General features: G+C 64.0%; 114 protein-coding genes, 4 tRNA genes, 1 pseudogene and 1 riboswitch (2 of these 120 running past the window's edge). Of the genes and pseudogenes, 63 read left to right on the plus strand and 56 right to left on the minus strand.

Features of this window, described 5'->3' with window-relative positions:
- A protein-coding gene (locus GC1_RS14010) for a serine/threonine protein kinase (RefSeq protein WP_019294705.1) crosses the window boundary here: on the minus strand, nt 1-1,104 show its 5' portion. 18 nt of this gene lie to the left of the window's left edge; 1,104 of the gene's 1,122 nt are visible here — the first part of the coding sequence; the start codon lies at nt 1,102-1,104; its stop codon lies off the left edge, out of view.
- A 255-nt stretch (nt 1,105-1,359) separates the two neighbouring features.
- Between GC1_RS14010 and GC1_RS14015 the strand changes: the two genes are divergently transcribed.
- The gene (locus GC1_RS14015) at nt 1,360-2,643 is read left to right on the plus strand and encodes a methyltransferase family protein (protein WP_162183413.1); all 1,284 of its coding nucleotides are present in this window, start codon (nt 1,360-1,362) and stop codon (nt 2,641-2,643) included.
- A 28-nt stretch (nt 2,644-2,671) separates the two neighbouring features.
- On the opposite strand, the gene GC1_RS14020 is transcribed toward GC1_RS14015, so the two are convergent.
- From GC1_RS14020 to GC1_RS14030, 3 genes are all read right to left on the minus strand, one after another.
- Nucleotides 2,672-2,941: a DksA/TraR family C4-type zinc finger protein gene (locus GC1_RS14020; RefSeq protein ID WP_019294707.1), complete on the minus strand. Its 270-nt coding sequence runs from the start codon at nt 2,939-2,941 to the stop codon at nt 2,672-2,674.
- 517 nt (nt 2,942-3,458) lie between these two features.
- The gene (gene rpoH, locus GC1_RS14025) at nt 3,459-4,355 is read right to left on the minus strand and encodes an RNA polymerase sigma factor RpoH (protein ID WP_019294708.1); all 897 of its coding nucleotides are present in this window, start codon (nt 4,353-4,355) and stop codon (nt 3,459-3,461) included.
- 161 nt (nt 4,356-4,516) lie between these two features.
- The gene (locus tag GC1_RS14030; RefSeq protein WP_019294709.1) at nt 4,517-5,542 is read right to left on the minus strand and encodes an RluA family pseudouridine synthase; all 1,026 of its coding nucleotides are present in this window, start codon (nt 5,540-5,542) and stop codon (nt 4,517-4,519) included.
- Here GC1_RS14030 and GC1_RS14035 point away from each other — a divergent pair.
- Nucleotides 5,541-5,846, plus strand: coding sequence for a DUF6476 family protein (locus GC1_RS14035; protein WP_019294710.1), 306 nt, complete (start codon nt 5,541-5,543; stop codon nt 5,844-5,846). The two genes, GC1_RS14030 and GC1_RS14035, sit on opposite strands and share 2 nt — an antisense overlap.
- A gap of 11 nt (nt 5,847-5,857) precedes the next feature.
- Here the strand turns inward: GC1_RS14035 and GC1_RS14040 are convergent, their stop codons facing one another.
- Nucleotides 5,858-6,433, minus strand: coding sequence for a hypothetical protein (locus tag GC1_RS14040; protein WP_019294711.1), 576 nt, complete (start codon nt 6,431-6,433; stop codon nt 5,858-5,860).
- Nucleotides 6,434-6,585: 152 nt separating this feature from the next.
- Here GC1_RS14040 and GC1_RS14045 point away from each other — a divergent pair, with 152 nt between their 5' ends.
- Nucleotides 6,586-6,936 (plus strand): hypothetical protein, encoded by a 351-nt coding sequence (locus GC1_RS14045; protein ID WP_019294712.1) that lies wholly within the window; start codon nt 6,586-6,588, stop codon nt 6,934-6,936.
- 226 nt (nt 6,937-7,162) lie between these two features.
- On the opposite strand, the gene GC1_RS14050 is transcribed toward GC1_RS14045, so the two are convergent.
- Nucleotides 7,163-7,239 (minus strand) — tRNA-His (locus GC1_RS14050).
- A 176-nt stretch (nt 7,240-7,415) separates the two neighbouring features.
- Nucleotides 7,416-7,913: a GNAT family N-acetyltransferase gene (locus GC1_RS14055; RefSeq protein WP_019294713.1), complete on the minus strand. Its 498-nt coding sequence runs from the start codon at nt 7,911-7,913 to the stop codon at nt 7,416-7,418.
- A gap of 90 nt (nt 7,914-8,003) precedes the next feature.
- Here GC1_RS14055 and GC1_RS14060 point away from each other — a divergent pair, with 90 nt between their 5' ends.
- The gene (locus GC1_RS14060) at nt 8,004-8,189 is read left to right on the plus strand and encodes a DUF6324 family protein (protein ID WP_019294714.1); all 186 of its coding nucleotides are present in this window, start codon (nt 8,004-8,006) and stop codon (nt 8,187-8,189) included.
- 147 nt (nt 8,190-8,336) lie between these two features.
- Complete coding sequence (locus GC1_RS14065) at nt 8,337-9,884, plus strand: hypothetical protein (RefSeq protein ID WP_019294715.1); 1,548 nt, start codon at nt 8,337-8,339, stop codon at nt 9,882-9,884.
- A gap of 65 nt (nt 9,885-9,949) precedes the next feature.
- Here GC1_RS14065 and GC1_RS14070 read toward each other — a convergent pair whose 3' ends face one another.
- A complete protein-coding gene (locus GC1_RS14070; RefSeq protein WP_036761719.1) occupies nt 9,950-10,432 on the minus strand; it encodes an MmcB family DNA repair protein in 483 nt (160 codons plus the stop codon).
- Between the two features lie 350 nt (nt 10,433-10,782).
- Nucleotides 10,783-11,109 (minus strand): hypothetical protein, encoded by a 327-nt coding sequence (locus tag GC1_RS14075; protein WP_019294717.1) that lies wholly within the window; start codon nt 11,107-11,109, stop codon nt 10,783-10,785.
- A gap of 218 nt (nt 11,110-11,327) precedes the next feature.
- Here GC1_RS14075 and GC1_RS14080 point away from each other — a divergent pair, with 218 nt between their 5' ends.
- Complete coding sequence (locus GC1_RS14080) at nt 11,328-12,407, plus strand: acyltransferase family protein (RefSeq protein WP_152612395.1); 1,080 nt, start codon at nt 11,328-11,330, stop codon at nt 12,405-12,407.
- Nucleotides 12,408-12,413: 6 nt separating this feature from the next.
- Here the strand turns inward: GC1_RS14080 and nusB are convergent, their stop codons facing one another.
- The 4 genes from nusB to GC1_RS14100 all read right to left on the minus strand — a co-directional run bounded on the left by nusB (nt 12,414) and on the right by GC1_RS14100 (nt 15,377).
- Nucleotides 12,414-12,896 carry a transcription antitermination factor NusB gene (gene nusB, locus GC1_RS14085; RefSeq protein ID WP_019294719.1) on the minus strand — a complete coding sequence of 161 codons (483 nt, stop codon included), beginning with the start codon at nt 12,894-12,896 and terminating at the stop codon, nt 12,414-12,416.
- On the minus strand, nt 12,893-13,444 hold the full coding sequence (locus GC1_RS14090) for a 6,7-dimethyl-8-ribityllumazine synthase (RefSeq protein ID WP_019294720.1): 552 nt from the start codon (nt 13,442-13,444) through the stop codon (nt 12,893-12,895). The genes nusB and GC1_RS14090 overlap by 4 nt, the downstream gene beginning before the upstream one ends.
- 1 nt (nt 13,445) lies before the next feature.
- A complete protein-coding gene (ribB, locus tag GC1_RS14095; protein WP_019294721.1) occupies nt 13,446-14,573 on the minus strand; it encodes a 3,4-dihydroxy-2-butanone-4-phosphate synthase in 1,128 nt (375 codons plus the stop codon).
- A 216-nt stretch (nt 14,574-14,789) separates the two neighbouring features.
- Entirely contained in the window at nt 14,790-15,377 is a 588-nt protein-coding gene (locus GC1_RS14100) for a riboflavin synthase (RefSeq protein ID WP_019294723.1), read from the minus strand.
- A gap of 163 nt (nt 15,378-15,540) precedes the next feature.
- Between GC1_RS14100 and GC1_RS14105 the strand changes: the two genes are divergently transcribed.
- From GC1_RS14105 to GC1_RS14115, 3 genes are all read left to right on the plus strand, one after another.
- On the plus strand, nt 15,541-16,833 hold the full coding sequence (locus GC1_RS14105) for a capsule biosynthesis protein (RefSeq protein ID WP_019294724.1): 1,293 nt from the start codon (nt 15,541-15,543) through the stop codon (nt 16,831-16,833).
- Nucleotides 16,834-16,928: 95 nt separating this feature from the next.
- The gene (locus GC1_RS14110; protein ID WP_019294725.1) at nt 16,929-18,062 is read left to right on the plus strand and encodes a polysaccharide biosynthesis/export family protein; all 1,134 of its coding nucleotides are present in this window, start codon (nt 16,929-16,931) and stop codon (nt 18,060-18,062) included.
- A gap of 6 nt (nt 18,063-18,068) precedes the next feature.
- Nucleotides 18,069-20,081, plus strand: coding sequence for a capsular polysaccharide biosynthesis protein (locus GC1_RS14115; protein ID WP_019294726.1), 2,013 nt, complete (start codon nt 18,069-18,071; stop codon nt 20,079-20,081).
- A gap of 32 nt (nt 20,082-20,113) precedes the next feature.
- On the opposite strand, the gene ribD is transcribed toward GC1_RS14115, so the two are convergent.
- The 18 genes from ribD to GC1_RS14200 all read right to left on the minus strand — a co-directional run bounded on the left by ribD (nt 20,114) and on the right by GC1_RS14200 (nt 37,013).
- Nucleotides 20,114-21,211, minus strand: a complete 1,098-nt coding sequence (ribD, locus tag GC1_RS14120; RefSeq protein ID WP_019294727.1) for a bifunctional diaminohydroxyphosphoribosylaminopyrimidine deaminase/5-amino-6-(5-phosphoribosylamino)uracil reductase RibD — start codon at nt 21,209-21,211, stop codon at nt 20,114-20,116.
- Nucleotides 21,211-21,678, minus strand: coding sequence for a transcriptional regulator NrdR (gene nrdR, locus GC1_RS14125; RefSeq protein WP_019294728.1), 468 nt, complete (start codon nt 21,676-21,678; stop codon nt 21,211-21,213). The genes ribD and nrdR overlap by 1 nt, the downstream gene beginning before the upstream one ends.
- 122 nt (nt 21,679-21,800) lie before the next feature.
- Nucleotides 21,801-22,217 (minus strand): secondary thiamine-phosphate synthase enzyme YjbQ, encoded by a 417-nt coding sequence (locus GC1_RS14130; RefSeq protein WP_019294729.1) that lies wholly within the window; start codon nt 22,215-22,217, stop codon nt 21,801-21,803.
- Nucleotides 22,218-22,273: 56 nt separating this feature from the next.
- Nucleotides 22,274-22,699 carry a hypothetical protein gene (locus GC1_RS14135; protein ID WP_019294730.1) on the minus strand — a complete coding sequence of 142 codons (426 nt, stop codon included), beginning with the start codon at nt 22,697-22,699 and terminating at the stop codon, nt 22,274-22,276.
- A gap of 51 nt (nt 22,700-22,750) precedes the next feature.
- Entirely contained in the window at nt 22,751-23,161 is a 411-nt protein-coding gene (locus tag GC1_RS22205) for a hypothetical protein (protein ID WP_082020160.1), read from the minus strand.
- 322 nt (nt 23,162-23,483) lie between these two features.
- The gene (locus tag GC1_RS14140) at nt 23,484-23,885 is read right to left on the minus strand and encodes a hypothetical protein (RefSeq protein WP_019294731.1); all 402 of its coding nucleotides are present in this window, start codon (nt 23,883-23,885) and stop codon (nt 23,484-23,486) included.
- Nucleotides 23,886-23,991: 106 nt separating this feature from the next.
- On the minus strand, nt 23,992-24,288 hold the full coding sequence (locus GC1_RS14145) for a hypothetical protein (protein ID WP_019294732.1): 297 nt from the start codon (nt 24,286-24,288) through the stop codon (nt 23,992-23,994).
- A gap of 84 nt (nt 24,289-24,372) precedes the next feature.
- A complete protein-coding gene (locus GC1_RS14150; protein ID WP_019294733.1) occupies nt 24,373-24,918 on the minus strand; it encodes a DUF4166 domain-containing protein in 546 nt (181 codons plus the stop codon).
- Nucleotides 24,915-25,346: a thiol-disulfide oxidoreductase DCC family protein gene (locus tag GC1_RS14155; protein WP_019294734.1), complete on the minus strand. Its 432-nt coding sequence runs from the start codon at nt 25,344-25,346 to the stop codon at nt 24,915-24,917. The genes GC1_RS14150 and GC1_RS14155 overlap by 4 nt, the downstream gene beginning before the upstream one ends.
- A 27-nt stretch (nt 25,347-25,373) precedes the next feature.
- Nucleotides 25,374-25,715, minus strand: a complete 342-nt coding sequence (locus GC1_RS14160; RefSeq protein ID WP_019294735.1) for a hypothetical protein — start codon at nt 25,713-25,715, stop codon at nt 25,374-25,376.
- Nucleotides 25,716-25,760: 45 nt separating this feature from the next.
- The gene (gene rpoD / locus GC1_RS14165; RefSeq protein WP_019294736.1) at nt 25,761-27,746 is read right to left on the minus strand and encodes an RNA polymerase sigma factor RpoD; all 1,986 of its coding nucleotides are present in this window, start codon (nt 27,744-27,746) and stop codon (nt 25,761-25,763) included.
- Nucleotides 27,747-27,877: 131 nt separating this feature from the next.
- Entirely contained in the window at nt 27,878-29,869 is a 1,992-nt protein-coding gene (gene dnaG / locus GC1_RS14170) for a DNA primase (RefSeq protein ID WP_019294737.1), read from the minus strand.
- Nucleotide 29,870: 1 nt separating this feature from the next.
- The gene (locus tag GC1_RS14175) at nt 29,871-30,209 is read right to left on the minus strand and encodes a hypothetical protein (protein ID WP_019294738.1); all 339 of its coding nucleotides are present in this window, start codon (nt 30,207-30,209) and stop codon (nt 29,871-29,873) included.
- Nucleotides 30,210-30,246: 37 nt separating this feature from the next.
- Entirely contained in the window at nt 30,247-30,792 is a 546-nt protein-coding gene (locus GC1_RS14180; RefSeq protein WP_019294739.1) for a sarcosine oxidase subunit gamma, read from the minus strand.
- Nucleotides 30,785-33,730, minus strand: coding sequence for a sarcosine oxidase subunit alpha family protein (locus tag GC1_RS14185; RefSeq protein ID WP_019294740.1), 2,946 nt, complete (start codon nt 33,728-33,730; stop codon nt 30,785-30,787). The genes GC1_RS14180 and GC1_RS14185 overlap by 8 nt, the downstream gene beginning before the upstream one ends.
- The gene (locus GC1_RS14190; protein WP_019294741.1) at nt 33,727-33,996 is read right to left on the minus strand and encodes a sarcosine oxidase subunit delta; all 270 of its coding nucleotides are present in this window, start codon (nt 33,994-33,996) and stop codon (nt 33,727-33,729) included. Before GC1_RS14190 ends, GC1_RS14185 begins: the two co-directional genes overlap by 4 nt.
- A 66-nt stretch (nt 33,997-34,062) precedes the next feature.
- Nucleotides 34,063-35,316: a sarcosine oxidase subunit beta family protein gene (locus GC1_RS14195; protein WP_019294742.1), complete on the minus strand. Its 1,254-nt coding sequence runs from the start codon at nt 35,314-35,316 to the stop codon at nt 34,063-34,065.
- 266 nt (nt 35,317-35,582) lie between these two features.
- The gene (locus tag GC1_RS14200; protein ID WP_019294743.1) at nt 35,583-37,013 is read right to left on the minus strand and encodes a Glu/Leu/Phe/Val family dehydrogenase; all 1,431 of its coding nucleotides are present in this window, start codon (nt 37,011-37,013) and stop codon (nt 35,583-35,585) included.
- Nucleotides 37,014-37,355: 342 nt separating this feature from the next.
- Between GC1_RS14200 and GC1_RS14205 the strand changes: the two genes are divergently transcribed.
- Genes GC1_RS14205 through GC1_RS14215 form a run of 3 tightly spaced genes read left to right on the plus strand, consistent with a single transcriptional unit; the run spans nt 37,356 to nt 40,145 of the window.
- Complete coding sequence (locus tag GC1_RS14205; protein WP_019294744.1) at nt 37,356-38,975, plus strand: TadE/TadG family type IV pilus assembly protein; 1,620 nt, start codon at nt 37,356-37,358, stop codon at nt 38,973-38,975.
- Nucleotides 38,972-39,508 (plus strand): TadE/TadG family type IV pilus assembly protein, encoded by a 537-nt coding sequence (locus GC1_RS14210; protein WP_019294745.1) that lies wholly within the window; start codon nt 38,972-38,974, stop codon nt 39,506-39,508. Before GC1_RS14205 ends, GC1_RS14210 begins: the two co-directional genes overlap by 4 nt.
- A 4-nt stretch (nt 39,509-39,512) precedes the next feature.
- Nucleotides 39,513-40,145 (plus strand): TadE/TadG family type IV pilus assembly protein, encoded by a 633-nt coding sequence (locus tag GC1_RS14215; protein ID WP_019294746.1) that lies wholly within the window; start codon nt 39,513-39,515, stop codon nt 40,143-40,145.
- Between the two features lie 20 nt (nt 40,146-40,165).
- On the opposite strand, the gene GC1_RS14220 is transcribed toward GC1_RS14215, so the two are convergent.
- Both GC1_RS14220 and GC1_RS14225 read right to left on the minus strand, forming a co-directional pair.
- Complete coding sequence (locus tag GC1_RS14220) at nt 40,166-40,642, minus strand: hypothetical protein (RefSeq protein WP_029204656.1); 477 nt, start codon at nt 40,640-40,642, stop codon at nt 40,166-40,168.
- Between the two features lie 104 nt (nt 40,643-40,746).
- Nucleotides 40,747-41,703 (minus strand): NAD(P)-dependent oxidoreductase, encoded by a 957-nt coding sequence (locus GC1_RS14225; RefSeq protein WP_029204657.1) that lies wholly within the window; start codon nt 41,701-41,703, stop codon nt 40,747-40,749.
- A 121-nt stretch (nt 41,704-41,824) separates the two neighbouring features.
- Here GC1_RS14225 and GC1_RS14230 point away from each other — a divergent pair, with 121 nt between their 5' ends.
- Together GC1_RS14230 and GC1_RS14235 are read left to right on the plus strand one after the other, a co-directional pair.
- The gene (locus GC1_RS14230; protein ID WP_019294749.1) at nt 41,825-42,700 is read left to right on the plus strand and encodes a LysR family transcriptional regulator; all 876 of its coding nucleotides are present in this window, start codon (nt 41,825-41,827) and stop codon (nt 42,698-42,700) included.
- Nucleotides 42,701-42,753: 53 nt separating this feature from the next.
- Complete coding sequence (locus tag GC1_RS14235) at nt 42,754-43,926, plus strand: 4Fe-4S double cluster binding domain-containing protein (protein WP_019294750.1); 1,173 nt, start codon at nt 42,754-42,756, stop codon at nt 43,924-43,926.
- Between the two features lie 71 nt (nt 43,927-43,997).
- Here GC1_RS14235 and GC1_RS14240 read toward each other — a convergent pair whose 3' ends face one another.
- Nucleotides 43,998-45,185: an adenylate/guanylate cyclase domain-containing protein gene (locus GC1_RS14240; RefSeq protein ID WP_019294751.1), complete on the minus strand. Its 1,188-nt coding sequence runs from the start codon at nt 45,183-45,185 to the stop codon at nt 43,998-44,000.
- Between the two features lie 216 nt (nt 45,186-45,401).
- Between GC1_RS14240 and GC1_RS14245 the strand changes: the two genes are divergently transcribed.
- Both GC1_RS14245 and GC1_RS14250 read left to right on the plus strand, forming a co-directional pair.
- On the plus strand, nt 45,402-46,313 hold the full coding sequence (locus GC1_RS14245) for a pirin family protein (RefSeq protein ID WP_019294752.1): 912 nt from the start codon (nt 45,402-45,404) through the stop codon (nt 46,311-46,313).
- A 127-nt stretch (nt 46,314-46,440) separates the two neighbouring features.
- Entirely contained in the window at nt 46,441-46,743 is a 303-nt protein-coding gene (locus tag GC1_RS14250) for an antibiotic biosynthesis monooxygenase family protein (protein ID WP_029204658.1), read from the plus strand.
- Between the two features lie 7 nt (nt 46,744-46,750).
- On the opposite strand, the gene GC1_RS14255 is transcribed toward GC1_RS14250, so the two are convergent.
- Together GC1_RS14255 and GC1_RS14260 are read right to left on the minus strand one after the other, a co-directional pair.
- Nucleotides 46,751-47,230, minus strand: coding sequence for a GNAT family N-acetyltransferase (locus GC1_RS14255; RefSeq protein WP_019294754.1), 480 nt, complete (start codon nt 47,228-47,230; stop codon nt 46,751-46,753).
- Nucleotides 47,227-47,814, minus strand: coding sequence for a TetR/AcrR family transcriptional regulator (locus GC1_RS14260; RefSeq protein ID WP_019294755.1), 588 nt, complete (start codon nt 47,812-47,814; stop codon nt 47,227-47,229). Before GC1_RS14260 ends, GC1_RS14255 begins: the two co-directional genes overlap by 4 nt.
- A 167-nt stretch (nt 47,815-47,981) precedes the next feature.
- Between GC1_RS14260 and GC1_RS14265 the strand changes: the two genes are divergently transcribed.
- The 6 genes from GC1_RS14265 to GC1_RS14290 all read left to right on the plus strand — a co-directional run bounded on the left by GC1_RS14265 (nt 47,982) and on the right by GC1_RS14290 (nt 53,057).
- Nucleotides 47,982-48,236 carry a hypothetical protein gene (locus GC1_RS14265; RefSeq protein WP_019294756.1) on the plus strand — a complete coding sequence of 85 codons (255 nt, stop codon included), beginning with the start codon at nt 47,982-47,984 and terminating at the stop codon, nt 48,234-48,236.
- A 115-nt stretch (nt 48,237-48,351) separates the two neighbouring features.
- Nucleotides 48,352-49,638 carry a homoserine dehydrogenase gene (locus GC1_RS14270; protein ID WP_019294757.1) on the plus strand — a complete coding sequence of 429 codons (1,287 nt, stop codon included), beginning with the start codon at nt 48,352-48,354 and terminating at the stop codon, nt 49,636-49,638.
- A 156-nt stretch (nt 49,639-49,794) separates the two neighbouring features.
- Nucleotides 49,795-50,781, plus strand: coding sequence for a class II fructose-bisphosphatase (gene glpX, locus GC1_RS14275; protein ID WP_019294758.1), 987 nt, complete (start codon nt 49,795-49,797; stop codon nt 50,779-50,781).
- A gap of 112 nt (nt 50,782-50,893) precedes the next feature.
- Nucleotides 50,894-52,633, plus strand: coding sequence for a single-stranded-DNA-specific exonuclease RecJ (gene recJ, locus GC1_RS14280; RefSeq protein WP_019294759.1), 1,740 nt, complete (start codon nt 50,894-50,896; stop codon nt 52,631-52,633).
- A 104-nt stretch (nt 52,634-52,737) separates the two neighbouring features.
- Nucleotides 52,738-52,812: transfer RNA gene (locus GC1_RS14285), tRNA-Glu, on the plus strand.
- A 170-nt stretch (nt 52,813-52,982) separates the two neighbouring features.
- Nucleotides 52,983-53,057: transfer RNA gene (locus GC1_RS14290), tRNA-Glu, on the plus strand.
- Nucleotides 53,058-53,192: 135 nt separating this feature from the next.
- Here GC1_RS14290 and GC1_RS14295 read toward each other — a convergent pair.
- The 5 genes from GC1_RS14295 to GC1_RS14315 form a co-directional block, all read right to left on the minus strand.
- A complete protein-coding gene (locus GC1_RS14295; protein WP_019296568.1) occupies nt 53,193-54,245 on the minus strand; it encodes a GGDEF domain-containing protein in 1,053 nt (350 codons plus the stop codon).
- Complete coding sequence (locus GC1_RS14300; protein WP_019296567.1) at nt 54,242-54,829, minus strand: heme NO-binding domain-containing protein; 588 nt, start codon at nt 54,827-54,829, stop codon at nt 54,242-54,244. Before GC1_RS14300 ends, GC1_RS14295 begins: the two co-directional genes overlap by 4 nt.
- 396 nt (nt 54,830-55,225) lie before the next feature.
- Complete coding sequence (locus tag GC1_RS14305; RefSeq protein ID WP_019296566.1) at nt 55,226-56,785, minus strand: trimethylamine methyltransferase family protein; 1,560 nt, start codon at nt 56,783-56,785, stop codon at nt 55,226-55,228.
- 246 nt (nt 56,786-57,031) lie between these two features.
- Nucleotides 57,032-57,721, minus strand: coding sequence for an HAD family hydrolase (locus GC1_RS14310; protein WP_019296565.1), 690 nt, complete (start codon nt 57,719-57,721; stop codon nt 57,032-57,034).
- Between the two features lie 57 nt (nt 57,722-57,778).
- A complete protein-coding gene (locus GC1_RS14315) occupies nt 57,779-58,063 on the minus strand; it encodes a DUF3572 domain-containing protein (protein WP_019296564.1) in 285 nt (94 codons plus the stop codon).
- 115 nt (nt 58,064-58,178) lie between these two features.
- On the opposite strand from GC1_RS14315, the gene GC1_RS14320 reads away from it, so the two are divergent.
- Entirely contained in the window at nt 58,179-59,573 is a 1,395-nt protein-coding gene (locus GC1_RS14320) for a diguanylate cyclase (protein ID WP_029204846.1), read from the plus strand.
- On the opposite strand, the gene GC1_RS14325 is transcribed toward GC1_RS14320, so the two are convergent.
- From GC1_RS14325 to GC1_RS14345, 5 genes are all read right to left on the minus strand, one after another.
- Nucleotides 59,534-60,052: a GAF domain-containing protein gene (locus GC1_RS14325; protein WP_019296562.1), complete on the minus strand. Its 519-nt coding sequence runs from the start codon at nt 60,050-60,052 to the stop codon at nt 59,534-59,536. The genes GC1_RS14320 and GC1_RS14325 overlap by 40 nt on opposite strands.
- 263 nt (nt 60,053-60,315) lie before the next feature.
- The gene (locus GC1_RS14330; protein ID WP_019296561.1) at nt 60,316-60,807 is read right to left on the minus strand and encodes a periplasmic heavy metal sensor; all 492 of its coding nucleotides are present in this window, start codon (nt 60,805-60,807) and stop codon (nt 60,316-60,318) included.
- On the minus strand, nt 60,804-61,169 hold the full coding sequence (locus GC1_RS14335) for a hypothetical protein (protein WP_019296560.1): 366 nt from the start codon (nt 61,167-61,169) through the stop codon (nt 60,804-60,806). Before GC1_RS14335 ends, GC1_RS14330 begins: the two co-directional genes overlap by 4 nt.
- Nucleotides 61,162-61,743: an RNA polymerase sigma factor gene (locus GC1_RS14340; protein ID WP_019296559.1), complete on the minus strand. Its 582-nt coding sequence runs from the start codon at nt 61,741-61,743 to the stop codon at nt 61,162-61,164. Before GC1_RS14340 ends, GC1_RS14335 begins: the two co-directional genes overlap by 8 nt.
- Nucleotides 61,744-61,810: 67 nt before the next feature.
- Nucleotides 61,811-62,281, minus strand: coding sequence for an EF-hand domain-containing protein (locus GC1_RS14345; RefSeq protein WP_019296558.1), 471 nt, complete (start codon nt 62,279-62,281; stop codon nt 61,811-61,813).
- 200 nt (nt 62,282-62,481) lie between these two features.
- Between GC1_RS14345 and GC1_RS14350 the strand changes: the two genes are divergently transcribed.
- Both GC1_RS14350 and GC1_RS14355 read left to right on the plus strand, forming a co-directional pair.
- A complete protein-coding gene (locus GC1_RS14350) occupies nt 62,482-62,907 on the plus strand; it encodes a DUF983 domain-containing protein (RefSeq protein WP_019296557.1) in 426 nt (141 codons plus the stop codon).
- Between the two features lie 4 nt (nt 62,908-62,911).
- Nucleotides 62,912-63,643, plus strand: coding sequence for an NUDIX hydrolase (locus GC1_RS14355; RefSeq protein ID WP_019296556.1), 732 nt, complete (start codon nt 62,912-62,914; stop codon nt 63,641-63,643).
- 80 nt (nt 63,644-63,723) lie between these two features.
- Here the strand turns inward: GC1_RS14355 and GC1_RS14360 are convergent, their stop codons facing one another.
- From GC1_RS14360 to GC1_RS14370, 3 genes are read right to left on the minus strand one after another with little or no spacing between them, the layout of a single operon-like run.
- Nucleotides 63,724-64,626, minus strand: a complete 903-nt coding sequence (locus GC1_RS14360; protein WP_019296555.1) for an EamA family transporter — start codon at nt 64,624-64,626, stop codon at nt 63,724-63,726.
- Nucleotides 64,627-64,643: 17 nt separating this feature from the next.
- The gene (locus GC1_RS14365; RefSeq protein ID WP_019296554.1) at nt 64,644-65,558 is read right to left on the minus strand and encodes a fatty acid desaturase; all 915 of its coding nucleotides are present in this window, start codon (nt 65,556-65,558) and stop codon (nt 64,644-64,646) included.
- Nucleotides 65,551-65,757, minus strand: coding sequence for a DUF2061 domain-containing protein (locus GC1_RS14370; protein WP_019296553.1), 207 nt, complete (start codon nt 65,755-65,757; stop codon nt 65,551-65,553). The genes GC1_RS14365 and GC1_RS14370 overlap by 8 nt, the downstream gene beginning before the upstream one ends.
- A 113-nt stretch (nt 65,758-65,870) precedes the next feature.
- Between GC1_RS14370 and GC1_RS14375 the strand changes: the two genes are divergently transcribed.
- Complete coding sequence (locus GC1_RS14375) at nt 65,871-66,731, plus strand: helix-turn-helix domain-containing protein (protein WP_019296552.1); 861 nt, start codon at nt 65,871-65,873, stop codon at nt 66,729-66,731.
- Between the two features lie 108 nt (nt 66,732-66,839).
- On the opposite strand, the gene GC1_RS14380 is transcribed toward GC1_RS14375, so the two are convergent.
- The 3 genes from GC1_RS14380 to GC1_RS14395 all read right to left on the minus strand — a co-directional run bounded on the left by GC1_RS14380 (nt 66,840) and on the right by GC1_RS14395 (nt 70,410).
- On the minus strand, nt 66,840-67,598 hold the full coding sequence (locus GC1_RS14380) for an SDR family oxidoreductase (RefSeq protein ID WP_029204682.1): 759 nt from the start codon (nt 67,596-67,598) through the stop codon (nt 66,840-66,842).
- 11 nt (nt 67,599-67,609) lie between these two features.
- Nucleotides 67,610-69,085, minus strand: a complete 1,476-nt coding sequence (locus GC1_RS14385) for a carnitine 3-dehydrogenase (protein WP_019294929.1) — start codon at nt 69,083-69,085, stop codon at nt 67,610-67,612.
- Nucleotides 69,086-69,492: 407 nt separating this feature from the next.
- On the minus strand, nt 69,493-70,410 hold the full coding sequence (locus GC1_RS14395) for a 3-keto-5-aminohexanoate cleavage protein (RefSeq protein ID WP_019294927.1): 918 nt from the start codon (nt 70,408-70,410) through the stop codon (nt 69,493-69,495).
- A gap of 133 nt (nt 70,411-70,543) precedes the next feature.
- On the opposite strand from GC1_RS14395, the gene GC1_RS14400 reads away from it, so the two are divergent.
- A complete protein-coding gene (locus GC1_RS14400; RefSeq protein ID WP_019294926.1) occupies nt 70,544-71,527 on the plus strand; it encodes a GlxA family transcriptional regulator in 984 nt (327 codons plus the stop codon).
- A 216-nt stretch (nt 71,528-71,743) separates the two neighbouring features.
- Here GC1_RS14400 and GC1_RS14405 read toward each other — a convergent pair whose 3' ends face one another.
- Nucleotides 71,744-72,787: an aldo/keto reductase gene (locus GC1_RS14405; protein ID WP_019294925.1), complete on the minus strand. Its 1,044-nt coding sequence runs from the start codon at nt 72,785-72,787 to the stop codon at nt 71,744-71,746.
- A 122-nt stretch (nt 72,788-72,909) separates the two neighbouring features.
- Between GC1_RS14405 and GC1_RS14410 the strand changes: the two genes are divergently transcribed.
- The 15 genes from GC1_RS14410 (at nt 72,910) to glpD (ending at nt 87,604) form a co-directional block, all read left to right on the plus strand.
- Entirely contained in the window at nt 72,910-73,311 is a 402-nt protein-coding gene (locus tag GC1_RS14410) for a rhodanese-like domain-containing protein (protein WP_019294924.1), read from the plus strand.
- Nucleotides 73,312-73,405: 94 nt separating this feature from the next.
- The gene (locus tag GC1_RS14415) at nt 73,406-74,164 is read left to right on the plus strand and encodes an ImuA family protein (protein WP_237754603.1); all 759 of its coding nucleotides are present in this window, start codon (nt 73,406-73,408) and stop codon (nt 74,162-74,164) included.
- Nucleotides 74,165-74,356: 192 nt separating this feature from the next.
- Complete coding sequence (locus GC1_RS14420; protein ID WP_237754604.1) at nt 74,357-74,962, plus strand: YceI family protein; 606 nt, start codon at nt 74,357-74,359, stop codon at nt 74,960-74,962.
- Between the two features lie 103 nt (nt 74,963-75,065).
- On the plus strand, nt 75,066-76,292 hold the full coding sequence (locus GC1_RS14425; protein WP_019297513.1) for an MFS transporter: 1,227 nt from the start codon (nt 75,066-75,068) through the stop codon (nt 76,290-76,292).
- 258 nt (nt 76,293-76,550) lie between these two features.
- On the plus strand, nt 76,551-78,269 hold the full coding sequence (gene metG, locus GC1_RS14430; RefSeq protein ID WP_029204949.1) for a methionine--tRNA ligase: 1,719 nt from the start codon (nt 76,551-76,553) through the stop codon (nt 78,267-78,269).
- Between the two features lie 368 nt (nt 78,270-78,637).
- A complete protein-coding gene (gene hemP / locus GC1_RS22210) occupies nt 78,638-78,808 on the plus strand; it encodes a hemin uptake protein HemP (RefSeq protein WP_019297511.1) in 171 nt (56 codons plus the stop codon).
- Entirely contained in the window at nt 78,805-79,281 is a 477-nt protein-coding gene (locus GC1_RS14435) for a hypothetical protein (RefSeq protein WP_019297510.1), read from the plus strand. The genes hemP and GC1_RS14435 overlap by 4 nt, the downstream gene beginning before the upstream one ends.
- 28 nt (nt 79,282-79,309) lie before the next feature.
- On the plus strand, nt 79,310-80,578 hold the full coding sequence (locus GC1_RS14440; protein ID WP_019297509.1) for an imelysin family protein: 1,269 nt from the start codon (nt 79,310-79,312) through the stop codon (nt 80,576-80,578).
- Nucleotides 80,579-80,771: 193 nt separating this feature from the next.
- On the plus strand, nt 80,772-81,065 hold the full coding sequence (locus GC1_RS22215) for a (2Fe-2S)-binding protein (RefSeq protein ID WP_082008958.1): 294 nt from the start codon (nt 80,772-80,774) through the stop codon (nt 81,063-81,065).
- The gene (gene bfr / locus GC1_RS14445; protein ID WP_019297508.1) at nt 81,013-81,501 is read left to right on the plus strand and encodes a bacterioferritin; all 489 of its coding nucleotides are present in this window, start codon (nt 81,013-81,015) and stop codon (nt 81,499-81,501) included. Before GC1_RS22215 ends, bfr begins: the two co-directional genes overlap by 53 nt.
- Nucleotides 81,491-83,020 carry a di-heme oxidoreductase family protein gene (locus GC1_RS14450; RefSeq protein ID WP_019297507.1) on the plus strand — a complete coding sequence of 510 codons (1,530 nt, stop codon included), beginning with the start codon at nt 81,491-81,493 and terminating at the stop codon, nt 83,018-83,020. Before bfr ends, GC1_RS14450 begins: the two co-directional genes overlap by 11 nt.
- Complete coding sequence (locus GC1_RS14455; RefSeq protein ID WP_019297506.1) at nt 83,020-84,015, plus strand: imelysin family protein; 996 nt, start codon at nt 83,020-83,022, stop codon at nt 84,013-84,015. Before GC1_RS14450 ends, GC1_RS14455 begins: the two co-directional genes overlap by 1 nt.
- Nucleotides 84,016-84,030: 15 nt before the next feature.
- Nucleotides 84,031-85,110, plus strand: coding sequence for a DUF1513 domain-containing protein (locus tag GC1_RS14460; RefSeq protein ID WP_019297505.1), 1,080 nt, complete (start codon nt 84,031-84,033; stop codon nt 85,108-85,110).
- Between the two features lie 138 nt (nt 85,111-85,248).
- On the plus strand, nt 85,249-86,034 hold the full coding sequence (locus GC1_RS14465) for a DeoR/GlpR family DNA-binding transcription regulator (protein WP_019297504.1): 786 nt from the start codon (nt 85,249-85,251) through the stop codon (nt 86,032-86,034).
- Complete coding sequence (gene glpD / locus GC1_RS14470; protein ID WP_019297503.1) at nt 86,027-87,604, plus strand: glycerol-3-phosphate dehydrogenase; 1,578 nt, start codon at nt 86,027-86,029, stop codon at nt 87,602-87,604. Before GC1_RS14465 ends, glpD begins: the two co-directional genes overlap by 8 nt.
- A gap of 108 nt (nt 87,605-87,712) precedes the next feature.
- Here the strand turns inward: glpD and cobO are convergent, their stop codons facing one another.
- Nucleotides 87,713-88,348, minus strand: a complete 636-nt coding sequence (gene cobO / locus GC1_RS14475) for a cob(I)yrinic acid a,c-diamide adenosyltransferase (RefSeq protein ID WP_019298452.1) — start codon at nt 88,346-88,348, stop codon at nt 87,713-87,715.
- A 51-nt stretch (nt 88,349-88,399) separates the two neighbouring features.
- Nucleotides 88,400-88,609, plus strand: a riboswitch (cobalamin riboswitch).
- A gap of 97 nt (nt 88,610-88,706) precedes the next feature.
- Between cobO and GC1_RS14480 the strand changes: the two genes are divergently transcribed.
- The 7 genes from GC1_RS14480 to cobJ all read left to right on the plus strand — a co-directional run bounded on the left by GC1_RS14480 (nt 88,707) and on the right by cobJ (nt 96,814).
- A complete protein-coding gene (locus GC1_RS14480; protein ID WP_019298451.1) occupies nt 88,707-89,117 on the plus strand; it encodes a DUF1636 family protein in 411 nt (136 codons plus the stop codon).
- Nucleotides 89,118-89,119: 2 nt separating this feature from the next.
- Nucleotides 89,120-90,154, plus strand: coding sequence for a cobalamin biosynthesis protein CobW (cobW, locus tag GC1_RS14485; protein WP_019298450.1), 1,035 nt, complete (start codon nt 89,120-89,122; stop codon nt 90,152-90,154).
- Between the two features lie 143 nt (nt 90,155-90,297).
- Complete coding sequence (gene cobN / locus GC1_RS14490; RefSeq protein WP_019298449.1) at nt 90,298-93,543, plus strand: cobaltochelatase subunit CobN; 3,246 nt, start codon at nt 90,298-90,300, stop codon at nt 93,541-93,543.
- Nucleotides 93,540-94,703 carry a precorrin-3B synthase gene (cobG, locus tag GC1_RS14495; protein ID WP_019298448.1) on the plus strand — a complete coding sequence of 388 codons (1,164 nt, stop codon included), beginning with the start codon at nt 93,540-93,542 and terminating at the stop codon, nt 94,701-94,703. The genes cobN and cobG overlap by 4 nt, the downstream gene beginning before the upstream one ends.
- 1 nt (nt 94,704) lies before the next feature.
- Nucleotides 94,705-95,334, plus strand: a complete 630-nt coding sequence (locus tag GC1_RS14500; protein ID WP_019298447.1) for a precorrin-8X methylmutase — start codon at nt 94,705-94,707, stop codon at nt 95,332-95,334.
- 2 nt (nt 95,335-95,336) lie between these two features.
- Complete coding sequence (locus GC1_RS14505) at nt 95,337-96,053, plus strand: precorrin-2 C(20)-methyltransferase (protein ID WP_029205069.1); 717 nt, start codon at nt 95,337-95,339, stop codon at nt 96,051-96,053.
- Nucleotides 96,050-96,814, plus strand: a complete 765-nt coding sequence (gene cobJ, locus GC1_RS14510; protein ID WP_019298445.1) for a precorrin-3B C(17)-methyltransferase — start codon at nt 96,050-96,052, stop codon at nt 96,812-96,814. The genes GC1_RS14505 and cobJ overlap by 4 nt, the downstream gene beginning before the upstream one ends.
- On the opposite strand, the gene GC1_RS14515 is transcribed toward cobJ, so the two are convergent.
- Nucleotides 96,796-97,539 (minus strand): cobalt-precorrin-6A reductase, encoded by a 744-nt coding sequence (locus GC1_RS14515; RefSeq protein ID WP_019298444.1) that lies wholly within the window; start codon nt 97,537-97,539, stop codon nt 96,796-96,798. The genes cobJ and GC1_RS14515 overlap by 19 nt on opposite strands.
- Between GC1_RS14515 and GC1_RS14520 the strand changes: the two genes are divergently transcribed.
- The 8 genes and pseudogenes from GC1_RS14520 (at nt 97,538) to cobF (ending at nt 104,163) form a co-directional block, all read left to right on the plus strand.
- Entirely contained in the window at nt 97,538-98,725 is a 1,188-nt protein-coding gene (locus GC1_RS14520) for a bifunctional cobalt-precorrin-7 (C(5))-methyltransferase/cobalt-precorrin-6B (C(15))-methyltransferase (protein ID WP_019298443.1), read from the plus strand. The genes GC1_RS14515 and GC1_RS14520 overlap by 2 nt on opposite strands.
- Nucleotides 98,722-99,099, plus strand: a complete 378-nt coding sequence (locus tag GC1_RS14525) for a cobalamin biosynthesis protein (RefSeq protein WP_019298442.1) — start codon at nt 98,722-98,724, stop codon at nt 99,097-99,099. The genes GC1_RS14520 and GC1_RS14525 overlap by 4 nt, the downstream gene beginning before the upstream one ends.
- The gene (gene cobM / locus GC1_RS14530; RefSeq protein ID WP_019298441.1) at nt 99,096-99,890 is read left to right on the plus strand and encodes a precorrin-4 C(11)-methyltransferase; all 795 of its coding nucleotides are present in this window, start codon (nt 99,096-99,098) and stop codon (nt 99,888-99,890) included. The genes GC1_RS14525 and cobM overlap by 4 nt, the downstream gene beginning before the upstream one ends.
- 4 nt (nt 99,891-99,894) lie before the next feature.
- Entirely contained in the window at nt 99,895-101,214 is a 1,320-nt protein-coding gene (locus tag GC1_RS14535; RefSeq protein WP_019298440.1) for a cobyrinate a,c-diamide synthase, read from the plus strand.
- Entirely contained in the window at nt 101,211-101,945 is a 735-nt protein-coding gene (gene cobA, locus GC1_RS14540; RefSeq protein ID WP_019298439.1) for a uroporphyrinogen-III C-methyltransferase, read from the plus strand. Before GC1_RS14535 ends, cobA begins: the two co-directional genes overlap by 4 nt.
- Before the next feature lie 131 nt (nt 101,946-102,076).
- Nucleotides 102,077-102,775 (plus strand): annotated as a pseudogene (locus GC1_RS14545) (CbtA family protein).
- A gap of 60 nt (nt 102,776-102,835) precedes the next feature.
- The gene (locus GC1_RS14550) at nt 102,836-103,336 is read left to right on the plus strand and encodes a hypothetical protein (protein WP_029205068.1); all 501 of its coding nucleotides are present in this window, start codon (nt 102,836-102,838) and stop codon (nt 103,334-103,336) included.
- Nucleotides 103,337-103,410: 74 nt separating this feature from the next.
- Nucleotides 103,411-104,163 (plus strand): precorrin-6A synthase (deacetylating), encoded by a 753-nt coding sequence (gene cobF / locus GC1_RS14555; RefSeq protein WP_019298435.1) that lies wholly within the window; start codon nt 103,411-103,413, stop codon nt 104,161-104,163.
- A gap of 46 nt (nt 104,164-104,209) precedes the next feature.
- Here cobF and GC1_RS14560 read toward each other — a convergent pair.
- Nucleotides 104,210-104,299, minus strand: a tRNA-Ser gene (locus GC1_RS14560).
- Nucleotides 104,300-104,552: 253 nt separating this feature from the next.
- Here GC1_RS14560 and GC1_RS14565 point away from each other — a divergent pair.
- The 6 genes in view from GC1_RS14565 to GC1_RS14590 are tightly spaced (at most 46 nt apart) and all read left to right on the plus strand, a layout consistent with a single transcriptional unit that may run on beyond the window.
- Nucleotides 104,553-105,473, plus strand: a complete 921-nt coding sequence (locus GC1_RS14565) for an SPOR domain-containing protein (RefSeq protein ID WP_029205067.1) — start codon at nt 104,553-104,555, stop codon at nt 105,471-105,473.
- Nucleotides 105,474-105,519: 46 nt separating this feature from the next.
- Nucleotides 105,520-106,671, plus strand: coding sequence for a D-alanyl-D-alanine carboxypeptidase family protein (locus tag GC1_RS14570; protein WP_052257715.1), 1,152 nt, complete (start codon nt 105,520-105,522; stop codon nt 106,669-106,671).
- Nucleotides 106,668-107,318, plus strand: a complete 651-nt coding sequence (gene tmk, locus GC1_RS14575; RefSeq protein WP_019298432.1) for a dTMP kinase — start codon at nt 106,668-106,670, stop codon at nt 107,316-107,318. Before GC1_RS14570 ends, tmk begins: the two co-directional genes overlap by 4 nt.
- Complete coding sequence (locus GC1_RS14580; RefSeq protein WP_019298431.1) at nt 107,315-108,433, plus strand: DNA polymerase III subunit delta'; 1,119 nt, start codon at nt 107,315-107,317, stop codon at nt 108,431-108,433. The genes tmk and GC1_RS14580 overlap by 4 nt, the downstream gene beginning before the upstream one ends.
- A gap of 35 nt (nt 108,434-108,468) precedes the next feature.
- Nucleotides 108,469-109,278, plus strand: coding sequence for a TatD family hydrolase (locus GC1_RS14585; protein WP_019298430.1), 810 nt, complete (start codon nt 108,469-108,471; stop codon nt 109,276-109,278).
- A protein-coding gene (locus GC1_RS14590; protein ID WP_019298429.1) for an MBL fold metallo-hydrolase crosses the window boundary here: on the plus strand, nt 109,278-110,057 show its 5' portion. It continues 18 nt past the right edge of the window; the window shows 780 of its 798 coding nt (coding positions 1-780); the start codon lies at nt 109,278-109,280; its stop codon lies beyond the right edge, outside the window. Before GC1_RS14585 ends, GC1_RS14590 begins: the two co-directional genes overlap by 1 nt.

Raw genomic sequence — 110,057 nt, forward strand, 5'->3', positions numbered from 1 at the left:
GTCTTCACACTCCCCGTCGCGGTAGACATCCGCGGTACAGCAATGCAGACCGCCGCCAAAGGCATAGGCGTCGCGCAGCTCGACCTCGACCACTTCCATACCCAGCTTGTCCATCTGTTCCGCCTGGTAGACCTCGGATTTCTCGACGCAGACGGTTTTCGGGTCCAGCACCAGCACATTCATCGACAGCCAGGTCGAGGAATAACACAGCGGCGGCGGGGTGTTGTGGGCGGGCTGAGCCGCATCGACAATGTCCCAGCCGTTCTTGGTGAACATCGCGCGCTGCTCCTCCGGCAGGCGGCGCTGCGGGTTGTTCAGGATCAGACCCGGACGCAGCGGCGTGAAGGTGGCGTCGATGTGGATCGGGTACGGGTCGCCCGGGAAGTTCACCGTATGCACCCGGTGATCCGGGAAATGGCGGCGCAGCCATTCGATACCCTTGAGGTTGGTGGTGAAGCCATGCTGCACCACCAGATCCTTGCCAAAGCGCAGCACGTCGGCGGCATCGAACAAGGGCTCTTCCTCGGTGGTGACAAAGAACTTCTCTGCCGCCCATTCCAGGCGCTTGGCCTCGCCGATCTTTTCGCTGAGGTAATCCGGGTGGTAGTCCGCATCCGTAAGGCGCGGTTTGGGGGCGGCCTCGTGGCGGAAGTTCGGGTCCTCCTCCCAGTACTGCTTCAGCAGCGGCCTGTAGTTCAGGTATTCGAACCAGCGGCAGCGGTAGGACATGGTGGCTTCGAGCATCTCATGGCCGACGGTCAGCAGCACGTCGCGCGGCGGCATGCAGCCGAACTGGCTGTCGGTGTGGAAGTCCGGCGTGGTCACCGGCTGGGAATGATCGATGGAGACCGGGCGGTCCACCCGGATGCCGCGGCCGCGCAGCTGATCGGCGAAGTTGTCCAGCAGCTCATTAGCGCGGTCGATGGTTTCCTGCGGGCGGCGGCCCCACTGGCCGCGCATGTCGCTGTCTTCAGGCACCTTGGCATCCAGCGCGGGCTCCTCCGGCGGGATGTGGCAATCATCGGCACGGCCCACGATCACATGGCGCAGCGTGTCCCATTCATTCCAGCTTTTGACTTCAGTTTTTTCCGGCGACCAGGCCATGAATGCCTCCCTTGTCTTGGGAGGCAAAGGCGGGGCCTTCAATCTCCCGATTGAAAGTCCCGGCGTACAGGAGCGTGGTTAAGGGCCAGAGCAGTCTGTCTGCGGCGACGCCATCGCCTGTGAGCCCGGCGCAGGATATATCACTGCCGGGGCAAGCGGGGAAGAGGCTTTGGCCGTTCGCGGCGGCGAGGGATGAAACTGCCGCAGAACGGGCTAGGGTCAGGAGACAGTGACATCAAAACCGGTTTCAGCAGAATGAGTGACAGGCCCGCGTCAGCCCCGCCACCCTCGGCCACCAGCCAGTTTACAATGCTGCTTGGGCTGGCGGGCTATGTCTCTGCTTTGGTCCTGCTGCACGGCAGCGGTACCGGGAGGGTTGAGGCGGGGATAATCGCAATGCTGGCAACCGCATTGCCGATGCTGGGGCATGAGCTGCTTTGGCTAAGGACATGTTCAGACCCGGCGACCGGGCTTGGCCGTCTTGGGCAGAAGCAGATCAACTGGCCGCGGATCCTGCAGAAGCTGGCCGGGCTTTGCGGCACGCTGGCCGTGATCGCTGCCGCCTATTGGCTGTTTCCGGAATACCACCGGAGTTTCTATACACCGTTCTGGGAGGCCTGCCGCATCGCTCTGCCGGTTCTTCTGGCTCTGGCAGTGCCCTATTTCATCGTGGTGGATTTGCGGATGGAGGCCCCCGGCGACGGTTACCAGCATGCGGGCCATCTGATTCTTGGGCAGCTGGACAAGGTGGATTGGGAGGTTCTGCGGGACTATGCCCTAGGCTGGCTTATCAAAGGGTTCTTCCTGCCGCTGATGTTTGTCTATTTCAGCGGCAACGCCGCCTATCTGCTGAAAACCCCGCTGGCCGCCGCGGTGGATACCTTCCCCGCCTTCGTCCACTACATGGGACGCCTGACAGTTGGCATCGACCTGGCCTTTGTCAGCATCGGCTATGTTCTGACACTCAGGCTTACCAATTCCCACATCCGCTCCTGCAACCCGCTGTTCTGGGGCTGGGCGGTGACGCTGGCAATGTATGTACCGTTCTTCTCGATCATCGGGCGCAAGTACCTGGACTACAACGATGGATTGGGCTGGCTGGACATGCTGGGCGGCTGGGGTCCTGGAGTTGCACTGTGGGGCAGCGTCATCATTGCGGCCAAGCTGCTGTGGGCCTGGGCCAATGCCTCCTTTGGCATCCGGTTTTCCAACCTGACGCACCGCGGCATCATCACCAACGGCCCCTACCGCTGGACCCGGCACCCGTCCTATCTGTTTAAGAACATCTCCTGGTGGCTGTTGTCAGTGCCGTTTTTCACCACTGAAGGGGCAGGCGAAGCGCTGCGCCTGTCGCTGCTGCTTCTTGGGATCAACGGCATCTACCTGCTACGCGCCAAGGCGGAGGAGCGGCACTTGTCCGAGGACCCGGCCTATGTGGCCTATGCCATGTGGATTGAGCAGCACGGCAAGCTGCGCTGGCTGGGCCGCGTTCTGCCGGCGCTGCGGTATTCGCCGCCCGAAACCGCCCCTGCCCGGTAGACCCCTCGGGCGCTGACGCCAGGTATGATTACTTCAGCTGGCTGTCCTTGGAGCCGCGCCGGTTGATGCCGCCGCGGGCCTGCTGGGCGCCGTCGCGCTCCTGCTGGCACTCGATGCACAGCTTGACGCCGGGGATGGCGATGCGGCGTTTCTCCGGAATCGGCTCCTCACATTCGGCGCAATGGGTCAGGCTTTCACCAACGGGGCGTTTCTGCGCCTTCATCCGTGCCAGTTCGTCATTGATCGAGGCTTCGATCTGCTCATTCACCGCGCCGTCTTGCGCCCAGCCGCCTGCCATGACCCTTCCTCCTGTGCCAGAGGCGTAAATTTAGGCGTACTAGGTCTGCCTGACCAGAGGCGGCTGCCGCCAATTTCCGAGTAAATCTATCAACTATTTGATTTCATTGCATTTTCCGTTGACCTCCCTGCCCCTCCCGGCTACACAGAATACAGAAATTGCAAGCAAGCCAGAATCACCAGGCCGCAAGCAGCCAGCGCTCCAGCCACCCGTCAGGGCAGCCAGACAGCAAGCCTCGCCAGCAACCAGCGTGATTTCAGCCAGCCGCGTCTAGACATCTCAGCCAGCAATTCTGCCAGCCCACGCCCATTCAGCCGCGCACCCAGCAGTTCGCCAGGCCCGTGCCAGACAGGTTTCCCCGCCAGCATTTGCCAGCAAGACAGGTCAGCACATATGACCAAATGTTTCGCGCGCGAAACATTACGGCAGAACCACTGCCGTAAAGCCAGCATCATTGTCAGATGACAAAAAAGGCGGTGCACTGCACCGCCTTTCATTCGTTCTATTGCGTTCCGGATCAGGCGCCGTTCAGCATGCCTTTTTCCATCGCCAGGTCGCGCATCTTCTTCTGCAGCTTTTCAAACGCGCGCACTTCAATCTGGCGGATTCGTTCGCGGCTGACATTATACTGCGTGCTCAAGTCCTCCAGCGTGACGGCCTGATCCATCAGCCGGCGCTGGGTCAGGATGTCTTTCTCCCGGTCGTTCAGCACGTCCAGCGCCTCGGCCAGCAACTCGCGGCGGGCTTCCAGCTCATCACGGGCCTCATAATCGCCGGCCTGGTCGGCGTCTTCATCCTCCAGCCAGTCCTGCCACTGCATGGTGCCTTCGCCCTCAGAGCCGACAGTGGCATTCAAGGACGCATCGCCGCCGGACATGCGGCGGTTCATCGAGATAACCTCGTCCTCTGTTACGCCAAGGTCATGAGCAATCTGCGCGACATTCTCGGGGCGCAAATCGCCCTCCTCAAGCGCGCCGATGCGGGCCTTTGCCTTGCGCAGGTTGAAAAACAGCTTCTTCTGCGCCGAGGTGGTGCCGAGCTTCACCAGTGACCAGGAGCGCAGGATATATTCCTGGATCGAGGCACGGATCCACCACATGGCATAGGTTGCCAGGCGGAAACCCTTTTCCGGATCAAAGCGTTTCACCGCCTGCATCAGGCCGACGTTCGCCTCAGAGATCACTTCGGCCTGCGGCAGGCCATAGCCGCGGTAACCCATGGCGATCTTGGCCGCCAGCCGCAGATGGGACGTGACCATCTTGTGGGCCGAAGCCGCATCCTGTTCCTCAACCCAGCGCTTGGCCAGCATGTATTCCTCTTCCGGCTCCAGCAGTGGAAACTTACGGATTTCCTGGAGATACCGGTTCAGGCCGCCTTCGGGCGTCGGGGCAGGCAGGTTTGCATAATTCGCCATATAAAGTGTCCCTCCCAAAATGTATAAGGACTTAACATTAGCGCATATGTGATAGCGCTAAGCCCTTTTCAAGGACCGCTTAAGGAATTCTTCTATGGTAGCCCGAGTCTTTTCGTCTGTGAATTGCGTCACAGGAGGGAACACGCTTATTTGCTGTCAGTTTACTGGCGCAAGGCGTCCAGCAATGCGGCCATATCCGGGGGCAGCGGCGCCTCGAACCTGAGAGCCTCCCCGCTCACCGGGTGATCAAACCCCAAAACCGCCGCATGCAAAGCCTGGCGCGGGAAGGCCTGCACCGCCGCCTGCCCTGCTTCGCTGAGCGTCTTGGCAGCCAGCTTGCGGCGGCCGCCATATGTGGGATCACCGATCAACCCGTGGCCCGCATGGGCCATATGCACCCGGATCTGGTGGGTGCGGCCGGTTTCCAGCCAGCATTCGATCAGCGCCAGACTGGGCGGGGTGCCGAAACTTTCGACGATGCGGGCGCGGGTCACGGCATGGCGTCCACCCTGGAACAGCACCGCCTGGCGTTGGCGGTCGGTCTTGTGGCGCGCCAGCTGGGTCGTGAGCTTGAGGATATTTCCGGGTTCGAAGCTGGCGCCCTTCACGCCGCGCAGGCGGGGATCGTTGCCGTCCGGCACGCCATAGCAGACGGCCTGATAGTAGCGCTCCACCGTGTGCTTCTCGAACTGCGCCGCCAGCCCCTGGTGGGCAGCGTCAGATTTGGCCACCACGAGGAGACCCGAGGTTTCCTTGTCGATCCGGTGCACGATGCCGGGCCGTTTGACCCCGCCGACGCCGGAAAGGTTGCCGCCGAAGTGATGCAGCAGTGCGTTAACCAGAGTGCCGGAAGGCGAGCCCGGCGCCGGATGCACCACCATGCCTGCGGGCTTGTTGATGACAATCAGGTCGTCGTCCTCATGCACGATTTCCAGCGGAATATCCTCTGGGCCGATGTGGCTGTCCTCGGCCTCTTCCACCTGGATAGCAATCTGCGCGCCCTCGGCGATTTTGGCCTTGGGGTCCTGCACGACGGCTCCGTCAACGGTCAGCGCGCCCTCCTCGATCAGCCGGGCCAGGCGGGTTCGCGACAGCGACGCCTCCTCTGGCACATCGCGCGAAACCGCTTTATCAAGCCGCTTAGGCGGGTTTTCCGCGATGACAAACTCAATCCGGCGGCTGCCCATGACTGATCCTTCCGAGACCGAAATCCAAACGGAGCCGCCGCAGATCCGGTTCCTGCGGCGGCTGGTGACCACGCTGACCGTGGTGATGATTGGCGGGCTTGTAGTGATTATCTCGCTGCTTGTCATCCGCCTGCAAGACACTGACGCGCCGCTGCCCGCAGAAATCACCCTGCCCGAGGGCGTGGAGGCCGAAGCGGTGACACTTGGGCGCGACTGGATCGCCGTCGTCAGCCAGGACAACCGTATCCTGATCTTTGACCGCGAGAGCGGCGCGTTGCGTCAGGAAGTTCAGATCACCGACTGAGCCGGGACCGGTCAGGACCTCAGCAGCACCTTATTGGAATCGATCGCTGCGGCGATCTGGGCGTATTGGGTTTGCCGCTCCTGCGCAGCTTCTGCACTGCGCAAAAGAATTGTGGCAGCCTCATCCAGAATGCGGGTTGCTTCCAGATTCACTGCCGCCTGCGCCGCAGAATTGACTGGGATCAGCGGACGGCTGGTGCGTTCCGCCGGGTTTGCTGTGCTGGTCACAGAGACCCGGCCCCGGGCCGGATCGCTGTTCTGGCGTGCCAGCCGCTTGAGCCGCTGGGAAGTGTCCTTCAGCACTTCGCGCACCTCATCATAATCGGTGCCTTCCGGGATTCCACCGGCGGCGGTTTCCAGCCGTTCCGACAGGCAGTCCACTTGAAGCGCCGAATCACCAGTGGCCCGGCAAAACGCCTTGGCCGCAGCCAATGTGGCCAAAAGCTCCCCCAGGAAGGCTGCTGAACCGTACTCGCCCGCAGGAATTACCACTGAATAGGTCACCGGGGCCTGAGCCAGAGCCGGAACGCTCCCCACTGCCAGGCAGGTCATGCCTGCAGTCAAGTTTCTGATGGCTGTCTGAAACATATTGATACCCTCGCTACGGTCTGAAACCGCTCATTCTACGGCGCATCTTGGCAGCATCCCGCCGGAGCAATGCCGCTGCCAGGCAGCTATATTGCCCGGAGCCAAGCCGCCGGTTAACTTTTACACATCGTAAAGCATAAGGTTGTTTTTCCATGCGCACCAGTATCTTGCAGGCAGCTTCACTCATCCTTCCGCTTACTCTCGCGGGACAAGCGGCCCTGGCCCAGGCCGACCCCGCACTGGAGGAAGCCAAGCGCCGTTTGGCCTGCGGCGCCGGTGTGCCCGTCTCCGCCAGCTACTTGCCGGACGGTTCGCTTCAAGTGACTTGCCAGGCACCTGGCGCAGAAGCCGTGGCACAGACCAATACCAGCGGCCTGCCGAATACCGGACTGACGGAGGGCACGGCAGCCGCAGCCATCGGCGGCGTCCTGTTCATTGCGCTGATTGCCGATGGCGATGACGGCACGGCCACTACCACGACCACCTCGACCGGAAGCAACTAAGCCCTCCTGCCGGTTGGGCAAAGAATCGGCACTTCCGCTCTGATAACTGCCGGGACCAGATGGGGCCGCCGCATCTCTGTGCGGCGGCCCTCTTCTTGTATGCATACCTCCAGACCGGAGCAGGCATCCTGCCGAGGAAACAACACCCGACGCGATCAGACAGGGCCGCTCACCGACAGCAGCAAGCGGTGTCTGGCGAACTGGAACAGTATTCTTTTTGGGGAGATGGTACCGCCTCCCCGGCTTGAACGGGGGACCTCTGGATCCACAATCCAGCGCTCTAACCAACTGAGCTAAGGCGGCACTGAGGGGCCGTTTATAGCACGCTCCAGAGGCGTGCAAGAGGTTTTTCGCCTTTCTGTTTCAGAAATCCGCTGTACCAGATTGCACATTCTCCAGTTCCCGGGCGGCACAGGCGAGACCGCGGAAAGTTGTCCACAACCGCTTGCATTCAAACCTAATTTTCCGCCCGCCCCTGCTCAGGCCACTGCGTCCTGAAACGACAGGCTCCAGGTTTGTTCAACCAGATCCTGACCGTAATTGCGCACTGCGCGGCTGTCCTGCAACTGCCAGCCGAAGGCCTGGTACAGAGCACAGGCCGTGCGGTGGCTTTCATGCGTTTTCAGCATCATGCCGCGGTAGCCCGCAGCCCGGGCAAACTCCATGCAGTCGCGCAGGAGCCGCTTGCCCAGCCCCTTGCCGCGCGCCTTGGGCGTCAGGAGGAACAGCCGCAGCTGCGCGGTGTCTTCGGTCTTTTTCATGCAGAACACCGTGCCCAGCCGTTCCTTGCCGCTGACCGCCATCCAGCCGCGTTCGCAAACCGGGTCATGACTTGCGCAGAAGCTGTGCACGATATCCGCGACCTGCGTTCCGAAACTGCCGTCGAAGCCGGCCTCTTGGGCATAGATATCCTGGTGGCGGGCCACCAGCCATTGCATGTCAGTAGGGGCGAATCGGCGCAGCGTTACATCCATCATGCTGACAGTGTAGCGCAAACCCGACTTGTGTTTCAGCCTGCACCCGGCTAGCACCAGCATTCAAGCAGCTGGCCGCCAGTGGAGTGCAAAATGGGCATCAATACCGAACGCGACGTGGAAGCAAACATGCAGATCGGGCCGACCGACCAGGGCATGGTGCGGATCTTCATCGAGGCGGGCGGCGTCGAGATCCCGATGGACTTTGACCCGGAAGAAGCCGAAGAGATCGCCGACGAGCTTCGCGCTGCGGCCCAGGCGGCCCGCACTGTCAAATAAGGCAAGCTTTACTGTCAAATAAGGCAAGCTTTCGGAAAATCCGACGCTGTTTTCACGCGAATTTTCTGAACTGCAATTTTAGCTATTATATCTATCTAAAGCCCCAAGGCTCACCCTTGTGCTCAGCCAGTTATCGGAGTGAGTACAATGGTGAACCTGACGAGCAGCGCAGCAACCCCCTTCTTCTATTCGGCGCAGCTGACCGCCGTGACCAGCGGCGCGAGCGCCTCTCTGGGCGGGATAAACCCTGCCCTCGGCGTGAGCGCCGATGAATTGCAGCAGGAGGCCAACGGGCTGTTCGGCAGCCAGGGCCGCCGCGGACCGGAAGGACTGCCGCCGGCGGCGCACGGCTGGGAGAAACCGCAGGTGCAAACCGCAGTTGTGAAACTGGGCGGTGCACCGGCAAGCCCTGCCCCTGTTCCACCCCCTGCGCCCGCTCCTGAAGCCGCAGCGCAGCCTGGCGCCATAGCAGCACCCGCTGCACCGGAGGCGACCGTTGCGCTGCAGCCCGCCCCCGTGCCCGAAGTGGAGGTCCTGCCGCCTCAGGAGGTGACTCAGGCCAGCGTGGCCAGCCCGGAAGCCAGCTATTACGAAAAGCGCATTGTTGAAATGGCCAAGGCGCTGCATGCACTGGCCTCTCAGCCCTGGCCGGAAAATTCTGTCGCACTGATCCTGCTGACTGGATTGCCCGAAGAACAGGTTGAAGCCCCGGTGCAGCCAGCAGCAGAGCAGCCGCAATCCCCGCCGCAGGACATTCCCGCCACCGTGGCGGGTACGGCGGCAACCGCAGGCGATGACAGCGTGGAACTGCGCGCCGATGTCATCCGGCAGGTTGCCACCGGCGACGGGGCTGATGCCGTGGCGCTGGAAGGGCGCATTGTGCAGGGCATTCACACAGACCGCGCGTCCGCCCAGCCTTTTGAAGGCCGCGGCTTTGGCTATGGGCGCAGGTTCGGACGCATGCAGGGCAACGCCTTCGGGCACCAGAACGTCCCGGGCCGTGGCCGCTGGCAGGCGCAGTTTGCCAATGCGGATTCGGTCTCGATCCGTGCCCGCCACGCCCGCAACATCAGCACTGGCGGCGGCGATGACGCAATCGCCATCCAGGCGGGCACACTTCGCGGGGTCCGAGCGGGAGATGGCAATGACAGCATTGCGGTGGCGGCTACACTTGTGTCGCGCATCCGAGGCGGTGCGGGCAACGACATGATTTCAGTCGCGGCGCAACGCGCCCTGCGTGATTGGCAAGAGGGGCCGGCACCAGCGTTCAATCCCGGCGCGCCGGCGGCGGAGAAGATGCGCCAGGCGCTCAGCAACTATGCGCAGGTCAGCGGCGGCAGCGGCGATGACCAGATCACTCTGCAGGTGGGCGAGACCCTGGCCGCGCGCGGCGGCAGCGGCGACGACCGTTTCACCCTGCAGGGCGGCACCGTGGCTCTGCAGTACAGCCATGGCGACGGCCACGACACTGTCGAGCTGACAGAGGGCGCAAATGCTGTCGTGCAGCTGCGTGAGATGGGGGCCTCCGCCTATAGCGCCAGCCGCGACGGCGACACGCTGACACTGAGTTTTGATACCGGCGGCAGCATTACCTTCACCAATGTCGCCCAAGGCGGAGCGATTGGTGTCGCCACTGACCCGAACGCCCCCATAGCGCTGCTGCACCAGCCCGCCGCGCTGAACGCAAGGGCCTGAACCGGCAGAGCCGCCCGCAGCGCGCCGCAGGTGCGCTGCCTGGCCCAAGGCGCCCGCAGCCCGGATCACCAGTCCGGCTGTTCCTCTGCTGCGCCGCCTATCAGCAGCCCATCCTTGCCCGGACGCGGATCGCGCAGGACCTGCAGGCGGCGGGCAGCGTCCATGGCGAACTTCTGAACCAGTTTCTTGCGCCGGGCCGGCGCCAGCTTATCCTCCGGCGCCATGCGGATGATTTCTGCATCGTATGGATCGGCAATGATCAGCCCGGTGCCGTCGGGCAGCAGCTCTGTTGGGAAATCCATGTCCACCGCCCAAAAGTAGCGGTCGCACCATTCCAAATACCCCTCCCACTTGCTGTCGGACTGGAAATCGGCGCGGCTGGACTTGCATTCGATCACCCAAAGCTCGCCCTTGGGGCCAAGCGCCATCACATCAACTCGCAACCCGCGGGCCGGCACGAATTCCTCCAGCGGCGCATAGCCAAGCGACCGCAGATAGCGCGACACGCCGCGGGCGAGTTTCTGTCCTGGTTGCAGATCTTCCATCATGCGGGCAAATGTGAACAATTGGGGAACAAAATGCAATGCCGCGCTTTTGCCGCGAAACGCTGCCGGATGCGGCCTGCCCCCTTGTATCGGCGCCTCTGGCAGCTTACTTACGGGCTTGGCGGGTTCTGCCCTTCTCGTGACAGGCAGCATTCCGGTGGCCTTAAGCAATTCCGAGGGAGCTGGCTCTGTCCGGATCCTGGTCCGTTTACCTGGCGCCCACCTGTATATACAGGTCCTCGGGAATCAAAGCCGCACGGTTGACTGGTGGTCCCGCCGCTTTTCCCCTCAGCACAAACAAAAACCGCGCCTTCCAGGTGGAAAGCGCGGCGGAATGTGTGCTTGAGAGCGGTTCAGCGGCGGCGCAGTTGGCGCTGCTGGCGCGAGGTTTCCTCTGCCGGGACGCGCACTGGCTGGAAATCATGCGCCACCGGGGTGCCACCGCGGGGGCCATCGTTTTTCTCTGCCATGGCCATCACTGCCCAAGCGAACTGAACGCCTGCAAACACGATGCCATTCATGAACCACAGCAGGAACACCGCCAGCAGCCCGACGTCAGAGGCGGAGACCAGCGCCCAGAGGTTCATTACGTTGAACCACAGAAGCATTGCCACAAAAGCCGCAGCGATCCCAAAGCCGATCACCACGTTGCGGATATACATTTTCACCAGTTCAGGCATCTCAAGTCCCCCAGATAAGCAAGAGGAGGTTATCAGCCTTTGCGGCGGCGTCCAGCGCTTGTTTGCCGCATCAGCACAAAATTGAAGAGCAGGCGAAACTTTGCCTTTTCACGCCTATCTGCGTGGCGATCCGGCTTGCGGCAAACACACCATAGGTTGTAAGCCGAAGGGAAGCCATTTCCTAATTTCATGATTTGAACCAGTTCAGGAAATTCAAAATGACAGAATTTTCCACCGCCTTAGCCAAAGGCAAAAACGCAGGCACGCCTTCCGTTCGTGGAAAACCTCAGGTTCACAACATCCAGTATCTTCGCGCAATCGCGGCAATGGGCGTAGTTGTTTTCCACGCAGGCTCTGTCCTGAGGGCTGGGAACATCAGTTTTGAACCTCTGGCGTTCGGAGCAAGCGGCGTAGACCTGTTCTTTATTATTTCCGGTTTCGTCATGGTCTACACGACCCATGACCAAATGACCGCCCGAGAGTTTGCCGCCAAGAGAATGATCCGCGTCGTTCCGGTATATTACCTGATTACCCTCTTGGTCTTCGCGATTTCCATCGCAGCGCCATCACTACTGCAGGCAACCACTTCGGATCCGGTCCAACTGATCAAATCGCTTTTGTTCATACCGTTTGAGAAGTCCAACGGGCTGGTTCAGCCAATCGTCTTTGTCGGCTGGACCTTAAACTATGAAATGGCTTTTTACGCATTGTTTGCAGCCAGCCTGCTGCTGCCTGCGCACCGGACTGCCTTTGTTCTGGCCGTTCTTGCGGCCGCGGTCTGCCTGCATCCGTTTTCCAATGGAACGCTGGCCGCGTTTTATACCTCGCCGATCCTTCTGGAGTTTGCCGCCGGTATGATCCTTGCCCTGATATGGCGAGGCCGCCGCAACCGCCGGACCGGTGTCTTGTTAGTGTGCGCTGGCATCGGAGCCGTCATTCTGCTGGCTCAAATCCCGGGATTGCACCGCAGCCTGCTCTACGGCCTGCCCTATTTGGCCCTTACGGCTGGCGTGCTCCTGCTTGAAGGCAGCATCAGGCACAACAGGATCCTGGCCCTCCTGGGCGAAGCGTCATATTCCATCTACCTGACGCATTTCTTCGTGACCCAATTCTTCGCCAAGATCATCAAAGGCCTTGACGCAGGCCCGGGCTTGGCCCTGATTGCCTTTGCGGCCTCAATCATTGCCGCAGCAGCCGCAGGTGTCCTGTTTCACAAGATTGTGGAAGCACCGGTGACCCGCAGCCTGAGCGGCACACGGAGCAAAAAGGACAAGGCCCGCCGGTCCGCGGCGGTCTGAAGGAAATCAGAAGGCTTCCGGCCGGGCCTCGCGCGCCATGTGGTCGAGCACGGCGTTGACAAACTTCGCCTCCTTGCCTTCAGGGAAGAAGGCGCGGGCGATATCGACAAACTCGTTGATCACCACCTTGGGCGGGGTGTCGGACTGGGTCAGCTCCGCACCGGCGGCGCGGAACAGCGCCCGCAGCGTCGGATCGATGCGGGCGATCGGCCATTTCGCCACCAGCGCCCGGTCGGTCATCTGGTCGATCTTCGCCTGATGGTTTACCGCCTCGCGCACCAGTTGGCGGAACACCTTAGTGTCGCCTTCCGCCATCTCGTCGCCCTCATAGACAGCGCCGAAACGGTGGTCCTCAAACTCGACGATCACCTTGTCGAAGGTGAGGCCGCTGTGTTCCATCTGGAACAGCGCCTGCACGGCGTATAGCCGCGCTGCCGATCTCATCTGATTCTTGCCGTTGCCCTTGGGGCGGCTGTCCTGGGTGCTCATGCGCTGGTGGATCCGTTGTCTGTACCGGCAACCTGGTAGGCCCCTGCGGGCGCCTTGAAGCCGATGCCTTTGGTCTGGGCGCCCCACTTACGCGTCAGTGCGATCAGATGCAAGGCCGCAGCAGCCGCGCCGCCGCCTTTGTTCTGATCGGCAGTATCGGCGCGCACTTCTGCCTGCTTGCGGTTTTCCACGGTCAGAATGCCATTCCCGATGCAAAGGCCCTGCAGCCCCATCAGTTGGATCGCGCGGGAGCTGTCATTGCAGACGGTCTCATAGTGGGTGGTCTCGCCGCGGATCACGCAGCCCAGCGCCACGTAGCCGTCGAAGTTGGACGTGCGGTCGGCAATCGCAATGGCGGTCGGCACTTCCAGCGCACCGGGCACTTCAACGATTTCAAACGTGCCGCCTGCGGCTTCGATCTCCGCCGCGGCGCCCGCAACCAGGTTGTCGGCGATATCCTTGTAATAGGGTGCGACAACGATCAGCAGTTTCACCGGCTTGTCGAATTCCGCGCGCGGCAGGGTGTAGTGGGTTTCATGTCCAGCCATTTCAAGCGTCCTTCAGAATGGGGCGGCTGCCGGTGATGGACAGCCCATAGGCGTCCAGCCCGACATATTTGGTCGAGGGCGAGTCGGTCAGCAGGACCAGTTCGTGCAGGCCCAGGCTCGACAGGATTTGGGCACCGATACCGGTCTGCTTGATGGTTACCGTGCGCGGTCCTTCGTCCTCATTAGCATAAAGCGCATTGCGCGGCTGGCGGAACAGGGTCACGACACCGCGGCCCTCCTCGGCGATGATCTCCATCGCGCGGGGCAGCTGGCGGGCAGATTTCGGGCCGAGGCCCAGAATGTCGGTCGCCTCATGCAGCGCGTGGGTGCGCACCAGCACTGGTTCCGGCGTGGTAATGTCGCCCTTGATCATCACCACATGCTCGATGCCGTGGGTCTGGTCAGTAAACAGCCGCATTTCCCACTCGCCGCCGATTTCGGAGTAGACGGTTTCGCGCGAGGTTTCCACCACCAGGTTGTCGTTGCGGGCGCGGTAGGTGATCAAGTCGGAGATGGTGCCGATCTTCAACCCGTGCTTCTGCGCATATTCCACCAGGTCAGGCAGACGCGCCATGGTGCCGTCTTCCTTCATGATCTCGCAGATCACGGAGGACGGGTAGTGGCCCGCCAGGCGGGCGACATCGCAGCCGGCCTCGGTGTGGCCCGCACGGACCAGCACCCCGCCCCGGCGCGCGCGCAACGGGAACACATGGCCGGGGGTCGCAATGTCGGCGGCGGTCTTCTCAGGATCAATGGCAGTGGCCACGGTCAGCGCCCGGTCAGCGGCGGAAATACCCGTGGACACGCCCTCGCGCGCTTCGATCGATACGGTGAAGGCGGTTTCGTGGCGCGAGGAGTTGTGCAGCGCCATCATCGGCAGGCCCAGTTCCTCGATCCGCTCGGCTGGCATGGTCAGGCAGATCAGGCCGCGGCCGTGGGTCGCCATGAAGTTGATCGCCGCCGCATCGGCATGCTGGGCCGGGATCACCAGGTCGCCCTCGTTCTCGCGGTCTTCGTGGTCGACAAGGATGAACATGCGGCCCTGGCGGGCCTCTTCGATGATCTCTTCGATCGGGCTGATGGCATCGCGCAGTTGCGCCTCAACCGGCCCCGGTGTTTCAAAGCTCATATGGCAGCCTTTCAATGCGCATGGGCAGCACGCCTGGCACTGCCGGTTCTTTCCCAGCCAGATAGCCCAGGCCGGCAGCAAATGCCAGTCCTGCAAACGGCAACCGGACGTCCGGACGCGTCCTGTGCATGGATGCACAGGTTGCTGAGGGGCGCTGCCCCTCGGCCTCCGGCCTCACCCCGGAGTATTTTAGGAAAGATGAAGGGGCGGGCTCGTTCAGCCTGCCTCGTGCAGCCGGGCGACGTAGCGGGCCAGGGTGTCGATTTCCAAGTTGATGCGGTCGCCCAGCTTCACGTCACCCCAGGTGGTGACTTCCTTGGTGTGCGGAATGAAATTGATGCCGAAATCGCAGCCATCCACATCATTCACCGTCAGCGAGGTGCCGTTCAGCGCGACGGAGCCCTTGGGCGCGATAAAGCGGGCGAGAGCCTGCGGCGCGCGCAGGGTGACGCGGGTGCTGTCGCCCTCGTCTTTCATCTCCACCACTTCGGCGACACCATCCACATGGCCAGAGACAATGTGGCCGCCAAGCTCATCGCCGACTTTCAGGGCGCGCTCCAGGTTCACACGCTTGCCGACGGTCCAGCTGTCCAGGTTGGTCTTGGACACGGTCTCTGCCGAGATCTGCACGTCGTACCAATCGTCGCCCAGCGCAATCACGGTGAGGCAAACGCCATCAGAGGCAATCGAGGCGCCGAGGTCGATAGTGGCAGTGTCATAGGCGGTGCGGATGCGGGCGCGCAAGTCGCCCTGCTGTTCCAGTTCGGCAATGGTGCCCACATCGGTGATGATGCCAGTAAACATGGGTGCGCTCCCCGCAGGTCATATGTCATTCCTGCCGCAGAGGTAGCCAAGCGGCGCAGCCTTCACAAGCCCCGGCTTGTGTTTGCGGTGCGCACAGCCATAGTTTCGCCCCAGTCAAATGTTAATCAAATCCTGAAAATGCTCCTGTAAAACCTTTCTCGTGATGCCAAACGCCCCTGTGAAACACCGCAGCTTCCTTTTCCTGCAAGGCCCGCATGGTCCATTCTTTGCGGCGCTTGGCCGGATGCTGCGCACCGCTGAGTGTGAGGTTGCTCGAGTCGGGTTCAATGCAGGCGACCAGGCATTCTGGCGTGGCAGGGACAGTTATATTCCCTTTACCGGACGCCCTCAGGAGTGGCCCGGATTTCTGACCGGCCTGCTGGACAGCCGCAGTGTCACGGACATCGTCCTGTACGGGGACACCCGCCCCATTCATGCGGCCGCAGTTGAGGCCGCACGGCAACGCGGGATCACCGTGCATGTGTTCGAGGAAGGTTACCTGCGGCCCTATTGGGTCACCTATGAGCGCGGTGGCGCCAATGGGCATTCGCGCTTGATGGACATGACAGTGCCCGGGATGCTGGAAGCGCTGGCACTGTCAGACATGGAGGCACCGCTGCCCCCTGCACACTGGGGCGACATGCGCCAGCATGTGTTTTATGGCGCGCTTTACCACTGGTTCGTGATGTTCCGGAACCGCAAGTACCGCAACTTCCGCCCGCACCGGGCGCTGCCGGTGACCAAGGAATTTCAGCTGTACCTCAAGCGGTTGCTGCTGATGCCCGTGCAGGCCCTGGAACGGCGGCTGGCGGAGCGGCGCATCCGCAATGGCGGCTTTCCCTATCACCTTGCGCTGTTGCAGCTGGAGCATGACAGCTCCTTCCAGAAACATTCGCCTTTCAACAGCATGCGCGATTTCCTGGATGAAGTGATCCGCGGATTTGCCGAAGGGGCGCCGCGCCACCATCACCTGGTGATCAAGGCGCATCCGCTGGAGGACGGACGGGCACAGGTGCGCCGCACGCTGCGCCGCCTGGCGCGGGAGCAGGGCATCTCGGGCCGGGTGCACTATGTCCGTGGCGGCAAGCTGGCGCAGCTGTTGAACGAGGCCCGCACTGCAGTGACTGTCAACTCCACCGCGGGGCAGCAGGTGCTGTGGCGCGGCATACCTTTGCGGGTCTTCGGGCGCGCGGTCTACGGCAAACCGGAGTTCGTATCGGAACAGCCGCTGGCCCAGTTCTTTGCCGCCCCCTACCGTCCCGACAGCCGCGCCTACAAGGATTACCGCCGGTTCCTCCTGGAAACCTCGCAAGTGCCGGGAGGCTATTACTCCCGTGAAGGCCGGCGTCAGCTGCTGCGCCAGGTTGCAGACATGATGCTTGCAGATGAAGATCCTTATGACGCGTTGCGCCTGGGGACAGCGGCACCGCGGCAACAGTTGCGCCTGGTGACCTGACCCGGCTTTTCCCAAAGACTGGATTTTTTGCTGCCAGCCGGTTAGGTTGCCGGTAAAACTTGAGGCAAACAATAACAGGTCGAGGAGACCGAGCAGTGAAATCCGTTCCCCTTCGCTGGGCGCGCCCCGTGGCAATGCTGGCAGCATTGACCCTTGCTGCGTCCTGCGGGCTGCCGAAAGTCGGCCCCAACAAGCGCCAGATATTTGCCGGCTCGGTGCAGCGCGAAGGCGATGCTTTCATCGTATCGGTCAATGACCGCGTCGCACGGGCAACCGCCGTGGTCCCCGCTCTGGGCTTTTCTTCCGGGTTCACCTCCGCAGGCAAGCTGACCTCTGACACGATCCGTCCCGGCGACGTGCTGGGGCTGACTGTCTGGGAAAACGTCGATGACGGGCTGCTGGCGGCCGAGGCCACCAACGCCACAGTGCTGGAAGAGGTGCAGGTCGACAGCGCCGGCTTTATCTTTGTGCCCTATGCCGGCCGCCTGCGCGCGTCTGGCAACACTCCGGACCAGCTGCGTGAAACCATCACCAAAAAGCTGGAAGACCAGACACCTGACCCGCAGGTGCAGGTGCGCCGCCTTGCAGGCGACGGTGCCACTGTCAGCCTGACAGGCGCCGTTGGCGGCCAGGGTGTTTACCCGATCGAACGCCCAACCCGGACCCTGTCAGCGATGCTGGCGCAGGCCGGCGGCGTTACGATCCAGCCGGAAATTGCCCAAGTTACCGTGATCCGCGGTCAGGAAAAGGGAAAGATCTGGTTCCAGGACCTCTTTGACCATCCGGAGCTGGACGTGGCCCTGCGCGGTGGCGACCGCATTCTGGTGGAAGAAGACACCCGCTCCTTCACCGCATTAGGCGCCACTTCCGCTCAGGCGCGGGTGCCGTTTGAAAGCCAGGACCTGTCGGCGCTGGAAGCGATTGCCCAGGTTGGCGGCCTGATCTCTACTGCTGCAGACCCGACCGGCGTCTTTGTGCTGCGCAACGAACCCGCCGAGATCGCCAACCAGGTTCTGGGCCGGGACGATCTGATCGGCGCACAGCGGATGGTCTATGTGCTGAATCTGACCCAGCCGAACGGGCTGTTCATGGCACGTGACTTTGTGATCCGCGACGACGACACCCTGTATGTTACCGAAGCACCATACGCCCAGTGGACCAAAACCATCTCGCTGCTGCTGGCGCCGGTGGGCTCACTGGCCAGCACCTCTTCTGCGGTTAGCGGCTAAGGCCTGATGCATCTGACTGCAGGCCGCCAGGAAGCCGGGAGCAGCGCGTCCCGGCTTTTTGTTTACAACGGCGGATTTCTGACCCAGCGGCGGGTGCGGCGGATTCTGGAACTGTCCGGATACTCCATCCGGCTGGGCCTGCCGCAGCCGGAAGACCTGGTGGGTATCTGGGGCGCCTCCCCCACCGCGCACCGGGGGCTGGCAGTGGCCGCGAAACGCGGCTGCGGGATGCTGCGGGTAGAGGATGCCTTCCTGCGCTCGCTTCACCCCGGCCGCGCCGGTGAGCCGCCTGCGGGCCTGATGCTGGACCGCTCCGGCGTGCATTTCGATGCGGCGGAACCGTCGGATCTGGAACAGCTGCTTGCAGCCCACCCTCTGGATGACGCGCATCTGATGCAACGGGCGCGCGACGCCATTGCCCGCCTCAAGTCAGCGCATCTCAGTAAGTACAACGCGTTTGATCCCAGCGCATCAGTGCCCGAGCCTGGCTATGTGCTGGTTGCTGATCAGGCGCGTGACGATGCCTCCGTTACAGCCTCACGAGCGGACCGGGCGCGGTTTCTGGAAATGCTGGCGTTTGCACAGGAAGAGCACCCTGGCGCGCGGGTTCTGATCAAGACCCATCCCGAGACGCTGCGCGGATACCGGGCGGGATACTACGACGCGGATGATGCGAATGGGCGTGTGCAACTGTTTACAGGCAGTGTCTCCCCGTGGGCGCTGCTGGACGGGGCCATCGGGGTTTACACGGTCTCATCGCAACTGGGTTTCGAGGCAATCCTGGCGGGTCACAAACCACGGGTGTTCGGTCAGCCGTTTTATGCGGGCTGGGGCTTGAGCATCGACGACAACGCTCCGTCCCGGCGCCGGCGGCAGCTGACCCGCGCGCAGCTGTTCGCCGCCGCGATGATCCTTTACCCCAAATGGCACGACCCGTTCCGGGATGAGCTGTGCGAATTGGAAACGGTACTGGACAATCTGGAAGCCAAAGCACGGGCCTGGCGGCAGGACCATCAGGGTTGGGCCGCCTCCGGCATGAGGCTGTGGAAGCGCAAACCGCTGCAGAAATTCTTTGGTGCCGAAAAGCGGGTGCTGTTTACGGAAGATCCTGCTGAGGTACAGGCCAGCGGCCGCAAGCAAATGGTCTGGGCTGGCAAAGCCCAAGAGGTCAATGCAGGCGCAGTGCGGGTGGAGGACGGTTTTCTGCGCTCCCGAGGACTGGGGGCGGAGCTGGTGCCCCCTCTGTCGCTGGTAACTGACCGGCAAGGGATCTACTACGACCCGCGCCAGCCATCGGATCTGGATGCTCTGATTGCCCGCCGTGTGGAGATGACCCAGGCCGAGGAGCGGCGGGCAGAGCGCCTTGTGCAGTCCCTGATCAGGGACGGTGTTTCAAAGTACAACCTAGGCGGCGGTACCCCTGCCCTGCCCGAAGGCCGCCGCATATTGGTTCCGGGCCAGGTGGAGGACGACGCCTCGATCCTATGCGGCGCTGACGAGGTGCGGACAAACCTTGACCTGCTGCGCTCTGTGCGGGCGGCCAATCCAGAAGCTGTTATCATCTATAAACCGCATCCGGATGTGGAGGCAGGCCTGCGCAAGGGCCAGGTCGCGGCAGAAGAGCTGGCCGATGTTGTCGCCAGCCAGGCCGATCCGATGGCGCTGCTCAGCAACGTGCAGGAAGTCTGGACGATAACCTCTCTTCTGGGGTTCGAGGCACTGCTGCGCGGGGTTAAGGTTACCACGCTTGGCACCCCTTTCTATGCCGGCTGGGGGCTGACAACCGACCTGGCGCCGGTACCGTCCTGGCGGCAGGCGCAGGTGCCGCTGATGGGGCTCGCCCACGCAGCGCTGATCGACTATCCGCGCTACTTCGACCCGGTGACCGGCCAGCCCTGCCCGGCCGAAGTTGCCGTGATGCGCCTGCGCGAGGGACACTTGCCGCATCCGGGCCTCAGCAACCGGCTGCTGTCCAAGCTGCAGGGGCTGTTTGCCACATACGCCCATCTGTGGCGCTAAATCGCGCCCGGCTGACACCAGAAGTTCTGCGCTCAGCGCAGCGCGCGGGTCCAACGGTGCAAAATATCCTTGCCAACAGGGCGCGCCTCGACCAGCTCGAACCGCGGTGCTTCCTCCAGCCTGCCGATCCCCAGCGCACCGATAGAAGGCAGCCCCTCGGCACCAATCCCCAGACCGGCGGTAAAGCCGATCAGCTCATCCACCAGATCAAATGCCAGCAGTGAAGCCGCCAACGCACTGCCGCCCTCACAGAACACGCGAGTGAGACCGGCATCACCAAGCTGCTGCAGAATATCTGCCGCATCCAGTTGCACGCCATGCGAAGCGCAAGGGATCAGTCTGGCCCCCAGCCCCTCCCAGGCGCGGATGCGTTCCTGATCAGCTCCATGGCCGTGGCACAGCCAGACCGGCACGTCCTTGGCGGTGCGGGCCAGCTGGCCCATCAGCGGCAGGTCCAGGTGGCGCGAGATCACTACTCGCACAGGTTGATGCTCCACACCCAGATCGCGCACTGTCAGCGAAGGGTCATCCGCGCGCGCGGTGCCGCCGCCCACCATCACCGCATCGTGGCGGGCGCGCATCGCGTGCACGGCCCGGCGTGCGTCCGGCCCGGTGATCCATTTGCTCTGGCCCGACCCGGTGGCAATGCGGCCGTCAAAACTGCTGGCCAGTTTCAGCGTCACCAGCGGGCGGCCCTGCTCGGTCCTCAGGAAAAACCCTGCGTGATCCCGTGCTGCCTGGGCACCCCAGACGCCGGTGTCCACTCTGATGCCTGCATCCCGCAGCATCCGGAACCCCTGACCGGAGACCCGCGGATCACTGTCCCCGATCGCGGCAACAACCCGCGCAACCCCTGCGTCAATCAGTGCCTGAGCACAGGGCGGCGTTTCCCCCTGATGGGCACAAGGCTCCAGCGTCACATAGGCAGTGGCACCGCGTGCCGCTTCTCCGGCCTGCGCCAGCGCCTCGGTTTCCGCATGCGGACGACCGCCCGGTTTGGTCCAGCCGCGGCCAACCACCCGGCTGCCCTGCACAATGACGCAGCCTACGGCCGGGTTCGGCCAGCAATTTCCCTGCCCGCGCCGCCCCAGAGACAGCGCCAGCGCCATGTAACGGTGATCTGTGTCCATTATTCTTCCGGCGCCACCGGCGGGCGCAGTTCGTGGACAAAGTCCTCGAAATCATCTGCAGCCTGGAAGTTTTTGTAAACACTGGCAAAACGCACATAGGCCACAGTGTCGATCCGGGCCAGCGCCTCCATCACGATCTCGCCGATCTTCTTGGAGGGAATATCGGTCTCACCCATGCTCTCCAGCCGCCGCACGATGCCGGAAATCATCTGGTCGATCCGTTCCGGCTCAATCGGGCGCTTCTGCATCGAGATGCGGATAGAACGCTCCAGCTTGTCGCGGTCGAAATCCTCTCGCTTGCCGTTGGTCTTGATCACCACCAGATCGCGCAGCTGCACCCGCTCATACGTTGTGAAACGGCCGCCGCAGGCCGGGCAGAACCGGCGCCGCCTGATCGAAACATGATCCTCGGCGGGGCGTGAATCCTTGACCTGAGTGTCGATATTTCCGCAAAATGGGCAGCGCATCCGCCTGCTCCCTCAATCCTGTCAGCCTGTTTATTGTGCCCGGGCCTGCCCGGTTATCCACAACTATAGGCGACCCTCCAGAATTTGGGTAGGGGGCATTTAACGCCGCTAGATAAAGAGGTTCAGCTTAGGTGCGCTGCCACCTTTCGCTGGTGCGGCGCGTCGCGGTGTTCGAACAGGTAGATGCCCTGCCAGGTGCCCAACACAGGTGCACCGCTGCGCACCGGGACCGACAAGCTGACGGGCATCATTGCTGCCTTGATATGCGCAGGCATATCATCCGGCCCCTCATATGTGTGGCGCAGATAGGTCATTGACGGATCCGATGAAGGCGGCACCAGGCGGGCAAAGAACGCGTGCAAATCCCCCTGCACCTCCGGGTCGGCATTTTCCTGTATCAACAGGGAGCAGGAGGTATGGCGGACAAACAGGGTCAGCAGCCCGCCCCGAACGCCGCTGGCGGCCACCCAGGCCTGCACGTCGCGGGTAAACTCATAGAGACCCTGCCCGCGCGTCGGAATTGAGAAGTCATGCTGCATAGGGCCTTTCTGGCGCAAGCACCGCGTTCAGGCAACCAGAAGCCGCGGCTGGGCAGCTACGGCAGCCAACGGTCACGTCCGGGCAGCCGGTCGTAGCAGTAGTTCTGCGCCGAGGTCACCCGCAGGCTGTCCCCTGCTTCACGAATATTCAGCGACAGGCTGCCGGAGCGGTCAGGAACTCCCGGCGGCAGGCCAAAGGCAAATTGCACCGCCTTGCGGCCGGGGCGGTTCACAGACGGACCCTCGCCGCGCCAGACATAGATCCGCTGATTCACAGGCGCCCGCAGCTGACGGATGGCATAGTCCGCGATGCTGCACCAGTAATCCTGCGCGCCGGACCGGCTTCGGGCCACCACTTCCCAGACGCCTTCCGATACCGGCAGCACTTCATTCCTGTTGATCGCGCGCCAAGCGGAAGCAGGCACCGGAACGGACAGAACCACAGCCAGCATCCCTGACAGCCAAATTCTCTTGCTGGTCATCTCTCAACCTCCTTCTCCGCAATTCCGGGAAGTCCGCGGGCCTGAATACACTCACGGCCGCCCGAGTGGCACAAAGCAATAATCCAAAGCTCTCTGAACACTCATTGTATCACCAGCTTGCAGGCTGTTAACAGACCCGTATCCGCCGGGCGGCGGCGTTTGGGCTAAATTGGCATCCAGCGTGAACTGCACCGCGGACCGGCGACCCGTGGTTTCGCTTGGCCCCAGCCCGCGCGTGATATGCAGCTTTGCACTCCAAGGCGCCCTGAGAACGCGATGGGCATAGTCAGCAGCCCCGCACCAGAACAGGTGGCCATTACCGGTTCTGAGGACGGCTTCGAAGATGCCGTCAGACATTGAATTAACGCGAACATTGTGGCTGCTGGCATTGGCAAGCGAGGTTCCGGGCAGTGCCATTGTCAGGATTGAGGCGGCGACAGCGGCGGCGGCAATGGGTTTCATGGCAGTTCCCTTTCTTTCAGCGGGCCGCAAGATGCTGCGTCCCGCTATAAGGGTAGAAAGAACTGGAACACATGCCATTCAAACTGCCGTGCAGTTCGGCGCCCACCCGCGCCTTTTCACAGAATCGGCACAGTACGGGCGCTGCGCACGCGGCAAAAACCAAGACAGCATAGCGACTTATGTAGTACCTGCGGCACGTCCTTCAGTCAGCTGCTGCGGAGGCGCCTGCGCGGTGCAGGAAGGCATCATTTCCTTGTGAAGTTGCCAGAGAGCTTACAAATCCGTGGATGAATGTGAGCACATCCCGGTTCCGCACCGGCTATTAAAGCGCCGGAGCCTGCACACAGTAACCATAGCCCTGCTGCACCGACAGGCTTTCGCCCGGACGGAATCCCAGCGACAGCCAGCCGGTTTTGGGCGGCACACCAGCCCGTTCCGGATACAGAGTGAACTGCACAGAGGACCGGCGGCCCGTGGTGACGCTGACGTCCCGTCCGCGCACGACATAGAACCGGTCCGTCCAATTCGCTCCCAGAACCCGGCGGGCATACTGCGCGGCGGCACACCAATAATCCCAGGTGCCGCCTGAGCGCCCGGGAACCACCTCATAAACGAGGTCATTCACAGGCAGAACCCGCACGCCGCGATTGGCAAGGAACGAATCTGCAGCTGCGGGAACAGCCGTGGAACAGGCCAGCACGGCGGCGGTTATGAGGTTTTTCATCCGGAGATATCCCTTTGTTCGCCTCAACATAGGGACCCGCCGCAGCGCCTCCAAGGGGAGACTGCAGCCTTGGCCGCAACCTCTCGCAGATGTGTGTGCGAAGGGGTCAGGCCCGGACAGGGAAGGGAATGATCTCCGCACTCTCTTCCTGATGGCCCAGCACTTCCTCCAGTATGGCCAGTACTGCAGCATCAGGGGCGGCCCCGGTGTCGGGATGGAACTGCGCGCGGGCCTGGCGGCGCAACATGTCCTTGGTGCGGCCGCTGCTCATTTGCTTCAGCGCGTCGCCCTGCCCGGCCATTGCCTCAACCATGAACTGGTTGGCGCGCACCAGATCATTCAGCGACTGGAGCTTGCCTTGCAGCGCTTCCAGCGCCCCGTTCAGATCAGAATGTGCAGACATCATCTTCCCCCCCGGAAATCAAATGCGGATGCTGCAAGTTTACGGCCTGCACCGCGCCCGGGCAACGGCAGGGTTAGCAAATGGTTAACGTCTGAGGTTCAATTCCGGCAGGGCTATGTGGCCGGTGTAGCGCACCAGAAGACCGATCCGCGGCAGGCTGGCGGAGATGTCGAAGCCAAGATGCCCCTGCGATGTTTCGAATTCCATTGCAGCGCTTTCCGGGCAAAGCGCACGCGGCAAAGGCAGCCCGAACAAGCGGGCTTGCTCAACTGAGACCATCATAGCGCCCTGCTGCACGCGGACTGAAAGTTCCAGCTCAACCACCCCGAACCGCTCAACCACCCTGCCCCGGCGCGGGTCGAACCGCAGATGGGACCGGGTCTGATGCCTGCCGAACACCCGCCGCCAGATATGGCCCTTGCCCTGCTGCGCAACATCCAGCCGGAACCGGGATTGCGGCATTGGCGGCGGGAAACCAGCCAGCCGGGCCAGCAGCCGCGCCCAGCGATTGCCGCCTTCAACTCTGACCACACCAAAACTGCGCGTCGGCGGTTCGGTGTGAAACCGCATCAAAACCGGCGGCACATGCAGCTTATGTGCAGCGATGATTTCCCCGAAGGCGTCCCTCACCCGGCGTAGCCCCCACTGGCAAAGCGGGCGCGGACTTCGGGACCGGGTATCATGCAAACGTCGTGCCGGCCAAACAGACGGTACCGGTTGCGGGCAACGCTGAAATACAGCGCGTCCTTCAGGCGCCATGGCAGAAACCGGCACACCGACAAGACCCGCCAAGGCCGCGGCAGCGCCCGCATCGCCGCGGCAAAGGCATCAAGGCGCTGATAGGGGCGGCCGTTAACGATCACCAGATTGGTCTCGAAGTCATCCGCAGGCAGACCCAGTTCGCGGTACAGCCGCTGCCCCAGCGGCGACTGCGCAGTGGCAAAGGAGAACCGCCCGGCCCGGTCATGGCGCAGCATGAAGCGGAAGAAGCCGGAACACAGCACGCATTGGCCGTCGAAGACGATGAGGTTGTCATTTGTTAACCGGGTGACTTCCACCGTTTACCGTCTCTCTCAGAAAGTTGCTTATTCCACTTCAACCGTGTTCCAATCAAACGCCAAAACACGCGCTTGCTCAGCTCTCAATCCGGGCCAGCTACCGTACTTTTCCAAAGCCTTCGGCGATGGTTTCACTTCCCCTGACTTCAAATTTTTTTGATCTACAACGACAGTTGCAATGTCAGGAAGGTTCTCCTTTTCACAGATCGTCCGCACCAGATCCAAGGGAGCGCCCAGCAACCTATGCTCCCCCTTGCGTCCAATCACTTCTGCCAAATCTCCGTATGTAACAAAAACTTTGTCACTTGATTGCCGCAGCTTGACGTATTCATCGAAAATTCGCTTTGCCCAATATTCGTTTGACGCCATTGGTTCCTCACAATTGCAAAGGCGCCCCGCAGGGCGCCTTCCAACTTACTGATCCAGGAAACTGCGCAGCTTGCGCGAGCGGCTGGGGTGCTTCAGTTTCCTGAGCGCCTTGGCCTCGATCTGGCGGATCCGTTCGCGGGTCACGCTGAACTGCTGGCCGACTTCCTCCAGCGTGTGGTCGGTGTTCATGCCGATGCCGAACCGCATCCGCAGAACCCGCTCCTCACGCGGGGTGAGCGAGGCCAGAACCCGGGTGGTGGTTTCCTTGAGGTTCTCCTGAATGGCGCTGTCCAAGGGCAGCACGGCATTCTTGTCCTCGATGAAATCGCCCAGCTGGCTGTCTTCCTCGTCTCCGATCGGGGTTTCGAGCGAGATCGGCTCCTTGGCGATCTTCATCACCTTGCGGACCTTCTCCAGCGGCATCTGCAGTTTGTCGGCCAGTTCTTCCGGAGTCGGCTCGCGGCCGATCTCGTGCAGCATCTGGCGGCCGGTGCGGACCAGCTTGTTGATGGTCTCGATCATGTGCACCGGGATCCGGATGGTGCGGGCCTGGTCGGCGATCGAACGGGTGATGGCCTGGCGGATCCACCATGTTGCATAAGTCGAGAACTTGTAGCCGCGGCGGTATTCGAACTTGTCCACCGCCTTCATCAGGCCGATGTTACCCTCCTGGATCAAATCCAGGAACTGCAGACCGCGGTTGGTGTATTTCTTGGCAATCGAAATCACCAGGCGCAGGTTGGCCTCGACCATTTCCTTCTTGGCCTGGCGGGCTTCTTTTTCGCCCTTCTGAACCTGCTGTACGATGCGGCGGAATTCGGAGATGTCCAGACCGACATACTGGCCCACCTGGGCCATATCAGCGCGCAGTTCCTCAACCTTTTCGGTAGAGCGTTCAATGAACATCTGCCAGCCGCGGCCCGGCTTTTCGCCCATGTCGGACAACCAGTTCGGGTCCAGTTCGCGGCCGCGGTAGGCGTCCACGAACTCGCGGCGGTTGATGCGGGCCTGGTCGGCCAGTTTCACCATCGAGCTGTCGATCTGCATGACGCGGCGGTTGATGCCATAAAGCTGGTCGATCAGCGCCTCGATACGGTTGTTGTGCAGGTGCAGGCCGTTCACTAACTCGACGATTTCCGAGCGCAGCGACTGATAGCGTGCCTCGTCTTCGCTGCTGAAGGAGCCGTCCTCGTTCAGGGTTGCCGAAATCCGGCTGTCCTGCATTTCGCTGAGCTCAGCGAAGTCGGTGGAGATCCGCTCCAGCGTGACCAAAACCCGGTCCTTGAGCGCAGCCTCCATAGCAGCCAGCGACATGTTGGCCTGATCATCGTCGTCGTCATCGTCGTCATCCTGGGAAATCGGATTACCGTCCGCATCCAGTTCCGGCCCTTCATCCTTGGCCGGTTTGGCGGATGCCACTGCGGACGTATCGACAACGGGCTCTTCTTCGCCGTCCTCATCCATCTGGTTGCCAAAAGTGGCCTCCAGGTCGATGACGTCGCGCAGAAGAATGTCCTCAGACAAGAGTTCGTCGTGCCAGATTGTGATTGCCTGGAAAGTCAGCGGGCTTTCGCACAGCCCCAGGATCATCGTGTTGCGGCCGGCCTCGATGCGTTTCGCAATTGCGATCTCGCCTTCACGGCTCAGCAGCTCAACCGAGCCCATCTCGCGCAGGTACATGCGCACCGGGTCGTCGGTGCGGTCCAGCTTCTCGGTCTGGGCGCCGGCCAGCGCAACCTCGCGCGGGCCTTCGGTGGTCACAAGGTCGGTGGTGCCCTTGTTCTCTTCTTCCTCGGCCTCTTCGTCCTCGATGATGTTGATGCCCATTTCGCTGAGCATCGACATCACGTCTTCGATCTGTTCCGAGCTGACCTGATCCGGCGGCAGAACCTGATTGAGCTGATCGTAGGTGATGTAGCCTTTCTCGCGGGCCTCCGCGATCATCTTCTTGACCTGAGCCTGGCTCATATCAAGGGAGATTTCGGCGTCCTGATCGTCAGGTTTGCGGTCGTCGGTGTCTTTGGCGGCCATTAAATGCTCCTACTCAGGGGCTGCGGGATGATTCGCTGAGCGAATCATTAGCGCGATCATCTGATTCGTCACCCCGTTTACCCAATTTTCCTGTGCTCTTCCTTAGCAAAACGCAGAATCACCCCCGCGTGTTACTTCTCGGAAAAGCCGATCCGGTCCAAAAGGGCCCCGAAGGCATCGCGCTCATCCCTGTTGAGCCGCGCGCCGTTCTTGCCCACGTCATACGTTGCCTTGTCCTCGTTTTCGCTGCGCACCGCCTTGTTCTTGGCTTCTGCCGCCTGCCGCAGCCGCCAGGTCAGCGCCTCATCCGCAAGGCCATGCAAATCCTCTTCGGCTTCCGCCAGTTCCGCATCCAGCCCGCGCAGCGTTTCGAGTTTTGCGAGTTCTTCGGCCAGGGTCATGCTGGCCAGTTCGGTATCGCCGGGTTTGCGCAGGCACGGGATGATTGCAACGTGGCGAAGGGCAAAGAGGTTTTCAAGGGCATGAGGCCCCAAAGACCAGTCAATTTCCTCGCGCAGCCGCTCCGGTGCGCTGATACCGTGGCGCAGCACCATGTCCCGCAGCGCCGCCAGATCCGGATCGGCGCATTGCAGGCGCTCGAGGCTGGTCTCAAACTCCGGGATCACTTCCGGTGTGGTGATGGCGGTTGCCAGGATCACCGCCTCGCGCATCGCGGCAAAGGATTCATCATCGGCGCCCGCCACCAGCGAGGCGCGGGTGGTGGCGCGCGGCTGCGGAATCGCGCCGAAGCCCTTGCCCGGCTTCCATGGCGCGCGGGCGCCATCACGGAAGCCGCCGCCCTTGCCAGTCCTCTGCTGATAGCTGCCGCTGTCCCGGTTGCCGCGGAACAGCTGCCAGCGCATCTCTTTGACGTCCTCGCCGTAATGCTTGCGGATCGAGGGATCGCGGATCAGCTTGATCTTTTCCCGCAAGCTCTTGTCGAGCGCCGCCTTGCGCTCCGGGCTGTCAAAGACCTTGCCCTCGGTCTCGCGTTGCCACAGCAGCTTGACCATCGGGATCGCCCGGTCCAGCACCGCCTGCACCGCTTCCGGGCCTTCACTGCGGATCATGTCGTCGGGGTCCTTGCCCTCCGGCATGATGGCAAAGCGCAGAGATTTGCCCGCCTCCAGCAGGGGCAGCGCCAGATCGATCAGCCGCATGGCCGCACGCAGACCCGCAGTATCGCCATCCAGCGCGATGATCGGCTCATCCGACATCCGCCACAGCATCTGCAGCTGATTTTCGGTGATCGCGGTGCCCAGTGGCGCCACGGAGGACTGAAAACCGCCCTCTGCCAGCGCAATAACATCCATGTAGCCCTCGGCCACAACCAGCGTGGAACCGCGCCCGGAGGCCGCCCGTGCGGGCCCGTGATTGTAAAGGCTGCGCCCCTTGTCGAACAGCTCAGTCTCGGGCGAGTTCAGGTATTTGGCGTTGTCATTCGGGTCCATCGCCCGGCCGCCAAAAGCAATCGCCCTGCCGCGCGCATCGCGGATCGGAAACATGATCCGGTTGCGGAAGGTGTCATAAGGCTTGCCGCCCTTGTTCGAGGGTTTGGCCAGCCCGGCGCCGATGATCAGATCATCGGGCACGTTCTTGCCGCGCAAGGCATCCCACAGGTTCTGCCAGCCGTCAGGGGCAAAGCCGATCTCCCAGCGGTCCAGCGCCTGCGCTGTCATGCCCCGCCGCTGCAGATAGGCGCGGGCGTCCTGGGCGGCGCTGGTCTTGAGTTGCAGGCGGAAAAACTGCACCGCCTGTTCCATCACATCGGCCAGCAGCGTGCGGCGGTCCTGCTTTTCCTGCGCGCGCGGGTCGCGCTTGGGCATCTCCATACCCGCTTCACCGGCCAGGATCTCCACCGCCTCCATGAAACCAACGTTCTCAGTCTCTTGGACAAACTTCAGTGCGTCGCCCTTGGCGTGGCAGCCGAAGCAGTAATAAAACCCCTTGCGGTCTTCCACGTGAAACGAGGCGGTCTTTTCATGGTGGAACGGGCACGGTCCCCAATAGTCGCCCTTGCCCGGCTGCGATTTGCGCTGGTCCCACATGACTTTGCGCCCGACAACATCAGATATGCTGATGCGGGTGCGCAGTTCATCCAGAAAGCCGGGCGGCAGGGACATATCAGTTCGACTTCAGCTGTTTCTGCATCGCCTGAATCTGATCCCAGTTCTGCAGGCACTGCTGTTCGAACAGCGCACCGAGATCGGTGCTCTTCAGGTCGCGCCGCTTCATTGCGTACACATGCTGCGACAGCTGCGGGATCGCATTGGAATAGGCATCGGGCCATTCCGGATTGCTGTCCAGAATCACCTGTTCCACCTCTTCCTGCTTCACCCGGTCCAACCGCGCCTGCTGCACCGCGGCCATGACTTGACCTTGGTATTTGCAGCTTTCTTCTTTGCTTTCAGAAGCATAAGCCGGCGCCGCCAGCAAGGCGGCTGCAAAGGCGATGCGGATCATGGATGCGCTCCGGGAATCAGTTGGTGATCCCCGCAGGTTACCCCCGTGCCGTGACGGCTTCCATGGCTGTTTTCAAATCATGCACAAGCGTTTTCGCCATCGAACGGAACACCATGACCTGAAACGCCTGCGGCCCAATGCGGGTGACCGAGGCCATCATGTGCTTCAACTCCGTCCGCGCGGTATGGCCGCGTTTGAAAACCTGGGGGCGCAAATCCACCGACACCAGCCGCGCCAGGACGTCCTCGGCCCCAGCCCCGTCAAGCCGGACAACAGCCCAGGCGTCGCTCTGATCCGTCAGGGCGGCATGTTTGGCCAGCTTGGCGTCGGGTTCCCCCCCCATCAGCAGCGCCATATCCCGGCCGAACCAGACAGCCCGGCTGCCTGCCTTGCCGGTTGCGCGGTTCGCTGCCGGGAAGGCCATTCCGTGGGCCGCTTCCAAGGCTTTGCTCAACGCCTTCTCCTGCCCTTTGAACGGTGCCAGGACCCACATGCTGCCGGGCTGCTCTTCAGTCAGACTCATGCCGCCGAGGGTTATCGGCAGCAGCCTGTCACAGGGGCTTTTTGCTATCAGTTCAGCCACGGGCACGCCCTCCCTCTGGGTCAAAGAACACAGGCGAAACAACCTCGCACAACGTATCCACACCGCGCATGTGATCGACCAGCCGCACGGTTTCGCCGATGCGGTCCGGGCCTTCCTTGAGGAAAGCCAGCCCGATCGGGTGCCCCAGTGTCGGCGAATAGCCGGCCGAGGTCACATAGCCCTGGTCATAGATCCGCTCCACCGGATCGCCCGGCGTGAACAGATGCGCACCGGCGGTGATTTCCTTGACCGCACCAACAGGTTTCAAGCCCACAAGGCGCATCCGGTCTTCTGCCATCAGGCCTTCGCGGGTGGACATGGCCTTGCCCAGAAAATCCTTCTTCTTGGACATCATCCCCTGCAGGCCCAGGTCAAAGGCGGTCACGGTGCCATTGATCTCAGCATGGGTGATCAGGCCCTTCTCGATCCGCAGAACGTTCAGCGCCTCCATGCCATAGGCACCGCCACCCATGGCTTCGGCCCGCTTCAGCAGTTCGCGGAACAGGGCCTCACCATAGCGCGCAGGCACCGCCACCTCATAGGCATGCTCGCCCGAGAAAGAGATCCGGAACAGCCGCCCCTTGACGCCCAGAACGGTCGCCTCGCCGCAGCCCATGAAGGGCCAGGTCTCGCCGTTCACATCCTCGTCCAGCAGACCGTTCAACAGCTCCTGCGACTTCGGTCCGGCCACGGCAAACTGCGCCCATTGCTCCGTCACTGAGGTAAAGCGCACGTCCCATTCCGGGTAAAGCGCCTGGGACACGAACTCCATATGCGCCATCACCTGACCTGCAGCAGCGGTGGTGGTGGTCATCACGAAATGGTTCTCGCCCAGCCGCGCGGTGGTGCCGTCATCCATGACGAAGCCATCCTCGCGCAGCATCAGCCCATAGCGGACCTTGCCAACCTTCAGCGTGCTGAAGGTGTTGGTGTAGAGGAAATCGAGGAACTTGCCAGCATCCGGCCCCTGAATGTCAATCTTGCCCAGGGTGGAGACATCGCAGATGCCCACAGCCTTGCGAACCAGGGTCACCTCACGGTCGCAGGACTGGCGCCAATTGGTCTCGCCCTGTTTCGGGAAATAGGCAGCCCGGTACCACAGGCCGACCTCCAGCTGATGCGCCCCGCGGGTTTCGCTCTCGCCATGCGAGGTCAGGAAGCGCTGCGGCTTGAATCCCTCATCCGTGGCCCCTGCCCCCATCGCGCCCAGCGACACCGGCACAAACGGCGGGCGGAAGGTGGTGGTGCCGGTCTCCGGGATCGTCCGCCCGGTGGCATCCGCCAGCACCGCCAGCGCCGCGACGTTGGAGTTCTTGCCCTGATCGGTCGCCATGCCTTGGGTGGTGTAGCGTTTCATGTGCTCGACGGAGCGGAAGTTTTCGGTGGCCGCCTGCTTCACATCCTTGACGGTCACATCGTTCTGAAAGTCGAGCCAGGCGCGCCCCTTGCCCGGCACCGCCCATAGGGCGGCGATGCGGTAAGGATCGTCCTCTGCTTGCGGAAGATCGGCGGCAGCGGGTTTCAGGCCCAGCGCCTCCAGCACCTTGGCGGCAGCCTCCGCGCCGTCGCGCAATGCGCCTGCGGTGGAGAAGGTGCCGTTGCAGGCACCCGCTGTGACCATGCCCGGCACCGCGCCTTCGGTTGGCACAAATGCCAGCGCCTCGCGCTTCCACACCGGACGGCTGTTCAAATGGCAGGTCAGATGCACCGAGGGGTTCCAGCCGCCGGACATCGCCAGACAATCGGTCTGGATTTTCTCCTCACCCTTGACCGAACGCACGGTGATGCTCTCCAGCCGCTGGCGGCCGGCACTGTCACAGACCTGTGCGCCCTTGATCACCTGATAGGGGCCGCCATCCGGTGCTTCGTGGCGGCTGTCGATCACCGCCGCGATATGCACACCCGCGTCATGCAGGTCGCGCGCGGTCCGGTGCGCCTGATCGTTGTTGGCAAAGACGGTGACCCTCTCGCCCGGCGCCACACCCCAGCGGTTCAGATAGGCCCGCACGGCGCCGGCCATCATGATGCCCGGCCGGTCGTTGTTGCGGAAGGCCACCGGGCGCTCGATGGCGCCTGCCGCCAGCACCGCATGTTTGGCCGCAATCCGCCAGAAGCATTCACGCGGCAGGTGGCTGCCCTTCAGCGAATGCCGCCGTGCCAGGTGGTGCGAGACCCGTTCCAGCGCACCGTAGGTGCCCTGGTCATAGGCACCGGTGACGGCAGTGCGGCTCATCAGCCGCACATTGTCCATCGCCTCCAGTTCGGCCAGCACCTCTGCTGCCCACGCATGGCCCGGTTTGCCGCCGATCTCTTCGCGCTCTGCCAGCAGGCGGCCGCCCATACGGCTGTCTTCCTCCGCCAGGATCACATCCGCCCCGGCCCGGCCAGCCGTCAGCGCCGCCACCAGGCCCGCAGGACCGGAGCCGATCACCAGCACGTCGCAAAAGGCAAAGGCTTTCTCATAGCGGTCCTGATCCGCCTCGCCCGACAGCGCACCAAGGCCTGCCGCATTGCGGATCATCGGCTCATAGATCTTTTCCCAGAACGCCGCAGGCCACATGAAGGTCTTGTAATAGAAACCCGCGCCAAAGAACGGCGCGGCCAGGTCATTCACCGCCATCACGTCGCGCTCGACCGAGGGCCAGCAGTTCTGGCTGCGCGCCTCCAGCCCCTCGAACAGCTCCTGCTGGGTGGCGCGCACGTTCGGGTCCTGCTGACCGCCTGTGCCGATGGTCACCAGCGCGTTCGGCTCCTCGCTGCCCGCGGTCAGCACTCCGCGCGGGCGGTGGTACTTGAAGGACCGCCCCACCAGATGCGTGCTGTTTGCCAGCAGCGCCGAAGCCAGCGTGTCACCCTCCAACCCCATCATGTGGCGGCCATTGAAGGCGAATGTGATCGGCTTCGCACCCTGGTTCAGGCCTTTTCCGGGAAGTCTCATTTTTCCCCTCCCAGCCCGGCCTCGGAGGCCAATTGCACGTCCAGAATCTCATGGGTCGCGGTATTGCGGGTGACTTTCAGCCAGGCATTACAGCCCATCTCGTGATACCACAGCTCATCCAGCGGCCCCGCCGGGTTTTCCCGCAGGTTCACATACTCATGCCAGGCGTCCAGATCCGCGCCCTCAGCCGGGCGCACAAGTGCAGCGCCTTTGTAATAGAATTCGCGGCGGTCCCTCTCACCGCAGAGCGGACAGGTAATTCTCATGACCGGCGCTCCTTCATCTTTGCAAAAATACTCCCGCCGGAGGCATGCCCGGCGTGCTCCAAACGCTTAGTGCAGGTTATGCTGCGCACCGGTCCCCTCCTCGTCCATCAGGCCAACGCCGCTGCGGAAACGGTCGAGCTTCAGTTTCGTGGCGGCCCCATGCGGGCGGTCCGTGGCGATCAAGTGCGCATAGACGCTGCCCGATCCCGGCGTTGCCTTGAAGCCGCCATAGCACCAGCCGCAGTTCAGGTAGAGGCCATCAATCGGTGAATGGTCGATGATGGGCGAGCCATCTGGCGTCATGTCCATGATGCCGCCCCAGCTGCGCAACAGCCGTGCCTTGCTGAGAGCCGGCACCATCGCCACGAAACTCTCCATCGTGTGCTCCACCATCGGCAGGTTCCCCCGTGCAGCGTAGGAGCTGTAGAAATCCAGGTAGCTGCCGAACACCATGCCGCCCTTGTCGGACTGGCTGATATAGAGATGCCCTTCGGCAAAGGTGATCACATGGTCAACAATCGGCTTCAGCCCTTCGGAGACAAAGGCCTGCAGCACATGGCTTTCGATCGGCAGCGTCAGCCCCGCCATGGCCGCAACCTGGCCTGAGCGGCCAGCCGCGGCCAGCGCGACCTTCTTGGCGCGGATCGGGCCGCGAGCAGTCTGCACCCCCACCACTTTGCCGTTCTCGACGTCGATACCTGTGACTTCGCAATTCTGGATCAGATCCACCCCGCGCATGTCAGCACCGCGGGCATAACCCCAGGCGACAGCGTCGTGGCGTGCAGTCCCAGCCCGGCGCTGCATCAGCCCGCCCATGATCGGGAAGCGATTGCTCTCGAAATTCAGGAACGGCGCCAGCTCGCGCACCCGCTCCCGGCTCAGGATCTCGGCATCATCGCCCTGATTGACGATCGAGTTGCCCCGGCGCACCGCCGCGTCGCGCTGGCCGTCGTTGTGGAACAGGTTGATGATGCCGCGCTGGGACATCATCGCGTTGTAATTCAGGTCCTGCTCCATGGTTTCCCAAAGTTTCAGCGAGTGGGAATAGAACTCGGAATTGCCCGGCAAATAGTAATTCGCCCGCACGATTGTGGTATTGCGACCAACGTTGCCGCCGCCCAGATAGCCCTTCTCCAGCACCGCAACGTTAGTGATGCCGTGTTCCTTGGCGAGGTAATAGGCCGTTGCCAGCCCGTGGCCGCCGCCGCCGATGATTACCACGTCATATTCGGATTTGGGTTCAGGATCCCGCCAATGGGGCTTCCACCCCTTGTTTCCGGTGAGCCCCTCGCGAAGCACACGCCAGCCCGAAAACCGCATGTCGTCCCTCCCCGTCAAATCACTTCCGCCGCCCGGCAAAATCTGGCCCGGGCCTTGGCCGCATTGCTACCCGCTTTCACGTGCTGCTCCTAGCCCCAAGGCTCAAGTTGCTGCACATCAGCATGGCTTTGCCGCAAAACACACGAACTATTCACTTGTGTCTAGTTCTATTTGCGACGGCAGGTGACGCAATGCGGGTTAGACGCAAAAAAGGGGCCGAGAGTTTCCTCCCCGCCCCGTTGTTCCTTGCCAGGCCTTGCGCGCGATCAGAGACCCTTGGCGTGATAGCTCTTGGCAACCTTGTCGATCGACACCAGATAGGCGGCGGTACGCAGATCGGTCACGTCGTCGCGGCTGTGCCAGACTTCGCGCATCGACTGGTAGGCCGCCCGCATGGTGTCATCCAGGCCGGAGCGCACCAGCTCCAGCTCGCCCGCCCCCTTCAGGTACTTGTCCTTGAAGTCCGGCGACATCGACCAGGTATTCCCCATCACGTCATCCAGACGCTGCAGCTCGTCGATCACCAGCTGGTGGCGCGCTTCTTCCTGACGGCGCTGCATCCGGCCAAAGCGGATATGGCTGAGGTTCTTGACCCATTCGAAGTAGGACACCGTCACACCACCTGCGTTGGCATACATGTCCGGAATGATCACGCAGCCCTTCTTGCGCAGAATCTCATCCGCACCGGCGGTCACTGGACCGTTTGCAGCCTCAATGATCAGCGGTGCCTTGACGCGCTCGGCGTTGGAGAGGTTGATCACCCCTTCCAGTGCCGCCGGGATCAGGATATCGCACTCTTCCTCCAGCAGCACGGCGCCGTCTTCGACATACTGCGCGTCCGGGTAACCCGACACACCGCCGTGTTTGACAATCCAGTTGCGCACCGCCTCCACGTCCAGGCCATCAGCGCTGTGCAAGCCACCGTCCCGTTCGATAATGCCGGTAATCAGCGAGCCATCCTCTTCCGACAGGAACTTGGCCGCGTGATAGCCCACGTTGCCGAGGCCCTGAACAATGACCCGCTTGCCATCCAGCTTGCCGGACAATCCTGCTGCGGCCTTGTCTTCCTCATACCGGAAGAACTCGCGCAGGGCGTATTGCACGCCGCGGCCTGTTGCCTCAACCCGGCCGGAAATGCCGCCGGCATTCAGCGGCTTGCCGGTGACGCAAGCCTTGGCGTTGATGTCGGTGGTGTTCATCCGCGCGTACTGGTCTGCGATCCAGGCCATCTCACGCTCGCCTGTGCCCATGTCAGGCGCGGGCACGTTTTGCGACGGGTTGATCAGGTCGCGCTTGGCCAGCTCATAGGCAAAGCGGCGGGTGATCAGCTCCAGCTCATGTTCTTCATACTCGCGCGGATCAATGCACAAACCGCCCTTCGAGCCCCCGAACGGGGCCTCCACCAGAGCGCATTTATAGGTCATCAGCGCCGCCAGCGCCTCCACCTCGTCCTGGTTCACGCCAGTAGCATAGCGGATACCGCCCTTCACTGGCTCCATATGCTCCGAATGCACCGACCGGTAGCCAGTGAACGTATGCATGGCGCCGCGCAGGCGCACGCCGAAGCGCACCGTGTAGGTCGCGTTGCAAACCCTGATTTTCTCCTCCAGCCCCGGCGGCAGGTCCATCAGTTTCACTGCCCGGTTAAACATCAGGTCCACGCTCTCGCGGAAGCTCGGCTCTGTGCGGCTGCTCATGAAAAATTTCTCCGTGATCAAACATCGACTCGCTGCCGATGATGGATTCACTCTATGCAGAGTTACTTAAGGAGTGCGACCTTTTTGACCATTTGCGGCCAAAAAGAATCGCTTACCGGCATATGACGGTCGATTCGCTATTTCTGGGGAGGCGATTGTCTCTCCCTGCGCCACAACCCCGCGGAATCACGCGGGATTGGAATTCCGCACCATTACAATCGAAGGCAATTCGGCAAATTCCCGCCCCAATTCCGCCCACTTTACCAAGCATTAATTAATGGAATTCCGCTGCAGAAGCCGGGCTGGCACGTTCCCCAGCCGGAAGGGGGTATTTAGATGAGTATGCACCATAAGAATTCCACTGCGCTGAGCAATCCGCTCATTTTGCGCTGTCGAGACAAGCTTAAAGGCTTCCTGCGGGAAGAGGATGGCGTTCTGGCAAAGCCGATGATCGGCACCTTGTTTCTTATGCTCGCCATCGGCGGCATCGGCGTCGACCTGATGCGGATGGAGCGCGACCGCACCAATCTGCAATACACCCTCGACCGGGCGGTGCTTGCTGCTGCCGACCTTGACCAGCAGCAGGAGCCCGCGGCTGTGGTTCAGGACTACCTCACCAAAGCCGGTCTGGCCGACTACTATCAGACGCCGGACGTGCAGCAGTCCTTGGGCTACAAGAGTGTGGAAAGCACGGTCAACGCAACATTTCCAGTGCACCTGCTGAAGTTTGCCGGTGTTGGCGACCTCCCGGTTTATGCCAACTCGCGGGCCGAAGAGACCATCGGCTCCGTTGAAATCTCCATGGTGCTCGACATTTCCGGTTCAATGTCCCGCAACAACCGCCTGACCAACCTCAAGTCGGCGGCACATACATTTGTGGACCAGATCACCCAGAACACGGACACCAGCAACCTGTCGATTTCGATCATTCCCTACGCAACGCAGGTGAATGCGGGGCAGGCCCTGCTCAGCAAATACACCAACGTCACGCAGGAGCACGACTATTCCTACTGTGTGAACTTCATCAAGGACCAGTTCAGCAAACACACGCTGGACCGGGATGAAAACCTGGAGCGCACCGCGCATTTCGATACGTTCACCTACTCGGAGAACATGATCTCCTCGCCGGTCTGCCCCACCCGGGAAGGCTCTGAGATCCTGCCTCTGACCAACGATGCCGATCTGCTGCACGCGCATATCGACAAGCTGACAGCGGGAGGCAACACCTCCATCGATATCGGCATGAAATGGGGCGGCGCCCTGTTGGATCCGACAGCACGCGACGTTGTGAACGACCTGATCGCCGACGGTGTGATCGACGCATCCTTTGTCGACCGGCCGACCGACTACGGCAGCGGCGACACGCTGAAGATCATCGTCCTGATGTCCGACGGCCAGAACACCAACCAGTATATGGTGAACCCGTCGCGCCGGGAAGGCGACTCCGACGTGTGGTACAACGCGACGGCGGATGCCTATTCCGTCTACCACTCCAACGGCGAGAAGAACTATTACTGGGAGCATATGAACCGCTGGGAAGACCACCCCTACGGCGAAGGCACCTATGAGACCTGCGACTACTACAGCTGCACAACTAATAGCGAAGAAGGGTCCTCCGTCCGCCTGACCTATCCGGAGCTGCACGCCCGTGCCTCCCTGGCCTGGATTGCGCGCTACATCTACGAGTTCAGCAGCAGCGCCTGGGCCGACTGGTTTAACGCAGGCCGTTATTTCCACAACCGCGTCGCCAAGGACCAGCACACCAAGACCATGTGCGACATTACCAAGGACCAGGGCGTGATCGTGTATTCGGTCGGCTTTGAGGCTCCGTCCGGCGGCATCAAGGTGCTCGAGGACTGCGCCAGCTCGCCCGCTCACTTCTTTGATGTGGAAGGCCTGGAGATCACCGACGCCTTCTCGTCAATCGCGACTTCTATCCGTCAGCTGAGGCTCACCCAATGAAAAACCGTATCCAAACCGCCCTGCGCCGGTTCCGGCTTCGTGAGGATGGCAATGCTTCGCTGGAGTTTGCCCTCGTCATCCCCGGCTTCCTTCTGATCCTGATGTCCACCATCGAACTGGGCATGATCAATCTGCGCCACTCACAGCTGGAACGCGCGCTGGACCAGACCGTCCGCGACATCCGTCTCAGCACCGGCGCTGACATGCAGCACGACGCGCTGCGCAATGCGATCTGCGACCGCTCCGGCTTTATTCAGGAATGTTCGACGTCCCTGCGCCTGGAAATGATCCGCCTCGACCCGTTCAATATGGCTTCGATCGACCAGACGCCGGATTGCACGAACCTTGTCGAAGAGGTCCAGCCGGTCCGCACCTTCGAAAACGGCCAGTCCAATGAGCTGATGTTCGTCCGGGCTTGCATGAAGTTTGATCCGCTGTTCCCGACCTGGGGACTTGGGAAAAACCTTCACAAAGATGCAGACGGCCGCGTCCAGCTGATCGCATCTTCCGCATTTGTCCAGGAACCGAGGTAACGCCATGCTGACCTTTCTGTCCCGCCGCCTGCCCGGCCGCACACCCCGGCCGCTGCGCAAATTCGCCGAAGACACCCAAGGCAACGTCGCTCTTGAATTCGCCGTCTACGCACCATTGCTGCTGGGTCTGTTTGCCGCCGTTTATACTTTCTTTGACGCTTTCCGGCAGGAGAGCATCAACCTGAAGGCGGCCTACACGATCTCGGACCTCATCTCGCGTGAGACCAACTATGTGAACGAGACCTACATCGACAGCATGCACATGCTTGCCGGCGAACTGGTCCGTGCCGACTCGCAGTTCTCGACACGGATTTCGGTGGTCCGTTGGGATGAAGATGACCAGCGCTACTACGTCGACTGGTCCAAGGTCCGCGGGTCCGCCTTTTCGGAATGGGACGACGGGTCGATCAGCAATGTCGAGGCACACCTGCCGACCATGCCAGATCAGGAACGCGTGATCCTGGTGGAGACCTGGAACGAGGTCGACCCGGTCTTCAACGTCGGCCTGCCCAAACTGGACGTGCAGAACTTCGTCTTCACCCGTCCGCGCTTTGCACCGCAAGTGGTCTTTGTCGAGGACAAGGGCAATGGCAACAACCACAACGACGACGCCGAAAAGGTTTCGCCGCCCGCCTGATCAGCCATCTGAGCGAACAATCACCCCTGGCCGCGCTGCACCAGCATCGCGGCCAGAATTTCCGACATCGCCTTGCCCTGCGAGCCGGGCGTTACCCCGCCGATGCCAATCCGGCGGCCGGACCGCCACCACAACCCGGGCATCCAGGCCCTGCTTCCTTGGGTGCCGGTGCGGATCAGGAACCCGTTGGACGGTTTGAAGGCAAAAAAGCCGCGGTCGATGGTTTCGATATCCGCCACCCGCGCAATCACCTGGCCGTCAGAACAGCGCAGTTCCTCTGCCGTCAGCTCGATCCGGTGCACCGTGGCCTGCCACATCCGCACAGCCAGCCACAGCGCAGCGGCGCCGACCACCACCAGGAACACCAGCCAGGCCGGCGACGGCGGGGCCGCAAAGGCGACATAGACCAGCAGGCAGCCGGTCAAACCCAGCATCACCGTTCCCATCACACGTCGGCTGGCCGAGGCCTCGATTGTGGCCAGAACTTCCTTGCTCATCCGCTGCTCCCCTATGCTGCTCAGCCGGGCATAGACCGGATCGGCAAAAGAAAACAGCCCCCGGCGCACCGGGGGCTGACTGCAGCCGTGCCGTTTGGGGAAACTTATTCCGCAGCAGCGCGGCGCACGACCACCTCGTAGCCCGGTTCTTCCGGCTCATCGTCGATCAGCTCCTGCGGGAAGCCCGGCGCAGTAATGGACAGGCCGGTGGCTTCCTCCAGCCGCTCAATCATCCGGTCGGACTGCGCCCGCTCGCCATAGCGGCGCTGGCCGTCCTTCATCATCTCGATCATCAGGGGCGACAGCTCCAGTGGCACGTTGTGGCGGTCGGCCAGGGTCTGGAACAACCCGATATCCTTCATCACCAGATCCATGGTAAAATTCACATCGCGCGAGCCGGACAGGATCAGCTGGCTTTCGGTCTCATGCGCAAAGGAGGTTCCGGAAGACATCGAGATCGCCTCGAACGTCATGCCCAGATCCATGCCGCAGGCCTTCATCACCGTCAGCGCTTCCATAACCGCCAGCAAGTTCAGATTGGCCAGGTAGTTGGTCATCACTTTCAGGGTCGAGGAATTGCCGATCTCCCCCACATGCAGAATCCGGCGGCCCATGGTGGTCAGGATCGGCAGGATGCGGTCGAAGGTGGCACGCTCGCAGCCCGCATAGATCGAGATATTGCCGGTATCGGCCCGGTGGCAGCCGCCGGAGACCGGGCAGTCAACAGCCTCGCCGCCGCGCTCGACGATCAGGGCTCCGAGGCGCTTCACCTCTGCCACATCGGTGGTCGACATTTCCATCCAGATCTTACCGGGGGTCACATGCGGCAGCATTTCGGAGACCACCGCATCCGAGGCCGCCGGGCTGGGCAGACAGGTGATCACCGCATCACAGTCCTGCATCATCTGCGCCGGGCTGCCGCCTGCCTTGGCGCCGCGCGCCACGAATGTTTCAACCAGCGCCGCATCCAGGTCATGCACTGCCACATCCAGCCCGTTGCGCACCAGGCTGCCTGCCAGTTTGCCGCCAACATTGCCGAGGCCGATGAAGCCGATCTTCATATCCGTTTTCATGTCCCGTATCTCCTCCCGGGGTAATCGCTTGCAAAAGGGCTAGCTTGACCTGAGCCAAAACAAAAACGAATAATAACGCGACCTGACCCCAAGAATTTTTGCAACGCTAATGTCTGATCTGCCCAATCTGGTCTGGTTGCGCGCCTTTGAGGCCGCCGCCCGCCTGCAAAGCTTCACTGCCGCGGCGGAAGAACTGGGTCTCACCCAGGCCGCTGTCAGCCACCAGGTGCGCAGCCTGGAGAAAAGCTTTGGCATCACCCTGTTCCTCCGCCGCGCCCGGCATCTGGAGCTGACGCAGCTGGGCCATGCCTATTATCCTTCGGTGGCGCAGGCGCTGACCGATATCGCCTATTCCACCCGCGGGCTGCTGGGGCATGCGCAGACACGGACAGTGACCCTTCGGGCACCGGTTTCCACCGCGGTCCTGTGGGTGGCCCCGCGGCTGGGAGCCTTCCATGCCGCCCACCCGCATATCCGCATCCGGCTGATCTCTGCAGTCTGGGCAGACAGCACCCAGGATGAGGATGTGGATATCGACCTGCGGCTGGGGCCGTCGGGCTGGTTCGACCGCCGCGCGCATTTGCTCTCCGCCGAAAGCGTCATTCCGGTCGCCCTGCCTCAGCTGGCGGCTGAACTGCACTCGGTTGACCAGCTGTTCGGCCAGACACTGATTCACATCCACGGCTACCAGGATCACTGGCTGCGCCTGTCCGAACAGACGGGTGTTCCGCTCAAGAACCGCTCCGCACCTCTCTATGTCGATACTTCATTGGCGGCGATTGAGATGGCCGCCTCTGGCGCCGGTGTAGCCATGCTGATGCGCCGCTACGCCGAACTGCCGCTTTCGCTGGGCCGGCTGGCGCCAGTTGCCGGCGCGGAGATCCCGATGGGCCAGGGCCACTACCTGATGCCCGCCGCAGGCGAAGCCCCCAACAGCGCTGAGGCCGCCATGGTGCGCGATTGGGTTGTCTCCTTGTTCAGTTGATCGCCTGCGCCGCGGCCCTTGCCGGAAAGCGGACAGCCCGTTAGCGTCCGCCCATGCCTTGGCCCCAGAACACCCCACCCCAGCGCGATGGCGACGCAGCCGCAGGAATCGACGTCACCGATGATTTCGAACGGTTCACGCAGCGCAACGACATCTTCACCCGTGCGTTCTGGGATGACCGCGTGAAATCCAAGCACACGGCGAAATTCTTCTCCTCCTACCGGATGGAAGCGGCGCCCCGGCGCGGCGACGGGTTCACACAGCGCGACTTCGCCCTGCGCAACGCGGCGTGGCTGATTTCCGACGTGGTCTCCTCCCGCCGGGCGCATGAGGGCATCCGCGAAGGGTTCCAGGCCGCCATCCGCCCGGACACTCCGGTGGCCAAGGACGCCCTGGAGATCGACGACCCGGCAAAGATGTCCGCCGAGGTGAAGCGCATCGCCAAATTCTTCGGTGCCAACCTCTGCGGTATCACCGATCTGGATGAACGCTGGCTTTACACCACCCGCGTCGATGCCCGCGACATGTCCGAAGCGCCGCATGATCTGCCAGACGGGCTGACCAGCGTGATCGTGCTGGGCCATGAGATGGACAAGGAGCTGGTTGCCACCTACCCCTCGGCGCTGGCAGGCGCTGCGACGGGGCGGGAATACAGCCACGAGGCGTCCATCGTGATGCAGCTTGCCGCCTATATCCGCAACCTGGGCTATGAGGCGGTGCCGTCGATGAACGATACCGGCCTGGTGATCCCCTACGCCGTGAAGGCGGGGCTGGGCGAATACGCCCGCAACCAGATGGTGATCACCCCGGAGTTCGGGCCGCGCCTCAGGTTTTCAAAAATCTTTACCAGCCTGCCGCTGGCGCACGACGCTCCGCAGCCGCTAGGGGTGAGGGCGTTCTGCGATATCTGCACCAAATGCGCCGACGCCTGCCCGGTGAAGGCGCTACCCTACGGTCCGCCCTCAACGGAAACTGTCAATGTCTCGGCGATTAAGGGGGTCCGGAAATGGACCTCGGATGCCGAGAAATGCTTTTCCTTCTGGGCCAAGATGGCTTCTGACTGCGCCATCTGCATGCGGGTCTGCCCGTTCAACCGCGACTATTCCAAACGGCGCAACCGGCTGTGGCTGAAACTGGCGCTTGGCCCGCTGCGCAAGCTCGCACTGCGGCTGGCAGGGAAACACGGGCAGCGGCGCAAACCGGCGGAGTGGTGGAACGAAGCCTGAAATCATTGCACGGGCCGCGCTGGCCTGCCCGCCCGACAGGCAACGCCCTTTGACGAACTCCCAGACCGCGCTCACTCCAGCGCAACCGCAAACACCTCCTCCGGTGCCTGCAGCCCCTTCAGCCGCTGTTCTCCCAGCGACCGCCCCTCAAGTCCCGCCCGCTCCCGGAACTCGGACGACACCAGCAAACGCTCATCCTTTGCTCCGCACAGCTCAGCCACCCGCGCAGCCAGGTTCACGTCGCGGCCGATCACTGTGTAATCCAGCCGCATCCCCGATCCCACGTTGCCAAATGCCACCTCGCCGAAGTGCAGTGCGGCGCCAACCTCGAACTGCGGCGGGTCAGAACGGGCGGCGACCCGCGCAAGGCCTTCCCGGGCGGCGGCAAGCGCCTGAATACAGGTCTGCGCCCCGTCCTCCCCGGCGCGAAACACCGCCAGGATGCCATCGCCGATCAATTTCAGCACCTCTCCGCCCGCCGCCTCCACCGGCGGCACGATGCAGTCGTAATAGGCATTGAGCAGCCCGGTGGCTTCCTCGGCGCTCATGCTTGCAGTCAGTTCCGTGAACCGGCGCATGTCGGCAAACAGGATGGCAGAGCGAATCCGCATCACCTCGCCCCGGTGCACATCGCCGGACAAGATCCGCCGCTGCGGCTCCTCGCCGACGTAAATCCGCAGCACCTCCTGCATGGCGCGGGCAGTGGCCAGGACTTCCTGGCAAGCTGCCAGCGCCGGAAACACAGCGCGCAGGAACAGCAGGTCATCCTCCGAAAACCCCTGAAGGGATTGGGTCGCAAAGCTGAAAATGCCGGCAGTGCCAATCGCCATGAACACCGGCGCCATGATGTAATGGGTATACCCCTCCGCCTTCAGATCCGGAACGATCCCGTACCTTTCGTCCGGTGTGTCCGGCAGCCAGAGCACAACCCACTCCCCGGTTCTATGCACGTCTGCGGCAGGGGAGCGCGCATAGCCATCGCCGCTGTCCTCATTAAAGGGAAACAGCTCGCTGCGGGTGCCTTTGCCATGCTCCCAGAACCGCGCGCTTGCCACCGCCTCGGCATGCAGCAGCTGGACGATGGAGGCCGCCCGCTGCAGCGGAAGGCCTGCGGCACGGATCAGGCTGCACATCTGTGCCAGCACCTGATCGGGGTCCGCAGCAGACCGTCCCTCGCCCAGCATGTAATTGATCAGGCGCAGCGCAGCGTCGCGCCGTTCCGGCCGCAGGCCCAGAATGAGATCCGTGGCATCTGTCATGCCGCAAGGCTATCTTGCCGGCCCGGCACCCGGCAACAGGGAAGCTCCCGCCCGTCCTTGGCGCCTGCGGCACCTGCGTCCCGTTGGGCCGGGCAGCCCTGCGGGCTGCTGACCGCTCTGTTCACCTGCGCACAAAGCGCGTGAGTTGCGGCCCGTTTCCGCAGGGCTGCACACACCCTATCTTAGCGGCACACACCGTTCACAGGAGGCATTGAAATGTCCCTCAGACCCATTCTCGAAACCCGCGCCGCCCAGCCCCATACCGAGGGCGCGGGCGTCAAACTGCACCGCGCCTTCGGCTTTCAGGACCCGTCGGAACTGGACCCGTTTCTGCTGTTTGACGATTTCCGCAATGAAAACCCGGAGGACTATCTGCGCGGCTTCCCCTGGCATCCGCACCGCGGCATCGAGACCATCACCTATGTGCTGGCAGGCACGGTGGATCACGGCGACTCTCTGGGCAACGAGGGCACCCTGGGCGCCGGCGACGTGCAATGGATGACCGCAGGCTCGGGCATCCTGCATCAGGAGATGCCCGCGGGCAATGCCAAGGGCCAGATGCACGGCTTCCAGCTGTGGGGCAACCTGCCCGCCAGCCAGAAGATGACCGCGCCGCGCTACCAGGACATCAAGGGCACTGAAATCCCCGAGATCACCGACGATGACGGCACCCGGGTGAAAGTGATTGCCGGCGACTTCTGGGGCAAGCGCGGGCTGGTCGATGGAATCGCCGCCGACCCGCAGTATCTGGACGTCTTCATCCCGGCAGGCGTGAAAAAGACCCTCCCGATCGACACCTACCGCCGGGCCTTTGCCTATGTCTTCGAAGGTGAAGCTGCCTTTGCAGATGCCTCCGCACCCCAGGGCGTGCTGCTGGAGAAGGAAGTCGCAGGCCAGGAGGTCAACATTCGCGACCTGTCCGGCGACCGCACCCTGATCCGTTTCGGCACCGGCGATGAAATCACCGTGCAGGCAGGCCCCGAAGGCGTGCGCTTCCTGCTGATCTCCGGCGCGCCGATCAATGAGCCGGTGGCCTGGCACGGACCGATCGTGATGAACACCCAGGCCGAACTGCACCAGGCCTTCCGTGACCTGCGCAACGGCACATTCATCAAGCCCGCGCACTGAACGGGAAAACCGGTGCCCACTTTTCCCTGTGCACGGCGCAACATGCCCGCGCACTGAGCGCATCGGCACGCCAAACGATCTCCTGATGTGCTATACTCCCCCCGTCCAAAGACCGATGGGGGGAGTGATGATTATCCGGGTGTTCCGTGCCACCGTCCGCGACGACAAGATCCAGGACTTCAAGGCCTTTCTGACCGATACGGCTGTGCCGCATGTGCGGCGCCAGCCTGGTCTTGTGTCGGTCACCGCAGGGCTGCCGCGGCCCGAATCCCCCGCTACATTCTGCGTGGTGATGGTTTGGGAAAGCGTCGAGGCGCTGCAGGCCTTTGCGGGTGAGGACTGGGAACAGCCGCATGTGCTGCCCGAAGAGGACCCGATGGTGCTCAGCCGCCAGATTGACCACTACGACATGATCGGGCTGCTGAGCTGACCGGCCGTCAGGCCCCGGAATACCAGCTGTAGACGGTTTCTTCACCCGCAGGTGCCGGCGTGAAACCGGCTTTCTGCAGCACCCGGGCCGAGGCCGCGTTTTCCTGCATGACCCCACCCGACAAGGTGACGCCGCTGCCGCGAAAATGCGCTTGCAGGCCTGCAATCAGCTCGCTCGCCAGCCCTTGCCCCCAAACGGCTTCGGCAAAGAGGTAGCCTAGGTTCCTTGTACTGCTGCTGTCTTCGGTCAAGGATAAGATGATCAGCCCGACTCCCTCACCTGACACAGTGCGAATGGCAACCACCTCTGCCTGCTGCGACACCGCGGCCAGGAAATCGCGGCGGCTCTGATCGCCGCCTTGTGCCTGGAAACCGGCCGGCAGCCATTGCACCACCTTGGGGGCAAACAGACCTTCCAGCTCTGCTGCGGTCAGGTCTTGCCACGCCCCTGCCCGCAGGCGGCGTGTCTTCAAATCCAGCAGGCTCATGTGCTGACCGCCTTCTGCACCATGCCCCAATAGACCCGCTCCACCTCATCCAGCGACAACCGACCCTCGGAGCGGTACCAGGTGTTGACCCCGTTCAGCATCGCAATCACCGCCAGCGTCGCGATCTTGGTGTCGGGAATGGTGAACACCCCCTGCTCCACCCCTTGCTTCAGGATCCCCTCCACACCGTTTTCATAGTCACGGCGCAGCGATTCGATGACGGTGAAGTTCTCCTCCGTCAGGTTGCGCAGCTCCATATAGGCGATGAACACCGCATCCGGGCGCTCCAAGTGAAAGCGGATGTGAAAGCCGGTGAAGGCGCGCAGCCGCTCCAGCGCGCTGCCCGCCTGCGGCACCGCGTCCCATGCCGCCTGCAAATCTGCCATATGGCCCGCCATAAGGTTGAACAGCAGGCTCTGCTTGTCCGGCGTGTAGTTATATAAGGCCCCCGCCTGCACGCCGACCTCCTTGGCGATCTGGCGCATCGAAACCGCGGCATAGCCATGCTGCGCAAACAGCCGCAAAGCCGCCTCGCGGATGCGGGGGCCGGTGATGTCGGAATGGGAACCTTGGGTGCGTGCCATGGCACGACAATAACTGAACAGTTGTTCAGAAAAAAGGGCGAATGCCGCCCTTTCGCTTCCCCGCCAAGACCCTGCAGCAGGATCATCACGTAACAGCTGCGGGAAATCAATTGTGCCACCCCGCCGCAGCCCTTAGAACCGGTCTGGCAAAGCATGAGGTTTGGGCAATGCAGCTGTGGACACGGATCGCACTTTTTCTGGCGTTGACGGCAGCCGCCGCCTGCACCCGCGTGCCTGAGCTGGAGGACCGGCTGACACCGGACCTGCGCGGCGCGGATTATCCCCGCCTGCTGCCGCTCGATGACGCGCTGGAACCGCTGGACCCGCCGCAGCAGGCCAGCGAGGAGCTCCAGGACGAACTGGATGCTCGCAGCGACCGCCTGAAACGCCGCGCCGAAGCCGTCAAAAACGCCGAACTCTGACCGCTCCGCGGCATTCCTGCCCGCATCCTTCAGCCTTGTTCCGCAGCGGCGTTGCACGCTTGCGCCGAACCCGCTAAGGCGGGGCGGACAAGTTTCGGACAAAGGACCCGCAGCCATGACAGAACCGCTTCGCCTTGGGATTGCAGGCTTGGGCACCGTCGGCATCGGCGTGGTGAAAATCATCCGCCGCCACGCGGCGATGCTGGAGGCGCGGACCGGACGCCAGGTTGTGATCTCCGCAGTCTCAGCGCGCAATCCGAACAAGAACCGCGGTGTTTCGCTCAAGGACTATGCTTGGGAAAACGATCCGGTGGCGCTGGCCGTGCGCGATGATGTCGATGTGTTCGTCGAGCTGATGGGCGGCCATAACGGTGCCGCCAAGGCCGCAACTGAGGCCGCGCTGGCCGCAGGCAAGGACGTGGTCACCGCCAACAAGGCGCTGCTGGCCATCCACGGCCAGGAACTGGCGGAACAGGCGGAGGCCGCAGGCAGGGTGATCCGCTTTGAGGCTGCCGTGGCCGGCGGCATCCCGGTGATCAAGTCCCTGACCGAAGGCCTGGCCGGCAATGAAATCACCCGCGTCATGGGGGTGATGAACGGCACCTGTAACTACATCCTGACCCAGATGGAGGCCACTGGCCAGGGCTACAACGCCCTGTTCGAGGAATGCGGCCGCCTGGGCTATCTGGAAGCCGACCCGAACCTGGACGTTGGCGGCATCGACGCGGGCCACAAGCTGGCGCTGCTGGCGTCCATCGCCTTCGGCACCAAACCGGCCTTTGAAAAAGTGGAACTGGAAGGCATCCAGCGCATCCAGCTGGAAGATATCCGCGACGCCGCCGACATGGGCTACCGCATCAAGCTCCTGGGCGTGGCACAGCGCTCGCCCCGCGGGCTGGAACAGCGCATGTCGCCCTGCCTGGTGCCGGCCGACTCGCCGCTGGGCCAGCTGGAAGGCGGCACCAACATGGTGGTGATCGAAGGCGACTCGATTGAGCAGGTCGTGCTGCGCGGCCCCGGCGCCGGCGAAGGCCCCACTGCAAGTGCCGTGATGGGCGACATCCTCGACCTCGCCCGCGGGTTGCGCATTGCCACCTTCGGCCAGCCTGCCAGCACCCTGCAGGACGTGCCTGCCGCCCAAACCGGCCTGCCTGCGCCGTTCTACCTGCGCATGGGGCTGCTGGACAAACCCGGCGCGCTCGCCAAGGTCGCGGCCATTCTGGGCGAGGCCGGCGTGTCAATCGACCGGATGCGCCAGTACAGCCATAAGGCGCCGGTGGCGCCCGTGCTGTTCGTGACGCACAAATGCACCCGCGCCACCCTGGACACCGCGCTTGAGGGCCTCTCTGCCACCGACGTGGTCGACGGCACCCCCGTCGCCCTGCGCATCGAAGAGGTCTGATCCGCGCCAAAGGGGCAAAATTGAGCTGATTTAGGCGCCGCGGCAGGGATTTCCTGCCGCCGCAGCCCCTATCGCCCCTTGCGAGCCTGCCCCGCCCCGCGCTATTCGGCTTGGAACGCCCATTCACATCTTTTCCGTTGAGACAGGATTTCCGGTATGACATCGAACACCTCTGACGCGCCCTTTCATGACCGCATGCTGTCGCTGGGCCTCGCCCGCGTTGCCGAGCAGGCTGCGCTGGCCTCTGCCTCGCTGATCGGCCGCGGCGACGAGAAGGCCGCCGACCAGGCCGCCGTCAACGCCATGCGCGAGCAGCTGAACCTGCTCGATATCGCCGGCGTGGTGGTGATCGGCGAAGGCGAGCGTGACGAGGCGCCGATGCTGTATATCGGCGAGGAAGTCGGCACCGGCAACGGCCCCGGCGTTGACATCGCGCTGGACCCGCTGGAAGGCACCACCCTGACCGCCAAGGACATGCCGAATGCGCTGACCGTGATTGCCATGGGCCCGCGCGGCTCCATGCTGCACGCGCCGGACACCTACATGGACAAGCTGGCGGTTGGTCCGGGCTACCCCGAAAACGTGGTCTCGCTCGACATGTCCCCGCGCGAGCGTGTCGAAGCGCTGGCCAAGGCCAAGGGCTGCGCGCCCTCCGACATCACCGTCTGCATCCTGGAGCGCCCGCGCCACGAGGCGATGATTGCCGAAGTGCGTGAAACCGGCGCCGCCATCCGCCTGATCACCGACGGCGACGTGGCCGGCGTCATGCATTGCGCCGACAGCGATGTGACCGGCATCGACATGTATATGGGCCAGGGCGGCGCGCCTGAGGGCGTGCTGGCAGCCGCGGCGCTGAAATGCATGGGCGGCCAGATCTTCGGCCGTCTGCTGTTCCGCAACGATGACGAGAAGTCCCGCGCCGCCAAGGCCGGCATCACCGATCTGGACCGCATCTATTCCCGTGACGAGATGGTCACCCAGGACGTGATCTTTGCCGCCACCGGCGTCACCGGCGGCTCGTTGCTGCCGTCGATCAAGCGCACCCCGGGCTGGGTCGAGACCACCACCCTGCTGATGCGTTCGAAAACCGGTTCCGTACGCCGCATGTCCTACCGCACACCGCTGGAACCGCACCAGCAGTAAACTGGCCCCTGGCCTCGAAGCGGCTTGCGCCGCTGCCTCCGGCGGGGATATTCAGAGCAGAAGAAGGGCCGGGTCCGTTTTGGGTCCGGCCTTTGCATATGAGGGCAGACGCATGAGCTTTTTGGGTGTTGAGCAGTCCCTGACCGGCCGCCGCTGGGTTGGTCCCGGGGTCGAAGTGGACCGCGCGTCCGAGATGATGGCGCAGCAGACCGGCCTGCCCCGCTCTGTCTGCCAGGTGCTGGCCCGGCGCGGCGTGCCCGCGATGGAGGCCAAGGGGTTTCTTGAACCGAAGCTGAAGGAACTGCTGCCCGACCCGCGCGAGATGAAGGACACGGAAGCCGCCGCTGCCCGGTTCCTGGAAGCGGTGCGGCGCAAGCAGCGGATTGCGGTCTTTGCCGACTATGACGTCGATGGCGGCAGCTCTGCCGCACTGCTTCTGGTCTGGCTGCGGCAAATGGGCTTGCAGGCAACACTCTATATCCCCGACCGCATCGACGAGGGCTATGGCCCCAACGTGCCGGCGATGCAGGAATTGTCCGCTGCCCATGACCTGATCATCTGCGTCGACTGCGGCACGCTGAGCCACGAGCCGATTGCCGCCGCCAAAGGCGCCGATGTGATCGTGCTGGACCACCACCTGGGCGGCGAGACGCTGCCGGACTGCGTGGCGGTGGTGAACCCGAACCGGCAGGACGAAAGCGGCGACCTGGGCTATTTCTGTGCCGCGGGCGTGGTGTTCCTGATGCTGGTCGAAGCCGGCCGCCAACTGCGCGAATCCGGCGCCAAGGGTCCGGACCTGATGGCGCTACTGGATTTGGTGGCACTTGCCACCGTGGCCGATGTGGCGCCGCTGATCGGCGCCAACCGGGCGCTGGTGCGCCAGGGGCTCAAGGTGATGGGCGCCCGCAACCGCCCGGGGCTGGTGGCGCTCTCTGATGTCTCCCGCATGGATTCGGCTCCCTCCACCTATCACCTCGGCTTTCTGCTGGGACCGCGGGTCAATGCCGGCGGCCGCATCGGCAAGGCCGATCTTGGCGCACGCCTGTTGTCGACGGACAACCCGCATGAGGCGGCTGCGCTGGCGGAACGGCTGGATGAGCTGAACACAGAGCGCCGCGACATCGAAAACGCGGTGCGCGCTGCCGCGCTGGAGCAGGCAGAGGAACGCGGCCTGGACGCCCCGCTGGTCTGGGCTGCGGGCGAGGGCTGGCACCCGGGCGTGGTTGGCATTGTCGCCTCCCGCCTCAAGGAAGCCGCGAACCGTCCCGCCGTTGTGATCGGCTTTGACGGCGAAGAGGGCAAAGGCTCCGGCCGCTCGGTCTCCGGCGTCGACCTCGGTGCCTCGATCCAGCGGCTGGCCGCCGAGGGCCTGCTGGTCAAGGGCGGCGGCCACAAGATGGCCGCGGGCCTCACCGTGATGCGCGACAAGCTGGAACCGGCCATGGCGCGGCTCTCCGAACTCCTTGCAAAACAGGGCGCAGGAGAGGGCGGCCCCGCAGATCTGAAACTGGACGGCGCCCTGATGCCGGGGGCTGCCAAGGTGGATCTGATCGAGCAGATCGAACAGGCTGGCCCCTTTGGCGCCGGTGCCCCTGCCCCGCGTTATGCACTGCCGGACCTGCAGGTGCGGTTCGCCAAGAAGGTAGGCGAAAGCCACCTGAAACTCTCCCTCAGCGACGGCATGGGCGGCGGTGTCGACGCAATCTGCTTTGGCGCCTTCGATACCGCACTGGGACCGCGGCTGCTGGAGCATGGCGGCGCGCGCTTCCATTTTGCCGGCCGGCTGGAAATCAACACCTGGGGCGGCCGCCAAAGTGCGCAGCTACGCCTGGAAGACGCCGCCGAAGCCTGACTTTTCAAAGACTTGCCCCCTGTGGATAAGAAATTTCACAAAGGCGTATTTTTTCTCTTGCGGGTTCCGGCGCTTACAACTAAATACCCGCTCACGCACAGAGTGGCCCGTTCGTCTATCGGTTAGGACGCCAGGTTTTCAACCTGGAAAGAGGGGTTCGATTCCCCTACGGGCTGCCACTTTTCTCAGCATCGCAGATATCGGAAACACGCTGCACTGGCGATGGTTTTTCGTTCAATATCAGCTGATTAATGGTCACCGGCCCATCGCAGAAAAACTTTGGATTTCTGCAAAAATCCCTCTTGCGCCCGCACGGCGCAATCAGTAAACAGCGCCTCACAGACAGCGTGGCCCGTTCGTCTATCGGTTAGGACGCCAGGTTTTCAACCTGGAAAGAGGGGTTCGATTCCCCTACGGGCTGCCACTTCTCCTGAAAAACGAACTCCAAGCGGACTTGCGCAAGATACCGCGCAGCAGCACGTGCTTGCCTGCAGGCGCCAGCCGGCTCGCGGAAGAAATTTCCCCGGAAGTGAATGCCTGCCGGTGCGGCAGGCATTTGTCAGGTGGCCGGGCCTTGCGCCGCTGCCGGATGGGAAGACGCAGCCCCCCCATCACAGGCTCCGCCCGCCTTCTCCATCCCTTCCCGGTAGAAGCAATGCTGGGCCCGTCCGGCGCGTTTGGCCGCATAAAGCGCCAAGTCCGCCTGGTTCAGCAGTTCCTGGGCATCCGGCACTTTCTGCCAGGTCGACAGAGTGGTGCCGGCGCTGGCAGAAATCCGGCAGGTCTGGCCGCCGAAGGGAATCGGTTCTTCCAGCCGCTGGATCAGGCGTTTTGCAATCGCTGCCAGCCTGCCCGTGTCCAGAACCCCCTCAAGGATCATCACGAATTCATCGCCGCCGACACGGGCAACCGTGTCCGACTGGCGGGTGCATTCCACCATCAGCCGGGCCGCCTGCTGCAGCACCGCATCACCTGCCGCATGGCCCAGCGTGTCATTGACCTGCTTGAAGAAATCCAGATCCAGGTGCATCAGCGCAAATTCCCGGCCGCTGCTGATCAGCCGCGCCAGCACATGATCCATCGCCCGGCGGTTCTTCAGGCCCGTCAGCGTATCGGTAAAGGCCTGTTCTTCCGCGGCGATCTTGGCCCCCTGCAGACGCAGGTTCAGCTGACGGGAGGCTTCCATCGCGGCAGATTTCGCTTCCACAAGGTACAGCATTTCGATCGTCAGATCGGTCGGGGAAAAGTCGGCGCTGGTCAGATCGTAGTCACGCACTGCCTCCAGCACGGAAATGCCGAATGACAGATTTACAAACGCCCCCTGCCCGTCGGGCAGCGGCGTGCTCACACCTTTGAGTCCGGTCTGCGGCGTGTCACGGAACTGCAGGTGAAGCTTGCTGCCGGCAGAGGCCACCAGATCCTCCACCGAACGCACCGAGCGCGGCCGTGAAAGATCAAAGATGCGGAAAAACCGGCGCCCCTCCCATTTCAGATTGGGGCGCAGCTTCTTCAGCGTCGGACCCGCCGAAACGATCCGGCCCTTGTTGTCGACAATCACAAACATGGGGCAGACGACATCTGCCATTCCGGTCAGCTGCTGGAGTGTCATCATAATGAATGCGCCCCCAGGTCAAATTCACGGCCGGCAGCAAATTTGGTTTCCACCAGGGTGATTGAAATCACTTCCGAACCGCCAAGTGTCCCGCTGTGGTCCAGAAACACCAGATCGCCGTAATCGTCCGCCATGGCCCGCAGAACCCCCATCAGAACATGTGCATAGCCGGGCAGCCCTGGCTGGCAGACAAGTTCGAACTGGTCGGGTGCCTGTTCCAGCAATTCAAGCCCGGGAAGGTGCAGATCCGATACCGCAAGCCGCGCGCGGTCCGGCAGATCATCCAGGGAATGCAGAAATTCAACATAGTTCACACCGCCAAAGCGCAGCAGCCGGCGCAACGCCTCTACCTGCGGATTGGACACCAGAAAAGTGCCCATGTCCTCCAGCATTTCCGGCAGCGGGCGGGCCAGGACTCTCTCCATCGCGGCCAGCATCTGGCCCGATTGCTCTTCGGTATAATACAGCATTGCCTCGAACTCGGTAAAACCGAGTCCGGCCTCTTCCATGACCTCTTCCCAGCGGTCAGCCCCGTAGGTACTCGTCACAAAAGCCTGAATCGCCCTGTTGATCAGACCGTGCATGCAGTGGCCCCTCTTTGCCCATGGCACAGTCTTGACGCCAGCTGGTTAATAAAGGCCCAACAAAGCACGCGCGCCGGGTAAATAGCGCGCATTATTCCCGCTTTTTCTTCCCCTAGCACGAAACCTGCACCCTCAGCGTCAGCCAACACAATTGCATACCGCCCGGTCATTATATGCCAACCGGCCCGCTGGCCAATCACTTCTGGCACGGACCGGCCAGGTTCGCATCAACGCGCTTGCAGCTGTAAGGAGGGTTCTGGTTGCCCAGCTGCATGGGCCGCCCCGCAGAGACCCACCCGCAGCATACGCCGCTGCGCCGGTCCGGCGGTTTCCCTTTGGCGGCCTGCGGGCACGAACAGCAGAGGCTCCGCTCCGCTGTTCATGTTTTTCCGTTAATCAGAAATCGGTAGGCGCCCCGCCCTCAGCTTTCCGGCGGGCTACGAAATCTGCCAACTCATCGCGAATGCCCGCATCCATCGGCGGTTCTTCGAAACTGCCGATGATCTTCTTGAACATCTTGTGCGCACGCTCCGCGGTCCAGGTGGCGCCAGCCTGCTCCCAGGCCTCATAGTTGCGCCAGTCGCTCAGGAACGGCTGATAGAACGCCGTGGCATAGCGGTCCTGGGTATGCTGGATGCCAAAGAAATGGCCGTCATTGCCGACCTCCTTGATCGCATCCAGCGCGATCTCCTCCGGTCCGGTGGCCGAGATCTGCGGCTGCATGTAGCGTTCGATCTGCTGCAGGATCTCGCAGTCCATGATGAACTTCTCGGGGCTAGCGATCAGCCCGCCCTCCAGCCAGCCGGCCGCGTGATAAACCATGTTGGTGCCCGACTGCACCGCCGCCCACAGCGAGTTCGAGGTCTCCCAGACCGCCTGCCCGTCCGGCACGTTGGCCGCGCAAACCCCGGAGGAGCGCATCGGCAGCCCGTAGAACCGTGCCATCTGCCCGGTCATCTGTGTCGAACGCATGTATTCCGGCGTGCCAAAGGCCGGCGCTCCCGACTTCATATCCACGTTCGAGGTAAAGGTACCGATCACGCAGGGCGTACCGGGGCGTACATACTGGAACAGCGCAATTGCACAGAGGCTCTCGGCAATCGACTGTGCCACCGCGCCCGCCATGGTCACCGGCGCCATTGCACCGGCCAGTGTGAAGGGCGACACCACAATCGCCTGCCCGCGCCGCGCCAGCCGCAGGCAGCCGTCGATCATCGGGAAGTCATGCTTCAAGGGCGAGGTGGAGTTGATGTTGGTATACATATGCGGCTTGGCCTCGAACTCCTCATGGCTGAGGCCGCCGGCAATCCGTACCATCTCCATCACATCCTCGACCCGCTCCTTGCCCAGGGAGTAGGCGTGCATCGCCTTGTCGGTGAGCGTCAGCTTGTCATAGAGCACGTCCAGATGGCGGACCGAGGCATGGATGTCCACCGGCTCCACCGGGTAACCGCCGGCAAAGTGGATGCAGTTGAAATACTGCGTCAGCTTCAACAGGTTCCGGCATTGCTCCCGGTTGCCCGCCACCTTCTTGTTCAGCTCCATGTCCCAATAATTCGGCGGCGAGGACACGTTGCCGAACAGGATGTGGTTGCCGCCGAGCGGAATGGTGCGGTCCGGGTTGCGCGGGGTGATCGAGAATTCGCGCGGCGCCTTACCCACCATTTCCATCACGAAATCGCGGTCCATTTTGACCAGTTCGCCCTCGACCTTGACCCCGGCCTGCTTGAAGATCTCCAGCGCTTCGGGGTTCAGGAACACCACGCCGATCTCTTCCAGGATCCGCATGGCGCCTTCGTGGATCGCCTGAATGCCCTCCTCGCTCAAGGGTTCGGTCGGGCGGTCGATGTTTCTGGGCGGATTCCAGGGCATCTGCTCCAGGACTTCACTGCCGCGCCGGGCCGCTGCGCCAGCCCTGCCCCCGCCTCTCCGCTTGCGTGCGCCTGTCTCTGCCATTCCGGCCTCCCCTGAATCCGATTTTGCAACGTGCTGCTAGCCGCCAACTGTGCCAGTCCCAGCCGCCTGAACCTGTCCGTTCCCGACCCCGGCTGTCGTTTTCCCTCTATTATCCGCCGTGGCAGGCCATTTCTGTACACATGTGCCCAGTCTGACACAAAGAAAAGCCGGCGCACAAGGCCAGTGCACCGGCAACCTCTCATGCAGCTGGGTGTCCGCGGGAATCAGCCGCGGAAAACGGGAGGCTCAGCGATCCAGCCAGCCGGGGATATGGCCAATGTCCGGCAGCACGATATCCGCATGCGGCAGCAGCTCCTCGCGGAGCGCCATGCCGGTCAGAACTGCAATCCGCTGCATCCCGGCCGCGGCGCCTGCCTCCATGTCGTGACGGCTGTCGCCAACCATGGCAGTCCGGTCCGGAGACACCCCCGCCGCCTTGCAGAACGCCAGCAGCGGATCCGGGTCGGGTTTGGCGCCATGGCCGCTGTCGCAACCCGCAACAAAGGCAAACCGGTCCAGCACCCCGGCCCGCTGCAGCTGGCTCTTGGCAGAGACCTCGGCGTCATTGGTCATCACCCCCAGCACCTTGCCGCGCGCCAGCAGCCCGTCAAGAAACGCCGCCAGCGGCACCGCAGGCGCCAGCTCTGCCTTTGCCGCGCTCTGCGCCAGGAAAACCGCAAGCTCCTCAACCTCCATATCCGGCACGAATGGCGCCAGCACTTCCGCCACTTCGTCATTTGACCCGGCAATCACCAGGCTGTCCGGATTGAACGCCTCGCGCTCCAGATCATAGCTGATGACCGCGGCCATCGCCTGCTTTACCGCAAGGTCGCCTCTGGAGAGGGTCTCCAGCACCCCGGCCGCCCAGCCATCCCAGGTGGCGGCAAAGTCAAACAGGGTTCCGTCCTTGTCGAACAGGAAAGCATCAACCGTCATGTGGCAGGTCCTTTTATTCAGGGTCCAGCCGGACCCTAGGGACGCCCCGCGCCATTCTCAAGTCCAGTTCACCTGTTCCCCGCCCGGAAGCGACATCCGCGCCTGCATCGGCAGCTCATAGGCCAGCCCCTCGGAATCGCAGAACTGCATCACCCAGGCATCATCCATCGTTAAGAAATCGAGCACCGAGCCCAGAAACGCCGGTTCCGCCGCCTGCGCCCGCAAATCCGCCTCACTGGCGCCAGTCGCACCCAGAAACACCGGTAAAAGCTCATCATTTCCAGCCAGCCAGGCCAAAGCCTTCAGCGCCAGGGTCTCTGCTCCGTCAGCGGAAATCCGCATGTTCTCCACACTCCTGCCGTTTTGCGGCCAATTTAGTAAAAATCCGAAAGGGTTTCTTAACCAGTCTCAGCAAAATTGGAAGTCATAGGATTTGCAAGGGGCGAAAGGATACCGCGTGCAAGGCACTATCCTGGTCATCGACGGCGTCTCCACCAACCGCATCATGCTGAAGGTGCAGCTGGCGGCAGCCTACTACGATGCCGTCCAGGCCGGCAGCGTGGCGGAGGTGCTGCAGACCGCGCGGCAATGCCGCCCCGATCTGGTGCTGACCGCCATGTCGCTGCCCGATGGCACCGCCGCCGATGTCAAACAGGCTCTGGCAGCGGATGAGGCGCTGGCCGACCTGCCTGTGATCGCGGTTTCCGACTGGGAGGGCCATCAGGCCCGGCTGCAGGCGCTGGCCGCAGGCATTGATGACGTTCTGCAGCAGCCAGTGGACGACGTGATCCTGCAGGCCCGTATCCGCAGCCTGCTGCGCGCCCGCAGCGCCAATGAGGAATTGAACCTTCAGCGCGACGCCTCGCACGGGTTCATCCTGCCGCTCTGCGACCGCACCTGCGCCGAGGACCTGCGCAATGCAACCGTCGCCCTGGTGGCCGACGATCCGCGCACCGCAAAGGCCTGGCACGACCGCCTGGCCGGGCGCCTGCCCTACGCCCTGCGCACCCATGCGATCAGCGACATCCAGGGGCTGATGCAGGCGCCGGCGGCGGATGCCATCATCATTGAGCTGAACGAGGCCTCGGCCGGTCCCGGCCTGCGCCTGCTGGCCGATCTGCGCGCCCGCGCCGCCACCCGCAAATCTGTGGTGATCGCGGTGCCCAACCCGGCGGATCCCATGATTGCCGCAGAGGCGCTGGACCGCGGTGCCCATGACGTTCTGCAGACCGGTTTCGATGTGGAAGAACTGGAGCTGCGCCTCACCGCCCAGCTGCAGCACAAGATCCGCAAGGACCGGCTGCGCGACAGCGTCCGCAACGGCCTGCGCGCCGCGGTTCTGGATCCGATGACCGGTCTCTATAACCGCCGCTACGCCAAGCCTTTCCTGGACCGTGTGGCGCATTCCGCCTCTGAAACCGGCGAAAAATTCGCCGTCATGCTGGCCGATCTCGATCATTTCAAGCGCATCAACGATGTTTACGGCCACCCGGCCGGGGACGCCGTGCTGGTTGAGGCCGCCCGCCGTATGCAGGCCGTGCTCCGGCCCTCGGACCTCCTGGCCCGCGTTGGCGGCGAGGAGTTCATGGCTGTCCTGCCCGGCGCCACCGAGGCAGAAGCAGGCCTGGCGGCCATTGCCCTGTGCAACGCGATCAACAGCACCCCGTTCCAGGTGCCTGGCGCTGCCGAACCGGTCAAGGTCACCATCAGCATCGGTGCGGTCATGGGCGGCGCCGGCCATGTCAGCAGCACCGCTGCGCTGGTCGAAAAGGCTGACCAGGCCCTCTATGATGCCAAGAACGCCGGCCGCAATCAGGTGACCCTGACGCCGGAATGCACTGAGGCCGCCTGACCGGCGGCAACCAGTTCCCTGCCGACCGCCGCGCTCAGTGCTGCCATCGTGTCCAGATCAGCGCCCTGAAACGGCTCCCGCGCTTCAACGGCAGTGAAATTCAAGGTCCCCCAGGCCGAACCGCCGAAACGGATCGGCGCTCCGATGTAAGTTTCCAAGCGGAACATATTGTAGCAGGGGTGCCCCGCAATCTCTGACTCGCTTGCCTTGTGAAACGCCAGTGGCCCGTCAGACTGCAAAGTGTGGATGCAATAGGTGTCATCCAGCTCGAAAGCGGTGCCGGGATCAACTTCCGCCTCCTCAGAGACGCAGTAAACGATAACGTACTTGCTGCCTTGGACATTGCTTACCAGCGCCGACGAGGTACTGAAAAGTTCGTTCCCGTATGCCAGCAATTGCCTGATTTTTTCACGCGGCTCCAAATCCTGGCGGTCCGTGATCGACTGCACCGCCGCCGCGGTCCCTGCAAGATCCTTCATTCTGACTGCTCCTCTTGCCAATCAGCCGCCTAGCGCCGGTCTTCTAAGGCAAATCTCCCGAGAGGGAGCCGTTACGCCAGCGGCCGTCCCGAAGTGAAACACAGCCCGGAATTTCACGCAACTTTTATGGAAGCCCTCACTGCTGCCAGCATTGGCCAAGGCACCAGCCGTCCGTTGCAACCCATTTCTCCTGGGAAATGCATGAACCGGCCAGCGGCGGAAACCCGCCGCCGCCACAGGTGCTACAGGCAAGCCCTGCCTGCCTATTCCCCCTCGCGCCAGCCGTGCCGCTTGCCCTTGCCGCGGCGCTGCATCCGCTCTTCCATGCGGTCCGCGAAATCCATCCGCTCCTGCGGCGCCATCTCTTCCAGTTTGCGCACCCAGGCCTCTTGCACCTTGGTGTGAAACGCATGGCGCGTCTCAGCCTGCGCCCGCAACAGGGCCAGCAAGGCCGCGCCGTCAAAGGCCTCGCTGCGCAGTGCTGCAATCACCGCCGCCCCCTCCGCTTGGCGGCGCTGCAAAAAGCTGCCGTGGCCTCCGCCGGCTTCCTGCCGCAGCGCCTTGCGCGTGTCGTGGTCCAGCTCGCGGAAAATCATTGCCCCCACCGACGGCGGCCGCTGCCAGTGCCTGTCCTTGCCGCTGAACCGCCAGGCCGCTCCGGCCGCGATGCCGATCACCGCCAGGTTCAGCGCCAGCGATCCCGCCAGCAGCAGTTTCAGCCACAGCTTCATCTTGGGCTTTCCCTCCGCAGTCATTGCAGATCCTCGCTCAGCATCAGCGCCATGTCATAACTCCCGTCCGCAAACGCAGTGCTGTTGTCCTCATACCCCGCCAAGGCCGCCGGGTCCGGCACAAAGGAGGGCGGCGCAACACCGATCCACAGCCCCGCCGCGCTGGCCGCTGCCAGCCCGCCCAAAGTCGGCCAGCCGCCCAGCGCCTCCGTCAATTGCCGCCACAGCGGCTGCCGCGGCGGCTCCGCAGGCTGGAAACCCGGCTGCACCCGCGCCGCATCCGCCAGGATGGCTGTGCTCAGATGATCCGGCAGTGCCGGCGGCGCACTGCGTGCAGCAGCAAACAGGTCCTCCAGCTCCTGCAATGATTTATCCGTGTCAGCCATCGCTATACCCCAACTCTTCGCGCCGCCCGGCCAAGGCCGCGGCCAGCGCCCGTTTGCCCCGGGCCGTCAGACTTTCGACCGCCTCGGTGCTGATGTCCATGATCCCGGCAATCTCCGGGTTCGAAAGCTCTTCCAGGTGGCGCAGCACCACCGCCTGCCGCTGCCGCTCCGGCAATTGCATCAGCGCCGCCTGCAGCGCATCGTGACGTGCGCCCTCCTGCAGCTGTTCCGCGGCTGAGCGGCCCGGATCCGGCGGCTCCGGCACCGCATCCAGATCCACATACCCGCCGCGGGCGCGCCGCTTGCGGTCGATGCACAGGTTCATCGCCACCCGGTAGAGCCAAGTCGACACCTGCGCCTCCCCCGGCCGCCAGTCCGGCGCCATCTTCCACAGGCGCAGCATCGCCTCCTGGGTCACGTCCTCGGCCTCGGCGCGGATCCCCATCACCCGCATCGCCACGCCAAAGACCCGCGGTCCCAGCCGCGCAGTCAGCTCTGCCGCTGCCCGGCTGTCGCCATTGGCATAAAGCACCAGAAGCGCATCGTCGGAGACCTCCCCCGCCGTGACGCTCATGGCTGCCGGACCCGCATCAGGGGCCCGGCGCCGTGGTATGTCCGCCTGTTGCAGCACGCGTCAGCGATCAGTTCTGCTCCGCTTCATCCCCCTGGCCATGCCAGCGCTTGCCGCCGTGCCGGGCCCGGGCCTCCTCAAACTCTTCCTTGGAGATGCCGCCGCTGCCATCGGCATCCATCCGGTCGAACATTCTTCCTGCCCGGCGCGGCTGCGGCATCTCGTCCTTACTCAACGCGCCATCGCCGTCTTTGTCAAAGCGTTCCAGCATCTGCGCGGCCCGTTCACCAGCCCGCTCCTGCGCCCGCGCCTGCATTTCCTCCAGCGACAGCTTGCCGTCGCCATTGGCGTCTGCCTTGGCGAAATGCGCATCCTTCATCGCCTGGATCTCCGCCTTGGTCACTTCGCCGCTGCCATCGGTGTCGATCTCCTCAAAGGACATCTTCGGCCCATGATGCCCGAACCCCTTGGCCAATGCCGCGCTGCCTGCCGTCATGCCTGCTGCGGCCACGATCAGGGCGATGAACTTGACGTGTTTCATATCGTCTTTCCTTTGTTCAGCGGCAGCCTCTTGCTGCCCGATGCACAGGAAAAACGCGCGAGGTTCGCGCTTCCGTCGCAGATTTCCGGAAAAACTTTCAGCCGCCCTCCTGTTGCGGCAAACCGGCGCAGAAATTGGCGTTTCCCCTTTCGCCCCCACCTGAAGCGCGCAAAGATACCTGCAGCACACAGGATAAAACCATGACCCAGTCCCCCGCTGTCCCGGCCTCGGAAGACGAACGCCCCACCATGCCCGCCCTGGCCAAGGGCTGGCGCTGCCGCTGCCCGGAGTGCGGCAAGGGCAAGCTGCTGCATTCCTATCTCAAGGTGAACGAGACCTGCAGCAACTGCGGCCTCGACCTGACCCATGCCCGTGCCGATGACGGGCCGGCCTACCTCACCATCCTGATCGTCGGCCACATCATGGCGCCCATGATGCATGTGGTCTATTTCTCCTGGCGGCCGGAGCCATTGGTGATGTTCGCGGTATTCTCGATTGGCTGCCTCGCCTCTTCCCTCTATCTTCTGCCGCGGATGAAGGGGATCGTCATCGCCTACCAATGGGCGCGGCGGATGCATGGCTTTGGCAAGGACACCCCGGCAGCACCGGCAGAACAAGGGCAGTAACACCATGAGCGAGACATATCTCAGCGGCGAGACCACTACCGACAAGACCGCAATCCGCAACGCGGCAACGGTGATCGCCATGCGCGGCCGGTTGTCCGATGACCCGCAGGTGCTGATGGGCCAGCGCGGTGCCAAGGCTGCTTTCATGCCGAACAAATTTGTCTTCCCCGGCGGCGCGGTGGATATGGCGGACGCGGATGTCCCGCTGGCCTCGCCGATCTCCCTGGTCTGCCAAGACCGTTTGGCAGACAAGGCACCCGCGGACGTGCACCACGCCCTCGCCGTCGCCGCAGTGCGGGAGCTGTGGGAGGAAACCGGTCTGATCCTGGGTGAGAAAGGCGACTGGCAGGGCGACATCCCCGAAGACTGGCAGGAGTTTGCGGCTACCGGCCATATCCCCTCTGCCAAGGATATGCAGTTTGTGTTCCGCGCCCTGACCCCGCCGGGCCGCCCGCGCCGCTTTGACGCGCGTTTCTTCCTGGTCGATGCGGACCAGATCACCGGCGACTTGGACGATTTCTCCCGCGCGGCGGATGAGCTGTCGCACCTGCAATGGATCCCGCTCAGCCAGGTGCGGGAGTTTGACCTGCCGTTCATCACTGAGGTGGTGCTGGCCGAAGTTACTGCCCGCGTCCGCGACGCGGAGCCGCCGCAAAGCGTGCCCTATTTCCACAACAACGACGAGGCCAGCCTCTTCCTGCGCCTCAAGGGCTACCCGATGCCCGCAGACGGGTAACGTTTCCCAGGCTGGAAACGTCCCGGAAAACACGTGTTTTCCGAGCCGGAATTATCGCATAATTCCGGCTGCCTTGCGCCTCAAAGGGCCAGAACCAGCACCAGGATAGACACCACCAAAAGCCCCATGCCCGCCAGTTCGCGGCCTGTGACATTTTCCTTGAAGAACAGCACAGAGGCCAGCAGCGACAAGAGCAGCTCCACCTGCCCCACTGCCTTCACATAGGCGGCGTTTTGCAGCGTAAAGGCCCAGAACCAGCAGAACGATCCACCCATGCTGGTCAGCCCGACCCAGACCGCCACTTTGCGCGCCTGCCAAACCCGGGCGATCTCACCCTTTTCGCGCAGTCCCAGCCAGACAAGCATGAACAGCGTCTGCAGGCTGACCACTGCGGCCAGCGTCACGCCCGCGCGGAACATCGGCTCCAGTTCACCCAGCTGCAGCGACGCCCCGCGGTAGCTGACCGCGGAAAATGCAAACAGCACACCCGACCCCAGCCCCAGCTGCGAGGCGCGGTTGGTTAGGTGCCGCCACCAGGGGCCAGCCGTGTCCGGCGTCTTGGACAGCACCAGCACCGCCGTCAGGCCGATCAGGATCGCCGCCCAGCCGCCAAGGCTGACAGGATCGCCCAGCACTGCCAGCCCGACGATGGCGGTCTGGATCACTTCGGTCTTCTTGAAGGTGATGCCAACTGCGAAATTGCGCTGCTTGAACAAGGCCACCACGCAGACGGTGGCCAGGATCTGTGCGGTGCCGCCGATTGCGGCAAACATCCAGAATTTCGCGCCCAGTTCCGGCAGGCTCCGCCCCGACACCATCAGATAGGCGGCCAGCCCGGCCAGGATGAACGGTGCTGAATAGACAAACCGGGCGAAGGTGGCTCCGCCCGGCGACAGCGTCACGCTGCTCAGGACCTTCTGCAGCATGAAGCGCACGGTCTGAAAGCTGGCGGCGGCTATGGAAACGGGGATCCAGGCAAACATGCCCCGCTTATGCGCCGTTATTCCCCCTGCTGCCAGAGCGGATGCGGCACCGGGTCCTTGGCCCGCAGCAGGTAGTTGCGGAAAATCTGCAGGTAGTTGCGGTAAATGTACCCGTCATTGGCCGCCAGGAACTCCGCCCGGCGCGCCTGGTAGAGCCGCGGCAGCGCATGCCAGGGCACGCCCGGGTGCATGTGGTGCACGATGTGCAGGTTGTTGTTCAGGAACAGCAGGGCCAGCGGCCCCTTGTCCTCGATCACCACGGTGCGGCCGCGGGCAGTCTCATGCGCACGGTGCTCCAGGAAGGTGCGGATCTTCAGCAGCGCCAGCCCCAGATAGGCACCGGCCACCGCCGCCCACAGCGGCGCAGGCGACTGCACCACGACCCAGACCACCACTGCCAGACCGAGGCCATGCAGCGCCCAGTCGCGGGCAATCCCCGGCTGCCCCTTGCGCATCAGCCGCCAGTCGCCCGCCATGAAACAGAGTTGCCCGATCAGCGGCCCCAGCACCACCCGGCCCAGCAGCGTGTTGTTCACCCGCAACAGCGCCTTGCGCCAGCCCGGCAGCCGGGCCCAGACGCCCGGATCCTGGAAATTGCTCTCCGGATCATCATAGGGATCCGTCAGCGCTTCATCCTCATGATGCGCCAGATGGGTGTCGCGGAACCGGCCGTAAGGAATTGCCAGGCTCAGCGGAAAGAACATCAGCGCCTCGTTCAGCCAGCGGCTGCGGAACGGATGCCCGTGCAGCGCCTCATGGGTCAGCGAGGAATGCAGCGCTGCCATCACCCCCAGCGCCAGTACCGTCAGCCCCAGGCTCACCTGCGGCAGCAGCCACAGCGCCGCCAGCCAGCCGCCATGGCAGGCAAGGATCAGCGCCAGGGTGCCCCATTCCACGCCCCGCGGCATGTATTCGCTGCACCGCTCAGACATGGCTGCGCCCCCAGCTGATCTTGGCCCAGGCGCGCTCATAGAAAAGATAGACCGTGAACCCGATGCCGGTGTTGACCAGCGCCATCATCCCGCCCGCCTTGACCGAGCCGGTGGCAACCAGCCCCACCAGCGTCATCGTCGCCAGCCCGAGGACGTTCCAGATCACTGCTTTGACAATGGAGCGCCTGCGCGTTTCCATCTTGCCTCCTGAAATTCTTGCTAAGGTCTTGTTTCCAAACTACCGCAGCCGCAGACTGTGCAGAATTCCGAATGCAGTTAACAAAATCCACCACTCGTGATATTTCAAAACACATGATAGAAAATATCGACAAACGGGTGCGGGCTGAGCAGTTCCGGCAAAGATTGAACAAGGCCCTGCGCGACAGCGGCCTCAGCCAAAGCGCCCTGGCCCGCGCTGTCGGGGTGGACCGCTCCACCATCTCGCAGCTGCTGACGGATGAGGGCGCGCGGCTGCCGAACGCCCATGTGGTCGGCGCCTGCGCCGGCGCGCTTGGGGTCTCCGCCGACTGGCTGCTCAGCCTCTCGGACCGCCCTGAAAGCGCCGCCGAGCTGCTGGCCTCCAGCCTCACCCTCTCCGAGGCCCCGCGCGCGCTGGTCGATGAAAAGATCTTCGACTGGCACCAGGAGGCCGAAGGCTACAAGATCCGCCACGTCCCCGCCGCGCTCCCCGACATGCTGAAAACCCGGGCGCTGCTGGAATGGGAATACGCCCCGCACCTGGGCCGCACCGCAGGCCAGGCCATCGGCGCCTCCGAGGACCGCCTCACCTGGATGCGCCAGTCGCCGTCAGATTATGAAATCGCCCTGCCGCTTTATGAGCTCGACAGCTTTGCCCACGCCGTCGGCTACTACGAGGGCCTGCCACTGGAGATCCGGCTGGAGCAGCTGGACCAGTTCGAACGCCTCTGCGAGCAGCTCTACCCCCGCCTGCGCATCTACCTGTTTGATGCCAAGCGGCTTTACTCTTCACCGATCACGATCTTCGGGCCGCTCCTGTGCGTTTTTTACGCCGGCACCCATTATCTCGCCTTCCGCGACAAGGAGAGGATCGCCACCTTCACCAGCCATTTCGACAACCTGGTGCGCGAGGCCGATATCACCGCACGGCAATTGCCCGGACGGCTGCGCGCGCTCAGGGCGGCGATTTCCTGAAAATAGCAGCAGGGCCGCCGGAATTCGGCGCGAATTCCGGCTCGGAAAACACGTGTTTTCCGGGACGTTTCCCGCGCCGGGAAACGTGACCCGCCCGTTCAGCCCTGCTTACACCTTCGGATCCGGGTTCTCCGTGTGGCCGTCGACGGCAATCACCTGCCCCGAAACCAGCCGCGCCGCGTCCGAGCCGAGGAACACCGCCATATTGGCAATGTCGCTGGCATCGACAAACCGCCCCATCGACGTGCCGGACGCATAGCCCGCATAGACCTCATCCCGGGTCATGCCTTTGGCCGCGGCCTCGCGTTCCAGCACGCCTTCCATCCGCGGGCCTTCCACCGCGCCGGGGCAGATCACATTGGCGCGGATGCCAAACGGCCCAAGCTCCATCGCCAGCGTCTTCATCAGGCCGATGACCGCCCATTTGGCGGAACAATAAGGCGCCCGGTTCGGATAGCCGTACTGCCCGGCAGTCGAGGAAGTCACGATGATCGATCCCGCCTTGGCGGCCTTCATCAAAGGTGCTGCGTATTTGGCGGCCAGAAAGCAGCCCTCCAGGTTGACGCTCACGCATTTGCGCCAGTCCTCCAGCGCAATGTCCTCGATCAGCGCGGTCGGCCCGGCGATGCCTGCATTGGCACAGAGCACATCGAGCCCGCCCCAAACGCCAGCGATCTCCGCAAACAGCTCCCTGACACCCGCCTCATCGGTGGCATCCACAGCCGTTGTCCGCCAGCCCTCCGGAACGTCTGCCAGCGCAACAGCGCTGACATCCGTGACCCAGACCTGAAACCCGGCGCCGGCAAAGCTCTCAGCCATGGCCCGGCCAATTCCAGACCCGCCGGCGGTGATCAGAACCCGGCGCATCCCTTCAGCGCTCACCGCGGCGCCCCGATGGCACGACCCAGCCCCTCAGGCGCCGGCAGCGCCGCATGGGCCTCTGCCAGCTTCACCAGATTGGCCTCGATATGCGGCGCAGGCGGGGCGGAGCGGCGGGTCGCAAGGTCCACATGCAGCAGCATATGCTCCCCTGTCGCCAGCAGCCGCTCGCCCGAATACATTTCATGCCACAGGTGCATCTTCTTGCCCGCGCCCATGATCACCCGGGTCCGCACCTGGATCGGATCGCCCGCGCGCACTTCGTCGATATGGCGGATATGAGTTTCAGCGGTGAAGTAGCTGCCGCCGTTGGCGATATACTCCGCATCGCAGCCGATGATCATCATCAGCCGGTCGGTGGATTGCGCGAACGCGTCCAGATAGCGGCTCTCGGTCATATGGCCGTTGTAATCGGTCCAATCCAGCGGCACCACGCGGCTCTGGGTCAGCACCGGCTGGCTCAGATCGTCCAGACCGTCCATCGCGCGCACCAGCCCGGCCTCACCCTCGCGGTTCAGGTCATGGGCGTTCTGCAGCGCACCGGCGCCCCAGTTGTTGTTGCCCAGCGCCCGCATCATGCCCACCAGGTTGTCGTCCCGGTGCCGCTCCAGCTCGCGGATCGAATACTGGCCGGACTGCTCATCCGACTGGCCTGCAATCAAGTCGACCAGCTGATCTGTGAATTCCGGCACATCCATAAGCTTGGTCCAGGGCCAGCTGAGACAGGGGCCGAACTGCGCCATGAAGTGCTTCATGCCCGCCTCGCCGCCGGCCACCCGGTAGGTCTCGAACAGGCCCATCTGCGCCCAGCGGATGCCAAAGCCATAGCGGATCGCGTTGTCGATCTCTTCGGTGGTGGCGATGCCGTCCTTGACCAGCCACAGCGCCTCGCGCCAGACCGCCTCCAGGAAACGGTCTGCCACATGGGCGTCGATCTCTTTCTTGAGGTGCAGGGGATACATGCCGATGGCAGTGATGATCTCCTTGGCCCGGTCGATAACGCCCGCCGGGTTCGCCTCTGTCGTGACCAGCTCTGCCAAGGGCAGCAAGTAGACCGGGTTGAACGGATGCGCGACCACGATCTGGCCGGGGTTCTCGCGCCCGTCCTGCAGCTGCGAGGGCTTGAAGCCGGAGGTGGACGAGCCGATCACCGCATCCGGCGCGCAATGCGCCTGCAGCTCAGCATAGACCTTCTGTTTCAGGTCCAGCCGCTCCGGCACGCTCTCCTGCACCCACTCGGCACCCTCAACGGCCTCCGCGATGGTTTCATGGAAGGTCAGGCTGCCCTCCGCAGGCAGCGCCACATTGCCCAGACCGGGCAAGCTCCGGCGGGCATTCCCCAGCACTTCGCCGATCTTGCGCTCCGCTTCCGGGTCCGGGTCAAACACCCGCACGTTCCAGCCGTTCAAAAGGAACCGCGCGGCCCAGCCGCCGCCGATAACCCCGCCGCCGATGATTGCTGCTGTCTTTGTCATCTGAGTACCCTAGTATCCTTCAACCGTGATGACGTTCCCTTGGTCATCCAGTTCTTGCCAAATTCCAAACAGCTGATTCCGCGCCGAACACGTTTTGGTCTCAGCCATGCATTGCCCGCGGCAGTCCGAAGCCTTTGTGCAGGATCTTCCCGCATCGGCAAACGACAGGATGCATTCGTAGGAAACATGCGGATGCTGCAACAGGTAGCTCCCGCCTTGCTCCTCGCACATCTTTTCCTCGCGCACATCCCGCACCGGCCCCGCAGGCTCCGCCTCAGGCAAACAGGCCTGAAGCACCAAACAGAAGGAGAGACTAATCGGGAGGAGACGCATCGCCGTATTGGTGCCTAACCGGTGCACAGGGGGTGTACGGGGGGTGCACGCGTGGCACCCCCTCGAAAATCCGCTTACTTCGCCACCGGCGCGCGCTTGGTCAGCCCCAGCTTCTCGCGCACCTCCTGCGGCCCGATCACCCGCGCGCCCATGTTCGACACAATGGTATTCGCCCGCTCAACCAGCTGCCAGTTTTCCGCCAGCACCCCCTTGTCGAGCCACAGGTTGTCCTCCAGCCCGACCCGCACATTGCCGCCCGCCAGCACCGAGGCCGAGGCATAGGCCATCTGGTTGCGGCCCAGCGCAAAGGCCGAGAATGTCCAATCGGAGGGCACGTTGTTGACCATCGCCATGAAAGTATTCAGATCATCCGGCGCGCCCCACGGAACACCCATGCACAGTTGCACCAGCGCGTTCGGCTCCAGAATCCCCTCTTTTACCAGCTGCTTGGCAAACCACAGGTGGCCTGTGTCAAAGGCCTCGATCTCCGGCTTCACCCCTAGGTCTGTCATCATCTGGCCCATCGCCCGCAGCATGCCGGGGGTGTTGGTCATGACGTAATCAGCCTCGGCAAAGTTCATGGTGCCGCAGTCCAGCGTGCAGATCTCCGGCAGGCATTCCGCCACATGGGCCACGCGCTCCGTTGCCCCGACCATGTCGGTGCCGGCGTCTTTCAGCGGCAGCGGGTTTTCGGTATCGCCAAACACCATGTCACCGCCCATGCCCGCGGTCAGGTTCAGCACCACATCCACTTCGGCATCGCGGATCCGGTCCGTCACTTCGCGGTAGAGATCCAGCCGGCGCGACGGCACCCCGGTCTCCGGATCGCGCACATGGCAGTGCACAACGGCGGCGCCAGCCTTGGCCGCGGCGATGGCGCTGTCGGCAATTTGCTTGGGCGAGCGCGGCACATGCGGGCTGCGGTCCTGGGTGCCGCCGGAGCCGGTCACGGCACAGGTGATGAAGACTTCGCGGTTCATTTCCAGAGGCATTTCGCTTTTCCCTTCGATGTACAGGGTTTTGCCACGGGTTATCCCCAGGCTCCTCCCCAGATTCCGATTTGCGCTGACAGCGACTCTGCCGCAGCCTTTTACGGCACAGTTTACACCAGGCGAATCGAAGTTGATGAAATCCGCAAAAAACATCCTGCAGCCCGAGAACCGGCCGCTCAAAACAGCGGTGCTGGTTCTGGATGAATGCAACACGCTGTCCTTTGCCGCTGCAGTGGACCCGATGCGCGCCGCCAACCGGCTGGCCGGGCGGGCCGCCTTTGACTGGGATTACGTCAGCGCCACCGCAGAGCCGCCGATGCTGACCAGCGGCCTCACCGTGCCCAGCTTCCCGCTGGCCCGGCTGCAGGGCTGCGAGCTGCTGATCATTGTTGCGGGCTTCCAGCTGGCGCGCCATGCCACCCCCAGCCTGCTGGCCGGCCTGCGCCGCATCGCCGCCACCGGCGCCACTATCGCGGGCATCGACGGCGGCCCTTGGATGATGGCCGAAGCCGGGCTGCTGGACGGCCACCCCGCCACAACCCACTGGGAAGACATGGAAAATTTCTCCGCCCGGTTCCCGGAGGTGGACGCCCGCAACGACCGCTTCACCGTCTCGGATGCCCGCCTGACCTCCGGCGGCGCCACCCCTGCGATCGAGATGATGCTGCACATCATCAGCGCCCGCCATGGCGCAGGCTTTGCCTCCCGCGTCGCCGGGCTGTTCCTGTTCGACGGCCCCGCTGCCCTGCCGCGGCCGCAAAGCCGCCTGGGCAACCGCGGCCACAGTGCGCTCACCGCCAAGGCCAACGCGCTGATGGAGGCTTCGCTGGATGAGCCGCTGCCGCTGGCCCAGATCGCCGAGACCCTGGGCACCAGCCCGCGCAGCCTGCAGCAGCAGTTCCGGCTCAAGCTCAACACCACGCCGCAGGACCACTACCTGCAGCTGCGCCTGGCCGAGGCCCGCCGCCTGGTGACCGACACCGCGATGCCGCTGATGGAGGTGGCGATGGCCACCGGCTTCACCTCGCAGTCGAGCTTTGCCCGCGCCTTCCGCACTGCGCATGGCACCTCTGCCCGCGACCTGCGTCAGGAACAGGCCCGCCCGACGGCGCACTAACACCACGCGGGTCAAGGGCCGCGCAGCGGCGGTGCGCAGCACCGTACACCCTTGACGCGCAATCCTTGAACACACTTGCAAACGCGCTTCAGGGGCAGACCTGCCCCTGAACGCCTCTCAGCAAAACCTTCCGCGCTGCGCCAGCAGCGCCCGGCCCAACCGGCCCAGGGCATGCCCATGCCCGCAGGCCGGGCGGGAGCATCTCCGCCCCTTGGATCAATACGGCATCGGATGCATGCGGTGCGCCGCGTTGATCTCCTCCAGCACGTCCTGGCTCAATTCCAGCTCCACCGATTGCAGCAGATGCTCCAGCTGCGCCAGACGGGTGGCACCAAAGATCGCCGAGGCCATGAAGGGCCGCGTCCGGCACCAGGCCAGCGCCATATGCACCGGATCCAGCCCGTGGCGACCCGCAATCTCCAGATAGGCCGCCACCGCATCATAGACCCGCGGGCTGTGGCGTCCGCCCAGTTCCGGGTTGATCGATTTGCGCGAGCCTTCCGGTACCGCCCCGTCCTGGTATTTCCCGGTCAGCAATCCGGTGCCCAGCGGCGAAAATGCCATCAGGCCCACGTCCTCATTCACGCTTAGCTCTGCCAGGTCGGTGTCATACATCCGGCAGACCAGCGAATACTCGTTCTGGATCGAGGCCACCCGCGGCCAGCCTTTCTCCTCCGCCAGCCGCAGCCACTGTGCGGTGCCCCAGGCGCTCTCATTGGACAGGCCAAAGGCCCGGATGGTGCCGCGGTCCACCTCACGCTGCAGCGCTTCCAGGCAGTCCTCCATATTGGCCAGAGTCTCCCCGCGGTTCTGGCCGGAGGGGTCATAGCTCCAGTTCTGCCGGAACATGTAGCTGCCCCGGTTCGGCCAGTGAAACTGGTAGAGGTCGATATAATCGGTCTTCAGCCGCTTCAGCGAGGCTTCCACGGTGGGCGCGATGGTCTTGGAGGAAATCGGCGCCCCGCCGCGCACATGTTTCATCCCCTCGCCAGAGTGCTTGGTCGCCAGGATGTATTCGCCGCGCCGTCCGGTCTTTTCGTTCCAGTTGCCGATGATGCGCTCGCTGTTGCCCAATGTCTCTGCGCTGACCGGGTTCACCGGATACATCTCGGCGGTGTCGACAAAGTTCACACCGTTTGCCAGCGCCATATCAATCTGCGCGTGCGCCTCGTCTTCCGGCGTCTGGGTGCCGAATGTCATCGTGCCCAGGCACAGTTCGGACACCTTCATGCCGGTGCGGCCCAACGGGTTCATTTTCATCTTGCGCGCTCCCCTGCTGCGGATCTGCCCGCGACCCTAACCGGCAGGACGGCAAGTGCAAGCGGCTTGCACCCGCGGCGCAAACCCGCCAGCCTGCGGGCAAACCGAGGAAGGGAGATGAGATGCCGCAACAGATCACCAAGGGCGTCAAGGCGCTGCTGGCGGAGGCCAACAGCCTTGTCGAGACCATGAGTGTCGAAGACGCCAAGCAGAAGGTGCTGGACGAGGATTACGTTTTCATCGACCTGCGCGACATTCGCGAACTGCAGCGCAGCGGCATGATCCCCGGCGCGTTCTCCTGCCCGCGCGGCATGCTGGAATTCTGGATCGATCCGGACAGCCCCTACCACAAGCCGGTGTTCAACCAGGACAAAACTTATGTGTTCTACTGCGCCAGCGCCTGGCGCTCTGCCCTGAGCGCCAGGGCGGCGATGGAGATGGGGCTGAAACCGGTGGTGCATCTGGAAGGCGGCTTCACCGAATGGGCCAAGCAGGGCGGCCCGGTGGTCCCGCGCGAGGGCTGAGGCGCGCCGCGCAGCCAGGCTCAAGGCGCGGCACCCGGCGGCACTGGCCGTTTGGACGATTGAGAACAAAAGTGGAACACGTTAATCTGGCGGCATGCCGACTCACCTGCTTTCCCGCCGCAGCCACAAACCCCGCCCGGCGCTGACCCTGACAGAGGGGATCGCGCTGGACCTGGCCCGCGTGCATGAGGCCTGCGGCCCCGCCCGCCACAGTTTTGCGCTGTGGCTGGCAGCAGCGGCCCAGGGGCCTGTGCTGTGGCTGTCCCAGCCCCAGGCCGGCAGGCCGCTGAACCCGGCCCAGGCCGCGAGGCCGCTGAACCCGGACGGGATCGCGGAGTATGCCAGCCCTTCCCGGTTCCTGTTCGTGCAAACCGCCCGGGCAGAGGATCTGCTCTGGGCAATGGAAGACGCCCTGCGCGGCGGCGCCGCGCCGCTGGTGGTGGCAGAGCTGGCAGAGCCGCCCGCCATGACCCCGGTGCGGCGGCTGCATCTGGCGGCAGAGGCCGGCGGCCGCTTCGGCCCGGCCCCGCTGGGCCTGCTGCTGACCCCGGGCCAGGGCGGCGCCCAGGGCATCGAAAGCCGCTGGCACCTGGCCCCGGCCCACGGCCTGCCGGCCCATGCGCCCTGCCCCGCCAGCGGCCCGGCGGGCAGCCGCATGTGCTGGGCATTGCAGCGCCTGCGCGCCCGCACCCTGCCGCCGCGCAGCTGGCAGATCACCCGGGCCCGCGCAGGCGGCCCGCTGCAGGCCGCCCCGCTGCCGCCCGGCGCGGCCAGCCTGCAATCCACCCGCTCCGCACACTCCGGAGCACTCCCGCAACCGCAGTCACCGCTGGCTGTGCCAGCGCTGCCCTAGCGGCATTGGGCCCGGCACCGGGCGTTGCCCGGTGCCGGGCCCAACAGGCAAAGGCTTTGCCAAAAGCCGCTGCCTGGCGGGAGAGCCTCCCCGTTCCGCGCCTCACAACGGCACGCGCGAAAGTGAGCAGCCCGCCCCGGCAGATCCGGCTACACTCTGCCTGCAGCTCAAGGCCTGCAAAGGAAACCCGGCTTGGACACATACGGAATGAAGCGGCGCAAACTGCTTGCCTGCCTCAGCGCTGCGATGCTGGCACCGCAGGGGCTGGGTGCAGCGCCCCTGGCATACCAGCTGGTGCCAGAGGCCACCGATGTGCGGTTCACTTTCCTGCTCAGCGGCCAGCCGCAGCACGGGCGCATTCCGGTTGCCGCCGCCCGCATCCTGATTGATCCGGCAGACCTGGCCCGCAGCCAGGCCGATATCACCCTGGACGCCCGCCGCGCCAGCACCGGGCTGATCTTTGCCACCGAGGCGCTGAAAGGCCCCGGTATCCTCGACACCGCACGCCACCCGCATATCCGCTTCCGCTCCACCCGCGTCCGGCTGGGGCCAGAGGGGCGGCTGTCGGGCGGCTCCGTGATCAAGGGCGATCTCACCCTGCGCGGAACCACCCGCCCAATCACCCTGCAGGCAGCGCTTTACCGCCGGCCCGGCAGCGCCCCGGATGATCTGCGGGAGCTGGACGTGCGGCTGTCGGGCCAGCTCAGCCGCGCGGCTTTCGGCGCCACCGGCTATGCGGATCTGGTTGCCGACCGCGTCCGCCTCGCCATCAAGGCGCGCATCCGCCGCGCGGGCTGAAACCGCCGTCCGGTGCGGAAAAGCACCGCCGCGCAAAAATACGACATGGCTTTGGCGGAAACCGGCTGGCAATGAAGCGCCAGCCTGTCATGGTCGCAGCGTTATGCGCCTGATCGTCTCCTTTGCCGCCCTGTTCCTGTCCGTCATCCTGCTGCAGCTGTCCACCGGAGGCGTCGGCCCGCTCGATGCCATCTCGGGCCTGACGCTCAACTTCACCAAGGAACAAATCGGCCTCCTCGGCTCGGCCCATTTCTTCGGCTTCTTCATTGGCTGCTGGTGGGCGCCGCGGCTGATGGGCAATGTCGGCCATTCCCGCGCCTTTGCAGTCTGCACCGCGCTTGGGGCGATGGGCCTTTTGGGCCACACGCTGACCGAAAATCCCTATGCCTGGGCGGTGATGCGGATCGCCTCCGGCCTCTGCGTGGCCGGAGCCTATACAGTGATTGAGGCCTGGCTGAACGCCAAAGTCACCAATGAAAACCGCGGCCGGGCCATGGGCACCTATCGGATTGCCGACATGAGCGCCTCGCTGGCGGCGCAGCTGATCATCGCGGTGCTGCCGCCTGCGGTTTACATCTCCTATAATCTGCTGGCTGTGGTGTGCTGTGCGGCCCTGCTGCCGCTCACGCTGACCAAGGCCAGCCAGCCGGAAACCCCCGACGCTCCACGGCTGCGGCCCAAGCTGGCATGGCGCTGCTCGCCGCTGGCGGTGGCCGGCGTGATCGTGTCGGCGCTCAGCTCCGCCTCCTTCCGGATGGTCGGCCCGGTCTATGGCCAGGAGGTTGGGCTGGAGATCGGCCAGATCGCCTTCTTCCTTGCCTCTTTCGTCCTGGGCGGCGCGCTGGCGCAGTATCCAATGGGCTGGCTCGCCGACAAATACGACCGCCGCTGGGTGCTGATCTGGCTGTCCAGCATCGCCATCCTCAGCTGCGGCATTACCATGGCTGCCAGCGGCACAGGCACCCTGGGTGTGATGCTGGCAGCCGGCTTCTTCGGCTTCACCACCTTCCCGATCTTCTCGGTCTCCGCCGCCCACGCCAACGACTTTGCAACCTCCGCCGAACGGGTTGAGCTGTCGGCGGCGCTGATGTTCTGGTACGCGCTTGGCGCCATCGCCTCGCCCTATGTGTCCTCCGCGCTGATCGACAGCTTCGGCCCGGCGGCCCTGTTTGCCTATGTCGCCTGCGGCCACGTGGCTCTGATCGCTTTTGGCCTCAGCCGGATGAAAGTCCGCGCCAGCCCCGCAGAGCGCACCAATTATGTCTATGCGCCGCGGACATCTTTCACCATCGGGCGCCTGCTGAAACGCTCGCGCGAGGGGCGTGAATAAAGGTCAGCTTTACTGTCCGAATGTTTCGCGCGCGAAACATTCGGACAGAACCATTGACCCTTTAAAGGTTTGTTTACGAACAGCTTTCAAAGCCAAGAACTGCAGCGGCGGCAGTGGCGTGCACATTGCCTGGCCCGCAGAGGGCGGAGAAATTGCCCGCCCGCCCTGCCGCTGCGCCCGGCCCGTCGCACAGCAGGGGTTTCCGCCGCCCGCGCCATGCGCTAGACGGGCCTTTGACGCATTACCTGGATGGATGGCATGGCACGTATTCTGATCACTTCGGCGCTTCCCTACATCAACGGGATCAAGCATCTGGGCAACCTGGTGGGCAGCCAGTTGCCGGCAGATCTTTACGCCCGTTACAACCGGGGCCGCGGGAATGAGGTGATGTTCCTCTGCGCCACCGACGAACACGGAACGCCGGCAGAACTGGCTGCCGCCAAGGCAGGTAAGCCGGTTGCGGACTACTGCGCCGAAATGCACGAAGTGCAGACGGATATCGCGCAGCGCTTCGGCCTGTCCTTCGACCATTACGGCCGCTCCTCCAGCCCGCAGAACCATGCGCTGACCCAGCATTTTGCAGGCAAGCTGGCGGACGCCGGGCTGATCTCCGAAGTCAGTGAAAAGCAGGTCTACTCCAATGCCGATGGCCGCTTCCTGCCCGACCGCTATATCGAGGGCACTTGCCCCAACTGCGGCTACGAGAAGGCGCGCGGCGACCAGTGCGAGGAATGCACCAAGCAGCTGGACCCCACCGACCTGATCAACCCGCGCTCCGCGATCTCCGGCTCCACAGACCTGGAAGTGCGTGAGACCAAGCACCTGTTCCTGCGCCAGTCGGCGATGCGCGATCAGCTGGATGCCTGGATCGATACCAAGAAGGACTGGCCGGTCCTGACCACCTCCATCGCCAAGAAGTGGCTGCATGACGGCGACGGCCTGCAGGACCGCGGCATCACCCGCGATCTGGACTGGGGTGTGCCGGTCAAGAAGGGCGGCGCCGACTGGCCGGGCATGGAGGGCAAGGTCTTCTATGTCTGGTTCGATGCGCCGATCGAATATATTGCCGCTGCTGGTGAATGGGCCGAAAAGCATGGGCTTGCAGACGCCGACTGGCAGCGCTGGTGGCGCACCGACAAGGGCGCCGAGGACGTCAAATACGTCCAGTTCATGGGCAAGGACAACGTGCCCTTCCACACCCTGTCGTTCCCGGCCACCATTCTGGGCTCGGGCGAGCCGTGGAAGATGGTCGATCACCTGAAGAGCTTCAACTACCTGAACTATGATGGCGGCCAGTTCTCCACCTCGCAGGGCCGCGGCGTGTTCATGGATCAGGCGCTGGAGATCCTGCCCGCCGACTACTGGCGCTGGTGGCTGCTGAGCCATGCACCCGAAAGCTCCGACTCCGAATTCACCTGGGAGAACTTCCAGCAGTCGGTGAACAAGGATCTGGCGGACGTTCTGGGCAACTTCGTCAGCCGCATCACCAAGTTCTGCCGCTCCAAGTTCGGTGAGGAAGTCCCGGAAGGCGGCGAATACGGCGCGCAGGAGCAGGCGCTGATCGACGAGCTGAGCACCCGCATCCGCGCCTATGAAGGCCACATGGAAGCGATGGAAGTGCGTAAATCGGCGCAGGAGCTGCGCGCGATCTGGGTTGCCGGCAATGAATACCTGCAATCCGCCGCCCCCTGGTCGGTGTTCAAGGAAGACCCCGAACGCGCCGCCGCGCAGGTGCGTCTGGGCCTCAATCTGATCCGGCTTTATGCGGTGCTGTCGGCACCGTTCATCCCGCACGCCTCGGACACGCTGATGGCAGCGCTGAACTCGGACGACCGCAGCTGGCCGGAAGACGTGGCGGTGGCGCTTTCCGCCCTGCCCGCAGGCCATGGCTTCACCGTGCCGGAAGTGCTGTTTGCCAAGATCACCGACGAGCAGAGCGAGGAATGGCAGGAGCGTTTCTCCGGCACTCGTGCCTGACGCACCGGACATTGACTGACACGAAGGCCGCCCCGTGGGCGGCCTTTTTTGTTTGCCATCCCATTGCCACTGCGCAGAATTTATTTCCGACTAAAAAACTCGGATTGACATAGGTGAGTAAATAAATCAGGTATACGGCATTCCAGCCAGCCTGACTCGGATCGGGCGAGCCCGAGTGACATTCAATCAACCGAGATCGCCCCCATGCCGACCAGTGCGCGCCGCCCTAGCGGCCCTGATATCAAGGAACCGGAGTCCGAGGACATGCGCCAGTTGTGGCCGCAGGTCTTTGCTCCCTCTCGTGCATTGTCTGGCTTTTGTCTGGAATGGCTTCTGGACAGGGCGGAATTCAGCGATGGGCGCACGTCATGAACCAGATTACTTCCAAACCTGTCCCCACTGAGGCCACCGCCGAGGTGTTCCCGACCTATCACGCCGAGGACCTGACCCGCGGCGGCACCCAGGCCCGTATCCTGTTGAACGGCCAGATCTATTCGCTGCGCATCACCCGCGCAGGCAAGCTGATCCTGACCAAATGAGCGCCGCCTCCCATCCCCGCGGCGGTGTGACCGTCGGCACCCTGTCGGAACTGCCGCCGCTGGAGGCCGGTGCGGTGATCTATCTGCGCCACTGGTTCTCCGGTTCCGAAACCCGCGCGCAGATGCGCCGTGATTTTGAGGTGAACTTCGGCCCGGAAATGGCGGAATCCGCCTTTGAGGCCTTTGGTTACTTGTGCAATTTCTGCGCCGCCCATGGCCGCCGCCCGCTGGTGCGCCACGGCATGACCTGCAACTGCCTGGGCGCTGATGAAAACTGCTTTGCCAACCTGCTCGCCTCAGCCGCGGAGGGCCAGAAGGACGACGCCCATGTTCTCGCCTCGCTGATCGTCACACCGCGTAAGGCGCCGGAACTGGCGAAACTTGCCTCTGACTGCGGGCTGCTGATGCAGCAGATCATGGGGCTGCAGCTGCCTGTGCAGACGGACCGCCCCGCCTCTGCCACCCTTCATTGAACACAGAACAAACCCAAGGACTTAGCTGATGAAATCTGTCTTTCTCGCGGGCACTGCCCTCGCCGGTCTCACCCTTGGCACCACCGCTGCCCTTGCTGCTGACAAAGCCGCGGTGCTGACCAACTACGCCAACATCGCCGAGGCGAAATACCAGGACAGCCTGGCAACAGCGCAGGTGCTGAAGGCCGCCGTTGAGGCGCTGGTGGCGCAACCGTCGGCTGAGAACCTGGAAACCGCCCGCGCCGCCTGGATCGCGGCGCGCGTGCCCTATCAGCAGTCCGAAGTGTTCCGGTTCGGCAATGCCATTGTCGACGACTGGGAAGGCAAAGTGAACGCCTGGCCGCTGGACGAAGGGCTGATCGACTATGTCGACGCTTCCTACGGCGGCCCAACTGACGAAAACACCCTAGCGGCGCTGAATGTGATCGCCAACCCCAGCTTCGAGCTGTCGGGCCAGGCCATCGACGCCACCAAAATCACCCCGGGCCTGCTGGAAGGTGCCCTGCATGAAGCCGACGGGGTCGAGGCAAACGTGGCCACCGGCTACCACGCCATCGAATTCCTGCTTTGGGGCCAGGACCTGAAGGGGACAGAACACGGCGCAGGCGACCGGCCCTGGACCGACTATGCCACGGGCGACACCTGCACCGGCGGCAATTGCGACCGCCGCGGCGAATACCTGCAGGCCGCCACCGACCTGCTGATCTCCGACCTTGAGTGGATCACCGCACAATGGAGCGAGGCCGGCGAGGCCCGCACCGCGCTGCTGGCGGATGAGGACGCAGGCATTACCGCAATGCTGACCGGCATGGGCTCGCTGTCTTATGGCGAGCAGGCGGGCGAGCGGATGCGCCTGGGCCTGATGCTGAACGACCCGGAGGAAGAGCACGACTGCTTCTCCGACAACACCCACAACAGCCACTACTATGACGGGCTGGGCGTGCAGAACGTCTATCTGGGTGAATACGTGCGGGTGAACGGCGAACTGGTGTCCGGCCCCTCCCTGTCTGATCTGGTGACCGCCAAGGACGCGGATCTGGACGCTGAGATGCGCGGCAAGCTGTCCACCACCATGCTGGCGCTCGGCCGCATCAAGACCGCAGCTGAGGCAGGCCTCTCCTATGACCAGATGCTGGCGCAGGGCAATGCGGCCGGCGAAGCGCTGGTGATGGGCGGCGTCAACGGGCTGATCGACCAGACCCGCTCCATTGAGCGTGTGGTTTCCACCCTCAAACTGGACGGTGTTGCCATCGAAGGCTCCGACAGCCTGGACAACCCCGCCGCCGTCTTCAACTGATCGCTTTCAAGCCACAGAAGCACCCCCGTGAAGGGCCGCATTTTCCGCGGCCCTTCATGCGCAGCCAGCAAACACCCGCCAATTCCCTAGTGTTTCACTCTGGATAACCCTTGAATCCCCAGTAATTTTATCAGATATATTTTCCCAACGGAATCACTTGGCCTTTTGCGCCACGGGCAAGGACGCGAGCAGCATGATCGTTTGCCACTGCACACAGATCTCGGATCACGACATCCGCGCCGCCATCGACTGGATGCGAAGCGCCGACCCTGAAACGATTATCACCCCCGGAAAAATCTATCACGCGCTGGGAAAATCCGCCGATTGCGGCGGTTGCATGCCCCTTTTCCTCGACACCATGCGTGCGAGCAGTAAGCTGGAAGTACCTGCGCAGCTTGCGAATTTACGCGCTGGATCAATTCGGGAGAAGAATAATGAAGGGCGACGCCAAGGTTATCGACTATCTGAACAAGGCTCTGCGGCATGAGCTGACGGCGGTCAGCCAGTACTGGCTGCATTACCGGCTGCAGGACGATTGGGGCCTGGGCAGCATGGCCAAGAAAAGCCGCGAGGAAAGCATCGAAGAGATGCAGCACGCGGACAAATTGATTGAAAGGATATTGTTCCTGGGCGGCCACCCGAACCTGCAAAAGCTTGACCCGCTGCGGATCGGCCAGACGCCCAAAGAAACCCTCGAATGCGACCTTGCCGCCGAAGTGGACGCCCGTGCGCTCTACAAGGAAGCCCGCGACGCCTGCAACACCGCAGGCGACTATGTATCCCAGAAGCTGTTTGAAGAGCTGATGGCGGACGAAGAAGGCCATATCGATTTCCTCGAAACGCAGCTTGAACTGCACGACCGGATCGGTGCCGAAAACTATGCCCAGCTCAACGCCACCAAGATGGCAGAGGTTGAAGACTAATTTCACGCTGGCTGCCGCACTTGCGGCGGCCACGCCCCTTGCGGCGCTGGACCTGGCCAGCCGGTACCAGGCAGAGCCGCACCTCTCCCCCCTTCCCCGCACCGATGCCGAACGCGCCCGGATTGCCGCTGCAGTTGCGCCCGCCACGGATTTTTCGGCGTCTGAGCCGTTCGAGGACCTGCCCGCAGGTGCAGCCACGGTGGGCGCCCGTTCGGATGATGAGGCGTTTTCCCAGCATTCCGCCAACCTCAGCTTTGAACAGGAGCTGGAATTCAAGCTCGGCAACGGGCTATTCAAGAAGATCTGGGTGTTCTCGCCCGCCTCCACCAAGGCGTCTGACGGGCTCGGGCCGCTTTATAACGCGCGGTCCTGCCAGCGCTGCCACCTGAAGGACGGGCGCGGCCATGTGCCGGAGCAGCCGGATTATGCCTCCACTTCGATGTTCCTGCGAGTCTCCATCCCAGGCCCTGTGCCGCCGGAGCTGCAGGAGATTACGGACTACATCGGCACCGCCCCGGACCCGCAGTATGGCCGCCAGCTGCAGGATTTTTCCGCCCCCGGCGTCGCGCCGGAATACAGGCTGCGGGTGGAGTATGAGGAATTTGAGGTCGCGCTGTCCGGCGGTGAGACCACCACCCTACGGCGTCCCAGCTACACCGCCGCAAGCCTCGGCTATGGCCCGCTTGCGGAGGGCGCCATGCTGTCGCCCCGCGTAGCGCCGCCAATGATTGGGCTCGGCCTATTGGAGGCGATCCCTGCCACCGACATCCTCGCCCACGCGGATGAAAATGATGCGGATGGCGACGGCATCTCCGGCCGCGCCAATCTGGTCTGGTCGCGGGAGTTCCGCCAGATCATGCTGGGCCGCTTCGGGCTGAAGGCCGGCTCGCCAACCGTTCATGAGCAATCCGCAGGCGCGTTTTCCGGTGACATCGGCATCTCCACCCCGCTGTTCCCGGCCCACGCGGGGGAATGCACGGAGCGGCAGACCGCATGCCAATCCGCCCCGCACGGCGGCGGTGATTCCCGTGAAACCGAGATTGACCAGCCCAATATGGATCTGGTCACTTTCTACAGCCGCAACCTGGGCGTGCCCGCCCGCCGCAACTCCGATGACCCGCAAGTGCTGCGCGGCAAGCAGGTATTCTACAACAGCGGCTGCGCCTCCTGCCATGTGCCGAAATACGTGACCCACCGGCTGGAAGACCGGCCCGAGCAGAGCTTTCAGCTGATTTGGCCGTACTCCGACCTCTTGCTGCACGACATGGGTGAAGGCCTGGCCGACAACCGCCCCGAAGCCCGCGCCACAGGCCGTGAATGGCGCACCGCGCCGCTCTGGGGCGTTGGTCTGACGCAGCAGGTGTCACCCCGTGCCACTTACCTGCACGACGGCCGCGCCCGCACCTTGCTGGAGGCCGTCCTGTGGCATGGCGGCGAGGCGGAAGCCGCGAAGACCCGCGTTGTGGAGCTGCCGCCGCAGGACCGCGCCGCCCTGATTTCTTTCCTGGAGAGCCTCTGATGCGCGTCCTTGCCATTGCCCTGACCCTGGCTGCCGCTCCCGCTGCGGCCTCCGACTTGTCCAGCAGCATCACCGATCAGCTGATCCTCCCGGCGTTTGAGGAGCTGGCAATGGACACGGCAGCGCTGGCGGACGCAGCCAAGGCCGACTGCAACCCGCAATCCGAAGCCCTGCGCGCGGCCTACAGTGAGGCCTTCGACGCCTGGATCGCCGCCAGCCACTACCGTTTTGGGCCGACGGAAACGGACAGCCGCGCCTTTGCGCAGGCCTACTGGCCCGACAGCCGCAGTAAGACGCCCAAAGCGCTGGCCGGTCTGATCCGCAGCGAGGACCCCGGCATCACCGACCCCGCCGCATTTTCCAGCTATTCCATCGCCGCCCGCGGTTTCTATGCGCTGGAATACCTCCTGTATGACCCGGACCTCTCCACCGCCGGCAGCGCGGACTACCGCTGTACCCTGACCCGCGCCATCAGCACGGACATTGCCGCCACTGCGCAGGCCATCAGCCGAGACTGGGCAGAAAACTACGCAGGCGAAATGCGCGCACCGGCCAGCCGCTACCGCAGCGAGGATGAAATCACCCAGGAGCTGCTGAAGGCGCTGACAACCGGTTTGCAGGTGCTGGACGACATGCGGCTGGGCCGCCCGCTGGGCAGCTTTGACAAGCCCCGCCCCAACCGCGCCGAGGCCCGCCGCTCCGGGCGCAGCCTGCGCCATGTTCTGGTGTCGCTGAACGCGATGGAGCCGCTGGCGCTGGCTCTGGCACGGGATGAGGCCGGGTTGAAGGCGGACCTCGCAAAGGGTTTCGGCAAGGTCCGCAGCCGCGCCGAAGCGCTGGATGATCCGGTCTTTGCCGGAGTTGCCGACCCAACCGCCCGCATCCGGATCGAGGCGCTGCGCCAGCAAGTGAAAGACCTCCGCGCGATTGTTTCAGAACGCCTTGGCCCCTCTCTCGGCGTGGCGGCAGGATTCAACGCGCTCGACGGCGACTGACGGAAAGGACCCCGCATGACCTCCCGCCGCGGATTTCTGGCAGGCCTGATGGCCGCCACCCTCGCACCGCAGGCCAGCTGGGCCAGCGCCGGCAGCCCCACCTTCCTGTCGGCGGGCAAGGACGCCAGCGGCGCCTTCCTGCTGGCGGGCCTTACCGGGACAGGACAGATCCTGTTCCGCCACCCACTGCCGGACCGCGGCCATGCAGCTGCCGCGCATCCCGTGCGGCCGGAAGCCGTTGCCTTCGCCCGCCGCCCGGGCCGCTTTGCCGATGTGATCGACTGCCGAACCGGTGCTGCGCTGGCCCGGCTGGAACCGCCCGCCGGGCATCATTTCTACGGCCATGGGGTGTTTTCGCCGGACGGCAGCAGCCTGTTCACCACGGAAAACGACTATGAGAACGCCCGCGGCGTGATCGGTGCCTGGGATGCTGCGGATGGCTACCGCCGCATTGCCGCGTTCTCCTCCGGCGGCATTGGCCCGCATGACATGGCTTTGCGCCGCGATGCGCCCGGGCTGGTGGTGGCAAACGGTGGCATCGAGACCCACCCCGACAGCGGCCGCGCCAAGCTGAACCTGCCTGACATGCGCCCCAACCTCAGCTGCCTGAGCCTGGACGGCGAAGTGCAGGAACAGATGGAACTGCCGCCAGAGCTGCGTCTCAATTCAATCCGCCATCTGTCAGTGCGGGCGGACGGCACCGTTGGTTTCGCCATGCAATGGCAGGGCGATCTGGGTGAACAAGTCCCCACTGCCGGCCTGCACACCCCCGGCGGCGTGCCGCGACTGCTGGCGGAGGACGACGCGCGGGTGCTGAACATGCGGGGCTACGGCGGCTCCATCGCCTTCTGCGCCGACGGCAGCCGGATCGGCGTCACCTCACCGCGGGGCGGGGTGCTGCAAGTGATGGACACAGTGAGCGGCGCGCTGCTGGCAGAACACAGAATGGCAGATGTCTGCGGTCTGGCCGCCTCCGCCGAAGGCTTTACGGCCAGCACCGGCACTGGCCAGTTCTATGCGGTTTCGGATAGCGGCCGGGATGAGGTGCACCACGCGGAATTGGCCTGGGACAACCACCTGATCCCGCTGATCTGAAGCAAAGTTTCCCGGTGCTTCACAGGCGCGCCCGCCACGGCGCGCCTTTTCGTTTTCAAATCCTCCGAAAGTAATACGAAAACGGATGATGACTCTTCGCGCGTGATACGCTACAGAATCGCAGCGAAAGGAAAGCAAATGGATGCCGCAAGCCGTCAGACCGAAATCATCTCTCTGCTGAACCGTCAGGACCGGGTCGAGGTTGAGGATCTCTCGCAACGCTTTGGCGTGTCCTTGCAGACCGTGCGCGCCGATCTGCGCGACCTGTCGGCGCGCGGCGCGCTGTCCCGCGTGCACGGCGGTGCCGTCCGCGTCAGCTCCGCCGCCAGCCAAGGGTACGAGGACCGGCGCAAGCTGAACGCCGGCAACAAGCTGGCGATGGCCGCCCTGGCGGCAGAGCTGATCCCCGACAACTGCTCGCTTTCGCTCAACATCGGCACCTCCACAGAACAGGTGGCCCGCGCCCTGTCCGGCCACAGCGGCCTGACGGTCATGTCCAACAATATAAACATTATCAACATGATGATGGGTGGTCAGGCCAAAGAGCTGATCCTGGCCGGCGGCACCGTGCGGCAAAGTGACGGTGCCATCGTGGGCCAAGATGCTGTGGACTTTTTCTCCCGCTACAAGGTGGATTTCGCGGTTATCGGCGCCTCAGCTTTGGATGCCGACGGCGCGGTGATGGATCACGATGCCCGCGAGGTATCTGTCGCCCGCGCAATCCTGAAAAACGCACGGCAGAAGGTGCTGGTCTGCGACGGCAGCAAGTTCGACCGCTCCGCCCCGGTGCGGATCTGCGACCTCTCCGATCTCGACGTGGTGATCACCGACCGCCCGGTTCCCGCAGAATTTGCCGAGGCCGCGCAGGCCTCCGGCACCCGCATCCTGACCGCAGGACAAAACGAAAGCAGCGAAAATGACTGACACGCCTGTAACAGACCTTTTCATCATCGGCGGCGGCATCAACGGCTGCGGCATCGCCCGCGACGCCGCCGGCCGCGGCTTGTCGGTGACGCTGGCAGAGATGAACGACCTGGCCTCGGCCACCTCCTCTGCCTCAACCAAGCTGTTCCACGGCGGTTTGCGGTACCTCGAATATTTCGAGTTCCGCCTGGTACGCGAGGCGCTGATCGAGCGCGAAGTGCTGTTGAAAGCGATGCCGCATATCTCCTGGCCGATGCGGTTCGTGCTGCCGTTCCACAAGGACATGCGGTTCGACAGCGAGACGCCGACGTCCAAGCTGCTCACCACTTTCATGCCCTGGATGAAGGGCCGCCGCCCGGCCTGGCTGATCCGGCTGGGGCTGTTCCTCTACGACTCGCTTGGCAAGCGCGGCATCCTGCCCGGCACCGCGAAGCTGGATCTGGAGGCCGACCCGGCGGGCAGACCGCTCAGGGACAAGTTCAAGACCGCCTTTGAATATTCCGACTGCTGGATCGAGGACGCCCGCCTGGTCGTCCTGAACGCCCGCGACGCCCAGGCCCGCGGCGCCGAGATCCTGACCCGGACCAAGGTGCTGGCCGCTGAACGCCATGCGGACCACTGGGTGATCACCCTGCAGGATCAGGCCAGCGGCGAAACCCATCAGCGCCGCGCGAAAATGCTGATCAACGCGGGCGGGCCCTGGGTCGCCGATGTGCTGCATCAGAAGCTGGGCCAGAACAGCCGCGAGAACATCCGCCTGGTGCGCGGCAGCCATATCGTGGTGCCGAAGCTGTTTGACCACGGGCGCTGCTACTTCTTCCAGGGAACCGACGGGCGGATCATCTTTGCCATTCCCTATGAGGAAGACTTCACCCTCATCGGCACAACGGACAGCGACCACTCCGATCCGGACACCGCGCCGGAATACACCACAGAGGAGCAGGACTATCTGATTGATTTTGCATCAGGATATTTCAATCAGCCGCTCAAGCGCGAGGATATTGTCTGGACCTATTCCGGCGTGCGCCCGCTTTATGACGACGGCGCCAGCTCTGCCACCGCGGCGACCCGCGAATATGTGCTGACACTGGATCAGGCACAGGCGCCCCTCTTGAATGTCTTCGGCGGCAAAATCACTACCTACCGCAAACTGGCGGAGGCGGCGCTAGCCAAGATCGGCAAAGTGTTCCCGCAACTGCCCGCGGACTGGACCGCAGGCGTGGCCCTGCCCGGCGGCGATTTCGCGGTGGCGGATGTGGAAAAGCTGCGCACCAAACTGGCGGCGGATTACCCGTTCCTGACGCCCTATTGGACCCGCCGCCTGATCCGCGCCTATGGCACCGAGGCCTGGGCGGTTCTGGGCGAGGCCAAATCCGCCGCTGATATGGGGCAGGACTTCGGGGCGACGATCACCGCGCGGGAACTGGACTGGGCAATTGCCCGCGAATGGGTACGGACCGGAGACGACTACCTGTGGCGGCGCACCAAGCTGGGACTGCGGCTGGATGAAGCCCAGCGCGCCGCGGTGGATGCCTATATTCAAGGCAAAGCGGCGCAGTTGGCGGCATAACTCAAAGGGCGGCGCCCGGCCCGGCGGGGTGGAAGCGAAGCGCCCGCCCCGTGGGGGCGGGACGGGCGCTGCCCGGCGTGCCGCCGGGCAGGACATTCTGAAAGGGTCTTAAAACTCTACGCCCTTCTGCGCCTTCACGCCGGCGCGGAACGGGTGTTTGATCTGGCCCATCTCGGTCACCAGATCGGCGATCTCGATCAGCTCTTCCTTAGCGTTGCGGCCGGTCAGCACCACATGGGTCATCGGCGGCTTCTGCTCGACCAGGAACTCCAGCACCTCCTCCAGATCCAGGTACTCATAGCGCAGCGCGATGTTGATCTCATCCAAGAGCACCATGGTAATGCGCTCGTCCAGGATCATCTCCTTGGCCTTCTCCCAGCCCTTCTGCGCGGCGGCAATGTCGCGCGCCTTGTCCTGGGTTTCCCAGGTAAAGCCCTCGCCCATCGCATAGAACTGGCAGAGATCGCTGAAGTTCTCCTCGATCAGGGTGCGCTCGCCGGTCTGCCAGGCGCCCTTGATAAACTGCACCACCGCAGACGGCATCCCATGCGCAATGCAGCGCATGATCATACCAAAGCCCGAGGAAGATTTGCCCTTGCCCGGCCCGGTGTGAACGATGATCAGGCCCTTCTCGCCCTCCTTGGTCTTCATCATCCGGTCGCGCGCCGCCTTCTTCTTGGCCATTTTGGACGCGTGACGGGCGGCTTCTTCTTCTGAAATGCCGGTTTCGGACTTTTCGCTCATGGGGGCTCTCCAGCTGTTTGACCCCATGTCTTGACAAAGAAGCCCGCCATAGCGCAAGGGGGTTCAGCTGGTTCCTGTGAAAACAGGCGAAGAGGGAATGTGAAGGCCTTGCCAAGGCTCAAGCACAGCCGCCCCCGCGACCGTGACCGGATGAGGCCGCCATGCCACTGGGAATACGTCCCGGGAAGGCAGGATGGCCGGCAAGGCCTGAGCGCCTTGGCATCCGCAAGCCGGGAGACCTGCCAGCTAGAGAGAGATCAACGGGCAGACGGGGTGTTCTGCGACCGGGTGAGGGGCTGGCACGATACAGCTCCTTTCTGGCCATCCCGCACGCCCTGCCGCGACAGGAGACGCGCTGATGGCTGACGATATGGCAGGCAAGACTGCCAGCACCCAGGGACCGGTCACGCTGACCGTTTGCCTCACCTGCCGCCGCGAGGGCGCCGACCCGGAGGCCGCCCGCCCCGGCGCCATCCTGCACGCAGCCCTGGAAGAAGCCGGAATGCCCGAAGGCGTTCGCCTGCGCGGCGTCGAATGCCTGTCCTCCTGCAAGCGCGGCTGCGCCGTGGCCTTGGTCGGCGGCGAAGAACGCTGGACCTATGTCTACGGCGACCTCGACCCGGACCAGCATGTCCCTGAAATTCTGGAAGGCGCCGCAGCCTATGCCGCCACTACCGATGGCGTCGTTCCATGGCGCGAGCGCCCGCAGACCTTCCGCAAGCAATCTGTTGCCCGCATCCCGCCGGCCAAGTTCTTCTCCGAGGAGTAATCATGAGCGACCTCAACAAGATCCCCGTCACCGTCATCACCGGCTTCCTCGGTGCGGGCAAGACCACGCTGATCCGCCACCTGATGCAGAACCCGCAGGGCAAGCGCCTGGCGGTTGTGGTCAATGAATTCGGCACCGCCGGTGTGGATGGCGACATCCTGAAATCCTGCGCCGATGAAAATTGCCCGGCGGAGAACATCATGGAGCTGGCCAACGGCTGCATCTGCTGCACCGTGGCGGATGACTTCATCCCCACCATCGAACAACTGATGGACCTGCCGGAAAAGCCCGATCACATCGTGATCGAGACCTCCGGTCTGGCGCTGCCCAAGCCGCTGCTCAAGGCCTTCGACTGGCCCGCCATCCGCTCGCGCATCACCGTGGACGGCGTGATTGCGCTGGCCGATGCCGAGGCCGTTGCAAAGGGCCAGTTCGCCCCTGACCTGGACGCCGTGCAGGCCCAGCGCGAGGCGGACGACAGCATCGACCACGAAACCCCGCTGTCTGAGGTGTTCGAGGACCAGATCTCCTGCGCCGACATCGTGCTTCTGTCCAAGGCCGACCTGGCCGGCGACGCAGGCGTCGAGAAGGCCCGCGCGGTGATCGAGGCCGAAGCGCCGCGCAAGCTGCCGATCCTGCCGATGAGCGAAGGCGTCATCGACCCGCGCATCATCCTGGGCCTGAATGCCGCTGCCGAGGACGATCTGGAGGCCCGCCCCAGCCACCACGACGGCCACCACGACCACGAGCATGACGATTTTGAAAGCATCGTTGTCGAAATGGGCGAAGTCTCCGACCCCGAAGCGCTGCAGAATGCTATCGTGAAACTCGCCCGCGAGCGCAATATCCTGCGCGTCAAAGGCTATGTCGCGGTGGAGGGAAAACCGATGCGGATGCTGGTTCAGGCCGTGGGCGAGCGCCTGCGCGCCCAGTATGATCAGCCCTGGGGTGCGCAGCCGCGCAAGACCGCCCTGGTGGTCATCGCCGAGCATGACGACATCGACGAACAGGCCATCCGCGCCGAGCTGGGGGCCTGAAGCTGATGCCCCAAGGCGAAACTTCAAACGTTTCGCCCGGCGGTAACGCCGGGCAGCGCCCGACCTCCCACACGGGAGGGCGCTTCGCTTCCTCCCGAGGCCGGGCACTGCCCTCTGCTCTTCTTTCCGAAAGGGCCTGACCCATGCACGTCGTCTTCCGCGAAAGCCACGGCCTTGACGAGACCGACACCCCGCAAGACCTCGGGCAGACGCCCGCGGACCTTGTGGTGCTGTCCTTCTCCGACAGCGACCTCGGCGCCTTTGCGGCGGGCTGGCACCGCGCGGACGGCAAACTGCCCAGCTTGCGCCTCGCCAACCTGGTGGCGCTCAAGCACCCGTTGTCGGTCGACGTCTACGCGGAACAGACGCTGGAAGGCGCCAAGGGCGTCCTCGTCCGCCTGATTGGCGGCGAAAGCTACTGGTCCTACGGTCTCGCCACCCTGCAGGACCTTGCCCGGCGCAAGGGCTTCGCGCTGGCAATCCTGGCAGCAGACGGCCGCGAGGATGCGCGGCTGGATGAGCTGTCCACCCTGCCAGTCTCCACCCTGCGCCGCCTGCAATCCCTGTGCGACGCCGGCGGCGCCGTCGCTGCTCAGGCGGCGCTTGCACAGCTTTCGCTGGCGGCCGGTCTCTACGCAGGCCCGGTTCTGGGCCTCAAGACCACACCCGAACACGGCTTCTACGACCCAGCTAAAGGCGTGCTTGCGGACCTGCCGCCGCAGGACAAACCGCTGGTGCTGGTGAGCTTCTACCGTTCCTACCTCACCGCTGCCGACACCGCCCCGGTGGATGCCATGATCGAGGAGCTCCGCGCCCGCGGCTATGCGGCCTATGGCGCCTTTGCCGCCAGCCTCAAGGCGCCCACTGCCGCGGACTGGCTGCGCGAAAAACTGCCCTCGCTGAGCCCGGCAGCCATCATCAACGCCACTGCGTTTTCCGCCCAAGGCACCGACGGCAGCGCCTCGCCGCTCTCCGCCACCGGCTGCCCGGTGTTCCAGGTCGCCCTCTCCACCGCACGCAAGAAAGACTGGGCCGAGGCAGACCGCGGCCTTTCCCCCGCTGACCTCGCCATGCACGTGGTGCTGCCCGAGGTCGACGGACGCATCTTTGCCGGCGTCGTCAGCTTCAAGTCGCCGGGCAAGAAAGACCCGGACCTGCAATATTCCCGCTTCGCCCACCGGGCTGATGCAGACCGCATCAAATCTGCCGTGGACCGCGTGGAAGGCTGGCTGCGCCTCGCCAAACTGCCGAATGCGGACAAGCGCCTGGCTCTGATCCTCTCCACCTACCCGAGCCGCGACCACAACCTCGCCCATGCCGTCGGCCTCGACGCGCTGGCCTCCTGCGACGAGATCCTGCGCGAACTGGCGGCCCAGGGCTACGCCGTCGAAGCGCTGGAAAACACCGGTCTGCGGCTGATGGAGGAAACACTCAGCGTCCCGCTGGAGGACTACCGCCAGGCCCTCTCCACGCTGCCGCAAGACCTGCAAAACACCCTGACTGAGGCTTGGGGCAGCCCGGAAGAAGACGCCGATTGCCGCGACGGCGCCTTTCACTTCAAGGCCTTGCGGGCAGGTAACGCCCTGATCGCCCTGCAGCCCGAACGCGGCGAAGTGAAAACTCGCGTCGATGATTACCACGACCTCGACCGCACCCCGCGCCATGCCTATGTCGCCTTTTACCTGTGGCTGCGCGACCAAACCGACGCCCTCGTGCACATCGGCGCCCACGGCACCCTGGAATGGCTGCCGGGCAAGGCAGTCGCCCTCTCCGGCGCCTGCTGGCCCGAGGTGCTGACCGGCCCGCTGCCCGTCGCCTACCCGTTCATCGTCAACGACCCGGGCGAGGCCGCCCAGGCCAAACGCCGCATCGGCGCCGTGACCATCGGCCACTTGCCGCCGCCGCTGGCGCAGACCAACCTGCCCGAGGGCATGGCGCGGCTCGAAAGCCTGCTGGATGAATACTCCACCGCAGACGGCCTGGACCCGGCCCGCCGCGACCGGCTGATCGATGACATCCGGGCAGAGGCGCAAGGCACCGGCGTCGAAGCCGACCTTGGCCTGACGCCGGATACGTCACCGGCTGAGGCCATCACCCGCATCGACGCCTTTGTCTGCGACATCAAGGAAAGCCAGTATGGCGAAGGGCTGCACATCTTCGGCACTGGCCAATGCGGGGCAGAGGAACGCGCCGGGCTGATCGCCGCGCTGGATGGGAAAATCGTCACCCCCGGCCCTTCCGGCTCGCCGTTCCGCGGCCGCGCCGATGTGATCCCGACCGGGCGCAACCTCTTCACAACCGACCCGCGGGCGGTGCCGTCGCGGGCGGCGCATGCGCAAGGGGTCAAACTGGCGGAAGAACTGCTGCGCCGCCACCTTCAGGACCACGGCGACTGGCCCAAGGGGCTGGTGATCGACCTCTGGGGCTCCGCCACCATGCGCACCGCGGGTGAGGAGTTCGCTATGGCGCTGCACCTTGCGGGCCTCGCGCCCAAGTGGGACGAAGGCTCCGAGCGCGTTTCCGGCTTCGAGGTGCTGCCGCTGTCGATGCTGAACCGCCCTAGGATCGACGTGACCTTGCGCGTCTCCGGTCTGTTCCGCGACGTCTTCCCGGGCCTCGCCCAGATGTTCGAAAGTGCCGCTGCTGCACTAGCGGGCCGCGAGGAAACCCAGGCCGACAATCCCTATCTCACTGAGACCCCGCGCGTCTTCGGCCCCAAACCGGGCCAGTACGGCCTGTCGATGAACCCGCATCTGGATGACTACACCGATGCAGCGCGCCAGGCGGCGGGCGAGGCCTGGCTGAATGCCTCCTCCCATGCGATCGACGCCAAGGGCGCAATCACCGACGCCCGCGAAGCGCTGGAAACCCGCCTGCAGGGCGCCGACAGCTTTGTGCACCTGCAGGACCTGCCGGAAACCGACCTGCTGGTCGCGTCTGACTACGCCGCGCATGAGGCCGGCTTTGCCGCCGCAATGGCGCGCATCGGCCAAGCAACACCGGCGCTCTACCACCTCGACGCCACACGGCCCGACAAGCCGCAGGCACGTTCCCTGGGCGAAGAAATCGCCCGCGTCACCCGCGCCCGCGCCGCCAATCCGGACTGGGCCACCTCAATGATGAGTCACGGCTTCCGCGGCGCGGCGGAAATCGCCGCGACGCTCGATCACATGGCTGCCTTCGCGCATCTGGCCCAGGTGGTGCAGCCGCATCTGTTCGACCTCTACTTCGAGGCCACCCTGGGCCGCGACGATCTGGTGGCGTTCATGGAGCACGAAAACCCCGAAGCGCTCGCCGCCATGCGTGACCGCTTCCGCGCCCTGTTTGATGCAGGCCTCTGGAGCACACGGCGCAACTCGATCATGGCAGAGCTGGAGGGCGCCGCATGAGTGCCGCTGCCGCCCCCAAGGTCTACGGCTGGTGCCCCGGCGCCCTGCGGCCAATGATGTCCGGCGACGGGCTGGTGGTGCGGGTGCGCGCGCCAATGGGTAAACTGACCGCTGCCCAAGCGCGCGGTGTGGCAAGGCTTTCTGAAGAGTTTGGTAACGGCCTACTGGATATCTCTGCCCGCGCCAACTTGCAGATGCGCGGCATCCGCGAAGAGGCACATGAGGAGCTGATCGGCGCCCTACGCGATCTCGGCTTCATCGACCCGGACGCAAGCGCCGAAGCCCGCCGCAATGTCCTGCTCGCGCCGTTCTGGACGGCGGGCGACGACACCCACGCCATCGCAGCAGCGCTCAGCGCCGCGCTGACCGCGGCAACAGACCTTAAACTGCCCGGCAAGTTCGGCTTTGCCGTCGACTGCGGCTCGGAACCCGTCCTGCAAGACACCGCTGCCGATATCCGCATCGAACGCTCTGACAGCACCCTGATCCTGCGCGCTGACGGCGCTGAAATCGGCCTGCCCGTCACACGTGAATCCGCTGTCCCCGAAGCTCTCGCCCTGGCCCGCTGGTTCCTGAAACAGGGCGGCGCGCCCGAGGGACGCGGCCGGATGCACCGTCTCATTGCGCGCCGCGGGCCGCCAGCGGCACATGCCGCACCGGTGGCAAGAACCGCTTTCATCGCAAAGCCGGGCACTGTGTCCGCAGGAACTCTCGCGGCGCTGGAATTCGGCCAGATGCCCGCCGCAACGCTGGCACAGTTGGCAGGCCACGGCGATATCCGCCTCACCCCCTGGCGCGCGCTTCTGGTGGAAGGCGCGGAAAGCCTGCCGCCCCTGCCCGGCCTGATCCTGGATGCAACGGATCCGCGCCTGCAAGTCGTCGCTTGCACCGGGGCGCCCGGCTGCCTGCAGGCGCTGTCTGCAACCCGTGATCTGGCCCGTGACCTAGCGCCGCACGTTCCCTCGGGGACCAAACTTCATATTTCCGGCTGCACCAAAGGCTGTGCCTGCCCGGGCACCGCACCGCTGACACTGACCGCAACCGGCGAAAACGAATTCTCCCTGATCCGCAATGGCACTGCCGCGGATCAGCCGCTAAAGACCCGCCTGAGCGCCGACGCGTTGCGCGCCGCTCCCGAACTTCTGAAAGAGGGCAGCTGACATGCTCCACACCTATGAAACCAACGGCGCCGCGATCTACGCCGAAAGCTTTGCCACCATCCGCCGCGAAGCCGATCTGGCGCGCTTCAACAAGGACGAGGAAAGCGTCGTTGTCCGCATGATCCACGCCGCCGGCATGGTGGGGCTGGAAGAGCACGTGCGCTTCTCAGAAGGCATGGCCGAGATCGCCCGCGCAGCCCTGGCGAACGGCGCGCCGATCCTCTGCGATGCCTATATGGTGAGCGAAGGCATCACCCGCCCGCGCCTGCCCGCGGACAATGAGGTAATCTGCACACTGCGCGACCCCAAGGTGCCGGAGCTGGCCAAGGAAATGTCCAACACCCGTTCCGCCGCCGCACTGGAGCTGTGGCGCCCGAAACTGGACGGCGCCGTCGTGGCCATCGGCAACGCCCCCACCGCACTGTTTCATCTGCTGAACATGCTGAAGGACCCGGCCTGCCCCCGCCCCGCCGCCATCATCGGCTGTCCCGTGGGCTTTGTCGGCGCGATGGAATCCAAGGACGCGCTGATGGAGGACCTGCCGGTCCCGTCGATGATCGTGAAGGGCCGTCTGGGCGGCTCCGCCATCACCGTTGCGGCGGTGAACGCACTGGCAAGCTGGAAAGAGTAACGATGGGCAAAGTCATCTGCGCAGGGCTTGGCCCCGGTGATCCCGACCTGATGAGCGTCCGCTCGCACCGGCTGATCACAGGCGCGCGCCACATCGCGTACTTCCGCAAGGCAGGCCGTCAGGGCCAGGCCCGCGCCATCGTCGAGGGCATGCTGGCCGAAGGCGTCACCGAACACGCGATGGAATATCCGGTTACGACCGAAATCCATTTCTCCGACCCTGAATACAACCGGGTGCTGGGCGAATTCTATGACCAGTGGGCCGACACATTGGCCGAAATCGCCAAGGATGAGGACGTGGTGGTCCTGTGCGAGGGCGACCCGTTCCTCTATGGCTCTTACATGCATCTCTACACCCGGCTGCAAGGCCGTGCGGAGCAAGAGATCGTGCCCGGCATCACCGGCATGTCCGGCTGCTGGACCGCCTCTGGCCAGCCGATCACCTGGGGCGATGACGTGCTGACCGTGGCGATGGCGACCCTCAGCGAGGATGAGCTGGCTAAGCGCGCGGCAGAAACCGACGCGCTGGTGGTTATGAAGATCGGCCGCAACCTGCCCAAGCTGCGCCGCGCACTGGAACGGGCTGGCCGTGCCGGTGAAGCCTGGCTGGTCGAACGCGGCACCATGCCCGGCCAGACCGTTCAGAAGCTGTCGGAGATCACAGGCGAGGTGCCCTATTTCTCCATCGTATTGGTTCACGGACAGGGGCGCCGGCCATGAAACTATCGCAAAACGGCTGGGTGGTGATTGCGGGCCTCGGCCCGGGAAATGAAGCACTGGTGACCCAGGAAGTCCGCGACGTCATCGCGGAAGCCACGGATATCGTTGGCTATATCCCCTATGTGAACCGTATCGCGCCGCGCGAGGGGCTGACCCTGCACGCCACTGACAACCGGGTTGAGGTCGACCGCGCCACCCATGCGCTGGAGATGGCCGCCGAAGGCAAGCGCGTGGTCGTGGTGTCCTCCGGCGATCCGGGCGTGTTTGCCATGGCCTCCGCCGTGTTCGAGGCGCTGGAGAACAGCGCGGAAAGCCACCCCGAATGGCTGGATCTGGAGATCAAGGTGCTGCCGGGCATCACCGCGATGCTGGCCGCCGCTGCCGCCATCGGCGCGCCGCTGGGGCATGATTTCGCGGCCATCAACCTCAGCGACAACCTGAAGCCCTGGAGCCTGATCGAAAATCGCCTGCAGCTGGTTGGCGAGGCCGGTCTGGCAATGGCGTTTTACAACCCGCGCTCCAAGTCACGCCCGCATCAGTTTGCCCGCGCGCTGGAGATCCTGCGCGAGGCCTGCGGCGCGGATACGCTGATCACCTTCGCTCGCGACGTGACCAAACCCGGGCAGGAGCTGCTGACCGTGCCGCTGAAGGAGGCCACGCCTGAGATGGCCGACATGCGCACCGTGGTGATTGTCGGCAACCGCGACACCCGCAGGGTGGGCAATTACGTCTATACTCCACGCTACGCTGCCGAAGGATGAGCAATCCAGGCCATCACCTCTGCCACGCTGCCTTTGATGGGGCGCTCGGGCACCTTGGGTCTGCCGATCATGATGACCGGCAGGCCAAGACCGCGCGCGGCAGTGAGCTTGGCCGCGGCCCCCGCGCCGCCGGCGTTCTTGGCGACCACATGGGTGATGGCGTGGCACTGCATCAGCGCGGTGTCGCCCGCGACGTCAAACGGCCCGCGGGCAATCTCGACCGTTGTGTGCGGCAACGGCAGGGGCGCTTCGGGTTCGTCCACCAGCCGCAGCAGGTAGTGATGCAGGGGCTTGGCCGCGAATTGGGCGAGGTTCTGCTTGCCGATCGCCAGGAACACCCGCGCGGGGGTGTCAGGCAGAGCACCCACCGCCGCTTCGATGCTGTCCGCGTGAACCCACTGGTCGCCTTCTCCCGCCTGCCAGGCCGGGCGCTCAAAGGCGCAGAGCGGCACGCCCGCCAATGCGCAAGCGCCCACCGCGTTGGTGCTCATCTGCGCCGCGAAGGGATGGGTGGCATCGACCACATGGGTGATCCCTTCGGCCTGCAGGTAATCCGCCAGCCCGTCCGCGCCGCCAAAGCCGCCAATGCGGGTGGGCAGCGGCTGGCTGACCGGTTTGGCGGTACGGCCCGCGTAGGAGAACACCGCATCCGTGCCGGCCTCGGCCAAGGTTTTCGCGAGCGTCGAGGCCTCGGTGGTGCCGCCCAGCAGGAGGATGCGTGTCATGTCTGATCCGTGGCTCACAATCATTGGTCTGGGCGAAAATGGACTGGAAGGCTTGGGCGATGCAAGCCGGAAGGCGCTGGCGGAGGCCGATGTGATTTTCGGCGGCCCGCGGCACCTGGAACTGGCGGGTGCGGGCAGCAAAGGCCAGCCCTGGCCAGTGCCATTTTCCACCGGGCCGGTGCTGGCGATGCGCGGGCGCAAGGTGGCTGTTCTCGCCTCCGGCGATCCGTTCTGGCATGGCGCCGGCGGTTCGCTGATGCGGGATCTGGCGCCCGATGAGTGGATCTCTTACCCGGTGCCATCCTGTTTTGCGCTGGCCGCCAACCGGCTGGGCTGGAAGCTGGAAGAGGTGCTGTGCCTTGGCCTGCACGCCGCACCCTATGCGCGGCTGCGGTCTCTGCTTGGAAACGGGACGCGCGTGATTTGCACCCTGCGCGACGGCGGCGCACCAGCTGAGCTCGCAGACTGGCTGACCGCAGAGGGCTTCGGCGCCTCAAAACTGACGGTGATGGAGTGCCTGGGCGGGCCGCGCCAGCGGGTGCGTTCCGCCAAGGCCGAAGGGTTTGAATTGCAGAGCATTCAGGCGCCTGTTGCTTTGGCTGTCGAATCTGCAGGCAGCAAGGGCCTGCCGCAGGCGTCCGGGCTGGCGGATACGCAATTCACCAGCGACGGGCAGATCACCAAGCGGCCGGTCCGGGCGCTGACCCTGTCGGCCCTGGCGCCTCGTGCGGGAGAACTGCTGTGGGATATCGGCGGCGGCTCCGGCTCGGTCTCGGTCGAGTGGTGCCTGGCCGCCCCCGGCGCACAGGCCATCACTTTTGAGCCGCGCGAGAGCCGGCTGGAGAACATCCGCGCCAATGCCGCGGCTTTTGGCCTCGACCACCGGATGAAGCCGGTGCTGGGTAAGGCGCCGGCAGTGCTGGACGGCCAGCCCCTGCCTGACTGCGTCTTCATCGGCGGCGGCGGCTCGCAGGCGCTGCTGGACCACCTGTGGAATATCCTGCCCGAGGGCACCCGGCTGGTGGCCAATGGTGTCACGCTGGAAACCGAGACCCTGCTGATGCAGGCCCATGCCGCGCGCGGCGGCCATCTGCTGAAGGCGGAGATTGCCGAAGCCGGGCCGCTGGGGTCGATGCGCGACTGGCGGCGGGCGCGGCCTGTCATTCAGTGGAGCGTCACGCGATGAAGGTGGCAGGCATCGGGTTTCGCAGTGCCGCCACAGCGGCAGATCTGCAGGCGGCACTGGCATTGACCGGCGCGCAGGTGGATGCGCTGGCCTCTGTCGCGGAGAAGGCCGGGGCGCCCGCCATGCAGGAATTTGCGCGCAGCATCGGCCTGCCGGTGATTTCATTGCAGGAACAAGATATTGCCGGTGAGCAGACCTTGACCTGCTCCCCCAGGATCAAGGCGCGGTTCGGCACCGGGTCGCTGGCGGAAGCCGCGGCGCTGGCCGGGGCGCGCCACGGGGTGCCGGGCGCGCAGTCGCGCCTGCTCGCCCCCAGAGTTGTCACCGCGGATGGGCTTGCCACCGCGGCCATAGCAGAAAGACTTGAGCCATGACCGTTCACTTCATTGGCGCCGGCCCCGGCGCTGCCGATCTTCTGACCCTGCGCGGGCGCGACATCATCGCGTCCTGCCCGGTGTGCCTGTACGCGGGCTCACTGGTGCCGGAGGAAATCCTGAGCCATTGCCCGGCAGATGCAAAGATCGTGAACACCGCAGCGATGGATCTGGATGCCATCGTGGCTGAGATCAAGGCTGCGCATGCGGCAGGCCAGGACGTGGCGCGGCTGCATTCCGGCGACCTGTCGGTCTGGTCCGCCATGGGCGAGCAGATCCGCCGCCTGAAAGCAGAGGGCATCCCGGTGAGCGTCACCCCGGGCGTGCCGTCCTTTGCCGCTGCGGCTGCGGCGCTTGGGACCGAGCTCACCCTCCCCGGCCTCGGCCAGTCGGTGGTGCTGACCCGCACCCCGGGCCGCGCGTCGTCGATGCCCGCAGGCGAGTCGCTGGAGAATTTCGCGAAAACCGGCACCACCCTGGCGATCCACCTGTCGATCGGCAATCTGGACCATGTGGTCGACAGCCTGACACCGCATTACGGTGCGGACTGCCCGGTCGCCGTGGTCTACCGCGCCAGCTGGCCGGATCAGCAGATCATCCGCGCCACCCTGGACACGCTGAAAGAGTCGCTGGATGAGAAGATCTCCCGCACCGCGCTGATCCTGGTGGGGCCGGTTCTGAAGGGCGAGGGCTTTGAAGAAAGCTGCCTCTATTCCACCGACTACGACCGCCGCTACCGGCCGCAGAGCGCCGACAGCCCGTGGTCGAGCTGGAGCCATGGGGACGACTAAGGCCATGACAAGCATGAACCCTCCCGGACTGATGATCTCGGCGCCGTCCTCAGGCACCGGCAAGACCACCGTGATGCTGGGCCTTTTGCGGGCGCTGGCCGAGGACGGGCTGACCGTGCAGCCCTACAAGAGCGGACCGGACTATATCGACCCGGCATTCCACCTGGCAGCTGCCAAGCGTCCGAGCTTCAACCTGGACACCTGGGCGATGGATGGCGGGCTGCTGGATGCGGTCACTGCCCAATCTGCAGGTGCGGAAATCTGCGTCGGTGAAGGCTCCATGGGGCTTTATGACGGCGTCGCGACCCGTGGGCAGTCGGGCTTTGGCTCCTCCGCCGAGACCGCCAAGCGCATGGGCTGGCCGGTGGTGCTGGTGGTCGATGTGGGCGGTCAGGCGCAGTCCGCTGCGGCCACCGCGCTGGGGTTCAAGAACTACGACCCTGAGCTGCCCTTTGCCGGGGTGATCCTGAACCGCGTGGCAAGCCCGCGGCATGAGCGGCTGACGCGTCTGGGGATGGAGAAGGCAGGCATCAAGGTGCTGGGCTCCCTGCCCCGGCGCGGCGACCTGACCCTGCCGGAGCGGCATCTGGGCCTGATCCAGGCGGTGGAGCACCCCGATCTGGAGGCCGCCATCGCGGGCTATGCCGCCTTCCTGCGTGAGCATGTAGACCTGGAGGCAATCAAGGCCGCAGCACTGGCTGGTCAAGCGCCTGCGCCCGCAAACCTGCCCAAACCGCCCGCGCAACGGATTGCGCTGGCCCGGGATGCGGCGTTTTCCTTTACCTACCCGCATCTGCTGACCGGCTGGCGCGCTGCGGGCGCAGAAATCCTGCCGTTCTCGCCGCTCGCTGACGAGGCCCCGGCGGCGGACGCCGATCTGGTCTGGCTGCCCGGCGGCTACCCGGAGCTGCACGGCGGCACACTGGCGGCGGCGGAGACCTTCCGCGCCGGGGTGAGAAAACACGCCGAGACCAAACCGGTGCATGGCGAATGCGGCGGCTATATGGCCCTGGGCGAGGCGCTCATTGACAAGGAAGGCAACCGCCACCAGATGCTGGGCCTTCTGGGCCTCGTGACCTCTTACGAGAAGCGCAAGTTCCACCTCGGCTACCGCCGCGCCATTCTGCAGGCCGGGATGCCGGGCTTTGACGCAGGCACGGCACTACGCGGGCATGAGTTCCATTACTCCACCATTCTGGAAGAGCCTGACGCGCCGCTGGCAAATGTCATGGACGCCGACGGCGGCCCGGTGCCGGAGACCGGCTCGATCAAGGGCCACGTCACCGGCACCTTCTTCCACTTGATCACGGGAGAACAGGCATGAGCGGTTTTGTGAGCTTCGTCTCTTCCGGCCCCGGCGACCCGGAGCTGCTGACCGTCAAGGCGGTGAAGCGGCTGGAAGCGGCGGATGCGGTGCTGTTCGACGACCTGTCGTCGGGGCCAATCCTGAGCCATGCCCGCGCCGATGCCGATCTGGTTGGGGTGGGCAAACGCGCCGGCCGCCCCTCGCCCAAGCAGGATCACGTCAGCCAGCTCTTGGTCGATTACGCTCAGAGCGGCCTCAACGTGGTGCGGCTGAAATCCGGGGACTCCGGCGTCTTCGGGCGGCTGGAGGAAGAGATGACGGCACTGCGCGAGGCGGGCATCGGGTTTGAAATCGTGCCCGGCGTCACCGCAGCCTCCGCTGCTGCGGCGGCAGCCAACATTCCGCTGACCCGGCGGCTGACCGCGCGGCGGCTTCAGTTCATCACCGGCCATGACGTTACCGGCGGACTGCCGGACGATCTGAACATGGCAGCGCTGGCCGACCCGCATGCCACCACCGTGGTCTATATGGGCAAACGCACCTTTGCCGACCTGGCAGAGAAGCTGATGGAAGCGGGCCTGCCCGCGGACACCCACGCGCTGGTGGCGCAAGGGGTTTCCACTCCTGAGCAGAAACTGTTCTGCCACACCGTGGGCGAGCTGCCATCGATGCTGCGCGCGATGGAAACCAAGGCGCCGGTGCTGATCCTGTACGGGCCGCTGGCCGATCAGGATCTGCCTGCCGTATGAGCATGCCCACCCTCACCCTGTGCCGCACCTGCCGCGACGCCGACCCTGCCCTGCCCGGTCAGGTCGCCGCAGCGCTGGAGACGCCGCGCATGATGTGCGCCACGCAACTGGCTTCCCCTGCCACTAAGGCCATGTTCAGTCGCATTCTGACCAGCGGCCTGTTCGCTGGCGCTGCAGCAGGGTTGATTACCGCCCTGCTGCAGCTGTATTTCGTGTAGCCCGTGCTGCTCCACGCCGAGCTCTACGAGGGCGGCGAGCTGGTGCATTTCGGCGCTGACCCCGTAACCGCCCATCCCGACCTGCCCGGCATGTTCGCCGAACCGGTGCGCGATGGCCTCAGCATCATCTTCACCATGCTGACCTACACCGGCTATGCGCTGGTGATGGCGGCGCTGATGTCTGTGGCTGAACGCCAAGGCCATGAGATCAACGCACGCACCGGCCTGATGTGGGGCCTGGCGGGTTTCATCACCTTCCACTTCGCCCCCGGCCTGTCGCTGGCGCCGGAGGTGCCGGGTGTTGCTGCTGCTGACGTGGGCGTGCGCCAGGTCTGGTGGACCGTCACCGTGGCCGCGGCCGGCGTTGCCATGTGGCTGATTGCCTTTGGCGGCAACCTGGTCAGCTACTTGATCGCAGCCCTTTTGCTGATGGCCCCGCATATCGTTGGCGCACCTGAGCCGGAGAGCTTCTCCGGTCCGGTCCCGACCGAGATCGGCGCGCTGTTTGCCGCCCGTGCCTTCGGTGTCGGCATGGCCGCATGGGTGCTCTTGGGCAGCTTTGCCGGCTACTTCTGGCAAACAGAAGGCAAGCGCGCGGAAGCCGCAGCCTGATCCCCTGACACCTCCCGCCGGGCCTGCCCAGGCGGGAGCTTTCTTTTCGAGGATGACATGATGTCCCGTTCTCTTGCTCTTTTTGCCATCGGCCTGATCTTTGGCGGCGGCGCCGGCTTTGTGACCGCTGCCGGCAATGGCATCACCTTCGACGGCCATGATCACGGCGACCCGGCGCATCACGGCGGCGGTCATGGTGAAATGGCGGCGCATGACCATTCCCAGACCGTCAGCCTGGCGGCTGGCCCGGATGCGCCCAGCGTCGCCATCCAGCTGCACAAGGACCCGATGGCTGGATGGAACCTGCAGGTCACGCCGCAGAACTTCCGCTTTGCCCCGCAGAACGCCTCTGCCGCGGACGTGGACGGCGAAGGCCACGCGCATGTCTATGTGAACAGCGAGAAACTCGCCCGGCTCTACGCCAGCTGGATGCATATACCTGCCCTGCCCGGCGGGGCTGAGGTCAAGGTCTCGCTCAACACCAACAGCCACAGCGCGCTGCTGGTGGACGGTCAGCCGGTGGAAGCGAAGATTACCGTTCCCGCAGGCGAAGGCTCCTGAACCGTAATTCCCGGCTTGCAAGACAAATGGCACGGCCCCATAGAGGGCCGTGTTTTCACGTGAAAGGCCCCGTCATGATTGAGCTTTCCCTGATCGGCATAGGCACCGGAAACCCGCAGCACATGACGCTGCAGGCGATGGACGCGCTGAACGCTCAGGATGTGATCCTGATCCCCAACAAGGGCGCGGGCAAGGACGACCTTGCGGGACTGCGCCGCGAGATCTGCGCGCGCGCAATCCAGGGTGAAGGGCCGAGAATAGTCGAGTTCGCCCTGCCGGTGCGGGACGAGGCCACCAAGAGCTACCGCAAGCGGGTGGACGACTGGCACGACGCCATCGCCGAAATCTGGTGGCAGAACATCACGGCCCATCTGCCGGATGGCGGCAAGGCCGGGTTCCTGGTCTGGGGCGACCCGTCGCTTTATGACAGCACCATGCGGATTGCCGAGCGGCTGAAAAGGCTGGCAGAAATCAAACTGACCGTGATCCCCGGCATCACCTCGATCCAGGCGTTGACCGCAGCGCATGCGATCCCGGTTAACGAAATCGGCGCGCCCTTCACCATCACCACCGGCCGCCAGCTGCGTGAAAACGGCTGGCCGGACAGTGCTGATACGCTGGTGATCATGCTGGACGGAGAATGCTCCTTTCAGTCCATCGCGCCGCAGGGTGTGGAGATCTTCTGGACTGCCTATGCCGGGATGGAGAACCAGATATCGGTGTCCGGCCCACTGGCAGAGGTTTCAGAGCAGATCATCGCAACCCGCGCCAAGGCACGTGCCGAGCACGGCTGGATCATGGACATCTATCTGCTGCGAAAAAGCTGAAACCGGCGGCTTTGCGGCGGCTCTCATGTTACCGGGCTGGATTGAGTGGCGGGGAGACAGGGATTCGAACCCTGGGAACGCTCTCACGTTCAACGGTTTTCAAGACCGCCGCATTCGACCACTCTGCCACCTCCCCGGTCCGTCAGCGGTTTAGGATGCAACGCCGGGCGAGGCAAGGGGAAATCCTAGGCCCGCAACCAGCCCGCAAGGTAAATTTTTGAACGGCCGCCCGGCGCGCGGAAATATGCCGCCGCTGAGGCTTTCCCTTGTGCCGCGGCCCGGCAGGGTTTTCATGACCGGAAGCGCAGGCTATCATGCCGCCAAATCAAGAAGACCGGGCATTCCGGCAGGGGCGCAGAAGCGCCGCGGGCACAGGCAAGGATGAGAGCATGACAGACACCGTGTCGAGAGCAAAACACGCCCCGCGGATCGCCGCGGCGGCCCTGGGCCTGTTGGTCCTGGCAGCCTGCGAGGACGGGCCGAAGCTGGGGTTCCTGGAGCCCAAACCCAAGGCGGAGGGCGAGGTCAAGGCTTCCAGCAGCACCAAGCTGGTGGAACGCGACGTGGAAGCGCCGGATGTGTTCCAGGTGACCGAAGCGGGCCTGTGGGACGGCCGCCCCTCGATCGGCGGCGTCTGGGTGGCGCATCCCGATACCAAGGACCCGGAACGGGTGATCATCCGCAACAATGCCAATGGCCAGTTCGTGATCGGCGCCCTGTTCCGGCGCGAGCGCGAAATCCCTGGGCCGCGGCTGCAAGTGTCCTCTGATGCCGCCGCAGCACTTGGTGTACTGGCAGGCGCCCCGGTGGAGCTGAACGTGACCGCCCTGCGGCGCGAGGAGGTTGATCCCGATCCGCTGCCGGAAGAGACCGCAACCGGAGATGCCGCCCTGCCGGAAGGTACGGAAGTGACCGAGGCTGCGCTGGCCGGAAGCGAGATCTCTGAAACCCCGCTGGATCCGATTGCCGGCGCCGCGGCTGCAATCGAAGCCTCGGCACCCTCAGCCGCCTCTGCTGCGGCCCCTGCCAAGGCAGAACCTGCCGCCGCCGCGGCCCCCAAGCGGCAGAAATCCTCGCTGAGCAAGCCGTTCATCCAGATCGGCATTTTCAGTGTCGAGGCCAATGCCAAACGGACCGCCAACATGATGCGCAGCGCCGGCATGGTGCCGGAAGTGCGTGAGCAATCCGCCAGTGGCAAGACCTTCTGGCGGGTGCTGGTCGGCCCGGCACAGAACAAATCCGAACGCAGCCAGCTGCTGCAAAGCGTGAAGGAAACCGGATTCGCGGATGCCTATGCAGTCTCAAACTGATCCCCGCACCGCGCGCCTGGCGCGTGCCCTGAAATCTTCGCTGCGCATGGGCCTGGCTGCCGGGCTGGCGGTCAGCCTGTCGGCGCTGTCCGCCGCCGCCTTTGATACCAAGGCGCGCGCGGCCTATGTGCTGGATGCAGGCACCGACACGGTGCTTTTGTCCAAGAACTCCGACGTGCCGCTGCCGCCGGCCTCGATGTCCAAGCTGATGACGCTTTACGTGGCATTTGAGGCCCTGCGCGACGGGCGGCTGACGCTGGACGAGACCCTGCCGGTCAGCGAGCACGCGATGAGCTACAAGGGCTCGACCATGTTCCTGGACACGCTGGACCGGGTCCGGGTCGAAGACCTGCTGCGCGGCATCATCGTGCTGTCCGGCAACGACGCCTGTGTGGTGATTGCCGAGGCGCTGAGCCCGGATGGAACCGAGGCCGGGTTCGCCCGCTATATGACCAAGCGCGGCCAGGAACTGGGCATGACCGCCTCAACCTTTGCCAACTCCAACGGCTGGCCCGCCGCAGGGCACCGGATGTCGGTGCATGATCTGGCAATCCTGGCAGAGCGGCTGATCGAGGATTTCCCGGAATACTATCCGCTGTTTGCAGAGACCAAGTTTGAATTTGACGGCCGCGCGCCGTCCAATGTCCGCAACCGCAACCCGCTGCTGAAGCTGGGCATCGGCGCCGACGGGCTGAAGACCGGCCACACCGAGGAAGCGGGCTATGGCCTCGTCGGCTCTGCCAAGCAGGGCGACCGGCGGGTGATCTTTGTGGTTTCCGGTCTGGACAGCGAACGCGCCCGGGCAGAGGAGGCAGAAGCCCTCGTTAACTGGTCGTTTCGCCAATTTACCAAGAAAACCGTTGCCAAAGAGGGCATCCCCATCGCCGAAGCCGAGATTTGGCGGGGGGCCGAGCGATCGGTAGGGCTGGTGCCGGCCGAGGATCTGGAAATCCTGCTGCCGTCTTTGGCCGGCGGCACCATCGAGGGCGAAGTGGTCTACAGCGGCCCGATTGAGGCGCCGGTAGCCCAAGGCCAGCGGCTGGCCGAACTGGTGCTGCAGCCCGAGGAACTGCCGGAGGTGCGGCTGCCGCTGGTGGCCGAAAGCGACGTGCCCGCAGGCGGATTTGTGGTGCGGGTGAAAACCGCAGCGCAGGTGCTGATCAAGCAATTCCTGACCGGTCCCGAGGGGGCGCTGTGACAGCGGACACGGGGCGCGGCGGCGTGTTCATCACCTTCGAAGGCATCGACGGGTCCGGTAAGTCCACCCAATGCCGCCTGCTGGCCGAGGCGCTGCAGGCGGAGGGCCGGGATGTTGTGCTGACGCGCGAACCTGGCGGCTCCCCCGGCGCCGAGGAGATCCGCCGCCTGGTGCTGGAGGGCGACCCTGACCGCTGGTCGGCGGAAACTGAACTGCTCTTGTTCATGGCGGCGCGGCGCGACCATCTGGAGCGCACCATCGAGCCTGCCCTCGCAGCTGGCAAGGTGGTGATCTGCGACCGTTTTGCCGACAGCACAAGGATGTATCAGGGGCTGTCCCGCGGCGATCTGCGTGCAGCGGTGGACCAGATGCACAAGCTGATGATCGGGCGCGAACCGGACCTGACCCTGCTGATTGACATGGACCCCGCCGAAGGCCTGGCCCGCGCCAAAGGGCGGCAGGGCAAGGAAGAGCGGTTCGAGGATTTCGGGGTCGCGCTGCAGGAGAAGATGCGCGCGGGCTTCCTGGCGCTGGCGCAGGAATTTGCCACCCGCTTCCGGGTGGTCGATGGCGCCCGCCCGGTAGAGGAGATTGCGGCCGATGTACGCAAGCTGGCGGAAGCTGCCCTGAAGGGAACTGGGGCATGAGCGCTGACGAAGACCTTCCCCGCGCCGACCAGGCCGAGGGCGCACCGCATCCGCGCGAGACCCTGCGGCTGATCGGGCAAGAGGCGGCAGAGCAGGATTTCCTGACCGCCTACACTTCCGACCGCCTGCACCACGGCTGGCTGCTGACCGGCCCGCAGGGGGTGGGCAAGGCAACGCTGGCCTGGCGGATCGCCCGTTTCCTGCTGGCAACGCCGCCGGCCGAGGAGGGCCTGTTCGGCGCCCCGCCCCCGCCGCAGACGCTGGACATTGACGCAGAGCACCCGGTCTCCCACCGCATTCAGGCGCTGGCGGAACCGGGACTGGCGCCGATCACCCGCTCTTACGATGACAAGGGCAAGCTGCGCAGCCAGATCGTGGTGGACGACATCCGCAAGCTCAACCGCTTCTTTGGCCTGTCGGCCACCGACGGCGGGCGGAGGGTGGTGATCGTTGACGCCGCCGACGACATGAATGTCAGCGCCGCCAATGCGCTCTTGAAAATGCTGGAGGAGCCGCCGGCACGCACCACGATCCTGCTGATCTCGCACCAGCCCTCGCGCCTGTTGCCAACGATCCGCTCGCGCTGCCGCACCCTGCGGCTGGGGCCGCTCAGCGCGCCGGACATGGAGGCAGCGCTGGCGCAATCAGGTGTCGAGCTGCCCCAGAATATGGACAATCTCGCGGCCCTTGCTGGCGGCTCTGTCGGCGCGGCGCTGCGGCTGATCAATCTGGGTGGCCTGAAGATTTATGCCGAACTGGTGCAGATCCTCGATTCCATGCCGCGGCTGGACCGCCAGCGCGCCATGGCGCTGGCCGAGGCGGCTGCCCAGCGCGGTGCGGCTGAGAAATTCGAGCTGCTGTTGTCGCTGACCGAGATGGCGCTGGCCCGGCTGACGCGCACCGGCGCCACCGGCGCACCGCCAGCGCCGGAAGCGGCACCGCAGGAGGCAGCGATGCTGCAGCGCTTGTCCCCCGATCCGCGCAAAGCGCGCGCCTGGGCCGACCTTGCCGCGGAAGTGACAGCGCGTGCCCGCCACGGGCAAGCGGTGAACCTTGACCCCGCGGCGCTTGTCCTAGATACGGTTTTCAAGATGCAGGAAACCGCGGCGCGCTAGGCATCCGGCGCGGCGCAAGCGGCACCAGAGGATTCATGACCGAGACGCCCCCCCAGATTACGGACAGCCATTGCCACCTGGACTTTCCGGACTTCGAAGGCCGCCTGGATGAGGTGATCGCCAGCGCGGCAGAGGCCGGCGTGACCCGGATGGTGACGATCTGCACCAAGATGAAGAACGAACCGTCCGTGCGCGCCATTGCCGAGGCGCACACGCCGGTGTTCTACGCCGCTGGCACCCACCCGATGAGCGCCGCAGATGAGCCGCTGGTTACCGTTGATGAGCTGGTGGCGCTGGCCAAACACCCGAAGTTTGTCGGCATCGGCGAGACCGGGCTGGATTACCACTACACCGCCGACAGCGCCGAGGTGCAGCAGGAGTCCTTGCGTATTCACATTGCTGCCGCCCGCGAAACCGGCCTGCCGCTGATCATCCACGCCCGCGCTGCCGACGACGACATGGCCCGCATTTTGGGCGAGGAGATGAACAACGGCGCCTATTCCTGCGTGATGCACTGCTTCTCGTCTTCGGCAGAGCTGGCCAGGGCGGCCCTGGACCTGGGCTTCTACCTGTCGATGTCCGGTATTGCCGCCTTCCCCAAGAGCCAGGAGCTGCGCGATATCTTTGCCGCTGCACCCGTGGAGCGCATTCTGGTCGAGACCGACGCGCCTTATCTGGCGCCGCCGCCTTACCGCGGCAAGCGGAACGAGCCGGCCTATACTGCCTTTACCGCCAAGGTGGGGGCCGAGGTATTCGGCATGGACTACACCGCTTTTGCCGCGCAGACGCAGCAGAACTTCGACCGGCTGTTCTGGAAAGCCGCCCAGTATGAGGCTGCCGCCTGATGGCTGAGATGCGCTTTACCATCCTGGGCTCGGGCTCATCGGGCGGGGTGCCGCGCATTGGCGGCCATTGGGGCGATTGCGACCCCAAGAACCCGAAGAACCGCCGCGGCCGTTGCTCGATGCTGGTGGAGCGCATTGATGCGGGCGGCACCACCTCAGTGCTGATCGACACTCCGCCGGACATGCGCAACCAGCTTCTGGATGCAGAAGTCGAACGCCTGGACGCCGTGGTCTTCACCCATTCCCACGCCGATCATCTGCACGGGATCGATGACCTGCGCATGGTCTATTACAACATGCGCCAGCGGATCGACGTATATGCCGACGGACCGACCCAGAATGACCTTTTGAACCGGTTCGGCTACGCTTTCACACAGCCTGAAGGCTCTCCCTACCCGCCGATCCTGGACCTGAAGGCCATCAGCGGCCCGTTCACCATTGAAGGTCCCGGCGGCGCAATCCCGTTTCGCCCTTTTGAAGTGAAGCACGGTTCTGTCGATGCCCAGGGTTTCCGTATCGGCGGCCTGGCCTATCTGCCGGATGTGAAAGAGATCCCGGACGCCGCCCTGCCGGAACTGGAGGGCCTGGAAGTCTGGGTTTTGGACGCGCTGCGCCGCACGCCCCATCCGACCCATTTCAGCTTCAGCGACGCAATGGAGTGGTTCGAAAAGATGGCGCCCAAGCGCGGCATCCTGACCAACATGCATATCGACATGGACTACGCCACTTTGGAGGCCGAGACTCCGGACCACATCACGCCTGCTTATGACGGGATGGTC

Origin of the sequence: Leisingera sp. ANG1, assembly GCF_000203975.2 — a bacterium.
In the GTDB taxonomy this organism is placed as follows: Bacteria; Pseudomonadota; Alphaproteobacteria; order Rhodobacterales; family Rhodobacteraceae; genus Leisingera.

Excerpts from the sequence above, each read along its gene's own strand:
- GC1_RS14015 (WP_162183413.1), top strand. The coding sequence starts at position 1,360 with ATGAGTGACAGGCCCGCGTCAGCCCCGCCACCCTCGGCCACCAGCCAG.
- GC1_RS14020 (WP_019294707.1), bottom strand. The coding sequence starts at position 2,941 with ATGGCAGGCGGCTGGGCGCAAGACGGCGCGGTGAATGAGCAGATCGAA.
- rpoH (WP_019294708.1), bottom strand. The coding sequence starts at position 4,355 with ATGGCGAATTATGCAAACCTGCCTGCCCCGACGCCCGAAGGCGGCCTG.
- GC1_RS14035 (WP_019294710.1), top strand. The coding sequence starts at position 5,541 with ATGACTGATCCTTCCGAGACCGAAATCCAAACGGAGCCGCCGCAGATC.
- GC1_RS14030 (WP_019294709.1), bottom strand. The coding sequence starts at position 5,542 with ATGGGCAGCCGCCGGATTGAGTTTGTCATCGCGGAAAACCCGCCTAAG.
- GC1_RS14040 (WP_019294711.1), bottom strand. The coding sequence starts at position 6,433 with ATGTTTCAGACAGCCATCAGAAACTTGACTGCAGGCATGACCTGCCTG.
- GC1_RS14045 (WP_019294712.1), top strand. The coding sequence starts at position 6,586 with ATGCGCACCAGTATCTTGCAGGCAGCTTCACTCATCCTTCCGCTTACT.
- GC1_RS14055 (WP_019294713.1), bottom strand. The coding sequence starts at position 7,913 with ATGATGGATGTAACGCTGCGCCGATTCGCCCCTACTGACATGCAATGG.
- GC1_RS14060 (WP_019294714.1), top strand. The coding sequence starts at position 8,004 with ATGGGCATCAATACCGAACGCGACGTGGAAGCAAACATGCAGATCGGG.
- GC1_RS14065 (WP_019294715.1), top strand. The coding sequence starts at position 8,337 with ATGGTGAACCTGACGAGCAGCGCAGCAACCCCCTTCTTCTATTCGGCG.
- GC1_RS14070 (WP_036761719.1), bottom strand. The coding sequence starts at position 10,432 with ATGATGGAAGATCTGCAACCAGGACAGAAACTCGCCCGCGGCGTGTCG.
- GC1_RS14075 (WP_019294717.1), bottom strand. The coding sequence starts at position 11,109 with ATGCCTGAACTGGTGAAAATGTATATCCGCAACGTGGTGATCGGCTTT.
- GC1_RS14080 (WP_152612395.1), top strand. The coding sequence starts at position 11,328 with ATGACAGAATTTTCCACCGCCTTAGCCAAAGGCAAAAACGCAGGCACG.
- nusB (WP_019294719.1), bottom strand. The coding sequence starts at position 12,896 with ATGAGCACCCAGGACAGCCGCCCCAAGGGCAACGGCAAGAATCAGATG.
- GC1_RS14090 (WP_019294720.1), bottom strand. The coding sequence starts at position 13,444 with ATGGCTGGACATGAAACCCACTACACCCTGCCGCGCGCGGAATTCGAC.
- ribB (WP_019294721.1), bottom strand. The coding sequence starts at position 14,573 with ATGAGCTTTGAAACACCGGGGCCGGTTGAGGCGCAACTGCGCGATGCC.
- GC1_RS14100 (WP_019294723.1), bottom strand. The coding sequence starts at position 15,377 with ATGTTTACTGGCATCATCACCGATGTGGGCACCATTGCCGAACTGGAA.
- GC1_RS14105 (WP_019294724.1), top strand. The coding sequence starts at position 15,541 with ATGCCAAACGCCCCTGTGAAACACCGCAGCTTCCTTTTCCTGCAAGGC.
- GC1_RS14115 (WP_019294726.1), top strand. The coding sequence starts at position 18,069 with ATGCATCTGACTGCAGGCCGCCAGGAAGCCGGGAGCAGCGCGTCCCGG.
- ribD (WP_019294727.1), bottom strand. The coding sequence starts at position 21,211 with ATGGACACAGATCACCGTTACATGGCGCTGGCGCTGTCTCTGGGGCGG.
- nrdR (WP_019294728.1), bottom strand. The coding sequence starts at position 21,678 with ATGCGCTGCCCATTTTGCGGAAATATCGACACTCAGGTCAAGGATTCA.
- GC1_RS14130 (WP_019294729.1), bottom strand. The coding sequence starts at position 22,217 with ATGCAGCATGACTTCTCAATTCCGACGCGCGGGCAGGGTCTCTATGAG.
- GC1_RS14135 (WP_019294730.1), bottom strand. The coding sequence starts at position 22,699 with ATGACCAGCAAGAGAATTTGGCTGTCAGGGATGCTGGCTGTGGTTCTG.
- GC1_RS22205 (WP_082020160.1), bottom strand. The coding sequence starts at position 23,161 with ATGAAACCCATTGCCGCCGCCGCTGTCGCCGCCTCAATCCTGACAATG.
- GC1_RS14140 (WP_019294731.1), bottom strand. The coding sequence starts at position 23,885 with ATGAAAAACCTCATAACCGCCGCCGTGCTGGCCTGTTCCACGGCTGTT.
- GC1_RS14145 (WP_019294732.1), bottom strand. The coding sequence starts at position 24,288 with ATGTCTGCACATTCTGATCTGAACGGGGCGCTGGAAGCGCTGCAAGGC.
- GC1_RS14160 (WP_019294735.1), bottom strand. The coding sequence starts at position 25,715 with ATGGCGTCAAACGAATATTGGGCAAAGCGAATTTTCGATGAATACGTC.
- rpoD (WP_019294736.1), bottom strand. The coding sequence starts at position 27,746 with ATGGCCGCCAAAGACACCGACGACCGCAAACCTGACGATCAGGACGCC.
- dnaG (WP_019294737.1), bottom strand. The coding sequence starts at position 29,869 with ATGTCCCTGCCGCCCGGCTTTCTGGATGAACTGCGCACCCGCATCAGC.
- GC1_RS14175 (WP_019294738.1), bottom strand. The coding sequence starts at position 30,209 with ATGATCCGCATCGCCTTTGCAGCCGCCTTGCTGGCGGCGCCGGCTTAT.
- GC1_RS14185 (WP_019294740.1), bottom strand. The coding sequence starts at position 33,730 with ATGAGACTTCCCGGAAAAGGCCTGAACCAGGGTGCGAAGCCGATCACA.
- GC1_RS14190 (WP_019294741.1), bottom strand. The coding sequence starts at position 33,996 with ATGAGAATTACCTGTCCGCTCTGCGGTGAGAGGGACCGCCGCGAATTC.
- GC1_RS14195 (WP_019294742.1), bottom strand. The coding sequence starts at position 35,316 with ATGCGGTTTTCGGGCTGGCGTGTGCTTCGCGAGGGGCTCACCGGAAAC.
- GC1_RS14200 (WP_019294743.1), bottom strand. The coding sequence starts at position 37,013 with ATGAGCAGCCGCACAGAGCCGAGCTTCCGCGAGAGCGTGGACCTGATG.
- GC1_RS14205 (WP_019294744.1), top strand. The coding sequence starts at position 37,356 with ATGCACCATAAGAATTCCACTGCGCTGAGCAATCCGCTCATTTTGCGC.
- GC1_RS14210 (WP_019294745.1), top strand. The coding sequence starts at position 38,972 with ATGAAAAACCGTATCCAAACCGCCCTGCGCCGGTTCCGGCTTCGTGAG.
- GC1_RS14215 (WP_019294746.1), top strand. The coding sequence starts at position 39,513 with ATGCTGACCTTTCTGTCCCGCCGCCTGCCCGGCCGCACACCCCGGCCG.
- GC1_RS14220 (WP_029204656.1), bottom strand. The coding sequence starts at position 40,642 with ATGAGCAAGGAAGTTCTGGCCACAATCGAGGCCTCGGCCAGCCGACGT.
- GC1_RS14225 (WP_029204657.1), bottom strand. The coding sequence starts at position 41,703 with ATGAAGATCGGCTTCATCGGCCTCGGCAATGTTGGCGGCAAACTGGCA.
- GC1_RS14230 (WP_019294749.1), top strand. The coding sequence starts at position 41,825 with ATGTCTGATCTGCCCAATCTGGTCTGGTTGCGCGCCTTTGAGGCCGCC.
- GC1_RS14235 (WP_019294750.1), top strand. The coding sequence starts at position 42,754 with ATGCCTTGGCCCCAGAACACCCCACCCCAGCGCGATGGCGACGCAGCC.
- GC1_RS14240 (WP_019294751.1), bottom strand. The coding sequence starts at position 45,185 with ATGACAGATGCCACGGATCTCATTCTGGGCCTGCGGCCGGAACGGCGC.
- GC1_RS14245 (WP_019294752.1), top strand. The coding sequence starts at position 45,402 with ATGTCCCTCAGACCCATTCTCGAAACCCGCGCCGCCCAGCCCCATACC.
- GC1_RS14250 (WP_029204658.1), top strand. The coding sequence starts at position 46,441 with ATGATTATCCGGGTGTTCCGTGCCACCGTCCGCGACGACAAGATCCAG.
- GC1_RS14255 (WP_019294754.1), bottom strand. The coding sequence starts at position 47,230 with ATGAGCCTGCTGGATTTGAAGACACGCCGCCTGCGGGCAGGGGCGTGG.
- GC1_RS14260 (WP_019294755.1), bottom strand. The coding sequence starts at position 47,814 with ATGGCACGCACCCAAGGTTCCCATTCCGACATCACCGGCCCCCGCATC.
- GC1_RS14265 (WP_019294756.1), top strand. The coding sequence starts at position 47,982 with ATGCAGCTGTGGACACGGATCGCACTTTTTCTGGCGTTGACGGCAGCC.
- GC1_RS14270 (WP_019294757.1), top strand. The coding sequence starts at position 48,352 with ATGACAGAACCGCTTCGCCTTGGGATTGCAGGCTTGGGCACCGTCGGC.
- glpX (WP_019294758.1), top strand. The coding sequence starts at position 49,795 with ATGACATCGAACACCTCTGACGCGCCCTTTCATGACCGCATGCTGTCG.
- recJ (WP_019294759.1), top strand. The coding sequence starts at position 50,894 with ATGAGCTTTTTGGGTGTTGAGCAGTCCCTGACCGGCCGCCGCTGGGTT.
- GC1_RS14295 (WP_019296568.1), bottom strand. The coding sequence starts at position 54,245 with ATGATGACACTCCAGCAGCTGACCGGAATGGCAGATGTCGTCTGCCCC.
- GC1_RS14300 (WP_019296567.1), bottom strand. The coding sequence starts at position 54,829 with ATGCACGGTCTGATCAACAGGGCGATTCAGGCTTTTGTGACGAGTACC.
- GC1_RS14305 (WP_019296566.1), bottom strand. The coding sequence starts at position 56,785 with ATGGCAGAGACAGGCGCACGCAAGCGGAGAGGCGGGGGCAGGGCTGGC.
- GC1_RS14310 (WP_019296565.1), bottom strand. The coding sequence starts at position 57,721 with ATGACGGTTGATGCTTTCCTGTTCGACAAGGACGGAACCCTGTTTGAC.
- GC1_RS14315 (WP_019296564.1), bottom strand. The coding sequence starts at position 58,063 with ATGCGGATTTCCGCTGACGGAGCAGAGACCCTGGCGCTGAAGGCTTTG.
- GC1_RS14325 (WP_019296562.1), bottom strand. The coding sequence starts at position 60,052 with ATGAAGGATCTTGCAGGGACCGCGGCGGCGGTGCAGTCGATCACGGAC.
- GC1_RS14330 (WP_019296561.1), bottom strand. The coding sequence starts at position 60,807 with ATGACTGCGGAGGGAAAGCCCAAGATGAAGCTGTGGCTGAAACTGCTG.
- GC1_RS14335 (WP_019296560.1), bottom strand. The coding sequence starts at position 61,169 with ATGGCTGACACGGATAAATCATTGCAGGAGCTGGAGGACCTGTTTGCT.
- GC1_RS14340 (WP_019296559.1), bottom strand. The coding sequence starts at position 61,743 with ATGAGCGTCACGGCGGGGGAGGTCTCCGACGATGCGCTTCTGGTGCTT.
- GC1_RS14345 (WP_019296558.1), bottom strand. The coding sequence starts at position 62,281 with ATGAAACACGTCAAGTTCATCGCCCTGATCGTGGCCGCAGCAGGCATG.
- GC1_RS14350 (WP_019296557.1), top strand. The coding sequence starts at position 62,482 with ATGACCCAGTCCCCCGCTGTCCCGGCCTCGGAAGACGAACGCCCCACC.
- GC1_RS14355 (WP_019296556.1), top strand. The coding sequence starts at position 62,912 with ATGAGCGAGACATATCTCAGCGGCGAGACCACTACCGACAAGACCGCA.
- GC1_RS14360 (WP_019296555.1), bottom strand. The coding sequence starts at position 64,626 with ATGTTTGCCTGGATCCCCGTTTCCATAGCCGCCGCCAGCTTTCAGACC.
- GC1_RS14365 (WP_019296554.1), bottom strand. The coding sequence starts at position 65,558 with ATGTCTGAGCGGTGCAGCGAATACATGCCGCGGGGCGTGGAATGGGGC.
- GC1_RS14370 (WP_019296553.1), bottom strand. The coding sequence starts at position 65,757 with ATGGAAACGCGCAGGCGCTCCATTGTCAAAGCAGTGATCTGGAACGTC.
- GC1_RS14375 (WP_019296552.1), top strand. The coding sequence starts at position 65,871 with ATGATAGAAAATATCGACAAACGGGTGCGGGCTGAGCAGTTCCGGCAA.
- GC1_RS14380 (WP_029204682.1), bottom strand. The coding sequence starts at position 67,598 with ATGCGCCGGGTTCTGATCACCGCCGGCGGGTCTGGAATTGGCCGGGCC.
- GC1_RS14385 (WP_019294929.1), bottom strand. The coding sequence starts at position 69,085 with ATGACAAAGACAGCAGCAATCATCGGCGGCGGGGTTATCGGCGGCGGC.
- GC1_RS14395 (WP_019294927.1), bottom strand. The coding sequence starts at position 70,410 with ATGCCTCTGGAAATGAACCGCGAAGTCTTCATCACCTGTGCCGTGACC.
- GC1_RS14400 (WP_019294926.1), top strand. The coding sequence starts at position 70,544 with ATGAAATCCGCAAAAAACATCCTGCAGCCCGAGAACCGGCCGCTCAAA.
- GC1_RS14405 (WP_019294925.1), bottom strand. The coding sequence starts at position 72,787 with ATGAAAATGAACCCGTTGGGCCGCACCGGCATGAAGGTGTCCGAACTG.
- GC1_RS14410 (WP_019294924.1), top strand. The coding sequence starts at position 72,910 with ATGCCGCAACAGATCACCAAGGGCGTCAAGGCGCTGCTGGCGGAGGCC.
- GC1_RS14415 (WP_237754603.1), top strand. The coding sequence starts at position 73,406 with ATGCCGACTCACCTGCTTTCCCGCCGCAGCCACAAACCCCGCCCGGCG.
- GC1_RS14425 (WP_019297513.1), top strand. The coding sequence starts at position 75,066 with ATGCGCCTGATCGTCTCCTTTGCCGCCCTGTTCCTGTCCGTCATCCTG.
- metG (WP_029204949.1), top strand. The coding sequence starts at position 76,551 with ATGGCACGTATTCTGATCACTTCGGCGCTTCCCTACATCAACGGGATC.
- hemP (WP_019297511.1), top strand. The coding sequence starts at position 78,638 with ATGAACCAGATTACTTCCAAACCTGTCCCCACTGAGGCCACCGCCGAG.
- GC1_RS14435 (WP_019297510.1), top strand. The coding sequence starts at position 78,805 with ATGAGCGCCGCCTCCCATCCCCGCGGCGGTGTGACCGTCGGCACCCTG.
- GC1_RS14440 (WP_019297509.1), top strand. The coding sequence starts at position 79,310 with ATGAAATCTGTCTTTCTCGCGGGCACTGCCCTCGCCGGTCTCACCCTT.
- GC1_RS22215 (WP_082008958.1), top strand. The coding sequence starts at position 80,772 with ATGATCGTTTGCCACTGCACACAGATCTCGGATCACGACATCCGCGCC.
- bfr (WP_019297508.1), top strand. The coding sequence starts at position 81,013 with ATGAAGGGCGACGCCAAGGTTATCGACTATCTGAACAAGGCTCTGCGG.
- GC1_RS14455 (WP_019297506.1), top strand. The coding sequence starts at position 83,020 with ATGCGCGTCCTTGCCATTGCCCTGACCCTGGCTGCCGCTCCCGCTGCG.
- GC1_RS14460 (WP_019297505.1), top strand. The coding sequence starts at position 84,031 with ATGACCTCCCGCCGCGGATTTCTGGCAGGCCTGATGGCCGCCACCCTC.
- GC1_RS14465 (WP_019297504.1), top strand. The coding sequence starts at position 85,249 with ATGGATGCCGCAAGCCGTCAGACCGAAATCATCTCTCTGCTGAACCGT.
- glpD (WP_019297503.1), top strand. The coding sequence starts at position 86,027 with ATGACTGACACGCCTGTAACAGACCTTTTCATCATCGGCGGCGGCATC.
- cobO (WP_019298452.1), bottom strand. The coding sequence starts at position 88,348 with ATGAGCGAAAAGTCCGAAACCGGCATTTCAGAAGAAGAAGCCGCCCGT.
- GC1_RS14480 (WP_019298451.1), top strand. The coding sequence starts at position 88,707 with ATGGCTGACGATATGGCAGGCAAGACTGCCAGCACCCAGGGACCGGTC.
- cobW (WP_019298450.1), top strand. The coding sequence starts at position 89,120 with ATGAGCGACCTCAACAAGATCCCCGTCACCGTCATCACCGGCTTCCTC.
- cobN (WP_019298449.1), top strand. The coding sequence starts at position 90,298 with ATGCACGTCGTCTTCCGCGAAAGCCACGGCCTTGACGAGACCGACACC.
- cobG (WP_019298448.1), top strand. The coding sequence starts at position 93,540 with ATGAGTGCCGCTGCCGCCCCCAAGGTCTACGGCTGGTGCCCCGGCGCC.
- GC1_RS14500 (WP_019298447.1), top strand. The coding sequence starts at position 94,705 with ATGCTCCACACCTATGAAACCAACGGCGCCGCGATCTACGCCGAAAGC.
- GC1_RS14505 (WP_029205069.1), top strand. The coding sequence starts at position 95,337 with ATGGGCAAAGTCATCTGCGCAGGGCTTGGCCCCGGTGATCCCGACCTG.
- cobJ (WP_019298445.1), top strand. The coding sequence starts at position 96,050 with ATGAAACTATCGCAAAACGGCTGGGTGGTGATTGCGGGCCTCGGCCCG.
- GC1_RS14520 (WP_019298443.1), top strand. The coding sequence starts at position 97,538 with ATGTCTGATCCGTGGCTCACAATCATTGGTCTGGGCGAAAATGGACTG.
- GC1_RS14515 (WP_019298444.1), bottom strand. The coding sequence starts at position 97,539 with ATGACACGCATCCTCCTGCTGGGCGGCACCACCGAGGCCTCGACGCTC.
- GC1_RS14525 (WP_019298442.1), top strand. The coding sequence starts at position 98,722 with ATGAAGGTGGCAGGCATCGGGTTTCGCAGTGCCGCCACAGCGGCAGAT.
- cobM (WP_019298441.1), top strand. The coding sequence starts at position 99,096 with ATGACCGTTCACTTCATTGGCGCCGGCCCCGGCGCTGCCGATCTTCTG.
- GC1_RS14535 (WP_019298440.1), top strand. The coding sequence starts at position 99,895 with ATGACAAGCATGAACCCTCCCGGACTGATGATCTCGGCGCCGTCCTCA.
- cobA (WP_019298439.1), top strand. The coding sequence starts at position 101,211 with ATGAGCGGTTTTGTGAGCTTCGTCTCTTCCGGCCCCGGCGACCCGGAG.
- GC1_RS14550 (WP_029205068.1), top strand. The coding sequence starts at position 102,836 with ATGTCCCGTTCTCTTGCTCTTTTTGCCATCGGCCTGATCTTTGGCGGC.
- cobF (WP_019298435.1), top strand. The coding sequence starts at position 103,411 with ATGATTGAGCTTTCCCTGATCGGCATAGGCACCGGAAACCCGCAGCAC.
- GC1_RS14565 (WP_029205067.1), top strand. The coding sequence starts at position 104,553 with ATGACAGACACCGTGTCGAGAGCAAAACACGCCCCGCGGATCGCCGCG.
- GC1_RS14570 (WP_052257715.1), top strand. The coding sequence starts at position 105,520 with ATGGGCCTGGCTGCCGGGCTGGCGGTCAGCCTGTCGGCGCTGTCCGCC.
- GC1_RS14580 (WP_019298431.1), top strand. The coding sequence starts at position 107,315 with ATGAGCGCTGACGAAGACCTTCCCCGCGCCGACCAGGCCGAGGGCGCA.
- GC1_RS14585 (WP_019298430.1), top strand. The coding sequence starts at position 108,469 with ATGACCGAGACGCCCCCCCAGATTACGGACAGCCATTGCCACCTGGAC.